This is a genomic window from Paraburkholderia susongensis (assembly GCF_900177725.1).
GTDB lineage: Bacteria > Pseudomonadota > Gammaproteobacteria > Burkholderiales > Burkholderiaceae > Paraburkholderia > Paraburkholderia susongensis.
The window spans coordinates 1-112,542 of sequence record NZ_FXAT01000012.1 but is presented as its reverse complement, the minus strand read 5'-3'; the positions used below and the strand labels follow the sequence as shown (position 1 = coordinate 112,542).

The 112,542-nt window shown below is 64.2% G+C and carries 111 protein-coding genes and 4 pseudogenes (1 of these 115 only partly in view); 63 read left to right on the top strand and 52 right to left on the bottom strand.

The features are described 5' to 3' along the window. A protein-coding gene (locus tag B9Z01_RS27460) for an MFS transporter (protein WP_085488703.1) crosses the window boundary here: on the bottom strand, positions 1–492 show its 5' portion. 870 nt of this gene lie to the left of the window's left edge; only the first 492 of its 1,362 coding nucleotides appear in the window; it begins with the start codon at positions 490–492; its stop codon lies beyond the left edge, outside the window. Between the two features lie 185 nt (positions 493–677). Next, entirely contained in the window at positions 678–1,571 is an 894-nt protein-coding gene (locus B9Z01_RS27455) for a LysR family transcriptional regulator (RefSeq protein WP_085488702.1), read from the bottom strand. Between the two features lie 107 nt (positions 1,572–1,678). Between B9Z01_RS27455 and B9Z01_RS27450 the strand changes: the two genes are divergently transcribed. Together B9Z01_RS27450 and B9Z01_RS27445 are read left to right on the top strand one after the other, a co-directional pair. Further along, a complete protein-coding gene (locus tag B9Z01_RS27450) occupies positions 1,679–3,046 on the top strand; it encodes a dihydroorotase (RefSeq protein WP_085488701.1) in 1,368 nt (455 codons plus the stop codon). 10 nt (positions 3,047–3,056) lie between these two features. After that, on the top strand, positions 3,057–4,328 hold the full coding sequence (locus B9Z01_RS27445) for a Zn-dependent hydrolase (protein ID WP_085488700.1): 1,272 nt from the start codon (positions 3,057–3,059) through the stop codon (positions 4,326–4,328). A gap of 492 nt (positions 4,329–4,820) precedes the next feature. Here the strand turns inward: B9Z01_RS27445 and B9Z01_RS27440 are convergent, their stop codons facing one another. Next, complete coding sequence (locus tag B9Z01_RS27440; protein ID WP_085488699.1) at positions 4,821–5,204, bottom strand: thioesterase family protein; 384 nt, start codon at positions 5,202–5,204, stop codon at positions 4,821–4,823. A gap of 277 nt (positions 5,205–5,481) precedes the next feature. On the opposite strand from B9Z01_RS27440, the gene B9Z01_RS27435 reads away from it, so the two are divergent. The 3 genes from B9Z01_RS27435 to B9Z01_RS27425 are packed head-to-tail and all read left to right on the top strand — an operon-like array spanning position 5,482 to position 8,239. Beyond that, positions 5,482–6,615 (top strand): acyl-CoA dehydrogenase family protein, encoded by a 1,134-nt coding sequence (locus B9Z01_RS27435; RefSeq protein ID WP_208626247.1) that lies wholly within the window; start codon positions 5,482–5,484, stop codon positions 6,613–6,615. A 2-nt stretch (positions 6,616–6,617) separates the two neighbouring features. Further along, positions 6,618–7,385 (top strand): 3-ketoacyl-ACP reductase, encoded by a 768-nt coding sequence (locus B9Z01_RS27430; protein WP_085488698.1) that lies wholly within the window; start codon positions 6,618–6,620, stop codon positions 7,383–7,385. An 8-nt stretch (positions 7,386–7,393) separates the two neighbouring features. Beyond that, positions 7,394–8,239, top strand: coding sequence for a sugar phosphate isomerase/epimerase family protein (locus B9Z01_RS27425; RefSeq protein WP_085488697.1), 846 nt, complete (start codon positions 7,394–7,396; stop codon positions 8,237–8,239). Between the two features lie 16 nt (positions 8,240–8,255). On the opposite strand, the gene B9Z01_RS27420 is transcribed toward B9Z01_RS27425, so the two are convergent. The 16 genes from B9Z01_RS27420 to B9Z01_RS27345 form a co-directional block, all read right to left on the bottom strand. Next, positions 8,256–9,035, bottom strand: coding sequence for an enoyl-CoA hydratase/isomerase family protein (locus tag B9Z01_RS27420; protein ID WP_085488696.1), 780 nt, complete (start codon positions 9,033–9,035; stop codon positions 8,256–8,258). After that, positions 9,028–10,623 carry an acyl CoA:acetate/3-ketoacid CoA transferase gene (locus B9Z01_RS27415; protein WP_085488695.1) on the bottom strand — a complete coding sequence of 532 codons (1,596 nt, stop codon included), beginning with the start codon at positions 10,621–10,623 and terminating at the stop codon, positions 9,028–9,030. The genes B9Z01_RS27420 and B9Z01_RS27415 overlap by 8 nt, the downstream gene beginning before the upstream one ends. A gap of 15 nt (positions 10,624–10,638) precedes the next feature. Beyond that, the gene (locus tag B9Z01_RS27410) at positions 10,639–11,799 is read right to left on the bottom strand and encodes an acyl-CoA dehydrogenase family protein (protein ID WP_085488694.1); all 1,161 of its coding nucleotides are present in this window, start codon (positions 11,797–11,799) and stop codon (positions 10,639–10,641) included. A 15-nt stretch (positions 11,800–11,814) separates the two neighbouring features. Continuing rightward, the gene (locus B9Z01_RS27405; RefSeq protein ID WP_085488693.1) at positions 11,815–13,362 is read right to left on the bottom strand and encodes an acyl CoA:acetate/3-ketoacid CoA transferase; all 1,548 of its coding nucleotides are present in this window, start codon (positions 13,360–13,362) and stop codon (positions 11,815–11,817) included. A gap of 1 nt (position 13,363) precedes the next feature. Then, complete coding sequence (locus B9Z01_RS27400) at positions 13,364–13,828, bottom strand: MaoC family dehydratase (RefSeq protein ID WP_167387578.1); 465 nt, start codon at positions 13,826–13,828, stop codon at positions 13,364–13,366. Positions 13,829–13,841: 13 nt separating this feature from the next. Then, positions 13,842–14,660, bottom strand: a complete 819-nt coding sequence (locus B9Z01_RS27395; protein WP_085488691.1) for an aldo/keto reductase — start codon at positions 14,658–14,660, stop codon at positions 13,842–13,844. 4 nt (positions 14,661–14,664) lie between these two features. Then, positions 14,665–15,423, bottom strand: coding sequence for an enoyl-CoA hydratase/isomerase family protein (locus tag B9Z01_RS27390; RefSeq protein ID WP_085488690.1), 759 nt, complete (start codon positions 15,421–15,423; stop codon positions 14,665–14,667). 20 nt (positions 15,424–15,443) lie between these two features. After that, positions 15,444–16,610, bottom strand: coding sequence for a dihydrodipicolinate synthase family protein (locus tag B9Z01_RS27385; protein ID WP_085488784.1), 1,167 nt, complete (start codon positions 16,608–16,610; stop codon positions 15,444–15,446). Positions 16,611–16,648: 38 nt separating this feature from the next. Beyond that, positions 16,649–17,443, bottom strand: a complete 795-nt coding sequence (locus B9Z01_RS27380; RefSeq protein ID WP_085488689.1) for a 3-ketoacyl-ACP reductase — start codon at positions 17,441–17,443, stop codon at positions 16,649–16,651. After that, positions 17,419–18,684, bottom strand: a complete 1,266-nt coding sequence (locus tag B9Z01_RS27375; protein WP_085488688.1) for a TRAP transporter large permease — start codon at positions 18,682–18,684, stop codon at positions 17,419–17,421. The genes B9Z01_RS27380 and B9Z01_RS27375 overlap by 25 nt, the downstream gene beginning before the upstream one ends. Further along, positions 18,681–19,241 (bottom strand): TRAP transporter small permease, encoded by a 561-nt coding sequence (locus tag B9Z01_RS27370; RefSeq protein ID WP_085488687.1) that lies wholly within the window; start codon positions 19,239–19,241, stop codon positions 18,681–18,683. Before B9Z01_RS27370 ends, B9Z01_RS27375 begins: the two co-directional genes overlap by 4 nt. Positions 19,242–19,261: 20 nt before the next feature. Continuing rightward, positions 19,262–20,248 carry a TRAP transporter substrate-binding protein gene (locus B9Z01_RS27365; RefSeq protein WP_085488686.1) on the bottom strand — a complete coding sequence of 329 codons (987 nt, stop codon included), beginning with the start codon at positions 20,246–20,248 and terminating at the stop codon, positions 19,262–19,264. Positions 20,249–20,453: 205 nt separating this feature from the next. After that, positions 20,454–21,482: a LacI family DNA-binding transcriptional regulator gene (locus B9Z01_RS27360; RefSeq protein ID WP_085488685.1), complete on the bottom strand. Its 1,029-nt coding sequence runs from the start codon at positions 21,480–21,482 to the stop codon at positions 20,454–20,456. A gap of 64 nt (positions 21,483–21,546) precedes the next feature. Further along, positions 21,547–22,350, bottom strand: coding sequence for a shikimate dehydrogenase family protein (locus B9Z01_RS27355; RefSeq protein WP_244196171.1), 804 nt, complete (start codon positions 22,348–22,350; stop codon positions 21,547–21,549). A gap of 8 nt (positions 22,351–22,358) precedes the next feature. Further along, complete coding sequence (locus B9Z01_RS27350; protein ID WP_085488683.1) at positions 22,359–23,405, bottom strand: Gfo/Idh/MocA family protein; 1,047 nt, start codon at positions 23,403–23,405, stop codon at positions 22,359–22,361. A 132-nt stretch (positions 23,406–23,537) separates the two neighbouring features. Continuing rightward, positions 23,538–24,191 (bottom strand): TetR/AcrR family transcriptional regulator, encoded by a 654-nt coding sequence (locus B9Z01_RS27345; protein ID WP_085488682.1) that lies wholly within the window; start codon positions 24,189–24,191, stop codon positions 23,538–23,540. Between the two features lie 328 nt (positions 24,192–24,519). On the opposite strand from B9Z01_RS27345, the gene B9Z01_RS27340 reads away from it, so the two are divergent. The 16 genes and pseudogenes from B9Z01_RS27340 (at position 24,520) to B9Z01_RS27265 (ending at position 40,129) form a co-directional block, all read left to right on the top strand. Then, entirely contained in the window at positions 24,520–25,278 is a 759-nt protein-coding gene (locus tag B9Z01_RS27340) for an enoyl-CoA hydratase/isomerase family protein (RefSeq protein WP_085488681.1), read from the top strand. An 80-nt stretch (positions 25,279–25,358) separates the two neighbouring features. Next, positions 25,359–26,702 carry an MFS transporter gene (locus B9Z01_RS27335; protein WP_085488680.1) on the top strand — a complete coding sequence of 448 codons (1,344 nt, stop codon included), beginning with the start codon at positions 25,359–25,361 and terminating at the stop codon, positions 26,700–26,702. A 73-nt stretch (positions 26,703–26,775) separates the two neighbouring features. Further along, positions 26,776–28,380 carry an acyl CoA:acetate/3-ketoacid CoA transferase gene (locus B9Z01_RS27330; RefSeq protein WP_085488679.1) on the top strand — a complete coding sequence of 535 codons (1,605 nt, stop codon included), beginning with the start codon at positions 26,776–26,778 and terminating at the stop codon, positions 28,378–28,380. Further along, a complete protein-coding gene (locus B9Z01_RS27325) occupies positions 28,377–29,234 on the top strand; it encodes a shikimate dehydrogenase family protein (RefSeq protein WP_085488678.1) in 858 nt (285 codons plus the stop codon). Before B9Z01_RS27330 ends, B9Z01_RS27325 begins: the two co-directional genes overlap by 4 nt. A gap of 24 nt (positions 29,235–29,258) precedes the next feature. Beyond that, a complete protein-coding gene (locus tag B9Z01_RS27320) occupies positions 29,259–30,416 on the top strand; it encodes a dihydrodipicolinate synthase family protein (protein WP_085488677.1) in 1,158 nt (385 codons plus the stop codon). A 71-nt stretch (positions 30,417–30,487) separates the two neighbouring features. Next, entirely contained in the window at positions 30,488–30,982 is a 495-nt protein-coding gene (locus B9Z01_RS27315; RefSeq protein WP_085488676.1) for a MaoC family dehydratase, read from the top strand. A 106-nt stretch (positions 30,983–31,088) separates the two neighbouring features. Further along, positions 31,089–31,550: pseudogene (locus tag B9Z01_RS27310) on the top strand (TRAP transporter large permease subunit); the annotation flags it as partial. A 383-nt stretch (positions 31,551–31,933) separates the two neighbouring features. Further along, positions 31,934–33,193: an MFS transporter gene (locus B9Z01_RS27305; protein WP_085488783.1), complete on the top strand. Its 1,260-nt coding sequence runs from the start codon at positions 31,934–31,936 to the stop codon at positions 33,191–33,193. Between the two features lie 130 nt (positions 33,194–33,323). After that, positions 33,324–34,253 carry a LysR family transcriptional regulator gene (locus B9Z01_RS27300; RefSeq protein ID WP_085488674.1) on the top strand — a complete coding sequence of 310 codons (930 nt, stop codon included), beginning with the start codon at positions 33,324–33,326 and terminating at the stop codon, positions 34,251–34,253. A 123-nt stretch (positions 34,254–34,376) separates the two neighbouring features. Then, the gene (locus B9Z01_RS27295; RefSeq protein ID WP_085488673.1) at positions 34,377–34,871 is read left to right on the top strand and encodes a cupin domain-containing protein; all 495 of its coding nucleotides are present in this window, start codon (positions 34,377–34,379) and stop codon (positions 34,869–34,871) included. Between the two features lie 87 nt (positions 34,872–34,958). Then, on the top strand, positions 34,959–35,978 hold the full coding sequence (locus B9Z01_RS27290; RefSeq protein ID WP_085488672.1) for a hydroxyquinol 1,2-dioxygenase: 1,020 nt from the start codon (positions 34,959–34,961) through the stop codon (positions 35,976–35,978). Between the two features lie 44 nt (positions 35,979–36,022). After that, complete coding sequence (locus B9Z01_RS27285; RefSeq protein WP_085488671.1) at positions 36,023–37,489, top strand: aldehyde dehydrogenase family protein; 1,467 nt, start codon at positions 36,023–36,025, stop codon at positions 37,487–37,489. Between the two features lie 7 nt (positions 37,490–37,496). Further along, the gene (locus tag B9Z01_RS27280; protein WP_085488670.1) at positions 37,497–38,564 is read left to right on the top strand and encodes a maleylacetate reductase; all 1,068 of its coding nucleotides are present in this window, start codon (positions 37,497–37,499) and stop codon (positions 38,562–38,564) included. Positions 38,565–38,603: 39 nt separating this feature from the next. Beyond that, complete coding sequence (locus B9Z01_RS27275) at positions 38,604–39,476, top strand: intradiol ring-cleavage dioxygenase (RefSeq protein ID WP_085488669.1); 873 nt, start codon at positions 38,604–38,606, stop codon at positions 39,474–39,476. 5 nt (positions 39,477–39,481) lie between these two features. Next, positions 39,482–39,793 (top strand): YciI family protein, encoded by a 312-nt coding sequence (locus tag B9Z01_RS27270; RefSeq protein ID WP_085488668.1) that lies wholly within the window; start codon positions 39,482–39,484, stop codon positions 39,791–39,793. A 3-nt stretch (positions 39,794–39,796) separates the two neighbouring features. Further along, complete coding sequence (locus B9Z01_RS27265) at positions 39,797–40,129, top strand: Rieske (2Fe-2S) protein (protein WP_085488667.1); 333 nt, start codon at positions 39,797–39,799, stop codon at positions 40,127–40,129. Between the two features lie 14 nt (positions 40,130–40,143). On the opposite strand, the gene B9Z01_RS27260 is transcribed toward B9Z01_RS27265, so the two are convergent. Further along, positions 40,144–40,644: an Lrp/AsnC family transcriptional regulator gene (locus tag B9Z01_RS27260; RefSeq protein ID WP_085488666.1), complete on the bottom strand. Its 501-nt coding sequence runs from the start codon at positions 40,642–40,644 to the stop codon at positions 40,144–40,146. Between the two features lie 205 nt (positions 40,645–40,849). Here B9Z01_RS27260 and B9Z01_RS27255 point away from each other — a divergent pair, with 205 nt between their 5' ends. Continuing rightward, complete coding sequence (locus B9Z01_RS27255; RefSeq protein ID WP_085488665.1) at positions 40,850–41,866, top strand: 1-aminocyclopropane-1-carboxylate deaminase; 1,017 nt, start codon at positions 40,850–40,852, stop codon at positions 41,864–41,866. 115 nt (positions 41,867–41,981) lie between these two features. On the opposite strand, the gene B9Z01_RS27250 is transcribed toward B9Z01_RS27255, so the two are convergent. Continuing rightward, complete coding sequence (locus B9Z01_RS27250) at positions 41,982–42,713, bottom strand: MFS transporter (RefSeq protein WP_143809080.1); 732 nt, start codon at positions 42,711–42,713, stop codon at positions 41,982–41,984. Positions 42,714–42,736: 23 nt separating this feature from the next. On the opposite strand from B9Z01_RS27250, the gene B9Z01_RS36705 reads away from it, so the two are divergent. Further along, positions 42,737–42,862 (top strand): hypothetical protein, encoded by a 126-nt coding sequence (locus B9Z01_RS36705; RefSeq protein WP_275937527.1) that lies wholly within the window; start codon positions 42,737–42,739, stop codon positions 42,860–42,862. Positions 42,863–42,900: 38 nt separating this feature from the next. On the opposite strand, the gene B9Z01_RS27245 is transcribed toward B9Z01_RS36705, so the two are convergent. The 3 genes from B9Z01_RS27245 to B9Z01_RS35135 form a co-directional block, all read right to left on the bottom strand. Beyond that, on the bottom strand, positions 42,901–43,833 hold the full coding sequence (locus tag B9Z01_RS27245) for an AlbA family DNA-binding domain-containing protein (protein WP_085488663.1): 933 nt from the start codon (positions 43,831–43,833) through the stop codon (positions 42,901–42,903). Between the two features lie 225 nt (positions 43,834–44,058). Further along, a complete protein-coding gene (locus B9Z01_RS27240) occupies positions 44,059–44,514 on the bottom strand; it encodes a hypothetical protein (RefSeq protein ID WP_143809079.1) in 456 nt (151 codons plus the stop codon). A 316-nt stretch (positions 44,515–44,830) separates the two neighbouring features. Beyond that, positions 44,831–45,298 carry a YaaC family protein gene (locus tag B9Z01_RS35135; protein ID WP_143809078.1) on the bottom strand — a complete coding sequence of 156 codons (468 nt, stop codon included), beginning with the start codon at positions 45,296–45,298 and terminating at the stop codon, positions 44,831–44,833. 72 nt (positions 45,299–45,370) lie between these two features. Between B9Z01_RS35135 and B9Z01_RS27230 the strand changes: the two genes are divergently transcribed. Next, the gene (locus tag B9Z01_RS27230) at positions 45,371–45,997 is read left to right on the top strand and encodes a phage baseplate assembly protein (protein WP_143809077.1); all 627 of its coding nucleotides are present in this window, start codon (positions 45,371–45,373) and stop codon (positions 45,995–45,997) included. Here B9Z01_RS27230 and B9Z01_RS27225 read toward each other — a convergent pair. The 3 genes from B9Z01_RS27225 to otnK all read right to left on the bottom strand — a co-directional run bounded on the left by B9Z01_RS27225 (position 45,990) and on the right by otnK (position 48,338). After that, positions 45,990–46,229: a hypothetical protein gene (locus B9Z01_RS27225; protein ID WP_085488659.1), complete on the bottom strand. Its 240-nt coding sequence runs from the start codon at positions 46,227–46,229 to the stop codon at positions 45,990–45,992. The two genes, B9Z01_RS27230 and B9Z01_RS27225, sit on opposite strands and share 8 nt — an antisense overlap. Before the next feature lie 157 nt (positions 46,230–46,386). Then, positions 46,387–47,034 (bottom strand): 3-oxo-tetronate 4-phosphate decarboxylase, encoded by a 648-nt coding sequence (gene otnC, locus B9Z01_RS27220; RefSeq protein WP_208626244.1) that lies wholly within the window; start codon positions 47,032–47,034, stop codon positions 46,387–46,389. 11 nt (positions 47,035–47,045) lie between these two features. Continuing rightward, positions 47,046–48,338, bottom strand: a complete 1,293-nt coding sequence (gene otnK / locus B9Z01_RS27215) for a 3-oxo-tetronate kinase (RefSeq protein ID WP_085488657.1) — start codon at positions 48,336–48,338, stop codon at positions 47,046–47,048. A gap of 200 nt (positions 48,339–48,538) precedes the next feature. On the opposite strand from otnK, the gene B9Z01_RS27210 reads away from it, so the two are divergent. The 12 genes from B9Z01_RS27210 (at position 48,539) to B9Z01_RS27155 (ending at position 62,203) form a co-directional block, all read left to right on the top strand. Next, positions 48,539–49,939 (top strand): homoserine dehydrogenase, encoded by a 1,401-nt coding sequence (locus B9Z01_RS27210; protein ID WP_085488656.1) that lies wholly within the window; start codon positions 48,539–48,541, stop codon positions 49,937–49,939. Positions 49,940–50,029: 90 nt separating this feature from the next. Then, positions 50,030–51,379 (top strand): GntT/GntP/DsdX family permease, encoded by a 1,350-nt coding sequence (locus B9Z01_RS27205; RefSeq protein ID WP_085488655.1) that lies wholly within the window; start codon positions 50,030–50,032, stop codon positions 51,377–51,379. A gap of 57 nt (positions 51,380–51,436) precedes the next feature. Beyond that, a complete protein-coding gene (locus B9Z01_RS27200) occupies positions 51,437–52,276 on the top strand; it encodes a DeoR/GlpR family DNA-binding transcription regulator (protein WP_085488654.1) in 840 nt (279 codons plus the stop codon). A gap of 635 nt (positions 52,277–52,911) precedes the next feature. Further along, a complete protein-coding gene (locus B9Z01_RS27195; protein ID WP_085488653.1) occupies positions 52,912–53,421 on the top strand; it encodes a MaoC family dehydratase in 510 nt (169 codons plus the stop codon). Positions 53,422–53,512: 91 nt separating this feature from the next. Continuing rightward, positions 53,513–53,716, top strand: a complete 204-nt coding sequence (locus tag B9Z01_RS27190) for a hypothetical protein (protein WP_143809076.1) — start codon at positions 53,513–53,515, stop codon at positions 53,714–53,716. Continuing rightward, positions 53,706–55,103: an amidase gene (locus B9Z01_RS27185; protein WP_085488651.1), complete on the top strand. Its 1,398-nt coding sequence runs from the start codon at positions 53,706–53,708 to the stop codon at positions 55,101–55,103. The genes B9Z01_RS27190 and B9Z01_RS27185 overlap by 11 nt, the downstream gene beginning before the upstream one ends. Before the next feature lie 118 nt (positions 55,104–55,221). Beyond that, positions 55,222–56,610 carry an MFS transporter gene (locus tag B9Z01_RS27180; protein ID WP_085488650.1) on the top strand — a complete coding sequence of 463 codons (1,389 nt, stop codon included), beginning with the start codon at positions 55,222–55,224 and terminating at the stop codon, positions 56,608–56,610. Between the two features lie 64 nt (positions 56,611–56,674). After that, complete coding sequence (locus B9Z01_RS27175; protein WP_085488649.1) at positions 56,675–58,147, top strand: MmgE/PrpD family protein; 1,473 nt, start codon at positions 56,675–56,677, stop codon at positions 58,145–58,147. A gap of 45 nt (positions 58,148–58,192) precedes the next feature. Then, entirely contained in the window at positions 58,193–59,365 is a 1,173-nt protein-coding gene (locus tag B9Z01_RS27170; RefSeq protein WP_085488648.1) for an acyl-CoA dehydrogenase family protein, read from the top strand. Continuing rightward, entirely contained in the window at positions 59,362–60,552 is a 1,191-nt protein-coding gene (locus tag B9Z01_RS27165; protein WP_085488647.1) for a CaiB/BaiF CoA transferase family protein, read from the top strand. The genes B9Z01_RS27170 and B9Z01_RS27165 overlap by 4 nt, the downstream gene beginning before the upstream one ends. 39 nt (positions 60,553–60,591) lie before the next feature. Continuing rightward, positions 60,592–61,335, top strand: coding sequence for a GntR family transcriptional regulator (locus tag B9Z01_RS27160; RefSeq protein WP_085488646.1), 744 nt, complete (start codon positions 60,592–60,594; stop codon positions 61,333–61,335). Positions 61,336–61,393: 58 nt separating this feature from the next. Further along, positions 61,394–62,203, top strand: coding sequence for an HpcH/HpaI aldolase/citrate lyase family protein (locus tag B9Z01_RS27155; RefSeq protein ID WP_085488645.1), 810 nt, complete (start codon positions 61,394–61,396; stop codon positions 62,201–62,203). A 28-nt stretch (positions 62,204–62,231) separates the two neighbouring features. Here the strand turns inward: B9Z01_RS27155 and B9Z01_RS27150 are convergent, their stop codons facing one another. Beyond that, on the bottom strand, positions 62,232–63,206 hold the full coding sequence (locus B9Z01_RS27150) for a LysR family transcriptional regulator (RefSeq protein WP_085488782.1): 975 nt from the start codon (positions 63,204–63,206) through the stop codon (positions 62,232–62,234). A gap of 168 nt (positions 63,207–63,374) precedes the next feature. Between B9Z01_RS27150 and B9Z01_RS27145 the strand changes: the two genes are divergently transcribed. Then, positions 63,375–64,226 (top strand): aldo/keto reductase, encoded by an 852-nt coding sequence (locus B9Z01_RS27145; protein WP_085488644.1) that lies wholly within the window; start codon positions 63,375–63,377, stop codon positions 64,224–64,226. 43 nt (positions 64,227–64,269) lie between these two features. Here the strand turns inward: B9Z01_RS27145 and B9Z01_RS27140 are convergent, their stop codons facing one another. Further along, complete coding sequence (locus tag B9Z01_RS27140) at positions 64,270–65,550, bottom strand: multidrug effflux MFS transporter (RefSeq protein WP_085488781.1); 1,281 nt, start codon at positions 65,548–65,550, stop codon at positions 64,270–64,272. A 138-nt stretch (positions 65,551–65,688) separates the two neighbouring features. On the opposite strand from B9Z01_RS27140, the gene B9Z01_RS27135 reads away from it, so the two are divergent. The 4 genes from B9Z01_RS27135 to B9Z01_RS27120 all read left to right on the top strand — a co-directional run bounded on the left by B9Z01_RS27135 (position 65,689) and on the right by B9Z01_RS27120 (position 69,320). Continuing rightward, positions 65,689–66,612 carry a LysR family transcriptional regulator gene (locus B9Z01_RS27135; protein WP_085488643.1) on the top strand — a complete coding sequence of 308 codons (924 nt, stop codon included), beginning with the start codon at positions 65,689–65,691 and terminating at the stop codon, positions 66,610–66,612. A gap of 111 nt (positions 66,613–66,723) precedes the next feature. Continuing rightward, positions 66,724–67,737, top strand: coding sequence for an aldo/keto reductase (locus B9Z01_RS27130; protein WP_085488642.1), 1,014 nt, complete (start codon positions 66,724–66,726; stop codon positions 67,735–67,737). Positions 67,738–67,844: 107 nt separating this feature from the next. Further along, positions 67,845–68,489: a carboxymuconolactone decarboxylase family protein gene (locus B9Z01_RS27125; protein WP_085488641.1), complete on the top strand. Its 645-nt coding sequence runs from the start codon at positions 67,845–67,847 to the stop codon at positions 68,487–68,489. A gap of 66 nt (positions 68,490–68,555) precedes the next feature. Continuing rightward, complete coding sequence (locus tag B9Z01_RS27120; RefSeq protein WP_085488640.1) at positions 68,556–69,320, top strand: SDR family NAD(P)-dependent oxidoreductase; 765 nt, start codon at positions 68,556–68,558, stop codon at positions 69,318–69,320. A gap of 79 nt (positions 69,321–69,399) precedes the next feature. On the opposite strand, the gene B9Z01_RS27115 is transcribed toward B9Z01_RS27120, so the two are convergent. Together B9Z01_RS27115 and B9Z01_RS27110 are read right to left on the bottom strand one after the other, a co-directional pair. Beyond that, positions 69,400–70,368, bottom strand: a complete 969-nt coding sequence (locus B9Z01_RS27115) for an SDR family NAD(P)-dependent oxidoreductase (RefSeq protein ID WP_085488639.1) — start codon at positions 70,366–70,368, stop codon at positions 69,400–69,402. Positions 70,369–70,437: 69 nt separating this feature from the next. Next, complete coding sequence (locus B9Z01_RS27110; RefSeq protein ID WP_085488638.1) at positions 70,438–71,421, bottom strand: NADP-dependent oxidoreductase; 984 nt, start codon at positions 71,419–71,421, stop codon at positions 70,438–70,440. A gap of 133 nt (positions 71,422–71,554) precedes the next feature. Between B9Z01_RS27110 and B9Z01_RS35930 the strand changes: the two are divergent. Then, a pseudogene (locus B9Z01_RS35930) lies at positions 71,555–72,044 on the top strand (cupin domain-containing protein); the annotation flags it as partial. A gap of 30 nt (positions 72,045–72,074) precedes the next feature. After that, positions 72,075–72,485 (top strand): helix-turn-helix transcriptional regulator, encoded by a 411-nt coding sequence (locus B9Z01_RS36700; protein WP_338047429.1) that lies wholly within the window; start codon positions 72,075–72,077, stop codon positions 72,483–72,485. Positions 72,486–72,726: 241 nt separating this feature from the next. Here B9Z01_RS36700 and B9Z01_RS27100 read toward each other — a convergent pair whose 3' ends face one another. After that, complete coding sequence (locus tag B9Z01_RS27100) at positions 72,727–73,017, bottom strand: hypothetical protein (protein ID WP_085488637.1); 291 nt, start codon at positions 73,015–73,017, stop codon at positions 72,727–72,729. Then, on the bottom strand, positions 73,014–73,919 hold the full coding sequence (locus tag B9Z01_RS27095) for an NmrA family NAD(P)-binding protein (protein WP_085488636.1): 906 nt from the start codon (positions 73,917–73,919) through the stop codon (positions 73,014–73,016). The genes B9Z01_RS27100 and B9Z01_RS27095 overlap by 4 nt, the downstream gene beginning before the upstream one ends. A 265-nt stretch (positions 73,920–74,184) precedes the next feature. On the opposite strand from B9Z01_RS27095, the gene B9Z01_RS27090 reads away from it, so the two are divergent. Continuing rightward, positions 74,185–75,159 (top strand): AraC family transcriptional regulator, encoded by a 975-nt coding sequence (locus B9Z01_RS27090; protein ID WP_085488635.1) that lies wholly within the window; start codon positions 74,185–74,187, stop codon positions 75,157–75,159. Positions 75,160–75,172: 13 nt separating this feature from the next. Here the strand turns inward: B9Z01_RS27090 and B9Z01_RS27085 are convergent, their stop codons facing one another. The 3 genes from B9Z01_RS27085 to B9Z01_RS27075 all read right to left on the bottom strand — a co-directional run bounded on the left by B9Z01_RS27085 (position 75,173) and on the right by B9Z01_RS27075 (position 77,529). After that, the gene (locus tag B9Z01_RS27085; RefSeq protein WP_085488634.1) at positions 75,173–76,003 is read right to left on the bottom strand and encodes an anti-sigma factor family protein; all 831 of its coding nucleotides are present in this window, start codon (positions 76,001–76,003) and stop codon (positions 75,173–75,175) included. Beyond that, positions 76,000–76,518, bottom strand: a complete 519-nt coding sequence (locus tag B9Z01_RS27080; RefSeq protein WP_085488633.1) for an RNA polymerase sigma factor — start codon at positions 76,516–76,518, stop codon at positions 76,000–76,002. The genes B9Z01_RS27085 and B9Z01_RS27080 overlap by 4 nt, the downstream gene beginning before the upstream one ends. 285 nt (positions 76,519–76,803) lie before the next feature. Further along, complete coding sequence (locus tag B9Z01_RS27075) at positions 76,804–77,529, bottom strand: anti-sigma factor family protein (protein ID WP_085488632.1); 726 nt, start codon at positions 77,527–77,529, stop codon at positions 76,804–76,806. 192 nt (positions 77,530–77,721) lie between these two features. Between B9Z01_RS27075 and B9Z01_RS27070 the strand changes: the two genes are divergently transcribed. The 7 genes from B9Z01_RS27070 to B9Z01_RS27040 all read left to right on the top strand — a co-directional run bounded on the left by B9Z01_RS27070 (position 77,722) and on the right by B9Z01_RS27040 (position 87,115). Next, the gene (locus tag B9Z01_RS27070) at positions 77,722–78,000 is read left to right on the top strand and encodes a DUF4148 domain-containing protein (RefSeq protein ID WP_085488631.1); all 279 of its coding nucleotides are present in this window, start codon (positions 77,722–77,724) and stop codon (positions 77,998–78,000) included. A 216-nt stretch (positions 78,001–78,216) separates the two neighbouring features. Continuing rightward, positions 78,217–79,332: a catalase family peroxidase gene (locus B9Z01_RS27065; protein WP_085488780.1), complete on the top strand. Its 1,116-nt coding sequence runs from the start codon at positions 78,217–78,219 to the stop codon at positions 79,330–79,332. Continuing rightward, complete coding sequence (locus B9Z01_RS27060; protein WP_085488630.1) at positions 79,329–79,868, top strand: cytochrome b; 540 nt, start codon at positions 79,329–79,331, stop codon at positions 79,866–79,868. The genes B9Z01_RS27065 and B9Z01_RS27060 overlap by 4 nt, the downstream gene beginning before the upstream one ends. A gap of 236 nt (positions 79,869–80,104) precedes the next feature. Beyond that, positions 80,105–83,629, top strand: a complete 3,525-nt coding sequence (locus B9Z01_RS27055) for a DEAD/DEAH box helicase (RefSeq protein WP_085488629.1) — start codon at positions 80,105–80,107, stop codon at positions 83,627–83,629. Between the two features lie 671 nt (positions 83,630–84,300). Beyond that, the gene (locus B9Z01_RS27050) at positions 84,301–85,281 is read left to right on the top strand and encodes an ABC transporter substrate-binding protein (RefSeq protein WP_085488628.1); all 981 of its coding nucleotides are present in this window, start codon (positions 84,301–84,303) and stop codon (positions 85,279–85,281) included. An 86-nt stretch (positions 85,282–85,367) separates the two neighbouring features. Next, on the top strand, positions 85,368–86,342 hold the full coding sequence (locus B9Z01_RS27045) for an ABC transporter permease subunit (RefSeq protein WP_085488779.1): 975 nt from the start codon (positions 85,368–85,370) through the stop codon (positions 86,340–86,342). After that, a complete protein-coding gene (locus tag B9Z01_RS27040) occupies positions 86,339–87,115 on the top strand; it encodes an ATP-binding cassette domain-containing protein (RefSeq protein ID WP_085488627.1) in 777 nt (258 codons plus the stop codon). The genes B9Z01_RS27045 and B9Z01_RS27040 overlap by 4 nt, the downstream gene beginning before the upstream one ends. Before the next feature lie 62 nt (positions 87,116–87,177). Here B9Z01_RS27040 and B9Z01_RS27035 read toward each other — a convergent pair whose 3' ends face one another. The 5 genes from B9Z01_RS27035 to B9Z01_RS27015 form a co-directional block, all read right to left on the bottom strand. Then, a complete protein-coding gene (locus B9Z01_RS27035; RefSeq protein ID WP_085488626.1) occupies positions 87,178–88,098 on the bottom strand; it encodes an IclR family transcriptional regulator in 921 nt (306 codons plus the stop codon). 136 nt (positions 88,099–88,234) lie between these two features. Continuing rightward, positions 88,235–88,963 (bottom strand): SDR family NAD(P)-dependent oxidoreductase, encoded by a 729-nt coding sequence (locus B9Z01_RS27030; RefSeq protein WP_085488625.1) that lies wholly within the window; start codon positions 88,961–88,963, stop codon positions 88,235–88,237. Positions 88,964–88,982: 19 nt separating this feature from the next. Continuing rightward, entirely contained in the window at positions 88,983–90,284 is a 1,302-nt protein-coding gene (locus B9Z01_RS27025; protein WP_085488624.1) for an MFS transporter, read from the bottom strand. A gap of 61 nt (positions 90,285–90,345) precedes the next feature. Beyond that, on the bottom strand, positions 90,346–91,095 hold the full coding sequence (locus B9Z01_RS27020) for an SDR family oxidoreductase (protein ID WP_085488623.1): 750 nt from the start codon (positions 91,093–91,095) through the stop codon (positions 90,346–90,348). Continuing rightward, positions 91,092–91,613, bottom strand: a complete 522-nt coding sequence (locus B9Z01_RS27015) for a 2,4'-dihydroxyacetophenone dioxygenase family protein (protein ID WP_085488778.1) — start codon at positions 91,611–91,613, stop codon at positions 91,092–91,094. Before B9Z01_RS27015 ends, B9Z01_RS27020 begins: the two co-directional genes overlap by 4 nt. A 69-nt stretch (positions 91,614–91,682) precedes the next feature. On the opposite strand from B9Z01_RS27015, the gene B9Z01_RS36410 reads away from it, so the two are divergent. After that, positions 91,683–91,841, top strand: coding sequence for a hypothetical protein (locus B9Z01_RS36410; RefSeq protein WP_244196170.1), 159 nt, complete (start codon positions 91,683–91,685; stop codon positions 91,839–91,841). A 29-nt stretch (positions 91,842–91,870) separates the two neighbouring features. On the opposite strand, the pseudogene B9Z01_RS36950 reads toward B9Z01_RS36410, so the two are convergent. Beyond that, positions 91,871–92,008: pseudogene (locus B9Z01_RS36950) on the bottom strand (LacI family DNA-binding transcriptional regulator); the annotation flags it as partial. Between B9Z01_RS36950 and B9Z01_RS27005 the strand changes: the two are divergent. Further along, positions 91,975–92,484 (top strand): PfkB family carbohydrate kinase, encoded by a 510-nt coding sequence (locus B9Z01_RS27005; RefSeq protein ID WP_167387577.1) that lies wholly within the window; start codon positions 91,975–91,977, stop codon positions 92,482–92,484. The pseudogene B9Z01_RS36950 and the gene B9Z01_RS27005 overlap by 34 nt on opposite strands. A gap of 144 nt (positions 92,485–92,628) precedes the next feature. On the opposite strand, the gene B9Z01_RS27000 is transcribed toward B9Z01_RS27005, so the two are convergent. From B9Z01_RS27000 to B9Z01_RS26985, 4 genes are all read right to left on the bottom strand, one after another. Then, positions 92,629–93,540, bottom strand: a complete 912-nt coding sequence (locus B9Z01_RS27000) for a bestrophin family protein (RefSeq protein WP_085488621.1) — start codon at positions 93,538–93,540, stop codon at positions 92,629–92,631. A gap of 49 nt (positions 93,541–93,589) precedes the next feature. After that, positions 93,590–94,597 (bottom strand): cytochrome d ubiquinol oxidase subunit II, encoded by a 1,008-nt coding sequence (cydB, locus tag B9Z01_RS26995; protein ID WP_085488620.1) that lies wholly within the window; start codon positions 94,595–94,597, stop codon positions 93,590–93,592. Between the two features lie 4 nt (positions 94,598–94,601). Next, positions 94,602–95,990 (bottom strand): cytochrome ubiquinol oxidase subunit I, encoded by a 1,389-nt coding sequence (locus tag B9Z01_RS26990; protein ID WP_085488619.1) that lies wholly within the window; start codon positions 95,988–95,990, stop codon positions 94,602–94,604. A gap of 147 nt (positions 95,991–96,137) precedes the next feature. Then, complete coding sequence (locus tag B9Z01_RS26985) at positions 96,138–98,414, bottom strand: FdhF/YdeP family oxidoreductase (RefSeq protein ID WP_085488618.1); 2,277 nt, start codon at positions 98,412–98,414, stop codon at positions 96,138–96,140. A 124-nt stretch (positions 98,415–98,538) separates the two neighbouring features. On the opposite strand from B9Z01_RS26985, the gene B9Z01_RS35710 reads away from it, so the two are divergent. Continuing rightward, positions 98,539–98,706 carry a hypothetical protein gene (locus B9Z01_RS35710; protein WP_167387576.1) on the top strand — a complete coding sequence of 56 codons (168 nt, stop codon included), beginning with the start codon at positions 98,539–98,541 and terminating at the stop codon, positions 98,704–98,706. Between the two features lie 288 nt (positions 98,707–98,994). Here the strand turns inward: B9Z01_RS35710 and B9Z01_RS35705 are convergent, their stop codons facing one another. Then, positions 98,995–99,150, bottom strand: coding sequence for a hypothetical protein (locus tag B9Z01_RS35705; RefSeq protein WP_167387575.1), 156 nt, complete (start codon positions 99,148–99,150; stop codon positions 98,995–98,997). A 269-nt stretch (positions 99,151–99,419) separates the two neighbouring features. Here B9Z01_RS35705 and B9Z01_RS26980 point away from each other — a divergent pair, with 269 nt between their 5' ends. Further along, positions 99,420–99,770, top strand: a complete 351-nt coding sequence (locus B9Z01_RS26980; RefSeq protein WP_085488617.1) for a DUF6566 family protein — start codon at positions 99,420–99,422, stop codon at positions 99,768–99,770. Between the two features lie 30 nt (positions 99,771–99,800). Here the strand turns inward: B9Z01_RS26980 and B9Z01_RS26975 are convergent, their stop codons facing one another. From B9Z01_RS26975 to B9Z01_RS26965, 3 genes are all read right to left on the bottom strand, one after another. Continuing rightward, on the bottom strand, positions 99,801–100,049 hold the full coding sequence (locus B9Z01_RS26975) for a hypothetical protein (protein WP_085488616.1): 249 nt from the start codon (positions 100,047–100,049) through the stop codon (positions 99,801–99,803). A gap of 68 nt (positions 100,050–100,117) precedes the next feature. Next, positions 100,118–100,573 (bottom strand): DUF1269 domain-containing protein, encoded by a 456-nt coding sequence (locus B9Z01_RS26970; RefSeq protein WP_085488615.1) that lies wholly within the window; start codon positions 100,571–100,573, stop codon positions 100,118–100,120. Between the two features lie 83 nt (positions 100,574–100,656). After that, positions 100,657–101,589: a LysR family transcriptional regulator gene (locus B9Z01_RS26965; protein WP_085488776.1), complete on the bottom strand. Its 933-nt coding sequence runs from the start codon at positions 101,587–101,589 to the stop codon at positions 100,657–100,659. A gap of 257 nt (positions 101,590–101,846) precedes the next feature. Here B9Z01_RS26965 and B9Z01_RS26960 point away from each other — a divergent pair, with 257 nt between their 5' ends. The 7 genes from B9Z01_RS26960 (at position 101,847) to B9Z01_RS26930 (ending at position 110,040) form a co-directional block, all read left to right on the top strand. Beyond that, positions 101,847–103,277 (top strand): aminotransferase-like domain-containing protein, encoded by a 1,431-nt coding sequence (locus tag B9Z01_RS26960; RefSeq protein WP_085488614.1) that lies wholly within the window; start codon positions 101,847–101,849, stop codon positions 103,275–103,277. 83 nt (positions 103,278–103,360) lie between these two features. Next, positions 103,361–103,519, top strand: a complete 159-nt coding sequence (locus tag B9Z01_RS26955) for a MarC family protein (protein WP_085488775.1) — start codon at positions 103,361–103,363, stop codon at positions 103,517–103,519. Between the two features lie 25 nt (positions 103,520–103,544). Next, complete coding sequence (locus B9Z01_RS26950) at positions 103,545–103,934, top strand: TraR/DksA family transcriptional regulator (RefSeq protein WP_085488613.1); 390 nt, start codon at positions 103,545–103,547, stop codon at positions 103,932–103,934. Between the two features lie 748 nt (positions 103,935–104,682). Continuing rightward, complete coding sequence (locus tag B9Z01_RS26945; protein ID WP_085488612.1) at positions 104,683–105,420, top strand: response regulator transcription factor; 738 nt, start codon at positions 104,683–104,685, stop codon at positions 105,418–105,420. Next, positions 105,417–106,847 carry a FecR family protein gene (locus B9Z01_RS26940; RefSeq protein WP_244196169.1) on the top strand — a complete coding sequence of 477 codons (1,431 nt, stop codon included), beginning with the start codon at positions 105,417–105,419 and terminating at the stop codon, positions 106,845–106,847. Before B9Z01_RS26945 ends, B9Z01_RS26940 begins: the two co-directional genes overlap by 4 nt. A gap of 66 nt (positions 106,848–106,913) precedes the next feature. Next, positions 106,914–109,400, top strand: coding sequence for a CHASE2 domain-containing protein (locus B9Z01_RS26935; RefSeq protein ID WP_085488611.1), 2,487 nt, complete (start codon positions 106,914–106,916; stop codon positions 109,398–109,400). A gap of 31 nt (positions 109,401–109,431) precedes the next feature. Beyond that, the gene (locus B9Z01_RS26930) at positions 109,432–110,040 is read left to right on the top strand and encodes a DUF4136 domain-containing protein (protein ID WP_085488610.1); all 609 of its coding nucleotides are present in this window, start codon (positions 109,432–109,434) and stop codon (positions 110,038–110,040) included. Positions 110,041–110,104: 64 nt separating this feature from the next. On the opposite strand, the gene bluB is transcribed toward B9Z01_RS26930, so the two are convergent. After that, positions 110,105–110,764, bottom strand: coding sequence for a 5,6-dimethylbenzimidazole synthase (gene bluB, locus B9Z01_RS26925; RefSeq protein WP_085488609.1), 660 nt, complete (start codon positions 110,762–110,764; stop codon positions 110,105–110,107). A 122-nt stretch (positions 110,765–110,886) separates the two neighbouring features. Here bluB and B9Z01_RS36405 point away from each other — a divergent pair. Then, positions 110,887–111,006, top strand: a pseudogene (locus B9Z01_RS36405) (magnesium chelatase); the annotation flags it as partial. A 67-nt stretch (positions 111,007–111,073) separates the two neighbouring features. On the opposite strand, the gene B9Z01_RS26915 reads toward B9Z01_RS36405, so the two are convergent. Then, complete coding sequence (locus B9Z01_RS26915; protein ID WP_085488607.1) at positions 111,074–112,018, bottom strand: flagellar brake protein; 945 nt, start codon at positions 112,016–112,018, stop codon at positions 111,074–111,076. Between the last annotated feature and the right edge of the window lie 524 nt (positions 112,019–112,542).

Genomic DNA, 112,542 nt, shown 5'->3' with positions numbered 1-112,542 from the left:
CGGTGCGTGCTCGACGAGAAACGCTGCCGCCCCGCCAACCTCCCCACCCGCGGAGAAACCTTGCAATAACCGGCCGCATACGATCAGGATCGGCGCACCGACGCCGATGGCAGCGTACGTTGGTGCCACGGCGATGACCAGCGTGCCCAATGCCATGATGGAGATGGTCATGGTCAGGGCTGCCTTGCGGCCGGCGCGGTCACCATAGCTCCCCAGCACAAGTGCGCCTAGGGGGCGGATCACGTAACCGAGGCCAAAGGCCAGAAACGCCTCGAGCAGGCGCGTGCCGCTGTCAGCGCGAATGAAAAAGTTGTTGGCGAAATAGATCGCAAAGAAGGCGTAGATCGAAAAGTCGTACCATTCCAGCGCATTGCCGATCGAGGCAGCCGCAACCGCGCGCCGGCCAACCCGGACGAGGTTGGGGGCGGCGTGCAGTCCCGTCTCGGGTCGCTGGTTGTCGGCGACGGCCGGGGGGGAAATGGATTGGGGCATTAACAGTCTCCAGATTCACTTTTAGCTTCGGTTTCCAGCGCTGCACATACAGCACCACGGACCGAGCGATGTGTGCGGATTCTAGGACCTGCCGCCGTGCCTGTCGCATTACTTTATGTCGCCAAGGCATAACATGATGTTAAGTTCTGCGTAGCCACCAACCCAAACTCTAATACCCGGTGAACTCAAAAGCGCTGATCGCGAAACGCGCGCAGTGTGCCGACAAACGCTTGCGCAGTGCGCGAGAGCGGCTCATATAGACGATGGAATACCTGTACAGGCGCGCTGATGGTCTGCTCGAGCGGACGCGTTATCAGCCGCTGCCAGGTGCCATGTGCCACCGTCTGTTCGTCGACCAGGGCAATGCCGAGGCCAGCCTCGACCAAGGCACACGCTACATGCACCTGTTGCACCTCGATACGCGGCTCGGGTGAATGCTCGGCCGAGTCGAACAATTGCCCGACCAGATCACCGAAAGGAATGTCGCTGCTATAGCCGATGAATGCCTCGCCCGCCAGGTCGGCCACCTGCAGCCTTTCACGCGCGGCCAATGGATGGTCGGCCGGCATCGCTGCCACGATGCAGTTCTCGTAAAGTCTCTCCTCGCACAAATTGGGATGGCTCGCCGGCATGTAGGCCACGCCTAGTTCAATTTGTTGAGTCAGCAGGGCCTGTATCACCAGATTTGGCGAAGTGGTATGCAGAATCACCCGTACGTCAGGAAAATCGCGCGCGAACGCGGCAATGACCAGCGGTAACAGCGACTGGCCCAGATTGAGACTGCAGCCAATGCGCAGGTGGCTGGCACGGTGCTGTATCAAGTCCTCGGCGACTTCATTGACGCGCTGCACGCTTTGGTACACGACGTTGACTTCTTCGAGCAGCCGCCTGGCTTCTGGCGTGGGATACAACCGTCCCTTGATGCGTTCGAACAGCGTCAGGCGAAGACGTTGCTCCACATAGGAAAGGAGCCGCGACACGGCGGGCTGAGACACGTTCAGCAGCTTGGCGGCGCCACTGATCGAGCCCGTCACCATGATCGCGCGAAAGACTTCGATTTGCCGAAGATTGAGTCGCATCCTTAACCTGATGTTATGAATAGTAGATAAATCAGTATATGACATTCTGGTTTGACACTGCCTACACTGCGGCCCACAGGTGTTTATCTGAGAACAGGAGGCAGGTCATGAGTGATTTCGATTTGGTGGTGCAGGGCAATCTGGTCGATGCAGACTGCGTGGTGGAAGGCGGCTGGCTGGCGGTACGTGACGGCAAGATTGTCGAGCGCGGCACCGGTGCCGCACCGGCAGCGCGCGACTCGGTGGACGCACGCGGCCAATGGGTGCTGCCTGGTGTGGTGGACGGCCAGGTGCATTCGGGCAGCCAGGCCAATCAGGAAGGACTCGGCTGGGCCTCACGCGCGGCGGCGGCGGGGGGCGTCACGGTGATGGTCGACATGCCGTACGATGATCCGGAGCCTGTCGCTTCGCGCGAGCATCTGGACGCCAAGATCGCCGAAGTCGAACGCGACTGTCACGTCGACGTGGCCCTGTTCGGCACGCTCAATGAAAAGCATGGCATGGCAGCCGCCAGTGGCCTAATCGACGGCGGCGTCTGCGCTTTCAAGTTTTCCACTTTTGAAGCGACACCGGGCCGCTTCCCGCGTCTGGAGGAAGACGACCTGTACGAAGCCTTTCGGCTGATCGGCCCATCGGGACTGGCGTGCAGCGTACATAACCAGATGCAGGAACTGACGCGCAAGAACATCCGTCGCATGAGCGAAGCCGGTGATACCGGCTGGGACGCTTTCCTGCGTGCGCACACGCCGTTGATAGAAAACCTGGCCACTTCCCTGATTTATGAAATCGGCGCTGAGACCGGCGCGCGCGCGCATGCTGTGCACGTGTCGACTGCGCGCGGCTTCGAAGTCTGCAATATGTATCGGCGTGCTGGTCATCGCAGCAGTATCGAAACTTGCGTGCAGTACCTGATGCTCAATCACGAGGAACACACGCGTCGTTTCGGTGCCCGTACCAAGCACTACCCACCGATTCGCCCGAAAGCGGAAACAGAGTTGCTGTGGACGCACATCGCCAATGGCGATTGCACCTTCGTTTCGTCAGACCACGTCAGTTGGGGCCTCGAACGCAAGGGTAATCCCAACGTGTTCAAGAATTCATCTGGCGGCCCAGGCCTGGAAACGCTGCTTCCTGCCTTCTGGAGCGGTTGTGAGGCTCGCGGCATCGCCCCGACCATGGTCGCCCGCCAGTTGTGCAGCAATCCGGCGCGCCATTTCCTGCTAGATGACCGCAAAGGCTCGTTCCGATCCGGCGCCGATGCCGATATCGTGATCCTCGATCCGAAGCGCTACGCGTTCGACCCGTCCAACAGTCTGGCGGCGGTGCAGTGGAGCAACTTCGAAGGCATGGAATTTACGGTGCGTGTAGCCGCCACGTATTGTCGAGGGACGCTGGTGTTCGACGGCAGCAAGATCACCAATCAAGCCGGCTACGGCGCGTTCCTGCGCCCACATGCCGCTGGCGTGCAGCACTGAGCGAGTCCCCATGACACAAATCGCCTTTCCGCCTCTCAATGCCGAACGCCTGTGGCAGCGTGTCCATACGCTGGCGAGGATGACGCGTCCTGACACAGCCTGGACGCGGCGCGCATTCTCGCCGGAATTTCTCGAGGCACGCGCCTGGCTGCGCACGGAGTTCGAAGCAGCCGGCCTCACGGTCACGCAGGATGCCGGTGGCAACCTGGTCGGCCGCCGGGATGGTCGCGGTGCCACGCGTGCACCGCTGGTCACCGGCTCACATTGCGATACGGTGGTCGGCGGCGGCCGCTTCGACGGCATCATCGGCGTGCTGGCCGGCATCGAGATTGCACATTCGCTGCACGAGCAGGGCATCGTATGGGAGCATCCGTTCGAGGTGGTCGATTTCCTGTCGGAAGAGCCGAGCGACTACGGCATTTCCTGCATTGGCAGTCGTGCCATGGCCGGCTTGCTCGACGCCGGCATGTTGGCCTCGACCAACCCTGTCGGCGAAACACTGGCCCAAGGCATCGCGCGTATCGGCGGAGATCCGGCCAAATTGGCAGCGCCGATCCGCCAGCCCGATAGCGTGGCGGCCTTCGTTGAATTGCATATCGAGCAAGGTCCAGTGCTGGAAACGCGCCGACTACCTATCGGCGTGGTCACCAACATCGTCGGTATTCGCCGCGTGCGCATCGTGGTGACCGGCCAGCCCGATCACGCCGGCACCACGCCGATGGACATCCGTCGCGACGCGCTAGTGGGCGCCGCGCGCCTGATCGACGCGGCTTACCGGCGTGCAGCACAGATGAGCGGTACGCCGCATTATGTGGTGGCGACCATCGGCCGCATCACGATGACACCCAATGTGCCGAATGCCGTGCCCGGCCACGTTGAGATGATGTTGGAAGTGCGCAGCGACAGCAATGCCGTGCTCGACAGCTTTCCGGAAGCATTGCTGGCTTCCGTCGAGTCGGCCTTGCGCGAAGTCCGTGTGTCGGCGCAAGCCCACCACGTCAGCCGCGCCACGCCGACTGACTGCGCGCCACTGGTGATGGACGCCGTCGAGCGTGCTGCCGGTGCGCTGGGTTACGCCAATATGCGCATGCCCAGCGGCGCCGGTCACGACGCAGTTTACGCCGCCCCGTTGGGGCCGATGGGCATGATCTTTATCCCCTGCCTGAGCGGCCGTAGTCATTGTCCGGAAGAGTGGATCGAACCCGGGCAGTTGCTGGACGGGACCCGTGTGCTGTATCAAACACTGAGGGACCTTGACACGACGCTATCGCGTGCTCAGTAGATGCATGTTGCCCGCGTTCCCAGTGCAGTAAATCGACGGCACACAAGGCTGGCGCTGGGGAGCGGCCAGTCCCATCACGTCTGCGGAAGCCTGGTCCGAATGTAGTCAGGCTACGACAACGAGGTTGCGTTGCTGAACTCCAGTATCGGCCTTACCAGCCTTTAATCGAGCGGCGGCCGCCCCAGGCTCGTGAGCATGGTTCACGATCCCGTTCGAGACAGCAGGACGCTTCGAGAACCTTGGCACCGCCATTCCAGGCGCGTTGACGCTCATGATATCGACGAGTGGCGTCAGCATCGCCGTGAAGGCAGTGCTGTCGCCCTTCGATTTTCAGGACGTAACATCCGGGTGGGTCAACTGGCATGCCGGCGCGGCGCTCGCCAAGATGGGTCGAATTTCTTTGAGCCGTTCAAGTTGATTGCCAACCCGGATCTGACCCAGTGCACACTCGACGTAGTAGACCATCGACGTCCCGGTTCATGTGGAGCGCAACTAGCGACCGGACGCTGGCGAGGCATGCGAAAGTCGACGTGCGGTGGAAATGGGTGTCCGCGGCGTAATAAACACGAAGTATCCGCGCAAGGCACGGTGCCGCTGAACGAAGACCTTGCCGCGCCACTCTTCAGTGGAAGTGCGGATGTGGAGCATTTCCCCGTAAGTCGCCGAAGTGTGAAAGCGGCTATGGATCTCTAGAAGAGGCACGCCTATGCAGCCGGGCAGCGACTCCATTTTCCGCCGGGGCGGCAAACCGCATTGCAGGAAATAGTCATGCGATGCAGCGTCCATCCAGCGAGAAAAATTCGGGAAAAAGACGATACCCGCCGGGTCGCAATCGCCGAACTGCACCTCGATCCGATAAGTCGTTTCCTTCGTCACACGTTTAATCTCTAGCGGGAGTTTGAACGGGCAGCACGGCAGCGCCTGAGGACGGACAGAACGATGGTCGATAGAAGCAAACCGTGCGCGATGCGCCGCGCCATCATAGCCTGACCCGCCTTCGCAACGCCGCGAGTGTCCAGTGGATGACGCTTGCTAGATCGATCTAACTGGCTTAAAGTTTCATGACCGCAACGGCGATTCATCGAGTTGATGCACCGGCGCTGTCATAAACGTATTGCGGTTTCGAAATGCCGCCCCCAATAGAGGAGACGAGGTGATTCTGTCCACCGAGCACCAGCAAGTGGCCGACATGGCTCGCCGCTTTTCCAACGAGGTCATCCGGCCGCAGGCCGAGGGGTTCGACCGGGACGAGAGCTTTCCGGCCGACATCTACCGGCAGATGGGCGAGACCGGGCTGTTTGGCATCACGGTGCCGGAATCCATGGGCGGCGCGGGGCTGGATTGCCTCGCCTATTCGATCGTGATGGAGGAGCTCAGCCGCGGCTATGCATCCGTCGCGGACCAGTGCGGTCTGGTCGAGTTGCTCGGCACCTTGCTGAGCAGGCACGGCACGCCCGCGCAGATCGACCGCTGGCTCGGACCTCTCGTGCGCGCGAAGTCGAAGGGCGCATATTGCATCACCGAAGCGGGCGCGGGAAGCGATGTATCCGGCGTGAAGACGACCGCCGTGCGCGAAGGCGACGGCTGGTCGCTCAGCGGTTCGAAGCTGTGGATTCATAACGCGCCGGTCGCCGACGTGGCGCTCGTGCTGGCGCGTACCGATCCGGCCGCGGGCAAGCGCGGCATGAGTATCTTCATCGTCGATTGCGCGTCGCGAGGCGTGTCGCGCGGGCCCAAGGAACACAAGCTAGGCCAGCGCGCGTCGCAGGTCGGCGAGCTGCATTTCGACGACGTGAAGCTGCCGGCGGACGCGCTGCTCGGCACGGAGGGCCGCGGCTTTCACATGATGATGAGCGTGCTGGAGAAGGGGCGCGTCGGCATCGGGGCGCTGGCCGTGGGCATCGTGCAGGCTGCGCTGGAAGCGAGCATCGAACAGGCCAGGATGCGCAAGCAGTTCGGCCAGGCGATCGCCGAGTTTCAGGCGATCCAGTTCATGCTGGCCGACATGGCCAAGGATGCCGAGGCGGCCCGGCTGCTGGTGCGCTCCGCCGCGGCCAGGTTGGACGCGGGCATCGAGGCGACCGCCGCGGCGTCGATGGCCAAGTGCTTCGCCGGCGATGCGGCCGTTCAGCACACCAGCAACGCGATCCAGATCTTCGGCGGCAGCGGCTACATCCGCGGCTTCGAAGTCGAACGCCTGTACCGCGACGCCAAGATCACGCAGATCTACGAAGGCACGAACCAGATCCAGCGGGTCATCATCGCGCGCCAATTGCTCAAGGCATGAACATGATAAGGACTGCTATCGTAACCGGCGCTTCGCGCGGAATCGGGCGCGCGGCGGCGCTGGCGCTCGCCGCCGAAGGCTTCGACATCGCCGCCATCGCCCTCGACGACGCGGACCGGCTTGACACGCTCGTTGCCGAGGTGGAGGCGCTGGGCCGAGTGTGCTTGCCCTTCGATCTCGACATCGGCGACATCGACGGCCACGCGAGCGTGCTGGCCGCGATCATCGAACGCTTCGGCGCCATCGACTGCCTGGTCAACAATGCGGGCGTCTCGGTGCTCAGCCGCGGTGACCTGCTCGAGGTGAGCGCGCAAAGCTACGACCGCTGCCTCGACATCAACGCCCGCGGCACCTTCTTTCTGACGCAGGCGGTGGCGAGACTCATGACGGCGCAGGCGCCGGCTGGCGAGGGCGCGCGCAGCATCGTCTTCGTGACGTCGTCGAATGCGGTGGTCGCCACCATCGAGCGCGGTGAATATTGCATGTCGAAGAGCGCGCTGTCGATGGCGGCGCGTCTTTTCGCGCTGCGTCTCGCGCCGCACGGCATCGGTGTGTTCGAGGTGCAGCCGGGCCTCATCCTGACCGAGATGACGGCGCCGTCCAAGGCCAGGTACGACAAGCTGATCGCCGAGGGCATGACCGCGACGCCGCGCTGGGGCCAGCCGGAAGATGTGGCGCGCGTGATCCGCACGATGGCGGCTGGCCTGCTGCCCTATACGGTGGCGCAGGAAGTTCGCGTCGACGGCGGCCTGATGATCCAACGCTTCTGAGGCACATCATGCGTGAGCTGAACGGACGCGGCGATCTCTGTTGCATCAACACGGGCACACTCGGCTATCGCGAGCCGATCGAGGTGACGGCCGGACGCATCGCCGAGCAGGGCTTCGGCTGGATCACGCCGTGGCGCCAGGAGATCGACGAGGACAAGCCGCAAGCCGCCGCCAGCGCGATTCGCGCGGCCGGCCTGAAGGTCAACGCGTATTGCCGCACGGCGTATTTCGCGGCCAACGACGCCGCAGCTCGTCGCGCCGCGATCGATTCCAACCGCCGCGCGCTGGAGACCGCAGCCGTGCTGGGCGCGCCGGTGCTGGTTGCCGTCGTCGGCGGGCTGCCGCCCGGTTCACGCGACGTCGACGATGCGCGCGCGCAGATTCTCGATGGCCTTGCCGCCTTGCAGCCGACGATGAAAGAGACCGGCGTGCGTATCGCGCTCGAACCCTTGCACCCGGTCTACGCGGCCGATCGCAGTCTGCTCAACACGCTCGATCAGGCGCTGGACTGGTGCGACCGGCTCGACCCGTCGCGAGAAGGAAGCTTCGGCGTGGCCATCGACGCTTACCACGTCTGGTGGGACCCGGCGCTGATGCCCGCCATCGCCCGTGCGGGCGAACGCATACTTGCGCTGCACGTGTGCGACTGGCTGGTCGAAACCCGCGACCCGTTGCAGGACCGCGGGATGATGGGCGACGGCGTCATTGATCTGAGGAGGCTGCGTGCGGCGGTGGAAGCCGTCGGCTATGACGGCCCCGTCGAAGTGGAGATTTTCTCCCGGCTCGACTGGTGGACGCGCCCGGCCGATGAGACTTTGCGGGTTTGCCGCGAGCGCCTGTTCGAGTGCTGCTGAGGCACGCTGGCGTGCCTCAGCGTCCGGCATAGACGGGCGGCCGCTTTTCCTGAAAGCTGCGGATGCCCTCCGCCGCGTCCTCGGTGCTGGCCGCGAGCGCGCCCGCCATCGCTTCCAGTGTCGAGCCGGTTTCCTCGCCGCTGGCTGCGTTGATCAGTTGCTTGGTCAGTTGCAGCGATACCGGCGCGCGCGCCGCCATGTCCCGCGCCAGTCGATGCGCGTGTTCCAGCACGCGCTCTTGCGCCACGACCTCATGCACGAGGCCGCACGCCTGCGCATCGGCGGCTGTCACGCGCGCGCCGCTCAAGGCCAGATACTTGGCGCGGCTTGCGCCGACGAGCCGCACCAGCCGTTGCGTGCCTGACCAGCCGGGGCAAGTTGCGATCGAAGCTTCCGGCAGCGCGAACCTGGCCTCTTGCGCCGCGATGCGCACGTCGGCGGTGATGGCCAGTTCCAGTCCGCCTCCGAAAGCATGACCATTGATCGCCGCGATCACAGGTTGGCGCAGCCGCGCCCACTGGTCGAAGACCTGATGGCCTCGGCGTACCCAGTGGCGCCACATGTCCAGCGGCTTGAGCGCGGCCCATTCGTTGATGTCGGCGCCGACGCAGAATGCCTTCACGCCGCCGCCCGTCAGGATGACCACGCGCGTTTGGTCGTCGGCCTCCAGTTCGCGGGCCGCATCTTCCAGCTGATCCAGCATGCCGGGCGTCAACGCGTTGAGCCTGGCTGGCCGGTCTACCGTGACGGCGGCGACGGCCGCATCGCGGACGATGGAAATGAAGCGATCAGTCATGGCGGCCTTCGCGGGGTTTGAGTCGGAGTCCGAAGGGCGCGTCGGTGAAGAGCGCCGCATCCATGTGGCGCAGATCCGGGGCGACCTTCAGCGCGATCTCGGCCTGATCCAGAATGTCGCGCTGCAAATCCACGCCGGGAGCGATCTCGCGCACCGTCAGCCCGTCATCGAGAAGATCGATGACACAGCGTTCGGTGACGTAAGTGACTCGCTGGCCGCGCTCGCGCCCGACGCGCCCGCTGAACGTGATCTGCTCGGCCGTCTGGACGAACTTGCGCGTGCGGCCTTCCTTGACAATGCCGAGCCTGCCGCCGCCGACTTCCAGTTGCGCGCCGGCGGTGAAAAAACCCGAGAACACGATACGGCGCGCATGAGCGGTGATGTCGACGAAGCCGCCGCAGCCAGCGGTCAGATACGGTTTCGACGCGAGCCGGGAGACATTCACGCTGCCGTCGGCGTCGACTTGCAGGAAGGAAAGCAGCGCGACGTCGAAGCCGCCACCCTGAAAATAGGTGAACTGATTCGGCGAGGCGACGATCGCGTCCGCGTTGGAGGCGCAGCCGAAGGCGAACCCGAGCAGCGGCATGCCGCCGACCGCGCCCTGTTCGATGGCCCAGGTCACTTCGCCGTGCAGGCCTTCCTCCAGCAGGATGCGCGGCACGTTGGCGGAGATGCCGAAGCCCAGATTGGCGGCGTAGCCATGCGCGAGTTCCATCGCCGCGCGGCGGGCGATGACCTTCTCCGGTCCCCAGGGCGTCGGCTCGAACGAATCCATCGGCAGCGTGATTTCGCCGCTGATGGCCGGATCGTACGGCGTCTGCGTGGTCTGCCACTGGTCTGGATCGACGACGACGTAATCGACCAGATTGCAGGGCACGCGCACGTCGTGCGGCCGCAGCGTGCCGGACTTCACCACGCGCTTGACCTGCGCGATCACGATGCCGCCGTTGTTGCGCGCGGCCAGAGCCTGATCGATGCCGCCCAGCAACGCGCCTTCGTGTTCGTAGCCGAGGTTGCCCGCTTCATCGGCGGTGGTCGCGCGGATGATGGCCACGCGCGGCGCGATCGCCGGAAAGTAGAGCCAATCCTGGCCGTCGAAGGACACCTTGCGCACGATCGGCCGCGCGGACGCGGCGGCGTTCATCGCACAACCTTGCCGGTCGGGGTCGACGAACGTGTCCATGCCGACCTTGGTCAGCACGCCGGGACGCTTCGCGGCGGCGTCGCGGTGCATGTCGAACAGGATGCCGCTCGGAATGTTGTAGGCCTCGATCTGGTTCTCGACGATCATGCGCCAGACGTTCGGCATGGGCAGCGACGACGGGCCGCTCGGATACGAGCCCGCGAGCGTGCGCGCGAGCAGACCGGGCCGGGCGAGATGATCGATGCCCTTGACGCCGTACATGTCGCCTGCGGCGATCGGGTTCAGGGTGGTGAGGTTGCGCGGCTGTCCCTCGCGCTCGAAGCGCTCGCCGATGGCCGCGAGAATCTTGTCGGGGCAGCCGAGCGCGCTGGAGGAACTGATGCTGACGATATCGCCGGTTCTCACCAGCCGGGCCGCCTCTTCGGCCGTGATGACTTTGTTCATGTCGGATGCCTGCGCTCAGCGATGAAGGTCGAACAGGGCCGCGCCGCGCTTGAGCGCATTGCGGGCGATGATGCCGCGATGTATCTCTGAGGTGCCGTCGAAGATGCGGTAGACGCGGGCATCGCGGTAATAGCGCTCGATTGCCAGCTCCTTGCAGAAACCCATGCCGCCGAAGACCTGCACCGCGCGGTCGACCACGCGGCCCAGCGTCTCGGAGGCCTGCACCTTGACCATCGAAATCCAGTCGCGCGCGTCCTGTCCCGCGTCCATCATGCTGGCGGTGTTGAGCAGCATCAGCCGCGCCGCGTTGATCTCCATCACGCTGTCGGCGATGAGCTGCTGGATCATCTGGAAGTCGCCGATACGCACGCCGAACTGATGCCGGTCGCCGGCGTACCCGATCATCATTTCGAGCACATGCGCAGCCTTGCCGATTCCACGAGCGCCGATCAGCGCGAGGCGCACACGGCCGAGCATGTTCATCGCCAGCCTGAATCCCTCGCCCTGTCGTCCGATCAGGGCCATCGGCTCCAGCGGGACGTCGTCGAAAAACAGCTCGTGATGGGGCGTGCCGCGCAGCCCCATCATTTGCTGATCCTTTCCGACGACGAAACCGGGCAGGTTTTTGTCCACCGCGAAGAGCGAGATTTCCCTCTCGCCGGTGCGGGCCGAGACCAGAAAAAAATCGCTCCATTGCGCATCGCTGATGAAGTGCTTGCTGCCGTTCAGCACCCAGCCGAGCGCGGTCTTGCGCGCCGTGGTCCTGATGCCTTGGGCGTCCGAGCCCGCGCCGGTTTCGGTGATCGCGAGGCCGCAGGTCCGCTCGCCCCGGATCGCGGGTGTCAGCCAGCGTTCGATCTGTTCGCTCTCGCAGGCCAGAAGCGCGTCGTAGACGTTGCCGAATGCGCGCCGCACGAGGATGTCGGAGCTGTGCCCGAACTGCTCCTCGCAGAGCATCGAGTCGACCGTGTTCAGTCCTCCGCCGCCCAGCTCGGCGGGCATGTTGACCGCGTACAGGCCCAGCGCGCGGGCCCGGGACTGCAGGCCACGGGCGATCCCGGGCGCTAGCGCCCCTTCGTCCTCCACCTGTTGCTCGAGCGGCTGCAGCTCGGCGCGGACGAAGCGGCGCGCGGTCTCGATCATCATTTTCTGCGTGTCGCTCAGCGTAAAGTCCATCGCTTTTCTCCGTCTTCAGTTCGCGGATGCGGTCGCGGTCTGCGACGACTGCTCCGCACGCTCGCGCAGCGACGGGTGCACGGACACGTCGAAGGGCATGCGTTCGAGCACGTCCCGGACGAGATCCACGCCCGGCGCGACCTCGATCAGCCGCAAGCCCTCGGCCGCGAGTTCGAAGACGGCGCGCTCGGTGACGTAGATCACTTGCTGGCCGTCCGCGCGCGCCCGCCTGCCGCTGAACGTGATGTGGCGGACCTGCTCGACCAGCTTCGGAACCGAGCCGTGACGGCGGATGCGAACCTGTCCGTCTTCCAGCTCGACCTCCAGCCCCTTCGCCTCGAAGGTGCCGCAGAAGACCACCTTGCGCGTGCGCTGCGTGATGTCGACGAACCCGCCGGGTCCGACGATGTTCTCGCCCAGCCAGGAGACGTTGACGTTGCCTTGCGCGTCCAGCTCGCCCATGCCGAGGAAGGCGATATCGATACCGCCGCCGCTGAACAGGTCGAACTGATCGTTGGATTTCAGGATCGCGCTCGCATGGCGCGTGGCGCCGAACAGGTCGCCGCCCAGCAGTTCGCCGTTGTGCGATCCCTGCTCGATCACGGTCCAACTGATGTCCACGCCTTCCGCATGCGCCACTGCGGGAATGCCGTCGGGCAGGCCGTAGCCGAAGTTGACGCAGGCGCCGGGTTCCAGCTCCTTCGCGGCGCGCCTCGCGATGATGTAGCGGATGCCCTCGGGCAGCGGCGGCGGCGTCCGCGTGTCGGGCGCCGGCGTCTCGCCGCTGATGGCCGGATCGTAGCCCGCGGCGGTGGTCTGCTTCTGGTCGGCGTACACGCAGATATCGTCGACCAGAACGCCCGGCACGGTGACCGCGCGCGCCGGCATGATCGGCGTGGCGGAGACGTCGCGCACCTGCGCGAACACGCGGCCGCCGCCGTTGTGCGCGGCGAGCGCCGCGGCGAAAGCGTCGATGTCGGCCGGCTCTTCACGAGATGTCAGGTTGCCCTGCATATCCGCCGTGGTGCCGCGCACGATGGCGAAGTCGATCTCGAAGGGCTTGTACCAGAGCAGCTCCTTGCCGCCCAGTGTGACGACCTCGACCAGATCTGCCTGCGCTCGGGTGTTGACGCGGCCGCCGCCGTGGCGCGGATCGGCGAAGGTATCCAGGCCGATGTGCGTGACGAGGCCGTGGCGGCCCGCGCCGGCTTCACGTATCAGCGTCTGGATCACGCCGGCGGGCAGTGTGTAGGCCTCGATGCGTTCCTCGCGGGCGAGCTTCTGCATCGGCCTGGACCACGTCCAATGGCCGCCGATGACCCGCTTCACCATGCCCTCGTGCGCGAAGCGGCTGATGCCGCTCGTCACGCCGTCGCCGATCCCGAGGGCGTGGATCAGCGTGAGATCGCGCGGATGGCCCGTGGCCAGAAAGCGGCGCTCGATGGCCTCGGTGATGTGATCGGGCTCGACCAGTCCGCCGCCCGAGCCGCTCAATACGACGACCGCGCCGTCGAAGATCGCCGCCGCCATGGAATTCGCATCGGTCAGGTTTGCACGCTTCATCTTATTTTTCCTCGTTGCCGGTCCGCGCGTCTGCCCGGACCATCAGCACGTTGAGTCCGTCCTGGATCAGCACGCCGTCCTGGTTGTGCACTTCGACCTGCAAACGCACGATGCCGCGATCGGACCGGCGCGTCGGGCGCTTGTCGAGCACGCGGATGCGCCCCTGAATCCTGTCGCCGATGAGCACCGGCTTGTGAAAGCGATAAGTCCACTCCAGCGTCGCGACCGCGGCGAAGCTCGTCGTTGCGCGGTTCTTGAGACCGTCGACCATGGCGAGGCACAGAAGGCCATGCGCGACGCGGCCGGGAAAGCCGACGCCGCGCGCGAATTCGTCGTCCATGTGGACGTCGAAGAAGTCGCCCGAGATGCCGGCGAACTGCACGACGTGGCTCTCGGTGACGACGATGCCCGACGTCGTGAACGCGAGACCGGGTTCGATTTCGTCGAAGAGCAGGGGATTGCTCATGATGTTGTCCTTATCAGTCGAACTCGGGCGCATGGGGAACCCGTTCGCGATTGACGATGCGGTAATTCGTTTTGGTCAGCACGTCGATGCGATTCATGTCGATGCCGGACAGCGTGAAGTCCATCACGTCGAAGTTGGCCTCGATGTTCCTGCGCTGCGTCGACATGGTGTTGATCGTGACGCCTTTCTGGAGGATCCAGCGCAGCGCCACCTGCGCTGCCGACTTGCCGTAGCGCTCGCCGATCTCGTCGAATAGCGGATATTTGAAGATCTCGCCGCGCGCGACCGAACAGTAGGACGAGAGCGGAATGCCGGTCTCGATGGCGGTGTCCAGCAGGACGCACTGGTTCAGCAGCGGATGAAACTCGACCTGATTGGTGACGAGCGGCAGCGCCGTCGCGGCTTTCGCGGCGCGCATCATCGCGGCGTTGAAGTTGCTGACGCCGATATGGCGTGTCAGGCCCGCGCGTGCCGCTTCTTCGAGGCGGCGCACCGAAGGCGCGACGTTGCCGTCGGCTGGCGGCCAGTGCAGCAGCAGTATGTCGGCCCGATCGATCTTCAGCTTCTCGAGGCTTTCGCGCAGCGACGGCATGAAACGTTCGTCGGAATCGTTCGCGGGCGCGATCTTGGTCGTGATGCACAACTCGTCGCGCGGGATGCCGATGACGCGCAGCGATGAGCCGACGCCGATTTCGTTGTCGTAGAGCTGCGCGGTGTCGATCGCGCGGTAGCCGATCTCGACGGCGCTCTGCAGCGCGTCCAGCAGTTGCCGCCCGTTTAGCGGCCAGGTGCCGAAAGATCGTTGATGGGTGCGTTGGAAAAGTATGTTCATGGCGTCAGAAGACGGCGGCCGTCTTCGCAAAGAAGGCGCGGATGCCGAGCTCCGCGTCGGGACTGGAGCGGACCGCGAGCGCGGCCGCCGGATAGGCTGCGTGTGGATCTTTGTCGTCATCGACGATCAGGGCTTTGGCCAGCGCGGCGGCGCGCGGCGATATCCGGCACAGACGCGCGGTCCATTCCTCCAGCCGGGCTTCGACTTCCTGCGGCGCGCAGACGGCATTGACGATGCCCCACTGCAACGCGGCCGGCGGATCGATTTCGCGCGACAGCAGCACCGCCTCGAGCGCGCGCCCGCGGCCCGCGATGCGCTGCAATCGGTCGCCGCCCTCCCAGCCGGGAATGGCGCCGATGGCGACTTCGGGAAAGCGCAATCGTGCGCCGGTGCCCGCCAGCCGCAGATCGCAGCACAGCGCGAGCTCCAGGCCGCCGCCGAAGCACAGTCCCTCGATGACGGCCACGGTCGGGCAGCGCAGCCGCTCGAAGCGCCGGAACACCGCGTTGCCCTCGCCGATCCATTGGGTCGCGAATGCTTGCGGGTCCAGCGTCGACCATTCGCGGATGTCGGCACCGGAAGAGAAGACACCGCCCGCCGTGCCGCGCAGCACGACCGCGCGGATGGTGTCGTCCTCACCGATCCGTGCAATCTGCTCGTCGAGCGCGGCCAGCATCGCGAAGTCGAGCGCGTTGGCCTTGCCCGGATTGCTGAGCTCCAGCGTGAGCACCGCGCCTTCGCGGCGCGAAAGAATCTGTCCCATCGATGCCTCCTCAGTCCGGCTCATTCTTGCGATATGCCGTAGCAGGCGAGGACCGTCTTCATGCGCGCGATCGCGAGTTCGGGCTGCATCAGCAGACCCGCCGCGTCGGCCAGCTTGAACAGATCGACGAAATACGGCAGCGGACGCATGGCCTGTTGTCCGGCCAGCATCGTCATGTGCGATTGATGGCCGTTCAGGAAGGCGAGGAACACGATGCCCGTTTTGTAGAAGCGCGTCGGCGCGCGGAAGATGTGACGCGACAGCGGCACCGTCGGCGCCAGAATTTCGTCGAAACGATCACGACGTCCGGCTGCCAGTTCGCTGAGCGCGGCGGAGGCCGCGGGCGCGATGCCGTCGAAGATGCCCAGCAGCGCGTGCGAATAGCCTTGCTCGTCGCCGGCGATCAGCTCGGGATAGTTGAAGTCGTCGCCGGTGTACATCTTCACACCGGCCGGCAGGAGGCGGCGCATGTCGATCTCGCGTTGCTTGTCGAGCAGGGAGACCTTGATGCCGTCCACCTTGTGCGCGGACTCCGTCATGACCTGCAGGGCCACGTCGCGCGCGGCCGTCAGATCATCGGTGCCCCAGTAGCGGGCGAGAGCGGGATCGAACATGTCGCCCAGCCAATGCAGGATGACCGCCTGATCCACTTGCGCGAGCACGCGGCGGTACACGGAGACATAGTCGTCGGGCGAACGGGCCACGCGCGCGAGCGCCCGGCTGGCCATCAGGATCAGACGCCCGCCGGCGGTCTGGATCGCGTCGACCTGTTGCAGATAGGCATCGACGACGGCGTCGAGCGAATCGACCGAGGCGGGATCGAGGTGGTCCGTGCCGCAGCCGTTGAAGATGGGCACGCGGCTGTCGGATAGCTCCGCGCGTGTGCGGCGGATCAACTGCAACGACTCTTGCCAGCTGAGGCCCATTCCGCGCTGCGCAGTGTCCATCGCCTCTGCGATGCCCAGACCGAGGCTGGCCAGATAGCGGCGATATTCGAGCGTCTTGTCCCAGTCGATCTTGCCGCCGCTGGACGGATCGACGTCCGCGAACGGATCGGCGACGACGTGCGCGGCCGACAGCGCGATGCGATTGAAGGGAACGGCGGGGCGGCCGACCTGCAGCGGCGTGCCCACGAGCGTGTAGCGTTCGAGTGCTCCGGTGGGAGTCGGGAGTTGGATGGTGTTCATGTCGCGATCGGTGAATTGGAATGAAAGTGCGTCGAGGCTCACAGGCGCGGGATGGACAGCGCGCCGTCGATGTTGAGCACGCTGCCCGTGGCGAACGCCATCTGCCCTGAGGCCAATGTCGCCACGGCCGAGGCGACGTCCTGTGGAACGCCCCAGCGCCGCATTGGAACGATCCCTTCGGCGATGCGTTCGTCGTAGCGCGCGGCGACGGCTTCCGTCATCGGTGTGCGGATGATGCCGGGCCGCACTTCGAACACGCCGATGGAGAGCGGTGCGAGGCGCAGCGCGAAAAGCTTGGTGAGCATGCCCAACCCGGCCTTGGACATGCAGTATTCGCCGCGCTCCGTCGACGCCAGTTCGGCGCTGACCGACGAGACCGTGACGATGCTGCGCGCGTCGTCGCTGGCGGTCGTGGCCATGTGGCGCGCCACGGCCTGAGTGAGAAAGAACGTTCCGCGCATGTTGATGTCGACGACCCGGTCATACGAGCGTTCGCCGAGTTCCAGCAGGTCGCCGCGCTGGTCGGCGGACACGCCCGCGTTGTTGACCAGGCAGGCGATCGGGCCGCTCTCCGAGACGATGCGTTCGACCAGTGCGCGATGCGCGACGCCATCGGCCAGATCGTGCCGGTAGAAGCGTGCGCGTGCGCCGTGCGATTCCACGGCAGCCAGCGTTTCGCGCGCACCGTCCTCATCGATGTCGATCAATGCAAGGTCGAAGCCGCGCTGCGCCAGCTCGGCCGCGATGCTTGCGCCGATGCCGCGGCGCGCGCCCGTGACGAGCGCCAGCGGCCGTCCGTGGCGCGGCGCTAGTACAGGAGATGAGGTAGCCATTCGGAGAACGCCGGCACGAAAGCCAGCAGCAGGATGGTCACGAACATGATGCCCATGAATGGCAGCATGGGCCGTACCAGATTCACCATCTTGATGTTGGCGACGCCGGTGACAATGAAACAGGCCGTGCCGATCGGCGGCGTCACGAGCGAGATGCCGACGATGGCGATGGCCAGGATCGCGAAGTGGATGTCGCTGAAGCCGGCGTCCTGCGCGATCGGCAGGAACAGCGGAATCAGCAGGATGAGCGCGGGAATGCCGTCGAGAAGGGCGCCCAGCAGCCAGAACACCACCACGATGAACACCGTGAAAATGAACTTGTTGCCGGTCAGTTGCGACGCGAAATCGGCCACCTGCTCGCCCACCGAGTTGTACGCGAGCATGTACCCCATAATCTGCGCGACTCCCACCAGCGACAGCACGATCGCACTGGTGCGGCCGGCCTTGATCAGGATGCCCACCCACGCGCGATGGGGGATCGATCGCTGCAACAGCGTGATGATCGTCACGTAGGCCACTGCCGCTGCCGCGGATTCGGACGCCGTGAAGAAGCCCATGAAGATCCCGCCGAGGATGATGATCGGCGCGCCCAGCGCCGGGATGGCGAGCACGAACGCCCGGCCCAGCTCGCGCACGCTGAAGTGGACCGGCGCCACCGGCGGCTCCGAGCGCGCCCGGTACATGATGATGAACATCTTCGTGACGCCGACCAGGATCGCGGGCAGCGTCGCCGCGAGGAACAACTTGGTGACCGACATGTTCGCGACGGTCGCCAGCACGATGATGGTGATCGACGGCGGAATCAGGATGCCGGTCCCGGCCGCCGCCGCGATGATCGCGGACGACCATTCCTTGCGGTAGCCGGCCTTTTCCATCGAAGGCAGCATGGCCGAACTGATCGCGGCGGCATCCGCGTTGACCGAACCGCTGAGCCCGGAGAACACCATCGTCGAGGCGACGGCGCTCACGCCCAGCCCGCCGGGCACGCGTCCCACCAGCAGATTCATGAAATTGACCAGACGTCCCGCCGAGCCCGAGTGAAACAGAATCTCGCCCGCGAGGATGAACAGAGGCACGGCGAGCAGCGTGAACGAGTCGACGCCGTGATACATCGCCTGGGCGATGTTGGTCAGCGGCAGGCCGTTGAGCAGGCCGTCGATAGTGCCCACCACGCCCAGCGATGCGATGATCGGCGCGCCGACGAGCACGAACAGCGCGAGTAGTCCGACGGTAAGAATCATTGCGTCCTCGTCTCGGTATGGCCGTGGCCATGCCGCGCCCCGGTGTCCAGATCGACATTGACGGCCACGTCCCATGCGTGGGCCAGCAGGTGCAGCAGCCCCAGCGCGCTGCCCGCCGGGATGGCGGCGAACGAGATCCATTGCGGGATGCCGCTCGGCGTGATCTGGTTGAGCCCGAGCTGCATGAACTGCCAACCGCCCCAGGCGAGCGCGACCAGCAGGAAGCCCATCAGCAGCATCTGGACGAAGGACGCCAGCGCGAGCCAGCGGCCGCTCAGTTTTTCTTCGAAGAGCTCGAAGGCGACGTGCACCCGGTCGCGCACCCCGACCGCGATGCCGATGAAGGTCATCCAGATCATCAACGTGACGCTGACCTCGATGTTCCACGACAGCGAGACGTGGAAAACGAAGCGGGACAGGATGCCTGCCAGCACGACGCAGAAGATCGCAAAAACGAGGACGGCAATCAGCATGTCTTCGGCGCTCGCGAGTACGCGAAACACCGCAGCGTTGTTGATGCTGTCCCGGGGCACGCGCGAATGCGGTTCGGGTTTCATGTCGGGGAACCTGTGGCTGGTTATCCGAGAGCTGGTAGGTAGCTGGCCAGTTCGGCAAAGTTCGAGCGGTACTTTGAATAGACCGGTTTGACCGCTGCCTGGAACGCGGGGAGGTTCGTGTCGTTGAACGCGACGCCGGACTTTTTCGCTTCGGCCAGATTTTTCGCATCCGAAGCCAGCCACAGCTCCCGCTCATGCTGCTGAGCCTGCGCGGCGGCTTCCTTCACGGCGTCCTGCTTCCTGGGCTCGAGCGCATCGAACCACTTCTTGCTGGCCAGCATCGGATCGATCGAGAAGAAGTGGTCCGTGTACGAGTAGTACTTCGCCACTTCGCTATGGTGCTGCTGGACGAAAAAGGTGACCGAGTTCTCGGCGCCGTCGACGACGCCCTGCTGTAGCGCGGAGTAGATCTGGGTCGTGTCCAGCGGCGTTGCCTGCGCGCCGAGCTGATTGAACGTCGCGATCATGATCTGGTTGCCCTGTGTGCGGATCTTCAGGCCCTTCAGATCGCCGGGTTCGTGGATGGGGCGGGTGCGGTTGTAGACGCTGCGCAAGCCCGAGTCGAACCAGCCCAGCAGCACGAAGCCGAGATTGTCGAGGATGCCGGCGTAGGCCTTGCCGAGCGCGCCGTCCTGAGCCGCGAAGAGCGATTGCCGGTCGGGAAACGCGAACGGCATGGCGAACAGGCCCAGACGCTTGTCGTAGCCTTCGAGGTCCGCCACGTTCGTGACCGTGACCTCGAGCGTGCCGTTGCGCAGTTGCTCGTTCATGCGGGTATGAGAACCGAGGACGCCGTCCGGAAACACCCGTGCGTCGAAGCCGGTCGTTTCCTTCAGCCGCTTGGCCATCACGTTCTCGGTGATGACTTCCGGATTGTGGCGATCCACGACATCGCCGATACGGATCGTCTGGCTTTGCGCACTGGCGACGCGCGGCAGGCAACCCGCGGCCGCGGACGCAGCAGTGAGCATCAACATCCTGCGGCGAGAGAGAAGGTAGTCACGCATATATCGGATTCCTATGGTTCTGGTGTCCATATTGAACTGCGATGAAGGCGGCGCGGAAAGACGGCCAAAACCGGCCGCGTTGCTGCCGCGTCAGACTGCGAAAGCGAGTTAGATCGATCTACTATAGGGTAAAAGCAGTGCCGATGCGGTGCAAGTGGATTTTGCTAAGGGAAACCCGAACGGAGCGTGTTCGGGGTTGAAACGGTTATTTGCGCGCGCCGCAGGTTCCGCGTATGACGAGAACGGGCTCGGAGACGATGCGCGTGGGCGTGCGCGATGGCTCCGTCATGCGCTTGAGCAGCAGGTCGGCGGCGGCGCGGCCGATGTCGTCCTGCAAGACCTGGACCGTGGTGAGCGGCGGCTCCCAAAGCGAAGCTTCGGGCACGTCGTCGAAGCCCACGACGCCGAAGTCGGCGCCGGGCTCGATGCCGTGGGCGCGCAGACCGAGCATCACGCCGAAGGCGACGATGTCGTTGCCGCACACCACGGCCGTCGGCGGATTCTTCAGATTGAGGAGTTCGGTGATGATGCGCTTGCCGTCGTCACGCGTCAGCGGCGACGGCACGAGCAGCCGCTCGTCGAGCTTGATCTTCGCGGCGCGCAGCGCCTCGCGATAGCCCTCGGCCCGGTCGCTGCCGGTGGAGGCGTGCATGATGCCGCCGATCATCGCGATGCGTCGATGGCCGAGCGAAATCAGATGCGAGGTCGCGAGCGCCATGCCGCGGCGATTGTCCACGCCGACGTAATCGGCCTGAAGCCCGGCGACATAGCGCGATGCGAACACGCACGGAATCCCCCACGCAAGCACCTGGCGCATCTGCGCGGCGGTGGTCGATTCGGTCGGACAGACGATGAGGCCGTCGATGTTGTGCTGCCTCACGGTGTCGAAAAAGCGGCTTTGCCGCTCGAGCGATTCGTCGGTATTGCCGAGCAGCGTGACGAATCCCTGCGTGCTGAGGCTGGCCTCGATGGCTCGCACCAGCATGCTGAAGTAAGGGTTGGCGATGTCGTTGACGACGACGCCGACGGTGTTCGTCTGATTGCTGCGCATGCCCGCCGCGTGGCGGTTGTAGACGTAGCCTTTGCGCTTGAACGCTTCCAGTACGCGCTCCCGCGTGGCTTCGGAGATGCGCGGGCTGTTGCGCAGCACGAGCGAGACAGTTGCCCTGGAGAGGCCGAGATCGTTGGCGATATCCAGCAGGGTGACGGGAGAACCTGGTTTGCCTCGGGTCATTGGAACGGTCGATGAGTCATATGCCCAGAGTGTATCCGAATCGGCCGCAAGGCCCCGTTCCCGGTCAGATCGGCTTGAGGCCGAAAAACTCGGCGACGATTTCCGCCTGATTCTCCAGCAGATGGCGCCCAAGATGGATGCGGTGGCCGCGTTCTTCGGCGTGACACAGCAACTGGGTCCGTTCCGGCTTCATGATGATGTCCGCCACCAGGACACGGCGGTCCAGCCGGTCGATGCTGAACGGCAGCGGATCGTCGCCGGTCATGCCGCAAGGCGTGGCGTTGACGACCATATCGACGCCCTCGGGTTCGGTGCTCCCGGCCGAGACGTTCAGCCCCGGATAAGCCTGCGCGAGCTCCGCGATCAGCGCGTCCTGCTTCGCCCGGTCCACGTCGATCAATTGCAGCGATTTCACACCCGCGCTGGCCAGCGCATGGGCCAGCGCCTTTCCGGCTCCGCCGGCGCCCGCCTGAAACACCGACATGCCGCGCGGCTCGTGGCCCTGTTTGCTCAGTCCGCGCGTGAAGCCCTCGCCGTCGTACATCTCGCCGATCCACTCGCCGGATTCGGTGCGGCGCATGCAATTGATGGCGCCCACTTTCTGCGCGATGGGCAGCAGCCGGTCGACGAGGCCGGTCATCGATATCTTGTGCGGCACCGTGACGACGATGCCATCGAGATTGCCGATGGTCTTCAGCCCGGCGATCGCCGTCGCGAGCGACGCGGCGGGAATCTGCATGGGCACGAGCACCGCATTCAGGCCCATGCGCTGAAAGATCTCGTTGAAAACCAGCGGCGAGCGCGCTTGCGCGATCGGGTTGCCGACGATGGCGAAGAGGCGAGTGTCTCCGGCGACGGCGGCATTCAATATGGAAGTCATGATGGCGAACCTGGGTTGATGGGCATGGGTCGATGATTGGCCGACGACGCAATCAGCGCGTCGATCAGCAGATGGACGTCGAGCGCGCTCTTCAGTGAGGCGACCGGCTCGGCTCCGTGCGTGGCGGCGTCGATGAAATTGGCGATGACGGCCTGGTGCGCGTGATGCGAGAAGGCCATCGGGTTTGCCCCGGAACCGAGCGAAGCCGTTTCGCCTTCCGCCATCACGGTGCCGTTCGTGTAATGCACGGTGAGCCTGCCGCCGCTGAGCGTGGCGCTGCCGTTGCTGCCGCTGATTTCGATGCGTTCGGGAAAGCCGGGGAAGATCGCTGTGCTGGCGTGCAGCGACGCGACGCAGCCGCTTCGATATTTCATGACGCCCGCCACGGTGTCCTCGCATTCCATCTGGTGTCCCCGGCTGGTTATCGCGTATGAAAAGACTTCGTCAGGGCGGCCGACCAGCCACAAGAAAAGATCCAGCGTGTGGATAGCCTGCGTCATCAGCACGCCACCGCCGTCGCGGGCCAGCGTGCCGCGCCCGGGTTCATCGTAATAGGACTGCGGACGCCACCACGGAACGGCGATGCCCGCGCTGTGGATGTCGCCTAGCGCGCGTGCGTCGAGCAGCTGGCGCAGCTTGCGCGATGCTTCGCGTGTCCGGTGCTGCAGTACCGCCGCCGCGACGATGCCGTGCTCTTCGCATATCGCGACCAGTTCGCGCGCGCGGGAAGTAGTGACGTCGATCGGTTTCTCGATCAGCAGATGCTTGCCGGCCGCCGCGATCTTGGTGCCGAGTTCCAGATGCGTGTTCGGCGGAGTCAGCAGCAGCACGCCGTTGATGTTTTCGTCCGCGAGCGCGGTGTCGAGATCCAGCGTCACGCGGGCGTGCGGCAATTGACGGGCGAACGCGCCTGCGCGCTCCTCGGAACGCGCGACGACGTGGCGCACGGTCGCCCGATTCCGCAATTCCAGAAGGCTCGCCAGATGCGGCGCGGATGCCATGCCCGCACCGACCACGGCGATATTGAAGCCGGTTTCGCTCATCTATTGTCTCCGTCCGGTCACGTCGATGACACCCGGAGACAATAAGGTAGATCGATCTAATTGTCCAGCGGGCAATGACGTTTTCGGGTCGTCGGAAGTTATCTTTATGCGGTCAAAAGGGACGTCGTCCCGTCACTTCGGATTGGTGTACCTGGCCAGAACCACGCGCGAGAAAGACTTCATGAACTGCTCGACGCGCTCGAAGCCGCCGGCGTCCTGCGCAAACACCGAAAGACTGTCGACCAGATGTGCCAGCAGAAAGATCAGGTCTTCTTTCGGCGTATCGCGTTTCAGCTCGCCGCTGCGGCTCGCATGCTCGACGGCGAATTCGATCGCCCCATGAATCTCGGTGGTGAAACCGGCAAGCGCCGCGCGCGCCTCGTCGGTCAGGACGTCGCCTTCGAGGCGCAGACGTCCGATCAAACTCCACGGCTTGCGCGTTCTGCCGCTCGGGTTGTATCTGCGGTAAAGCGTGCGGTTGAACGCGATTTCCGCCAGAACCTTCTCCTGCAGCGACATCGTCTCATCGAGCCAGATTGTCTTCTGCCCGGCGATTGCCCCGGCCACGTAATCCTTCACCACTTCCTCGACGAGGCTGTTCTTGTTGCCGAAGTGATAGTGGATGTTGGTCGTCGTGATGCCCAGTTCTTTGGCGATCACGCCGAACGTCGTCTTGTGATAGCCGTGCGCGATAAGGAGCTTCCTGGCCACGTCCTTGATGCTGTCGTACATCGCGGCCTTCTTCGGCGCGGAACTGGTTTTGTCGGTTTTGTCGTTCTGACTCAACGTTTCACCTCGGCGAGGATCGGAGTGGAGACTTGGCCTCATGCGGGGCGAAGCATCGGGCGTGGATAGTGCGGAGCGGGGTGTGCAGCGCTCGCTGATCCGGTACTTTTGCGCGGCTGATTTTACACGACCCTCATTCGCAGGCTGTTCCTTCGGCTCGTCCGCAAACGACTGCGCGCGTCTCATTCGCCTCCTCCTCAAAAATTCCGTTGCGTACCGGTCCGCAATGATGTTAATGTCCGCCAAACAAAGATACTTACTAGTAAGTAAGTATAGGGGAAAACTCGAATGAGGCATCACTGCTTCGGCAGTGGAAAAAGGAGGCACGATGCAGGAACACATGGTGGTGCGCAAACACGGTGCGGTTGCCGAGATCGTCATCAATCGCCCGGAGAAGATGAACGCGATGACGCCCGAGATGACGGAGACGCTGGTCGGCATCCGGCAAGACATCGAGCGCGACGACGCCATTCGCGCGGTGCTGCTGCGCGGCGAAGGCGAGCGCGCATTCAGCGCGGGAAGCGATCTTCATTCGCTCAAGACGTATCGCACGGCATGGGAATTTCGCGCCCGCACCGATTACGCGATGGTGATCCGCGACTTCACCAAGCCCGTCGTCGCGGCATTGAAGGGATGGGTGCTGGGCGGCGGCCTGGAGATGATGCTCGGCGCCGATGTCCGCGTCGCGGGCCGGAGCGCGAAGTTCGGCGCGCCCGAAGTGCTGCGCGGCTGGGTGGGCGGCGGCGGTGCGTCGCAGATGCTGCCGCGCCTCGTCGGCTACGGACAGGCCATGCGTCTCTTGCTGACGGGCGACACGATCGACGCGAACGAGGCGCGCAGCATCGGTCTGGTCGAGATGGTGGTCGAGGACGAAGCCGTCCTCGAAAGCGCGCTGGCGCTGTGCCGCAGGATGGCCGAGTTCAGCCCGATCGCGACGCAGTCGGTCAAGGCGGCCGTGCGCGCGTCGCTTTCGATGAGCGTCGAACAGGGCATCCGCTACGAGAACGAGCTGACGTCGCTCTGCTTCGCCTCGGGCAACTACGAGGAGGGCGCCAACGCATTCGGCAACCGTTCGGGCCGATCCTGATCCACAGCGAAATCCGTCAACGAACGCCGTGATAGAGCGGCGTCGCACAAAATCAAACAAGAGAAGCAGGAGACAGCGCCATGCAACCAGCACACGCGCAGAAAGCAGATCGCAGGAACATCCGGCGCGCCGTGTTCGCGTCGACGCTCGGCACCATCATCGAGTGGTACGACTACGGGCTTTATGCGGCGGCATCGGGCCTCATCATCAACAAGCTGTTCTTTCCGCAGTTGTCGTCGCTGGCGGGCACGCTCGCCGCGTTCGCGACGTTCGCGGTCGGCTTCATCATCCGGCCGCTCGGCGGCATCGTCATTTCGCATATCGGCGATAAATACGGCCGCAAGCCGGCGCTCGTGTTCTGCGTGACGATCATGGGCGCGGCCACGGTTGGGCTAGGGATACTGCCGACCTGGCAGCAGGCGGGCGTGATCGCGCCGATCCTGCTGGTGCTGCTGCGCATGATGCAGGGCTTCGGCGCGGGCGCCGAGCTGGCCGGCGCGATCACACTGATCGCCGAGTACACGCCGCCGAGCCGTCGCGCGTTCTTCACGTCGATTCCGAACGCCGCTACCAACTTCGGCGTGATGATCGCGATCGCGACGTTCCTGATGATCTCGTACGTGCCGGAAGACATCCTGTTCACCTGGGCGTGGCGCGTGCCGTTCCTCCTGTCGCTGGCGTTGTTCGGCGTCGCGATCTATATCCGCTCGAAACTCGACGAGACGCCCGAATACGTTGCGGCGATGGAAAAGGCGAGCGCGAAGTCCAAGGCGGAAAAGGTGCCGGTAGCCGACCTGTTCCGCAATAGCCGGCGCGAGCTGCTGTGCGGCTTCTTCGCGATGGGCGGCCATCAGGCGCTCAGCTACGTGCTCAACACCTTCGCGCTGAGCTACATGACCAACACGGTCGGCATGGCGAAGTCGGACAGCCTGGTGGTGCTGATCATCGCGCTGGGCTTCTCGCTCTTTTGCGCGCCCGTCGGCGGCATGCTCGCCGACAAGTACGGCAGCGGCAACGTGTTCGCGGCCGGCGCGATGATCGCGCTCGCGCTCGTGTGGCCGTTGTTCCAAGCGATCGATTCGAAGGACGTCGTGCTCGCCACGATCGCGATGAGCGCGGTCTACGGAATCAGCTGGGGTTGCACGTGCGGTGCGCAGGGTGCGTTCCTGTCGAATCTGTTTCCGACGCAGTATCGCTTCTCCGGCATCGCGATGTGCCGCGAGTTTTCCGGCGCGCTGATAGGCGGGCCGACGCCGTTCATCGCGACCGCGCTCGTCGCTTATGCGAACGGCAAGCCAACCTACGTCATGGTGTTCCTCGCTGTCTTCTGCCTGCTCACCCTGATCGCAGCGCTGATCGGCAAAAACCTCTCGCGCCATCGGGACGATCATCCCGCGTTCCAGGAGTCGCGCCCGGCGGTGTGAGACCTCGAAAGATCGCGATGGCCTGACAGGGCGCATCGCGCACGCATAAACAGACAGAACCGGAGTAGAGAACATGCAAATTTTGACCGCCGACCAGGCCGCATCCCTGCTGAAAGATGGCGACACTTTGATGATCGGCGGATCGGGAAGCGGACACGCCGTGCCGGAGGCGCTCATCGAGGCGCTCGAGCGGCGCTTTCTCGCGCAAGGCGAGCCGCGTCGGTTGACCTCGGTGCATCCGGTCGGTCTCGGCGATCGCGGCGAGCGCGGCGCGTCCCGTCTCGCGCATGCGGGCCTTCTCAAGCGCGTCGTGTGCGGCACGCTGGTCGATTCGCCGCCGCTCGCGCAAATGGCGCTGAACAAGGAGATCGAAGCGTGGACGTTGCCGCAGGGTGCGCTCTCGCAGCTTACGCGTGAGATGGCGGCGGGCCGGCCAGGGCTTATCAGTCATGTCGGACTGCATACCTTCGTCGATCCACGCAACGACGGCGGCCTTCAGGGCGCGCCGAGCGACGACAAGCTCGTCAGCCTGATCGAGCTCGAAGGCCGGGAGTGGCTGTTCTACAAGCCCTTCGATGTCGATGTCGCGTTCCTGCGCGGCACGACTTCGGACGAGGACGGCAACGTATCGATGGAGCACGAGGCCGTGTTCGGCGACATGCTCTCGATGGCGCAGGCGACGAAACGCAACGGCGGCCTCGTGATCGTGCAGGTCAAGCGGCTCGCGAAGCGCGGCACCTTGCCCGCGAAGACCGTGAAGATTCCCGGCATGCTCGTCGACGCGGTGGTCGTCGAAGCGGATCAGCCGGTGACGTATCAGACGGCCTACGATCCGTCGTTCACCGGAGAGATGCGCATTCCGCTCGGCGGCTTTCCGCGCCTGCCGCTCGACGAACGCAAGATCATCGCGCGGCGTCTTGCGATGGAGTTGCGCATGGGTGCGGTGTGCAACGTCGGTTCGGGTGTCTGCACAGGCATCGGGCTGGTCGCGGCGGAAGAGGACGTGCTGCATCACATCGTCCTCACCAACGAGCAAGGGCTGATCGGCGGCGCGCCCGCCGCCGGACTCGATGCCGGTGCCGCGCGCAATTACAGCGCGATCGTCGACATGCCGTATCAGTTCGATTTCTATGATGGCGGAGGCATCGACATCGCGTTTCTTTCGGCGGTGGAGATCGACGCGCAGGGCAGCGTCAACATCAGCCGCTTCGCGAACAGGCTGATCGGCGTGGGCGGCTTCATCAACATCAGCCAGAATGCGCGCAAGATGGTCTTCGGCGGCACGTTCACGGCGGGCAACCTGCAGGTCGCGTGCGAAGGCGGCCAGTTGCAGATCCTGAAGGAAGGCACGCACCGCAAGTTCGTGTCGAAGCTTCAGCAGGTGTCGTATAGCGGACCGTTTGCGCAGGAGCGCAATCAGACCACGCTCTTCGTCACCGAGCGTGCGGTGTTCCGCGCGATCGACGGCGCGCTCGAACTCATCGAGATCGCGCCGGGCATCGATCTCGAACGCGACGTGCTTGCACACATGGCGTTCCGGCCGGTGATCTCGTCCAATCTCAAGCTGATGGACGCGCGTCTGTTCCGTCCCGAGCCGATGGGCCTCGATGCCGAAATGGCGTCGCAGAGCTGGTCGCGGCATCCGCGCCTTGCCGCGTTCGCGGAGCGTCAACCGTGAGACGCGAACCGCACGCCGATCGCATCGACGGATCGACGCGGCTCTTCGGCATCGTCGGCAATCCGGTCACTCAGGTGAAGACGCCGCAGCTGATGAACGCGCTCTTCGACGCCGGCGGCGTCAACGCGGTTTGCCTGCCGTTCGACGTGCCGGTGAACGTGTTCGAGCCGACCGTCGCGGGGCTTCAGGCGCTCGGCAACCTCGACGGCCTCGTCGTCACCGTGCCGCACAAGGTTCGGGCGATCTCGATGGTCGATGCGATATCGGACACGGCGCATCGCGTCGGCGCGATCAACGTGATGCGGCAACAGCCGGACGGAACGTGGTTCGGCGACATGTTCGACGGAACGGGGCTCGTGCAGGGACTGACACGGCTCGGCTTCGACGTGCACGGCAGGCATGTGAAGCAACTGGGCGCGGGCGGCGCCGGCGCGGCGGTGGCGCATGCGCTGGCGACGGCGGGCGCGGCGAGCGTCGCGTTGAGCGATCCGCGGCGCGAGTCGGCCGAGCAACTGTCGGCGCGGCTGAATCGCTTTTATCCCGGTTGCGCGGCAAAGGTCGATGTCGATCCGGCGAACGTCGCGGGCGTGGACCTGCTCGTCAACTGTTCGCCCGTCGGAATGAAACCGGGCGACGGCATGCCGGCGTCCTTCGGTGTATTTCCGGCCGCGTTGCAGGTCGTCGACATCATCATGACGCCCGCCGAAACGCCGCTTCTCGCCCACGCGCGGCGATGCGGCTGCCGCGCGACCAACGGACGGCCGATGATCGAAGGACAACTCGCGGCATTCGCGAAGTTCTTCGGGATCGACATGCCCGCATCGTTTGCATGCTTTTCCGGCACGCACGCCTAACCGACACTTCCGATCCTCACGACCATGCATATCGTTCTTCCGACCGCTTCCGGCGAGTTCGAAAACTACACGCTCAAAGGCGATCCGATCAGCGGCGCGCGGGCGGGTGCGCCATTCAACCGCATTGCCTATTCCGCGGCGCACGTCGTCGCCGATCCGCTGAAGAGCGGTGAGGTGAATCAGCCCGCGGCGCTCGACTGGGCGCGCACGATCGAATACCGGCGATATCTGATCGGACAAGGGCTCGGCATCGCCGAGGCGATGGACACCGCGCAGCGCGGCATGGGCCTCACGTGGGAAACCGCGCGCGAACTCGTCGAGCGCACGATGCAGGAAACGCGCGATCTGCCCAATGCGCAAATCGCGTCGGGCTGCGGCACGGATCATCTGCCCGCGCATCTGGCTTCTTCCTGCGATGACGTCATCCGCGCCTATGGCATGCAGCTCGAAGCCATTCAGCGCACTGGCAGTCAGGTGATCCTGATGGCGAGCCGCGCGCTGGCCCGCGTGGCGAGGCATCGCGACGATTATCTGCGTGTGTATCGCGAGGTGTTCGCGATGTGCGAAAAGCCCGTGATCCTGCACTGGCTCGGCGACATGTTCGATCCCGAGCTCAAAGGCTACTGGGGCAGCGAAAATCTCGACGAAGCGGCCGATGCGTGCCTCGCCGTCATCGAGGAGAATGCGCGCAAGATCGACGGCATCAAGATTTCGCTGCTCGACGACGCCCGCGAGATCGCTTTCCGGCGCCGCCTGCCCGAAGGCGTCAGGATGTACACCGGCGACGATTTCAACTATCCGACGCTCATCAAGGGCGATGACCAGGGCTATTCCCACGCGCTGCTCGGCATTTTCGATGCGATCGCGCCGGCTGCATCGCAGGCGCTCGCCGCACTCGCCGCCGGCGATCTCGCCCGCTACGACCGCCTGCTCGCGCCCACGGTGGCGCTCTCGCGCCACATCTTTCGCGCGCCGACGCAATACTACAAGACGGGCGTCGTCTTTCTCGCGTATCTGAACGGATTCCAGCCGCATTTCTTCATGCTCGGCGGTCATCACGGCGCGCGTCCGCCGCTTTATCTGGCGGACGTCTTCCGGCTCGCCGATGCCGCGAATCTGCTGCGCGATCCCGATCTCGCCGTGCAGCGCATGCGGCTCGTCATGCAGACGTTCGGGTTGTGAGCGCAGAGGCTGCAAACGGTTTGTTGAAGACAGGTGAATCGAATCAAAACAGGCACAAGGAGAGAGGGGACATGACGCAATTTCAGAGCGAAAGTGATTCCGTACGGCGGGGGCGTTTGCTTACGCCGGGCATGTATGATCTGAACGACATCGAGATAGGAGATCATTTCGTCACGTCCGGCATGACGGTGACGGAAGCGCACATCGTCAATTTCGCCGGAGTCTCGGGCGACATGTACGACATCCATCTCGACGATGTAGCCGCGCAACAGGCGGGATTTCCCGGCCGGATCGCGCACGGACTGCTTGGCCTGGCACTCACCGATGGCCTGAAGACGCGCTCTGCGGTTCGCATGAGCGCACTTGCGACCTTGGGCTGGAACTGGGCGTTCCGGGCGCCGCTCTTCATCGGCGACCGCATTCATGTAAACATCGAGGTCGTCGGCAAGCGTGTGACGAAACGCATCGACCGAGGGATCGCGACGCTCAAGCTGAGCGTGCTGAATCAACGCGGGAATGTTGTACAGGATGGCGAAACGCTACTGCTAATGGCAAATCGGGTTTAGTTTTCCGTCACGCCTCCGAGCGCTTCGGGCTCGCTTGCAAAAGCGGCGCGACAGACGCGTCGTCGATTCCATGTCGCGCTAGCGACTCGCCGACAAAGCCGGTAAAACCACCGCGATGATCTTCGCGATTGCGTTTGGCGGCATGGTGTTCGCGAACTTCATCACGCTGTCCGGGCTGACCGCGACGCTGGTCGCGTGGATTCATGCGCTGCACCTGCCGCTGCTCGGCGTGATCGCGGTCATCACGGTCATTTACATCGTGCTCGGCTCGCTGATGGAAGCGCTCGCGATGATGCTGCTGACGATTCCCGTGTTCGCCGCGATCGTGCAGCCGCTCGGCGCGAACATGATCTGGTTCGGCATCTACGTCGCGATGATGATGGAAATCGGCATGATCCATCCGCCCGTCGGCATGAACGTGTTCATGGTGAAGACGATGCTGCCCGATCTGTCGATCCGTACGATCTTTCGCGGGACGATCCCGTTCCTGGTCGCCAATATCGTCGCGCTGGTCGCGGTGATTCTGGTGCCGGGTATCGCGCTTGGGCTGGTCGGGCTGATGCGGTAATGGCAATGCGGCAGAGCGGGGCGTGAACCACGGGATGAAGCGCATCGCGGCAACGGCACCCAACCGCCCGCCGGCCGCGCGCGCGTCTATCCGGGCTTGTACCAGGGGCGCTGAAAGTGCGCACGATTAGCACGCGCCGCTTGCCGCCGGGCCTTGAGGGCGCGCGCCGGCGCATCGCCGCGCACCATTGTTTGCGATTCGCGAATGACGTATTCGGCCGCCGTCCCGTACCGGATGCACTGCGGTTGCGCCTATCTTTGCCGCGTCGATCCCGCATCGCGAAGCGCGCGGCTCGACACCTGTTTTGAGTTCAACGAACCCGACGGCGCGGCGAGCGCCAGCGAATGCCTTCCGCGCGCGGCGGCCGGCTCATGGAGACACAGATGAAATCGAACGACTGGGACGTGGCCTACGAATGGAAGGCCGTGACGCTGCTGGCCCTCGGCTTCGGGCTGGTGGGGCTCGACCGGTGGCTGATCGCGCCGCTTTTTCCGTCCATCATGAAGGACCTGCACCTGAATGCGCAGGACGTCGGCAACTGCATCGGCATACTCGGGCTGTCGTGGGGGATTTTCGCGGCGCTGATGGGCGGCATCTCCGACAAGATCGGCCGCCGCAAGGTGCTGATTCCGGCGATTCTCGCGTTTTCGCTGCTGTCCGGTTTCTCCGGGATGGCGGGCGGCTTGATGAGCCTGCTTGCGGTGCGCGCGCTGATGGGCGTCGCGGAAGGCTCGTTCTGTCCGACGAGCTTCGCCGCTACCGCCGACGCGTCGCATCCGAAGCGCCGCGGCTTCAATCTCGGCCTGCAGCAAAGCGGATTCGCGCTGTTCGGCCTCGCGCTTTCGCCGATCATCGCGACGCAATTGCTGAGCGTGATGGAATGGCGCTGGGTCTTCGCGCTCGTGTCGGTGCCCGGGCTGATTCTCGGCCTGCTGATGTTCCGCGTGATTCGCGAACCGAAAGCCGTGCCGAAGACTACCCGGACGCCGGCTGAGCGGGGCAATTGGCGCACGGTGCTGAAGAGCCGCAATATTCCCGTGGCGATGGCGGCGCTCTTCTGCGCGATGACTGGCGTGTTCGTGCTGGGCGCGATGCTGCCGCTGTATCTGACCGATTATCTGGCGCTCGGCACGCAGCGCATGGGTGTCGTCGTGTCGGCGATCGGCTTTGGCGGCTTCATCGGCCAGTTCGGCTTGCCGGGACTGTCCGATCTGATTGGACGGCGGCTCGCGAGCATCGCCGGCTTTGCGGGCACCGCCGTCATGCTGTACCTGTTCCGCGGACTCGGCGCGCAGCCCGTCGAGCTGTTCGCGGTGCTGTTCGTTGCGTCGTTCTTCACGCTCGGCCTCGTCTCGCTGCTGTCCGGACCGGTGGCGACGGAAGCCGCGCCAATCGGGATGATCTCGACGTCGATCGGCATTGTCGTCGGGGCGGGGGAGATTTTCGGCGGCGGCATCGCGCCGGCGCTCGCGGGCTTCGTCGCGACGCACTTCGGGATCCAGAACATTTTGTGGCTGCCGATCTGCGCGGTGGTGCTCGGCATCGGCGTCAGCCTGTTGCTCGAGGAAACCGCGCCGGCCAGATTGCGCCGCCAAAGCGGCGGCTCGGCTCTGGAGCTTCCCGCGAGCGAGCAGCCTGAATGACGATGCCGGTCCGGCCGAATCCATCTCCGCCTGCCGCGCGCGGCCGCAATCCGTCGGCCACGCGCGGCGCAGCCCAGCGCGGCTCAGCCCATATACACTGAAAGGCTGAACGAATGGACAAGGATGCCGCATGGACCGTTTTCTGAGCATCGAAGCGTTTGTACGGGTAGCGGAGACGAGCAGTTTCGCCGAAGCTTCGAGACAACTGGGCGTGACCAGTTCGGTCATCACGACGCGCATCCAGCAGCTGGAAAAGTTCGTCAACGCGCCGCTCTTTCACCGCAGCACGCGGCATGTGCGCCTTTCCGAAGTGGGCGAGGCGTTCTATCGCGAATGCGCGGAAGTGGTCGGACGCGTGAACGAGCTGACCGACCAGATGCGCGAGCTGCGCGCGACACCCACCGGCCGGTTGCGCATCCAGGTGCTGCCGGGTTTCGCACTCGGCCACTTCGGGCCGCCGCTCGCGGAGTTCAACCGGCGCTATCCGGGCATCCAGCTCGACGTGATCGTCAACGACCGTGTGGTCGATCCGATCGAAGAAGGCTTCGACGTCGCTTTCCAGATCTTTCCGCCCATCGCGGAATCGCTGATCGAACGAAGGCTTTTCACAGTGCGGCGCCTCTTTTGCGCGACACCCGCTTATGTGCGGGAGCATGGCGCGCCGCAGCATCCGCGCGAATTGCTGCAACACACCACGGCACTCTATTCGGGTTATCCATCGCGCAATCGCTGGACGATGACGCGCGGCGACGAGGTCGTCGAAATGGAATTGCCCGGCATGATCCGCTCGAACTCGGTGCACCTGCTGCGCGACTACGCGCTCACGGGCGGCGGCGTGGTGTGCCTGCCGACGCTCGTCGCCAGCGCCGCGCTGCTCGACGGCTCGCTCGTGCCGATTCTGACCGATTACACGCTTTCGCCGTTGAGCTTCGCGGCGGTGTACCCCGCAACACAGCGGCAGGCGCTGAAGGTGAAAGCGCTGGTCGAGTTTCTGGCCGAGTACCTGGGTCCCGAACCCGCATGGGATCGGCCGCTTATCGAGCGCGGCTGGGTGAGCTAGGGCTCTCGCGCGGCGATTATTTGCAAAGCGCGAATGCTGTAATCGCCCGATCGCCGGTTGTTGCCTTCCCGTCGCGCTCCTAAAGTTGAACCCAACGACACGTTTCAACTAAAGGAGACAGCAATGACCGAGTCGTCATTCCACACCGTCTTGGGCTCGCTCGACGGCTACCGCAAGGGCGAGATCGAAATCACGAGCGGCGAAGCACGCCACTACGTGTTCTCCAACATCTTCGAAGTCGCATCGCAGTCCGTGCCCTACGAAAAGGTCGTGGTCGGCAAGAACCTCGACTACGTGATCGAGGTGCTGCGCACCGAAGGTCAGTCCGCGTGGTTCGCCTGCGCGCACGATGAGTTCGCAATCCTGATGGATGGCGAAGTCCGCATCGACTTCATCAAGCTCGATACGCCGCCGAAGAGCGGCACGGGCACCGTCGACGCCGGCGCACAACCAGCTGGCCGCGCAATGGGCCACGTCGTGCTGCGCCGCGGACATCAGGCTCTGCTGCCCGCCGGTTGCGCATACCGCTTCAGCGCGCAGAAGCCAGGCGTCGCGCTCGTGCAAACGATGATCGGCGAACTCTCGGTGCAGAAGTGGGCCGACATCTGCCTGCACTGATGCGCACCTGCCTGATGCAGATCTGCCCGATGCAGATCTGAGTCAGGCGCACGAACCGATCATCCGCCTACCTTCAGGAGACACAGCATGGCATCCCTTGAGACTACCGAGCACCCGGCTGGCTTCGCCGCCGACACCGTGCGCGCAAGCAACCCCGATGCGGTGACCGGCTATCGCCGCTTCACGCTCGGCGCATTCGAGTTCATGCGCGACGAGTACTTCGTCAAGATTCACTGGCCCGCGAAAGGCCAGACCCGCACCCACGCCGTTCCCGCCGATGCATTCCTGCGCGCGATGATGCGCGACGTGGCCTGGGGCTTCTTCTACGGCTGGGTCAATTTCGATCACGTGTTCGGCACGCGCAATCACTACGGCAAGGTCGACGTGTACGCCGGTTCGTTCAACGGCATCATGAAGGATGCGGGCGTGGACTATATGGAGACCTTCGAAACGCCGACGATCATGGCGACCTTCAAGGCCATCCTGCACGACTGGACCAACGAAGGCTTCGACCCGTTCGCGGCGCCGGAAGAAACCGGCACCGCATTTGGCCGCAAGCATGGCGGCAACGATGCCGCGATCGAGCGCACGCGTATCGCGACGCGCCGCATGCCGGGCCTCGAAGGCGACTCGCCGCTGCGCAACGATCTGCCGGTGAACCGCGCGTTTGCCGATGTCACGCAGGACGAACCGGAAGTGCACGTCGAGCCCGGCTTCGAAGGCCAACTGCATGCGTTCAATCTGTTCAAGTATCTGTCGCGCTCGGATGTCACGTGGAATCCGTCGGTCACGTCGGTATGCGGGCAGAGCCTGTTCTGCCCGACCACCGAGGAATACATCCTGCCGGTCTTTCACGGCAACGATCGCGTGGAGTGGTTCCTGCAGCTCTCCGATGAAATCGTCTGGGATATCGGCGACAAGAACACCGGCGCACCGCGCGCGCGTATCACGATGCGGGCCGGCGACATCTGCGCGATGCCCGCCGATATCCGCCACCAGGGCTATTCGACGAAGCGCTCGATGCTGCTCGTGTGGGAGAACGCGACGCCGAACCTGCCAAAGCGTTATGAGAGCGGCGAGCTGAAGCCGTATCCGGTCGACTTCTGACTCAAGCGCCGACATTAAGCGCCCGCATCTACCGAGGATCATTCATGCAAACCCAACTGTTCATCGACGGCCGCTTCACGGACGCCGTCGAAGGCGGCACGATCGATGTGCTCAATCCACACGACGGCTCGCTGATTACGAAGATCGCCGCCGCCACCGCCGCCGATGTCGATCTCGCGGTGCAAGCCGCCACGCGCGCGTTCCCGAAATGGGCCGCGCTGCCCGCCGCCGAACGCGGCCGTCTGTTGCTGCGTCTGGCCGATGCGATCGAGGCGAACGCCGAGGAACTCGCGCAACTCGAATCGCTCGACACGGGCCACCCGATCCGCGATTCGCGCTCGCTCGACGTGCCGCGCACCGCCGCATGCTTCCGCTACTTCGGCGGCATGGCCGACAAGCTGCAAGGCTCGGTGATCCCCGTCGAAACCGGCTTTCTGAACTACGTGCAGCGTGCGCCGATCGGCGTGGTCGGGCAGATCGTGCCGTGGAATTTTCCGCTGATGTTCACGAGCTGGAAGATGGGCCCTGCGCTCGCCGCAGGCAACACGGTCGTGCTCAAACCTTCGGAGATCACGCCGCTCTCCACGCTGCGTATCGTCGAACTGATGGCCGAGGTCGGCTTTCCGGCGGGTGTCGTCAACATCGTCGCGGGCTACGGTCATACCGCCGGGCAGCGGCTCGCCGAGCATGACGGCGTCGGCAAGATCGCGTTCACCGGTTCGACCGCGACTGGGCGGCGCATCGTCGAAGCTTCGCAGGGCAATCTGAAGCGCGTTCAGCTCGAACTGGGCGGCAAGGGCGCGAACATCGTGTTCGACGACGCGGATCTCGATGCGGCGATCAACGGCGCCGCGTGGGCGATCTTCCACAACCAGGGGCAGGCATGCATTGCCGGATCGCGTCTGATCCTGCATGAGCGCATCGCTGATGCGTTTCTCGAACGCTTCGTGTCGCTCGCCGCGTCGATTCGCGTCGGCAATCCGCTCGATGCCGGGACGGAGATGGGGCCGCTCACGTCGAAGCAGCATCTCGAACGCGTGCTGGCCTTCGTCGATATCGCGCGTCAGCAGGGCGGTCGTGTGCTGACGGGGGGCACCGCGCCGGACGACGCGGCACTCGCCAACGGCTACTACGTGCGGCCCACCGTGATCGAAGCCGCGAGTTCGAAGGACCGCATCGCGCAGGAAGAAGTGTTCGGTCCGTTCGTGACTGTGCTGCGTTTCCGTACCGACGAAGAAGCGCTCGCGATTGCCAACGGCACCGATTACGGACTCGGCAGCGGACTGTGGACGCGCGACCTGTCGCGCGCGCACCGGACGGCCGGGCAGATCCATGCGGGTATGTGCTGGATCAACTGCTACAAGCGCGTCAATCCGGGCAGCCCGTTCGGCGGCGTCGGGCAGTCGGGCTATGGGCGCGAGATGGGCTTCGAGGCGATGCACGACTATACGGAAGCCCGTTCGGTGTGGGTCAACGTCGACGGCAACGTGCCGCCGCATTTCCGCCGCTGAGGTTCGCATGGAGCGCTTCGTCTATCAGGGCACGCCGTCGCGCGTGGTGTTCGAATGGGGCGCGCTCGCCACGCTGCCGGCGGAAATCGAGCGGCTCGGTGCGCGCCGCGCGCTGATTCTCGCGACGCCCGAGCAGCGGTCATTGGCCGGCGAGGTCGCGCGCGTGCTCGGCGCGCGCGCGGCGGGCGTGCATGCGCAGGCGGTGATGCACGTGCCGGTTGAAGTGGCGCGCGCCGCCCGCGATGCGGCGGCCGCACTCGACGCCGACTGCTGCGTCGCGGTGGGTGGCGGCTCGACCGTCGGCCTCGGCAAGGCGATAGCGCTCGAATCTTCGCTGCCGATCATCGCGGTGCCGACCACGTACGCGGGCTCCGAGATGACGCCGATCTACGGCCTGACCGAAGGCCGTCTGAAACGCACCGGACGCGATCCGCGCGTGTTGCCGCGCACGGTGATCTACGATCCGTCGCTGACGCTCTCGTTGCCCGCGGGCATTTCGGCGGCATCGGGCGTCAACGCGATGGCGCACGCGGTGGAAGCGCTCTATGCGGAAGACGCGAACCCCGTCATCAGCCTGATGGCGGAAGAATCGATTCGCGCGCTGGGCGAAGCACTGCCCGTAATCGTGCGTACCCCTGAAGATGCCGCGATGCGCAGCCGCGCACTCTACGGCGCGTGGCTCGCGGGCACATGCCTCGGTGCGGTGGGAATGGCGCTGCACCACAAGCTTTGCCACACGCTGGGCGGCACGTTCAATCTGCCGCATGCGCAAACTCATGCCGCCATGCTGCCGCATACGGCGCACTATAACCATGCCGCCGCTCCCGGCGCGCTCGCCCGCGTGGCGCGCGCGCTCGGCGGCAAGGATGCGGCCGACGCGGGCCCGCTGCTATTCGAGCTGAACCGTGCGCTCGGCATTCCGGCGGCGCTCGAACAGATCGGCATGCCCGAGGCGGGGCTCGACGAAGCGGCGGACCTCGCGTGCAAGAACCCATACGTCAACCCGCGTGCCGTGGAGCGCGACGCGATTCGTGCGCTTTTGCAGCGCGCATGGCAAGGCGCGGCGCCGGCCTGATCGCCGCTGCGGCGAAAAGAACTGGATCTGGAGGAAGACATGTCGACGGATAACAAAGAGGCCGAGCTGGCCCTGACCGACCAGGTGGTCGCGAGCTTCGCGAACACGCGCGACGAGCGCTTGCGCACGCTGATGCAAAGCCTCGTGCGGCATATGCATGCATTCGTGCGCGAGGTCGAGCCGACGGAAGCGGAGTGGATGACGGCTATCCGCTTTCTGACCGACACCGGCAAGATGTGCGACGACCTCGTGCGGCAGGAGTTCATCCTGCTGTCCGATACGCTGGGCGTGTCGATGCTCGTCGATGCGATCAATCATCGTTACGCGACGGGCGCGACCGACACGACCGTGTTCGGACCGTTCTACATTCGCGGCATGCCCGAGCGCGCATACGGCGAGAACATGGCGTTCAGCCCCGGCACGCCGGCGCTCGTGCACGGCCGCGTGTTGTCCACGGACGGCACGCCGGTCGTAGATGCGGTGCTCGACGTGTGGCAGACGGCGGAGAACGGCATGTACTCGGGGCAGGACACCGCGCAGCCGCACGGCAATCTGCGCGGGCGCTTCCGCACCGACGCCGAGGGCCGCTACGCGATTTCGACGATCGTGCCGGTCAGCTATCCAATCCCGACCGATGGCCCGGTTGGGCGCATGCTCGACGCGACGGGGCGGCATCCGTGGCGTCCCGCGCATCTGCACTTCATGATCGACGCGCCAGGGCATCGCACGCTCGTCACGCATCTCTTCGACGAGAACGACCGGTATCTGAACTCGGATGCGGTGTTCGGCGTGAAGCCCTCGTTGATGGTCGCGTATCGCGAGCGCGCCGCGGATCACGAACTCGGCCGCAGGTTCGGCTTCAAAGGTCCGTTCCGCGAAGCGCATTACGACTTCGCACTCGACCGGAGCTGAATACGATGGCACGTTATTTCGCGGTTTTTGCCACCGACAAACCCGGCATGCGCGAGGTACGCGAACGGGTACGCCCGGTCCATCGGACCTGGTTGCGCGGCGCCGCGCATCGCGGTGTGTTCGTGCGCCTCGGCGGTCCTACACTCGCGCCGCAATGCGATGCGATGAACGGGACCTTGCTGGTCGTCGAAGCGGAGGGCATCGACGAAGTGAGGGAGTTCGTCCGCAACGATCCCTATATGCAGGCGGGGCTTTTCGATACGGTCGAGATCCGTCCGTGGGATTGGAGCCTCGGCAATCCCGAGCGGCGAGTCTGAGCGATGAACAGGACGCCGCTGTGTCTGCTCGCCGACGTGCCGGATGGCGGCGCGCGCGTGGTCGATGTGCCGGACGGCTCGGCGCCCGTGGTGGTGGTGCGGCGCGGCGAGCGGGTGTGGGCTTATGCGAACCGGTGTCCGCACTTCTCGGTGCCGCTCGACTTCGAACCCGGCGATGTGCTGTGCTATCGCGCACAGGTGCTGATGTGCGCGCATCACAGTGCGCTGTTCCGGTTCGAGGATGGCCACTGCATCGAAGGTCCGTGCGCGGGGGCGAGTCTGGATGCGGTGCGGGTTGAGATCGGCGACGGGGGGTGGGTTGTGCTCGACCATTGACCGGCGCATACCCGTCACAACGGCAACGCATGCGTCGACAGAATCTCCTTCAGAACGATAAAGCTCCGAACCTGCCGCACGCCCGGCAGATAGAGTAACTGCTCAGCGTGAAGCCGGTTAAAGCTGTCGTTGTCGCGCGTGCGCACGAGCATGAAGTAGTCGAACTCGCCTGTCACGACGTGGCACTCGATGCAGCCAGACACTTTCTGCGCAGCCTTCTCGAATGCGGCGAATGTCTCGGGTGTCGAGCGGTCGAGCACGAAGCCGATGACGACCAGCATCCCCGCGCCAAGCGCCCTGGCATCCAGCAGCGCGACGACGCCGCGGATCAACCCGCTCTCCTTCAGACGTTCGACGCGCCTCAGGCACGCCGGCGCACTCAGCTTCACCTTCGCGGCGAGACTGACGTTCGAGATCGACGCATCCTGCTGGAGATGCCGAAGGATCGCGCGATCGATGCGATCCAGCGTGGGCGCTCCATCTCGTGGAGCAGCGGATTTCCTGGTTAATTTCATTGTGCCTAAACAGGTAATGGCGAACTAAATATGCTTCTACCACGTATTGATCGATATTAACGTAGGTGGATTTCATTGATTTCGCAAGCTCATTTCTGACGATACTGCCTATCATTTTTCCATCGTGATGCGAGCCGCCGGTACGCGCCCAACATACCGGCCGAGACTCGCGGAGCCCGCGAGCTTATCCCTACGGAGGCAATCGATGGACCTGCAACGCTTTCCCCGCTATCCGCTAACGTTCGGGCCCACCCCCGTGCAGCCGTTAAAGCGCCTGAGCGAATACCTGGGCGGCAACGTCGAGTTGTACGCCAAGCGCGAGGACTGCAACAGCGGACTGGCGTTCGGCGGCAACAAGACGCGCAAGCTCGAATACCTGGTTTCCGATGCTCTCGCGCAAGGCTGCGACACGCTCGTGTCGATCGGCGGCATTCAGTCGAACCAGACACGCCAGGTTGCGGCCGTGGCTGCGCATCTTGGAATGAAGTGTGTGCTCGTTCAGGAGAACTGGGTCAACTATAACGACGCTGTGTACGATCGCGTCGGCAACATCGAGCTGTCGCGGATCATGGGCGCCGACGTGCGGCTCGTGCCGGACGGCTTCGACATCGGGATCCGCCCGAGCTGGGAGGAGGCGCTCGAAAGCGTGCGCAAGGCGGGGGGCAAGCCCTATCCGATCCCGGCGGGTTGCTCGGAACATCCGTTGGGCGGCCTCGGGTTTGTCGGCTTCGCCGAGGAAGTGCGGCAGCAGGAAGCGCAACTCGGTTTCAGGTTCGACTACGTCGTCGTGTGTTCCGTGACGGGCAGCACGCAGGCGGGCATGGTGGTCGGTTTCGCCGCCGACGGGAGAGCGGATCGCGTGATCGGCATCGATGCATCGGCGACACCGGAAAAGACCCATGCGCAGATCACCCGGATCGCGCGCCACACGGCCGAACTGGTTGGCCTCGGACAGGCCATCGATGAGCGGGACGTCGTTCTCGACGCGCGCTACGGCGGCCCCGAGTACGGGTTGCCGAGCGAGGGCACGCTCGAGGCCATTCGCCTGTGCGCGCGCCTCGAAGGGGTGTTGACCGATCCGGTCTATGAAGGCAAGTCGATGCAAGGGATGATCGACAAGGTACGCCGCGGCGAATTCGAGGCGGGTTCCAAAGTGCTCTACGCACATCTTGGCGGCGCTCCGGCGCTGAGCGCGTATAGCTTCATCTTTCGCAACGGGTGACGCGGCACGCTGAAGGAATTCCCGATACTCACTTTCCGTTTGGCGCGGCCTCAAATTCAGCGTGCGCTTCGGTCCGGTCTCCAATCTGCCCGGATCCGAAGCGTCCGGCGCGAATTCACCGGGATACGGTTGCCGTGAGGTCGTGCCGACCCTTGCGCGTCTTCATCACGCCCGCAACGAGCGCCGCGCCCATTACGAGGCCGCCCGCCACGACGTAGAGCGCCATGTCGGTGCGTCCCGTCATCTCCTTGATCGAGCCGATCATGTACGGCGAGACGAAGCCCGCGAGATTGCCGATCGAGTTGATCATCGCAATGCCTGCGGCCGCGGTCACGCCGCTCAGGAACGAGGTCGGCACGGCCCAGAAGAGCGAGGGAATCGACAGTACGCCCATGTTGGCGACGCACAACGCGACGATGCCGAGCACCGGCTCGCTTTGCCAGGCGACGCTCAGCATGAAGCCCACGGCCGCCATCGAGAATGCGGCGATCAGATGCCATTTGCGCTCGCGAAAGCGGTCGGCGCTGTAGCCAAAGGCCACCATGCAGACGATTGCGCACAAGCCCGGCACGGCGTTGAGCAGGCCGATGGCGAGCGCGTCTTTCGCGCCCATGCGTTGGATGAGCGTGGGCATCCAGAAGCTGATTGCATAGAGTCCCACGTTGTAGAGAAAGTAGATCGCGACGAGTGCCCACACATAGCCATTCGTGAGCAGTACGCGGAAGCCGTGCGAAACTTTTACTCGGTCTTCAGCGGCCATGACATCGCTCAACCAGGCTTTTTCATTTGCGTTCAGCCAGTTGACCGTGCGAATTTCCTCGCTCATGTACAGGAAGATAGTGCCCAAAGACCGTCACGACGCCGGAGCCGATGCCGTTACTCGTCCTCGCGCAACGGCTCTATCAGGACGTGACGAGGTATGAAGCGCTGCTACAGCAGGTCGCGCCGATTCATCCGGCGTTTGCGCCTGTGAGCTTTCAGGCGTCGTTGCTATAGGCGCGGGGCCATCCGACGGATTGAGTTAGGAATGGGTGTCAGAAAGTACACCAGTCCTCGAAAGGTGTCTCGCCTTTCTTTTGGGGGGCATCGTCTACATACAATGACCACCGCAACGGTGGCTCAAGGGCCTCAAGCCTCCGTCGAAAGTGGTCTTGAGTCACAATCAGGTCAAGGTCTGGAAAGCCGCTTTGCACAGTCAATTCCAGTTCCTGATCGGGCAATAATCGAAGGCTGTTCGTAGCAGGCGGCAAACGTTCTGAGGAGTATTCAAAACGGTCATACTGCAATTGCTGATATCTGACCGGGGGCCGTTGCACGACTGACTGCGTTGGTTGCATCCCGAGACGTGTCTCGGTGGGTATGTCCACATACAAACACCAGTGATGCACGGTAAACAAACCTTCGTTTCTCAGTTTTGGCACCAGACGATACCGGTGCTCGTTGGCTTGCCGCTGCTGGTTCCGGATTAAAAGTTCTGCAACCAGACGCGGTGCTTTTCGGCGGTTCATGACGTCGCGAATAGCAAAGTCGTACATCGCCTCACAGGCTGTACCGCGTCTCTGATAGTACTTTTTGTCAAGTCGATTCTGGTAAGCGGTGTCGCCCTGCTCGACGTTGATAACGATGATTCTTTGACCTTCAGCGACGGTCAGTACATTGATATCAAAACCGGTGAACACTGGATCGGTGTTTGACGTGATGATTGCTGTTAGCTGGTCCTTTGTCACACGACCATTCGTAACCGGTTCGAGGTCGCCAGCAACATTTCGCTCGCCATCGACCTGCTCGCCAATCCCGTAGATGATAGTTCCGCCCGCCGCATTGGCGAAGGCTGTCACTTCTTTCACCAAAGTGCCTCGGGACTCAGGGGTTATGTCAGCCAAAGCCCGGCCAGCCTTGAACTCAAGATTAAGTGATTCTTCTACGATGCCATTAAGCGCCTGAACTGTCTCTAGCGAGTCGTACATTCGCGCTCTCCATTGAATGGTTCTGGGGTGCTACCAACGGCAGCGTACCACGCGCTTCGGATGCAGCAGGCCGCGCCAGCTCCTCTGGCGTTTACGCCGACTCGTTTTAGCGCCTCTATTGATTAGCAGTATATTCGCGCGCCCGTTCCGCTAGGCGCGCCTTCAATGCCACTATTTGCTTGGAAATGTCCATGGCGGCCTTGTGGGTGCGTTCGAGGCAGGGGGTCATAGGATCGATCCCTTGTTGTTAGCGATTAGGTTCAAGACCATCTTGAAGTTGCCCCAGTACAGGTTCATATCACCGTGGAGCAGTTCGACGTCTTGCTCTAATGATGGTTCGTACAGACCGCAGATCATTCGCAGTTCATCTGTCTCCCTGCGGGCTGCCAGATAGCGTTGGTCGAATTTCCATTCGCCAATTTGAGCATTCAAGTTGATATCTATGCTGTCCTGTGAGAATTCGCGGCCTATGGCACTCAACTGTCGATGCGCCGTAGCTAGTCGGTCAAGCGCAAGGTTTCTTTCCTTCTCGCGCCATTCACTCTCCCGCTTCAGCGTCTCAAGCTTGATTTGAAACCGCTGATTGTTGCGTTGCGTGAACATCTGGAAAATAGACGTTAGACCGGCGCCGGCCAATGCGGACGAACCGGCAACGATTGACGTGAAGATAGCAGTATCCATATTGAGTTGAGCGATGTAGGAAAGTAACCCTATCATCGCATGCAAATGAAATATGAAGTAATGCGGACTGTGAGCAGATCGACCGTCTCCAGGCAGAGGGCGTACACGTTACGCACGGTGTATCACTCGCGACGATGCAGACCGTCACGACGCTAGACGAGACACCCTTGCTTGTGCTCGTGCAACGCGTTCTATCAGGACGTGACGCGATACGACACACTGCTACAGCAGGCCGTACCGGTTCATCCTGCATTCCCTCTGGAGGCATTCGAAGCCGATCTTTTCTAAAGCGACGCTTCGGGCCGGATAACCTCAGCTACATAGATCGGAAATGTCGAATGGACACTATCCATGAACGCATCGATAAGGGCGAGCATGGCGTCGTCTGCTGATCTAACGACAGTGGCTGTATGCGATTCAGTTTTGCTACACAGTCATTGAATTCATGGAACGTGCCTCGCCTAGCAATCTGAACGGTCAGGTCTCCGAGTCGAGCGTTGTGAGGCGATGTGTCGGTAATGCCATGTGACTGCTGAAGTGTATCGAGCGTAGCACGGCGATTGGTGGAAAGAATGAGCGCTTTTGCATATGCGGAAGTGCCATAGTAGAGTTCAAGCGGCCTTATTTCCAGCGGTGCCCGTGTTGCTGCTTCATAAAAAAGACGGCCTTGGCGTAAGCATGCGGCGATCGCTTCAGCCTGTCTGGCATTCGGCATCCAGCCTGGACTCGCGCGGATGTTCTTCTTCAGGTTTTCTGTGCTTTCGAGATACTGAATTTCGATCATCTTATGACCTTCGGCTCTGTGTCGAAGTGGTTTGTTAGGACGGTCCGCTACCGCGTTATCTAGTAGGCTACCATGACCGACGACGTGACCTTGACCGTCAACGGGGCAAGCATCGCGGGCTGGAAGAGCGTCCGCATCACGCGCGGCATGGAGCGTATTCCGGCCGACTTCGATATCTCGATGACTGAGCGTTTTCCCAACGCGGAAAAGGTCGTCGTGATGGAAGGCGATCCGTGCATTGTGAAGATCGGCGCGGATGCCGTCGTTACCGGATACGTGGACCGCGTAGCCGAATCGGTCAGCGCAACCACGCATACGCTTTCGGTATCGGGGCGCGGCAAGTGTGAGGACCTGGTGGACTGCGCGGCACAGTTCGATTCGTTCCAGTTCGTCAACATGGAGACTGCCGACATTGCAGCGCAACTCGCGCAGCCATTCGGGATTACGCTCAAGGCGCTGGCTCCGGGCATGCTGCACCCGCAGGTCTGTCTCAATGTCTGCGAGTCGCCCTATGCCGTGATTGACCGCCTCTGCAAGCCCGCGCAGGTGCTGTGTTACGAGGACGCAGACGGCGACCTCGTTATCGGGCCTCTCGCGACAGTCGAAGCGGCGGGGGATTTGCGCTGGGCATCAATGTCGAGCAGGCGGGCTACACGCGCGATATCTGGCAGCGCTTCAGCGAATACCGCGTCTATCTGATTGGGACCGCCTCCACGTGCACGGTGCCAATCACGTCAAAGCCCGCGGTGGCCTCGCGGTATTGCGGCGGCAAAAAATTCCTGCACATGCGGCGGTAGTCGCCGAGAAAAAAATGCTCGTCGTAGTCGTCGGTGAGCCAGGGGAAATGTCCGTCGTCGAGGTCCCAGAAATGATGATGGGCGTCGAAGATCGGCAAATCGAAGCCGAGTGCGTTGCGTGCCGCGGAAGTCATCGGAAAGTCCTTGAAGTCGGGTTCGACGGATCGCTGGAGCCATTGGATCCGTTCGGGTCAATGAGACCGATGGGACGGTAGATCCGCATCGCTGTCTCGTAAAAAAAGCTTGCTGCTCGTCAGCGCTCCTCCGGTTGTCGTGGTGCGCCGTTGCCGCTTACCAGCGTGCGCCGAACGTTGTCTTCAACTCTTCGATCTGCTGGGCGTCGAGCGGCTCGATGCGCTTGCCCTGCGCCTGCATCATCAGGAACAGGCGCGCGGTTTCCTCGAGTTCCTCCAGCGTGGCGGACGCCTCGCGCAGACTGCGATGCCACACCACCGGCCCGAGCCGGTCGAGCAGTACACCACGCACCGAGCCGGCCAGTTCGCGCACGCGCTCGGCCACCTGCGGGTCGCCGGGGCGGCGGTACGGAATCAGCGGAACGTGGCCGACCTTCATCACGTAGTACGGCGTGATAGGCGGCAGCACGTCGTTCTCGCTCCAGACGCCCGCGAGCGTGAGTGCGACGAGGTGCGTCGAATGCGTGTGCAGCACGGCGTGCGTGTCGGGCTGATGGTCGTAGACGGCTCGATGCAGTGCGAGCGTTTTGGACGGCTTGTCGCCGGCCACCCATTCGCCCGCCGTGCTCACCTTGGCGATGCGCGCGGGATCGAGGTCGCCGAGGCAGGCGTCGGTGGGGGTGATGAGCCAGCCGTCGTCGAGCCGGGCGCTGATGTTGCCCGCTGTGCCCGCGGTGTAGCCGCGCTCGAAGAGGCTTTTGCCGATGCGCGCGATCTCTTCGCGCAGCGTGCTTTCCTGATTCATGAAAGTCCTGGTCATGCCTGAAGCGCAAGGGCCCGGCTGAAGAAGTCCGTGCCGCCAAAATTGCCGGATTTGAGCGCGAGCGCGATATCGCCCTCGGGGCCGTCGCCGAGCGTCCAGGGCACGCCCGGATCGATCGGCGCGCCAATGCGCAGCCGCGACACGCCGAGTGCCTGCACCACCGCGCCCGAGGTTTCGCCGCCCGCTACCACGAAGCGGCGCACGCCGCGCCGCGAGAGTTCGCGCGCGATCGCGGCCAGCGCTCCCTCGACGAGTTGCCCCGCGCGCTCGACGCCGAGCTGTGCCTGAATCGCACCAAGCTCGTTGGGTGTGGCCGTGGCGTAAAGGAGCACGGTGGCGTCCGCATGCTGCTCGAAGAAGGCGAGCGCCTGCTCGACCACGGGTTCGCCGGCGGCCAGCGCGAGCGGGTCGATGCGCAGCGCGGGGCGGCTCGCGCGCCAGTGCGCGACCTGCGCCTGACTCGCGCGCGAGCTGCTGCCCGCGAGCACCACCGCGCGCCCGCCCACGGCGGGCAGTTGCGCGGCTTCTTCGCCTGCCCCCAGCAGCCCGGCGCGCCGGAAGTTCTCCGGCAGGCCGATCGCGAGGCCCGAGCCGCCAGTGAGTAGCGGCGCGTCGGCGAAGGCGCGGCCGAGCGTGCGCAGGTCGTCGTTGGAGACGGCATCGGCGATCGCGAGGCGCACACCTTGCGCGCGCAGCGTGGCGGCCGCGTCGCGCGTGGCCGATGCGCCGGCGGCGATGGCGTCGTAACGCAGCAGGCCGGTCGCGGCCGTGCTCTGCGCGGCCAGCACGCGCACGAGGTTCGGGTCCGTCATGGGCGTGAGCGGGTGCTTTTCCATGCCGGACTCGTTGAGCAATGCATCGCCGACGAACAGATAGCCGCGATACACCGTGCGGCCGTTCTCGGGAAACGCGGGGCAGGCGATGGCGAAATCGGTGCCGAGCGCATCCATCAGCGCCTGCGCGACCGGGCCGATATTGCCCGCGGCCGTGGAGTCGAACGTCGAGCAATACTTGAAATAGAACTGGCGGCAGCCCTGCGTCTTGAGCCACGCGAGCGCGGCGAGCGACTGCGCGATGGCGTCTGCGGCGGCGATGGTGCGCGACTTCAGCGCGACCACGAGCGCGTCGGCGGCAACGGGCCCGGCGCTGTGCGGCACGTCGATGAGCTGCACCGTGCGCATGCCGCCGCGCACCAGCATGCTGGCGAGATCGGTCGCGCCGGTGAAATCGTCCGCGATGCAGCCGAGCAGGGGCGCGTTCGCGGCTGTTTCCGGGATATAGGTCATTGCGTTGCTCTCCTCAGTGCGAACCGATTATAGCCGCAATGTTCTGATATGTTAAAACATGATAGGAAAGTTGACTAATATGGTAATGAAAGTTAAATTTGTTTCGGAGCAACGGGCGATCAATCGATCAATAGCTCGCGCATCCGCTCGCTGACGAAGTCCGCAGCCGGGCGGCCACCAAACCACTGGGTACACCCCTTATGAACTTCGAACTGCTTTTCCGTGCGGGTGCGCAACGCACACATTCCGTATCAGGCTCGCCCGAACCGGAGGTCGTCCGCTATGCGCTGACCGGTGCTGGCGGAGGCTTTGCGCGCACGCTGCTCGCGCAAACGCGCCTGATCGGCCGCCTGATGCCAACGGTGCTGTGCGACCTGGATCTCGCGGGGCTGCGTAAGCTGTGTCTCGAGCTCGGCTACGAGGCCGCGTCGCTCGTCGAGTGTGCAAACGCCGAGGCCGTGCGTGCCCTCGCGCCTCGCCAGATCGCGCTGGTGAGCGACGTGAATCTGCTCGACCCCGCCGCCTTCGACATCCTTGTCGAGGCGACCGGCAACCCGTCGGTCGGCTATCGCGCCGCGCGTGCCGCGTTGCAGGCAAAGTGCCACGTCGCGATGGTCAGCAAGGAAGTGGATGCCGTTGCCGGGGTCGCGCTCGCGCGGTTCGCGGCGAATCAGGGCGTGGTGTACACGACTGCGGACGGCGACCAGCCGTCGAACCTGATCGGCTGGGTCTCATGGGCGCGCACGCTCGGCCTCGACATCGTGGCCGCGGGCAAATCGAGCGAGTACGACCTCGTCTTCGACGCGGCTTCGGGAGAGGTGACGCAGCTCGACGAACGCTTTCCCGCGCCCGAGCTCGCGAGCCTGATGACGCTCGGCGACGACGTGGCCGCGACGCTGGCCGCGCGGCGCGAGGCGCTGCGAGGACGCAAGACCTCGGCCACGGCCGACTACTGCGAAATGAGCGTGGTCGCAACGAATACGGGCCTCGTGCCCGACGTGGAATTGCTGCACTACCCGATAGCACGCACCACCGAACTCGCCGACATCTATGCGCTCCGGGAAGACGGCGGCGTGCTTTCGCGTCGAGGCGTGATCGACGTGTTCAACATGCTGCGACGTCCGGACGAGGCGAGCTTCGCGGGCGGCGTGTTCGTGGTCGTGCGCACGCACGATGCGCCCACCTGGGCGTTGCTCGCGCAGAAGGGCCACGTCGTGAGCCGCAACGGCCGCTATGCATGTCTTTATCTGCCGTATCACTTCATGGGTGTCGAAACGCCCATCACGCTGCTCGAGGCCGTGCTGCACGGCCGCCCGACGGGCGCCGCCCGGCCCACGCAATGCGCGGTGCTGGCCGGCCGCGCAACGACGCCGCTCAAAGCGGGCACGGTGCTGCAGATGGGCGGCCACCATCACGACGTGGCCGGTGTGCAAGCCGTGCTGCTCGAACGCAGTGCCGCGGGCGCGAACGTCGCGCCGCTTTACCTGGCCGCGCATGCGACGCTCGTGCGCGACGTCGCGGCGGGCGAGCTGCTGACGCTCGACCATCTGCAAGGCGTGGACGAAGCCCTGCTGGGCGCATGGCGCGCCGGCACGGTTTGACACGTGCAACGTATAGGGGACCGGTGCGAGACGTTCATCACGCGCGCCTGATCCCCGGCTGCAACGCTACAAAACACAATAGGAGACACCATGCGGGGAGAGGTTGCCACCATCGCGATGGCAGTGGGCGCCATCGTCGTTCTGATCTTTCTGATCGTACGCGTGCGGCTGAGTCCGTTCGTGGCGCTTACGCTGTCGGCGCTCGGACTTGGCCTCGTTGCCGGCGTTACGCCCGAGCACAGCATCGATAGTTTCACGAAGGGGTTCGGTGGCGCGCTCGCGCATACAGGGCCGGTCGTCGGCCTCGGCGCCGTGCTCGGCGGCATCCTGATCGGCACCGGCGGCGCGGACCGCATCGCCAACGCTTTCGTCGGCAAGCGGCCGCTCTGGCTCGCGCCGTGGACGATCTGCGCGGCGGCCCTGCTTGTCGGCATGCCGCATCTGTTCGACGTGAGCTTCATCATGCTCGCACCGCTCGTCTACACGATCGCGCGGCGCACCGGCAGCCATCTGCTCTATATCGGATTGCCGGTCGCGGCGGGCCTGTACGTCTCGCACGGTTTGCTGCCGCCGCATCCGGCGCCCACCCAGGCCGTCTCCGCTTACCATGCGAATACCGGCCTCACGCTGCTCTATGGGCTCACGATCGCGATCCCGAGCGCTATCCTGTGCGGTCCGCTCTTCACCCTCGTGGCCCGGCGGTTCTTCGGCCCCGCGCCGGATCTTTCGGCAGGCCCCGGCGGCACGCGCGGCGAAGACACGCGCGAGTCCACGGCCTCGCTGCCTTGGTCCGTAGTGTCGCTCCTGATTCCGCCGGGGCTGATGCTGACCGGCACGGTGGGCATGAGTCACGTCGCGAAGAACAGCGCCATGTTCGTATTCTTCCAGGCGCTGAACGACCCGATCCTCTCGTTGCTCGCCGCCGTGGTGTTCGCATGGTTTGCGCTTGGCGTGCGCGGCGGCCATGCGCTGGCGGCCATGCAGAAAATGGTCGGCAAGGGCATTGCGCCGCTGAGCACGATCCTGCTGATTCTCGGCGCGGGCGGCGGCTTCAGCCAGATGCTCAAGTCGATCCATCTCGACACGATCATCGTCGAGCATTCCACGCACTGGGCGATCAGCCCGCTGCTGCTCGCGTGGGCGCTGGCGGCGCTGCTGCGCATCTGCGTGGGCTCGGCCACGGTCGCGACGGTCGCGGCAAGCGGCATCGTCGCGCCGCTGCTCGTGGCGCACCCGGGCGTCTCGCCCGAACTGATGGCGCTCGCGACGGCTTCGGGCGCCGTGATGCTCTCGCATGTGAACGATTCCGGCTTCTGGCTTTTCAAGGAATACTTCCAGCTCTCCGTCCCGCAGACGCTGCGCACCTGGACGCTCATGCTTTCGTTGCAGTCGCTGGTCGGGCTTGCAGGCGTGATGCTGCTCAGCACGCTCATCGGCTAACATAACGGCGTCCCCGTTCCAGGGGATCGCCACATGGCCCGCGCCTTGAGAATTTTTATGTCGAGCAAGACCAAACCCGATGAATCCACGACTGCACCGCTGATTCCTGATCAGCGGCGCGAAGCGATGTTGCGTCAACTGCGGCGCGACAAGGTGCTTTCCTTGCATCAGTTGATGGAGTCGTTGGGCTGCTCGCACATGACGGTGCGGCGCGATATCGCGCTACTGGAACGTGAAGGACTCGTGCATTCCGTGCCCGGCGGCGTGCGCGTGGCGAGCCAACTGACGAGCGAGCCGAGCCACGTGTCGAAGGCACTGATCGATCCCGCCGAGAAGCGCGCCATCGCTCAGGCCGCGGCGTCGTTCCTGAGGCCCGGCATGACGGCCTATCTGGATGCGGGCACGACCACGCTCGCGCTCGTACCGCACATTCTGGCGCTATCGGACATCACGGTCGTCACCAACGATTTCCCGATCATGCAGGAACTGATGAACGCCGGACACGTGGCGGCGATTCACACAGGCGGTTTGCTTGACCACGCGAACCAGTCGAGTGTCGGCGAACTTGCGGCGGCCACGCTACGACAACTCGCCGTCGATGTCGCGTTCATCTCGGCCAGCTCCTGGGATTTGCGTCGCGGCGTGACCACGCCGTCGCCGCCAAAAATCGACGTGAAGCGCGCGGCAATCGAAGTGGCGGAGCAGACCGTGCTGCTTGCGACGAGTTCGAAATATGGCACGTTCAGCACTTACAAGATCGCCGGCCTGGAGTGCTTCGACCACATCGTGAGCGATGCGGCGTTGCCCGAGGCGGCGGCTTCGGGCATCCATGCCGCGGGGCTTTCGCTGAAGCTGGCGTCGGTGGATGAAACGCCGGACGCTCAATATTCCAGCTGACTGGTGGTGGCGCATGTGTCTGCAGATCAATTTTCAGGAAAGCGACCCGCTGGACAACGCCACTTCACTATTCCGAAAAAACTACGCCGGGGATCGATAACCTTTCGCGCATCGCCACGACGCCACCGTCCCGCAAGAGTGGTCTGACTGCCACGCCTTTCGGCGTGGACCAGTTCAATGAATTCGCGTCGCGCCTCAGGTTGGCCGCAACCCATCTGGCGCTACGCAAATGCACTTCCACAGGCGCTCCACTGGTCTGCCTGATTTAATGTTTTCGCACAGCCTTGTGTCTCCGAAAGGACGACGTCGCCGATTCCATTTCGGCCGCGCTCACTCGCGCGTTTGCGTGAGTCGATTACTCAGTGACATACGCCGAGTCAAGTGGCGAGAACAGGCGCTTTCTGAAGGCAGGAAAACTTATTTTAATGGCGCGGTCCTATTGGACGTTCCGGCTCGATGTTCGATCGCAGCAGTGCAATGACGCGGCCGAACAGCTTCCGTTCCCGTACCCATTGGCATAAACCCTGGGCAGAAATTCCGATGCCACACCTTGACAGCGGTTTTTTCCAAATCGATACTTTGTCCGTACAAAGTAACAAACAGCGAACAAAGTGGGTTCAACGGAGACGCAGGCAATGGACGTGAAACGAGAGCAGGCTGGCGATACGCGCCGCATCCGCGCGAGCTACGGACGCTATCTGGAAGACTTCGAAATCGGCGACATCTACGAGCACCGCCCCGGGCGCACGATCACGGAGGCCGACAACATCCACTTTTCGCTGCTGACGATGAACTTCCATCCGATGCATTGCGACGCTGCCCACGCCGCGAAAAGCGAGTTCGGTCAGTTGCTGGTCAACAGCGGTCTGACCGTCGCGATCGTGCTCGGCATGACCGTCAACGACGTGAGCGGCAAAGCCATTGCAAATCTCGGCTGGAAAGAAATCAAGCTCACGGCTCCGGTGTTTTGCGGCGATACGCTTTATGCGGAGTCCGAAGTACTCGAGAAGCGGGAGTCGCGGTCGCGTCCGACTCAAGGGATCGTGACCGTGCATACGCGCGCGTTCAACCAGAACGGCGTAGCGGTGATGGATTTCGTGCGCAGTGCGCTGATTCCGAAGCGCGGGTACGGCGTCGGCGATTGATATGGCGCCTTCACCGGACGCGGCGCCAATGCGCTGCGCTTTTCTCGCCAGACCACGGCCATTGCAGGGGATCGGCATGTCGGAGCACAGCTTGATGGATTTGAATGCGGGCGCGCAAGCATGGGCGGAGCAATTCGGCTCCGCGCCGCTGAGCGCGGTCCACGCGGTCTCTCTGGTCGGCTCCGCGCACGCGACTGTGCGCGCGGCGGGGACGGCGGCCCAACTGCTCGACTGGCTCGACGCCGACGTTTTCACGCACACGTTGCAACAGCAGGAGCCGGGCCATGCGCGCTGACACGCTTGCGCTTGCGACGCAAACCTGCGAGGCGCGCACCGCAAATGCGCTGCGCGACGCGGCGCAAGCGGGGCCGCGCGGCGGGTTTGTCCGGCTGCGTGAAGAGGCCGCTCTAGCGCAAGCGCGCGCAGTCGACCGGCAACTCGCGCAAGGCGTGCGTGCGGGCCGCCTGCAGGGCGCGCCGCTCGCGCACAAGGACATGTTTTTCCGCAACGGCGAGCTGAGCGAATGCGGCAGCCGGATTCTCGCGGACCATCGTTCCATGCAAACGGCCACGGTGCTGCAGCGCTTCGACGCGGCCGGTGCAATCGACCTCGGCGCATTGCACATGGCCGAGTTCGCGATGAGCCCGACCGGCTTCAATGCCCATCTGGGCCATGGCCGCAACGCATGGTCGGACGCGCATGTGAGCGGCGGTTCGTCGAGCGGCAGCGGGATCGCGGTGGCGCGCGGGCTCGTGGCGGGCGCGCTCGGTTCCGATACCGGCGGCTCGGTGCGTATTCCGGCGGCCGCGAATGGCGTCACCGGGATCAAGCCCACCCAGCATGCCATTTCGGTGCGCGGCGTGATGCCGTTGTCGCCGAGTCTCGATTGTGTCGGCGTTCTCGCGCGTACGGCACAAGATGCCGCCGCGTTGCTGCAGGTGATCTGGGCAGCCGACCCCCACGACCCGCACTGCCTCGCGACCGGCACCCGTGACTTCGAAAGCGCGATCGAGCAGCCCTTGACGCACGACGTCAGCATCGCCGTACCCGCTTTCGATGACGATGCACCGGTTTCGGATGAAGTGCGCGCGGCGCTCATGCGCGTGGCCGATGCGCTCGCGTGCTGTGGCGCGACGATTCGCCGGGTCGCCGTGCCGGACCTGCGGGAGGCGGGGGCGCTCGCGACGCTGGTGCTCGGCGCGGAAGCGGCTTCCGTACACGCCAAATGGCTGCGCGAGCGCCGCGGCGATTATGGCGCGCAGGTACTGCGTCGCCTCGAACGCGGTCTGCTCTATCCGGCCACCCGTTATGTCGACGCACTACGGTTGCGCGCGATCCTCATGTCGGGGTTCGTCGAGCGGTACCTGAGCGGCGCGCAAGCGTTGCTGCTGCCGACGCTGCCCTACGCGGTGCCGACGATCGAGGAGACGCTCGACGGCGATGCGGACGAAATCGAACGACGTTTCGGCAACTTTTCGTACTGGACGCGCGGCATCAACTACCTTGGCTTGCCCAGCATCAGCGTGCCCGCGGGCAAGAGCGGCAACGGCATGCCGGTAGGCGTGCAACTGATCGGCCGTCCGTGGAGCGAGGACGGGCTGTTGCGCGTGGCGCACCAGTTGCAGCGCAGTACCGACTGGCACCTGCGTTCAATTATTTCCCAGCCGTTGGGCACGGCCTGAAGCAGAGCCTCGAATCATCAGTTGAGCAGCAGTAAGGATTACTCATCGTGTAGTGTAACCGGCAACGCATCACGCGGGCTCAGACCAGCGGATGCCGCATCGTTCAGGAGACAATCGCATGAACGCAACGTCTGTCAACGCAGGCGCCCGGCTAGACCGGCTGCCGCTTGCGCGTTTTCACTGGAGAATACTCGGGCTAATCAGCGGCGGTGCCGTGCTGGACGCGTTCGACATCTATCTCGCGGCGGGTGTGCTGGCCGCGATGGTCAAGTCGGGCTTCTCGACGCTCGCGACCAACGCCGCGTTCATTTCGGCTACTTTTTTCGGCATGCTGATCGGCTCTGCGCTGGCCGGCTGGGTCGGAGACCGCTTCGGCCGTCGCGCTTCGTATCAGATCAATCTCGCCGTCTTCGGCGTCGCATCACTGCTCGCGTGCTTCGCGCCGAACATCGAAACGCTGATCGTATTGCGCTTTCTGATGGGCCTCGGGCTCGGCGCCGAACTGGTCGTCGCCGCGGGGACGCTATGCGAGTTCGTGCCGCCTGCGTATCGCGGCCGCTGGATCTCCCTGATGGGTCTGGTGATCAATTCGGGTTTGCTGATCGCCACCAGTGTCGGCTATGTGGTGATTCCGCATCTGGGGTGGCGCTGGATGTTCGCACTCGCCGGCACCGGCGCAATCGTGATCTGGATTATGCGCAAGCGCATGCCGGAGTCGCCGCGCTGGCTCGAATCGGTGGGACGCACGGCCGAGGCCGAAACCACGCTCGCCGAAATCGAGGCGGATGTCGAGCGCGAAACCGGCAAGCTGCCGCCGGTTCTCGGCGTGCAACCGGTCACGCCGCGTCGGGTGCCGATGTCGGTGCTGTTCACACGGCCGGTGATCGGCCGCACGCTGGTCGCGGCACTGGTCTGCGTGGCGGTCAACGTTTCCGTGTATGGCTTCGTCGCGTGGCTGCCGACGTTCTTCGTCAAGCAGGGCCTCACCGTCGTGCAGTCGCTCGGTTTCGTCACGCTGATGGCGTTCGGCGCGCCCGGCGGCGCATTGGTCGGCTATCTGCTCGGCGATCGTATGGGACGGCAGCGCGGGCTGATCGTGTTCTCGCTCGCGACCATCGTGCTCGGCTTCATCTATCCGCAGATGCGCGATCCTGTGGCGATTTCGATCACCGGCTTCGCGCTGGTCACGTCGATCTACACGTTTGTCACGCTCGGACTCTACGGCTATATCCCCGAACTGTTCCCGACCGCATTCCGGCTGCGCGGCACCGGGTTCGCGGGCGTCTGCGGCCGCGCCGCTTCGATGTGCACACCCTATGCGGCGGTTGCGCTGTTCCAGAACTTCGGCGTGAGCGGCGTGCTCGCGATGGTGATCGGCGTTCTGAGCCTGCTGATCGTCGCGCTGCTGGTGCTGCGCGTCGAAACCAGCGGCCAGTCGCTCGAGGAGATCGGCACGGTGGTCGAAGAGGACGTCACAGGTATGGCTGCGGCGCACGCGGAGCGCTGAACTCACAGAGCCGGCGCGGCGAAGACTCCCGGCAAAGACCCCCGGCAAAGACACAGGAGATGACATGAGCACCCAGGTTCTACGCAAGGACGATCATGAAGCGGGCAGTACAGCGAGCAGTGCAGTTGACAGTACGGCGGGCGGGATTGCGGGCGAACTGGCGCGGTTCGCTCTCGAACTGAAGCTCGAAGCGGTACCCCTGGCCGTGCGCGAGCGCGCCAAGCACTTGCTGCTCGATGCGATCGGTCTTGCGTATGCCGCGCACGCCACCGATTTCGCGCGCGTCGCGCTGGATGGACTCTCGGTCCTGGGCAAGGGCGACGCCACCGTCATCGGCCATGGCCGCGTGCTGACGGCGCGCGACGCGATGGTGATGAATGGCGTGCTGGCGCACGGCCTCGACTTCGACGACACCCATTCACGCGGCGTGATACACGCGACCGCGAGTCTGCTGCCCTGCGTGTTCGGCGTCAGCGACGGGCGGCCGCTCGACGGCGCGCAAATGCTCGCCGCCTATATTGCCGGTATGGAGGCCGCCACGCGGGTCGGCTCGGTGGCGAAGAGCGGCTTCCATCAGGTCGGCTTCCATCCGACCGGCGTGGTCGGCATTTTCGGCTGTGCGCTGGCGGCGGCGCGTCTGCTCGGTCTGTCGCAGCAGCAGGCGAGGATGGCGCAGGGCATTGCGCTGTCGATGGCGAGCGGCAGCCTCGAATTCCTGCAGGACGGCGCATGGACCAAGCGCATGCATCCGGGCTGGGCCGCGCAATCCGCGTACACCGCCGCGGCATTGGCGTCGCGCGGCTATGTCGGCGCGTCGGCGCCTTATGAAGGGCGCTTTGGCCTCTTTTCCAGCTATCTCGGCGAGCAGCGCGGCAACGCCGATCTTTCGCTCGCCACCGCCGCGCTCGGCGACAAGTGGGAGATCGACGAGGTCGCGATCAAGCCCGTGCCGGCCTGTCATTTCACGCACGCGTTCGCCGACGCGGGCGCCGCGCTGCATCACGAATGGCAGCGGCGCGGTTATCCGCTGACCGAACTGATCGGGCGGATTGCGCGGATTCGCGTGAAGGTACCGGAGGGCGTCGTGAAGGTGGTGTGCGAACCGGTGGCCAACAAGCGCCGTCCGGCCAACGCGTACGACGCGCAGTTCAGCGTGCCGTACGTCACCGCGAGCGCGCTGGTGAAGGGACGCTTCACGCTCGACGAACTGGAGCCCGCCGCGTTGCGCGACGACTCGGTGCTGGCGCTGGCCGCGAAGGTCGAGTACGAGATCGATCCGGCCAGCACGTTCCCGCGTCACTACACCGGCGAGGTGGGCCTGGAACTCGCCAGCGGCGAGACACTGTGGCACCGCGAGGCCGTGAATCGCGGCAGCGCCGACCGGCCGCTGAGTAACGACGAAATCGTCGGGAAATATCGCGCCAATGCGAGGCGCGCGCTGTCCGACGCGCGCGTCGAGAAGATCCGCGAAACCGTGCTGGCGCTCGATACCTTGCCGCCCGGCACCTTGCATCGGGTGCTCGGCGAGGCCGTCTGAGTCGTCGTTTAAAAATCGAATCAATTCGCAGTCCGGAGAAGTGATATGTCCCAAGTGGATGACAATGTGACAGAACAGGCCGAGGACGACACGCTGATCCTCGACATGCTGGACCGGTTCCTCAAGACCGAGGTGAAGCCGTATGTGCATGCGCTCGAGAAGGCCGACGAATATCCGGGCGAAATCGTCGAGCAAATGAAGGAGATGGGCTTGTTCGGCTGCCTGATCGACCCCGAGTACGGCGGACTCGGTCTGTCGGCGCGCACCTATGCGCGCATCGTCGAGCGCATGTCGGCGGTATGGATGTCGCTGAGCGGGATCATCAATTCGCATCTGATCATGGCGATGACGGTACAGCGCAACGGCACCGAGGAGCAGAAGGCGCAGTTCCTGCCGCGTTTCGCAACCGGGGAACTGCGCGGCGGCATCGGACTGACCGAGCCTGATTGCGGTACCGACCTGCAGGCGATCCGCACGAGCGCGCGGCGCGACGGCGACCACTACGTGGTGAATGGCGCCAAGACCTGGATTACCAACAGCCTGTACGGCAACTGCCTCGTGCTGCTGGTCAAGACCGATGCGGCCGCGCAGCCCCGCCACAAGGGCATGAGCCTGCTGATCGCGGAGAAGGGCCCGGGCTTCGAAGTGAGCCGCAAGCTCGAAAAGCTCGGCTACAAGGGCATCGACACCTGCGAGCTGAATTTCGACGACTACCGTGTGCCGGCCGACCGCCTGGTCGGCGGCGTCGAAGGGCGCGGTCTGCAACAGATTCTCGGCGGCCTCGAACTGGGGCGCATCAACGTCGCCGCACGCGGGCTCGGCATTGCGGTGGCTGCGCTCGATGCATCCGTCGCGTACAGCCAGATGCGCAAGACCTTCGGCAAGCCGATCTGCGAACATCAGGCGATTCAGCTGAAACTCGGTGAAATGGCGACCCGCGTTCACGCATCGCGCCTGCTGGTGGATGCCGCCGCGCAAGCCTACGATCGCGGCGAACGCTGCGACATGGAAGCGGGCATGGCGAAGTACTTCGCCACCGAGGCGGGCCTGGAAAACAGCACCGAGGCGATGCGAATCCACGGCGCGTACGGCTATTCGAAGGAGTTCGAGATCGAGCGCCTGTATCGCGACGCACCGCTGCTGGTGATCGGTGAGGGCACCAACGAACTGCAGCGCATCATCATCGCCAAACAACTGATAGCAAGGAGCCCCGTATGAGCCTGCCGCTCTCAGGACTGCGCATCATTGCCGTCGAGCAATACGGCGCGGGGCCGTTCGCCACCCAGCATCTGGCCGATCTGGGCGCGGACGTGATCAAGATCGAAAACGCGCGGGACGGCGGCGACGTCGGCCGCGCGGTCGGCCCGCATTATTTCGGCCCCGGCGACAGCCACTTCTACGAGGCTTTCAACCGCAACAAGCGCAGCATCGCGCTGAATCTGAAGAGCAGCGAGGGCAAGGAGATACTGCTCAAGCTGGTGGAAAAAGCCGATGCGGTGTTCGACAATCTGCGCGGCGATCTGCCGGCGAGTCTCGGGCTCGACTACGCGGCGCTCGCGCGCGCCAATCCGGCCATCGTGTGTGCGCATCTGTCGGCCTATGGGCGCACCGGCTCGCGCAAGGCGTGGCCCGGCTACGACTATCTGATGCAGGCCGAAGCGGGTTATCTGTCGCTGACCGGCGAGCCCGATGGTCCGCCGACGCGCTTCGGCCTGTCGATCATCGACCTGATGACCGGCACCACCGCGGCGATGGCGCTGCTCGCGGGCATCGTCGAGGCGCGCAAGACCGGCCGCGGCCGTGACGTGGACGTCAGTCTGTTCGACGTTGCGCTGCATAACCTTGCCTACGTGGCGACGTGGTATCTGAACGGCGGCCATACGACGAAACGCGAACCCCGTTCGAGCCATCCGTCGCTCACGCCGAGCGAACTCTACCGTACGCGCGACGGCTGGATCTTCCTGATGTGCAACAAGGAGAAGTTCTGGGGCGTGCTCGCGAACGTCGTGGGCAAGCCCGAATGGATCGACGACCCAGAACTCTGCAACTACGCGGCGCGCCTGAAGCATCGCAACCGCGTGCGCCGCGAGCTCGACGACGTGCTGATGACCGCCGACACCGCAACGTGGATGGAGCGCTTCGCCGGCAAGGTGCCGGCCGCGCCGGTCTACGACGTGGCCGAAGCGCTCGACAATCCGTTCGTCGCCGAACAGATGCGCGTGGTGGCGTTCGAGCACCCCGAGCACGGACCGATTCGGGGCGTCGCCTCGCCGGTGCGCATCGGCGAGGCGTTGCCCACGCGCGCCGCGCCGCGCATGGGCGAGCACACGGACGAGGTGCTGCGCGAGGCCGGTTTCGCCGACGACACGATTGCTTGGCTACGCCGGCAAGCTGTGGTGCAATGACAGGATCGTTTTCGCTGCCGGCGCCTGCCGCTTTCCCGTATGACACTTTTGCTGAATCAGCAGCCGCGTTATCTGCAACTCGCGCAGACGCTCATCAACGAGATCCGCGACGGGCGCTATGCGGTGGGCGCGTTCCTGCCCACCGAGTTCGACCTCTGCGAACAGTTCGGCGCGAGTCGGCACACGGTGCGCGAAGCCGTGCGGCGGCTCGTGCAGATGGGACTGGTCGACCGGCAGGCGGGGGTCGGCACACGGGTGCTCGCGCGTGAGGCGGTGAGCGGCTACCAGCAGGTCATGCGGCAGCTGAACGACCTGCACCAGTACACCACCGACACCGAATTGACGCTGCTCGGCAAAGATCTGGTCGAAGTGGACGACGCGCTCGCGAAGGTGCTGCGCGGGAGCCGCGGCGAAACCTGGCTGCATCTCGAAGGCGTGCGCAGGAGCGGGAACGAGGCCGATCCGATCTGCGTGAGCGACATCTACATTCACCCGGCGTTTCGCGCGATTGAAGTCGAAGGCCACCCGCATACGCCGATCTATGCGCTGATCGAGCAGCAGTTCGGCGAGCAGATCGCGGCGGTCCAGCAGGAGATTCGCGCGACGCTCGTCACCGCGGCGCAGGCACGGCTGCTCAATACGCAGGCCCGATCGCCGGCGCTGTGGATTTGCCGGCGCTATCTGAACCGGCGCGAGGAAGTGGTGGAGGCGGCAATCAGCATCCATCCGTCCGAGCGCTTCAGCTATCTGGAAACATTTCAGCGCGACTGGCGCACGACCTGAAAAAGCGTTTCGCGCGCGGACGGTCGTTCAGGCGGTGCGCCCGCGCAAAGGACCGACAATGAAGGCGGCAAGCAGTTATCTGTTCGTGCCCGGCGAGCGCGCCGAGCGCTTCGACAAGGCGCTCGCGAGCGGCGCGGACCGCGTGATTCTCGATCTCGAAGATGCGGTACTGCCTGAGGCGAAAGCGCGGGCGCGCGACACGGTGCACGACTGGCTCGAACGGCATGGCGCCGATGCGCGCGTGCTGGTGCGCGTCAATGGCGTGGATACCCCGTGGCATGAAGACGATCTGAGCATCGCAGTTTTGCCGGGCGTGGCGGGCATCATGCTGCCGAAAGCCGAACGCGCGAGCGATCTTGTGCGCGTGCGCGCGTCCTTGCGCGACTCGCAGGCGCTTTATGCGCTGATCGAAACCGTCGATGCGGTGGTGCGCCTGCGCGAAATCGCGGCCGTTGCCGGGCTCACACGTCTCGCGTTCGGCTCGTTCGACTTCTGCTCGGACGCCGGCATCGGCGACGACCGCGCGCCGCTCGATCCGGTGCGCACGCAACTGGTGATCGAGTCGCGCCATGCGCGGCTGCCGGCGCCGGTCGATGGCGTGACGCTCGCGCTCGGCGATGAGGCCGCGCTCGCGGCGGACGTGAGCCATGCGCGCAGCTTCGGAATGGGCGCCAAGCTATGCATCCACCCGCGCCAGGTCGAGACGGTCAAGCGCGGTTTTCTGCCGAGCGAAGCCGAATCCGCATGGGCGCGCCGCGTGCTCGATGCCATAGCGCAGGGTAGCGCGGGCGCGATTGCGGTGGACGGCAAACTGGTCGACCGGCCGGTCGTGGAGCGGGCGAAGGCGATCGTCGCGCAACTGGGCTGAGCGCAGCGGCGAGAGTCAGGACGCTTGTTCACCGGGCGTCATTTCTGGATCGCTTCGATCGCGGCCTGAACTGCGCCAGCTCTTTGTCAGCGAGCACGTAGTCGCTGCAATCATGCAGGCGAGCGAAGGCGAGGTCCAGGAACGCTCGTACCCGCTTGGGTTGAGCAGCCCGGCTTCCGTAGTACACGTGCAAACCGATGTGCGCGCTCATATGCTGCAGGAGAACGGGCTCCAGTCGTCCCGCCCGGATGTGAGGCGCCGCCGAGAAGTTCGCGAGCTGACCGATGACTTGCCCCGCGAGCACAGCTTGCACTTCCAGCTCCGCGTCGTTCGTCGCGAACGCGGGGGACATTTGCCGATGTTCGAGCTTGCCATCCACGGTCAAGTACCAGGGCGCCACCTTGCCGGTGACCGAATGCCGGAACACGCTGCAGCGATGCGCCGCCAGATCCGCGAGCGTCGATGGCGTCCCGTACGCTTTCAGGTAGCGGGGCGCCGCGCACACGATCATCTGGATCGGGAAGAGCTGCCGCCCGATCACGCCCTCGCTGGGCGACGCCCCGATCCTGAAGCCGACATCGACGCGATCCAGCACCCAGTTGCCGATACCGTCGTCGAGCTGGACGTCCGGCTGGATACCGGGGTGCTCGCGACAGAACTCGTCGAGCAGCGGCATGAGGATGGCGGCGAACGACGATTTCGGCCCGACGATCCGCAGCGGCCCCGCGATCTCGTCCTTGGACTCCCGCGCCAGCACTAGAGCCCTGTCCAGCGCCACCAATGCGGGCTGTGTGTTCTCCAGAAACCGTTGGCCTTCCTCTGTCAGGGCGAGGCTGCGCGTCGTCCGATGCAATAGCCGGACGCCAAGATGCTGTTCCAGTTGCGCGATGGCTTGACTGGCCGCCTGGGGTGTGACGCCCTGGGCCAGCGCAGCCTTGCGAATACTGCCGAGTTCCACTGCTTTGGCGAACGTGGCAATGGCCTTGAAGTCGTTGACGGGCATGGTCAATTTCTCTACTGAAGCGAGGGCGAAAGCGTCGCGCGGGCCATCCAGTATCAACCTGAGCTTGATACTGGTGCAAGGCGCAATCGACTAGTCGCTTGAAACCGCGGCGCTTAAAGTGATGGACGTTGGGCCACCGCCCTCGTTATTCAACACCAAGGACTGACCATGCAACACGTGACTCTGAACAATGGAATGACGATGCCGATTCTCGGTTACGGCGTTTTCCAGATCGCCGACGAGGCGGAATGCGAACGCTGCGTCGTGGACGCGGTGCAGGCGGGCTACCGTCTGATCGACACCGCTGCATCCTACAAGAACGAGGAAGCCGTCGGGCGGGGCCTGAAGCGTTGCGGAGTACCGCGTGACCAGCTTTTCGTCACCAGCAAGCTGTGGGTTGAGGATGCGGGCTATGAACGTGCCCGAGTGGCCATCGACAAGTCGCTGAAGCGCCTGGGTGTGGAGTATCTCGATCTGTTCCTGATCCATCAACCGTTCTCGGACGTTCATGGCGCATGGCGAGCGATGGAGGAGGCGCATCGCGCTGGCAAGCTGCGTGCGATCGGCCTGAGCAATTTCCAGCCGGATCGTCTCATGGACATCGAAGGGTTCAACGAAGTGACTCCGGCGGTCAACCAGATCGAAGTCAATCCCTTCCACCAGCAGGCTGAAAGCGTCGATTTCATGCGCGGGCTCGGCGTGCAGCCGGAGGCTTGGGCTCCCTTCGCCGAAGGACGGAACAACCTGTTCCAGAACGAGCAACTGGTGGCGATCGCTCAGCGTCATGGCAAGACCGTCGGGCAAGTCGTGTTGCGATGGCTGGTTCAGCGCGGCATCGTTGCCCTCGCAAAGTCCGTGCGCAAGGAGCGGATGCTGGAAAATCTGGCTGTCTTCGACTTCGAGCTGTCCGACGCAGACATGCAGGCCGTCGCAACGCTGGAGACAGGCACGAGCAGTTTCTTCTCGCATCGCGATCCGGCGATAGTGAAGTGGATGAGCGAACGAAAGCTCGGACTATGACGTGCAACTGGGCAGGTCGCTGCTATAGGCGATTGGTCATTATTCAATTGTGCTGATCAAGCGGATTGGGACGGACGAGAATCAGGGCGCTAAGTGCAGCGCAAATATTCATGACGGCAATCACGGTGCCCATTGACGATGGTGTGCCGTCTGCGAATGAGGCGACCAGCGCAGATCCCAGAATTCCCGTGCCGTACTGCACCGCGCCGATCAATGCAGACACCGAACCCGCGATTTCCGGGAACAGGCTGAGCGCACCGGCAATCGAGTTCGCCACGATCATGCCAGTGGTCGAAACCATCACGAACAGCGGGACGGCCAGGCCGGCGACGCCGCCCCAGTCTCGCCAGGCGTTCAGCGCCAGCACCAGCCCTGCGATCGCGGCGACCAGCGTTGCTGCCTGCATCAGCCGGTCCCCGCTAAAGCGTGAAAGCAGGCGCGCATTTAGTTGGTTCACCAACATGATCCCTACGATACCGGCGCCGAAAAGGACGCCGTACAGCTCGGGAGATACATGGTGATAGTTCATGTAGGCGAACGGCGAGCCGGCAATATACGCGAACGTCGCACCATAAAAGCAGCCGCCGGCACCCGCGTAGCCGAGAAGCCGCTTATGGCCGACGAGACTGGCATATGTCGCCAACGCGCGCCAGAGAGGTTCGGAATTGCGGCGCGTTGGCGGCAGCGTCTCGGGTAACGTGCGCAGCAGCGCCAACGTGACAAGCCCTACGCCAACCAGTGTCCAGAATACCGCGCGCCACGAGGCTACGCGTACGATCAGGCCGCCGACGCTCGGTCCGATGAGTGGTGCGATCGCCATCACGGTCATCAGTGTCGACATCATCTGGGCGGCGCGGGCGCCGGTGTAGAGGTCGCGCACCATTGCTCTGGCAAGGACCACACTGGCGCATGCGCCGACTGCCTGAATTGCACGGAAACTCACCAGCATCGAAGCCGTCGATGCGAGTGCACAACCCGCGGAACCCGCGATAAACAGTAGCAGGCCGATGGCGATCGGCAGGCGGCGGCCCCGGCGGTCGCTGACTGGCCCCCAGAGTAGTTGCCCGAGGCTGAAGCCGATCAGATAACCGGAAATCGTCAATTCCACTGCTCCGGTGCTCGCATGAAGCGAGATGGCCATCTCCGGCATGGCGGGAAGGTAGAGGTCCGTCGATATCGACGCGAAGGCCATAAGCAGGCCAAGCACCGCCAGTACCCGCGGCGCGTGGTGGGTGGCACCCGTTTGATTGGGGCTTGCCGCTTCGTCGCGCGGGGCGGTCCACGAAGCATCCGGTGGCGAAGCCGGGGAATTGTTGGTGGACATGGCGCTGATTGATTGGATGTCGAGCGGTGTAATTGAGCAAGCGATCAGTTTCATTGACCAACGCCAATAAAATTAACCTGCGCGGGCCGTCCCGACTAGACGCTAAAATCAGCAAGCCCCCATGAACTGATCTCATCAATGCGACGCGACAACCACTACAGTGACCTGCTTGCCTTCATTGCCGTCGCGCGCGAGCGCAGCTTCACCCGTGCGGCAGCGCAACTCGGCGTATCGCAATCGGCGCTGAGTCATACCATTCGCGGCCTCGAGGGCAGGCTTGGATTTCGCCTCCTCACCCGGACCACACGCAGCGTGTCACCGACCGCGGCCGGCGAGCATCTGCTCAAGAACGTCGCGCCTCGCTTTGACGAGATCGAAGCCGAGTTGGCCGCGGTAGCCGAGGTCCGCGAGAAGCCTGCCGGAACCGTGCGCATCACCGCGACCGACTACGCCACCAGAACGATCCTTTGGCCGCGACTGGCGAACGTCTTGCGCGACTATCCGGAAGTCAGGGTGGAGATCGTCACCGACTACGGGCTCGCCGATATCGTCGCCGATCGTTACGACATCGGAGTGCGCCACGGTGATCAGGTTGCCAAGGACATGATCGCGGTTCGGATCGCTCCCGACATGCAAATGGCGATCGTGGGATCTCCCGGGTACCTTGCGCAGCGGACGTTGCCCAAAACGCCCCGCGACCTGACCGCCCATAACTGCATCAATCTGCGGTTGCCGACGCATGGCGGCTTTTATCCCTGGGAGCTCAAACGGGGGAGTCGTCAGACTGTGGTGCGGGTAGACGGACAGCTTGCCTTCAACGGGACTTACCAGATGCTGGATGCCGCCCTGTCGGGATACGGTCTGGCCTATGTGCCCGCGGATCTGGTCGAGTCGGACGTCGCAGCGGGGCGTCTGCGCTGGGTACTGAAAGACTGGTGCCCCACCTTCCCGGGATTGCACGCCTATTACGCCAGCCGCAGCGAGTCCTCACGGGCGCTGGCGATCGTGATCGAAGCAATCCGCTATCGGGACGAGCGGCCCAGGAGAAGCAGACATCGCTGAATTCTCCAGCATCGATTGATGAGTTGGCCTCATAGGCGTTTGCTGGTTTGAGATATTTATCGAAGTCTCGCGGTCTTTTATCATTCTTTCAACATGAGCACGGAGAATATGATGGACTATCGATACCTGGGCCGTAGCGCTCTCAAGATCTCGCCCCTGTGCCTCGGCGCGATGATGTTCGGCGGTGAAACAGACGAGGCAACGTCGCGGCGCATCGTCGACAAGGCGTTTGACCAGGGCGTGAACTTCCTGGATACCGCGGACGTTTACCACGCCGGCCGCTCTGAGGAGATCGTTGGCCGCGCGATCGCCGAACAGCGCGACAGCTGGGTCGTTGCGACGAAGTTCGGTTACCCGGCGTCGGCGACGGCACGACCGAACCAACAGGGCCAGTCGCGCAAATGGATCTTCCAGACCGTCGAAGCCAGTCTGAAGCGTCTGGGCACGGACTACATCGACCTCCTGTATTTCCATCGGGCGCTGGCCGACGCTCCACTCGAAGAAGGGGTGCGTGCGATCGGGGATCTGATCCGGCAGGGGAAGGTCCGCTATTTCGGTCTGTCGAACTTTCGCGGCTGGCGCATGGCGGAGGTCGTGCGTCTGGCCGACCAGATGGGAATCGACCGGCCCGTTGCCATCGAACCGGTCTACAACATGGTCGATCGGACCGCCGAGGTCGAACTGCTGCCGGCGGCAGCGCACTACGGTATGGGTGCCGTGCCGTTCAGTCCGCTCGCGCGCGGCGTGCTCACCGGCAAGTACGCACCGGACGGCGCGCCGCCTGCCGACTCGCGCGCGGGGCGTGGCGACAAGCGGATCCAGCAGACCGAATGGCGTCAGGAGTCACTGGCGATCGCGCAGAAGCTCGCCGCTTACGCAGCCGAGCGCGGGACGACGCCGATTGCCTTCGCGATTGCCTGGGTGCTCAGGAACAACATCGTGAGCTCGGCCATTGCAGGTCCGCGCACGGAAGCACATTGGGATAGCTATGTCGAGGCGCTGAGCCTGCAGCTTGGACCGGACGACGAGAAATTCGTCGACAGTCTGGTACCGCCGGGCCACGCTTCCACGCCGGGCTACACCGACCCGAACTACCCGGTCGAAGGCCGTCGGGTGATTGGCTGACCTGAAGTTCACACGCGTGTGCGGCAGCCGGCAACTGACGCCCGCACCCGTCTGGCGCGTCGACGGCGGGACACCGGGACACCCATAGCAATCAAGGATCTCATTCAATGGCTGAAACACAGACACTTTCTGCAAAGCAACGGGCGATTGCGCCGATTGCCGCATTCGCGGCTACGGGGGAGATGGCCCACCTCGACGGCGCGCTGAACCGCGGGCTGGATGCCGGGCTGAGCGTGAGCGATGCCAGGGAGATCCTCGTGCAGCTCTACGCGTATGCCGGTTTTCCCCGCAGCCTGAATGCGCTGGGTCAACTGATGAAGACGCTCGACGCGCGCCGGGCTCGCGGCATCGATGACCTGCCGGGCCGCGATCCCGCACAGGAGATCCCGACCGGCGACGCGTTGCTCGCAGCAGGCACGGCGAATCAGACGAAGCTTGCAGGTGGACCCGTAAAGGGGCCGCTGTTCGATTTCGCGCCGGCGATCGGCCAGTATCTGAAGACCCATCTGTTCGGCGACATATTCGAGCGCGATAACCTCGACTGGGCGAGCCGCGAGCTTGCAACTGTCGGGATACTTGCCGCGCTGGCCGGGGTCGAGTCGCAACTGCAGGCGCACATCCGGATCAGCCTGAATGTCGGGTTGAGTGCGTCACAGCTGCGTGAACTGGCTCAAGACCTGACCGACGCCGGTGATCCGGCGGCAGGTTCCCGTGCGCTGGCAGCGCTCGACAGGCAACTTGCCGCCAACTGAGAAGCGGCACTTCCACCCACCGGCGTGCGTCGCATCAGGTAGTCACATCGAGCAGGATGAAACATCTTGAATATTTCATTTGAAAATCGCGTTGCACTCGTGACGGGTGCGGCGTCCGGGTTGGGACTGGCGACTGCAAGGGCCTTCGCGGCGTCCGGCGCAGCCGTGGCGCTTGCGGACTGGAACGAGGACGCAGTACGTCATGCAGCGGACGCGCTGACGGCAGAAGGCTATCGGGCAATCGCGATCCGTTGCGACGTATCCGACGACGCTCAGGTTGAAGCCATGGTCGGGCATACGGTTGCGGCGTTCGGGCGTCTCGACGTCGCGTACAACAATGCCGGCGTACAGAACGTGCTTGCGGAGACGGCGGATTCTCCGCGTGACGATTACGACCGGATCATGGCGATCAATCTGCGAGGCGTGTGGAGCTGCATGAAGTTCGAGTTGCAGCAGATGCGCAAGCAGGGAAGCGGCGCGATCGTCAACTGCTCGTCGCTCGGCGGCCTCGTCGGCGGGGCTGAGCGGGGCACCTATCACGCAGCGAAGCATGGCGTGATCGGGCTCACGAAAAGCGCGGCGCTCGAATATGCCGCGCGCGGAATCAGGATCAACGCCGTCTGCCCCGGGCTGATCTGGACACCGATGGCGGACCAGATGGTGGAGGGTGGTCAGGGCGCGGCACTCGAGGCAATGACGGCAAGTATCCCGATGGGCCGTCATGGACGCCCGGAGGAAATTGCCGATGCCGTTCTGTGGTTGTGCAGCGGCGCGTCGAGCTATGTAACGGGGCAGTCGATATCGGTGGATGGCGGCTTCATCATGCGTTGACAGTTTGATGGTGTCCTTGATGAGGTCGCCTCGGTTCACCCCAAACTGCACCAATGGGATCAGGGCTCAAAAGCACGGCTCAAAAGCGCTCGCCCGCCAGCTCTTCGCTTCTGGCCCAGAGAGCCCTGGCGCGCTCCGGATCAACCGCGTAGGACCGGACACCAGGACTCATCGGACCGAGCGGTCCCTGAACGATCTCCGAGACATGGCAATCCTCACAGTATCGGCCTCCGACGTCTTCGGCACGTGCGGCGAACGCAGCCCAGACCGAGGTCGCGGCCCCCTGTGAGACGGTCTTGAACTGGAAGGGCGGGCGCCCCTCCGCGGCCAACTGGGCATTGATATGTTCGATGACCTTGTCGTACTCGTCGGATTTCATGTGACGGTCGAGTTCGGTCTTGATGACACCAGGGTGCACGGCCGTTGCACGCACGCCGCTAGCCCGATGCCGGCGATCGAACTCCACCGCGAACAGGATGTTCGCGGTCTTGGAACGGCCATACGCGACTCCAGGGTCGTACGGGGTACGCTCGAAATTCGGATCATCGAGATCGACATCCGAGGTGCGATGACCCGTCGACGCCAGAACCACCAGCCGCCCGCCAGGTGCAATCAACGAAGCAACGCGGTTCACGAAGACAAAATGCCCCAGGTGATTGGTGCCGAACTGTGTCTCGAAACCATCGGCGGTATGGCCGAATGACGTTCGCATCACGCCTGCATTCGCGATCACGGCATCGAAAGGCCGTCCGTCGGAATGGAGCCTGTCGGTGCCAGCGCGTACGCTCGCGAGCGAGGCGAGATCCAATGCCATCAGCGTCAAGCCGCCGCCGTTCAACGCCTGCGCTCGAATTCCAGCGGCCAGCCTTTCCGCTTTCGCGACATCGCGCGCGGTGCCGACCACCTGGGCTCCGTGAGCCACCAGCGCCCGGGCCGTCTCGACCCCAAGACCCGCCGACACGCCGGTCACCAGCACTCTCTTGCCGCTCAGATCGATGCCTGAGAGCACCTCGTCTGTCGAGGATGCCGCTCCAAATGAACTTGTCATAGCCATTTCCTTCACTTATGGATACGTGCCGAAAAACAGCACGTACTGCTTACGATCCGTGGCACGTTTTCATATCGTGCCGACAGCCTGGTTGAGTGAGCCGATCGTCAGTACGATCTTGCCCCGAACGTGCCCGGTACGACTCGCCGCCAGAGCCTGCGATGCCTGCCGCAGCGGATAAGTCTCGCTGAGCGCAACCTTGAGCGCGCCGCTGCCGAGCTGCCGCGCGATCTCGTTGAACGCCGCCGGATCCCGGTCGACACTCATGTCGACGAAGGACAGACGAACGTCGTGGCGTCTGGCCACGGCTTCGCACTCTGCCACGCTATCCGGCGGCCGCACGATAGAGGCCAATACGCCGCCCGCGCGGATCAGCGGGATCGATCGCGCCGTGACGTCGCCGCCTACCAGATCGATCACCGCATCGACGGGATCAACGACGTCTTCGAAACGTACCGCGCTGTAATCGACGACCTCGTTCGCGCCGAGCGAGCGAAGCCAATCGTGGTTACCTGCGGAACCGGTGGCGATGACATGCGCGCCGCGCTGTTTCGCGAACTGGATCGCAAACATTCCGGTGCCGCCCGCGCCACCCTGGATGAGAACACGTTGGCCGGCGCGCACGTTCCCATGAGTCGCACCGATCGTGGCCGCCCATGCTGTCTGCGCGGCAAGAGGAACCGCCGCAGCCATGTAGAGCGGCAGATTCCCGGGTGCGTGCTCCACAATGGCAGCAGGCACCGCCACATATTCCGCGTAGGTTCCGCACCGGGCGATCAAGGCCGCCCCGAAGACACGATCGCCGATGGCGAAACCTGTCACTCCCGAACCCACTTCACGGACCACACCGGCAAAATCCATCCCCGGAATGAACGGCATGGGAAGTTCGAGAAAGCCTCGGGCGTAGCCGGCGCCAAGCTGCCAGTCCGCCGGATTAACGCCCGCCGCGGCCAACTCTATGAGTACTTCGTCCTGTGCGGGCCGCGGCCGTTCGACCACATCGTCCTGGAGACATTCCGGACTCCCAAATTCGTGATAACGCATCGCATGCATTCAATACTCCGATCAGACAATTCAACACGACTTTCGGGCTTGATACGACAGCTCGATCAGGTGTTAGCATAGCGACGCTGGATCAGACGTTGAATGCTCAAGAATCTGGATTCTATGCGCGATAATCTTGCACATGACTTCCGAACCCCTCTCAGACATGCTCAGACTACTGGGTGTGCAATCGGATCTGACCGGAACGCTCATAGCCGGCGGCGCCTGGTCGATTGGCTATCCCAAGCCTGACCGGATCAAGTTCTGGGGCATCGTCAAAGGACGCTGCTGGGTCAGAATGGACAACGATGGCACGATCATCGAGCTCAAGGCCGGTGACGTGCTGGTGATCCTGCGGCCGGCTCCCATGACACTGGCTACGGACTTCAGCATCGCCAGCACCGGCGTCGGCGAGGTTCTCTCTCGCGCGCAACGACGTTTGCAGGATTGGGGACGGCGAAGATTTCATGTTGATCGGCGGCACGGTTACGCTGGATCCGCGCGGCCAGTCACTCCTCTTCGACGCATTGCCATCGACGATCCGCGTTGATGGCGGTACCGAGCAATCCAAACCGTTGCGATGGATTCTCGATCAATTGATCAAGGAGCGTGTCGATCGTCTGCCGGGAGCCGATGCTGCATCAACGCAACTCGTGCAGCTCATGTTCATCCATGTCCTGCGCGCCCATCTGCGGCAGAACGGTTCTATCGCCCCGGGCTGGCTGCGCCTCGCCGGCGACCGGCGTTTCGCTTCGGTTCTCGCCTTGATGCACGAACAGCCGGGCAAGGACTGGCGCCTCTCGGACCTTGCCAAAGCCGCAGGTATGTCGCGCGCGACCTTCGCCCTTCATTTCAAGGCAGTGGCCGGAATCGGTCCGCTTGGATATCTGACTGAATGGCGCATGAGGCTCGCGGAGCGCGCGCTGAGTCAGGGCGGCGTGCCGATTGCGAGGCTGGCGGAATCGCTTGGCTATGCGAGCGAAAGCGCGTTTAGTCACGCGTTCAAGCGGGTCACCGGCCGCGCGCCCAAATGGGTGCGCGGCAATAGAGTGATTGATGCCATGCCGACCTGATGACGGATTACGCGAGACACGCCACGAAAGACATCCGTTCTGTTTTTTTGGGGTGGGCAATTCGGCCGAAGCGATGAAGCGTTCGAATGCCACTAAGGCGCGCGATTGAGATCGTGCCTGTTTCTGAAGCCTGCGCCGGATGGCAGACGTGGTTGCAGACGTGATTGCCGTCGGGATGGCGTACGGCCACGATGCGGCTTACCGGCGCTCAGCATGTTCCGTTGCTTCGAGCACGCACGGCTCAGAACAGGCCGAAATCGTCGTTGCTGTCCGGAATGGCGTCGAGCAGGTTTTCCAAGGCGCGCCAGCCGATCAGTCTGGAGAGCGCCGCTACCACTAGCAGCCAGCGGCCGGCGCTTTGGCTCCCGGGTGTTTGCGGCGCGGGTTGTGTCTGCGCAGTTCGCTGACGCTGTGACATTCGACAAACCGCAGGTTGCCGCGCGTCGCGCCCGTTGAATGTGCGCAGCAAAGGGCAGGGTTGCATGTCGTTTCTCCTGTCTTGAGTTTGCTGGGCGTCGTCCTCGCCGCTCAACGTGCCGCCGTCTTCGCGCCGGCCATGTGCGGCAGCAGCGCTGCCAGTACCTGCCTTAACGTCGTCGCGCCGAAGCGCCGTTCGCCGACGTTCGCCTCGACGTCGATGCGGCCCGCGTTGTGCGCGTCGTACAGATCGACGATCAATCGCGCATGCTGTTCGCCGAGCCCGGCGCGGCCCAGCATGGCGTGCCATTCATCGCGCGGGATGGCGCGGGCGGCAACCGGCCGCCCCGTCAGTTCTTCGAGCGTGCGTGCCACCTCGAGTGGGCTCACGCGCTTGTCCCCCTCGATGCTGACGACATGCGGCGCCGCCCGCGAAGGCGCTGCGTCGAGCAGCAATCCGGCGGCGAGTTCGCCGACGTCCTGCGCGGCGACGGTCGGAAACAGCTTGTCGAGCGGATGATGCAGACTCGGCAGCACGCCGTGCTCGAGCGCGGCCGGCAGCACGCGCGCCCAGTTATGCATGTGCTCGGCGGCGCGCAGGAACGTCAGCGACGAATCGACGGTGCGCAACTGCGTTTCGAGGTAGTGGAACAGCGTCGTGATGCCCGTGCCGTGAGCGTGTTCGGCGCCGTAGTCGGAGAGCGCCAGCACTCGCGGCGGCGCGGCGGCACGCAATGCGGTGACGCTCGCATCGATCATGCGCCGCATCGCGGCCGCCGGATCGTCGTGCACGCGCGGCACCGGGCACAGCAACTGCACCGCATGCGCGCCGTTGATCGCGCGCGCGACTGAATCCGCATCGTTCAGATCGGCGAGCGCGATTTCGCACCCGATTGCCGCGAGCGATTCGCCTTGCGCCGGGTCGCGGACCACTGCGCGCACCTCGCGTCCCGCGCGCCGCAACGCGGCCGCACTCGCTCGTCCCACGTTGCCCGCTGCTCCAAAAATGACGTACACGTTGCACTCCTCTGGGGATCGGTATGGCGTCATGTTAGGGACGAGGCGCAGCCGAGGCGCGCAGGCATGGATGGCGTTGCGCAGATCCGGATGATTTTTTTGAAGTGATGTGGCGTGAAGTGACGCGGCGACCGTCGGGCAAGCTGCGTCGAGGGCATCGTTGGAGACCGCGGCGGCATCGGCGGTACGGAATCCCGTAGCTTCAGCGAAATGGTGAAAAACGCCGCACAATGCACGGATATTGCCGCCATCGAGGAGAGAAGCGATGAACGACGTCACCCCCGCCGTCACGTCGGCCGTCACACCGGCGGCCTCGGCGCTTGCGCCGCACAGCGGCTCGCGCATCGCCGTGCGCTCGAGCCGCACGCTCGGCTGGCAGGGCTTCGGCGCGGAACTGGTGAACGTGTCGGCCGGTTTGCACAGAATGCCGGCGTTCAGGCATCACCGGGTGGGTGTGCATGTCGGTGCACCGGTCACGGCGCGCTGTCTTTGCGATGCGCACCCTCACACGCGGATTCAGGCGCATGGCGACGCCGATGTGATTCCCGCCGGACTCGAAGGGCAATGGAACGATGATGCCGCCTGCACGATTTTCAGTGTCTGGTTCGCCGACGAATTCGCGCGGCGGACCGTCGAGCAACTGTCGCTCAAACCGGCCGATGCGCAACTGCGCCCGCGCTTCCAGATGCGCGATGCGCGCTTTCAGCACCTCGCGTGGGCGCTGCGCGCGGAACTCGAAGCGGACGACGCGTCCGATCCGCTCTACGCGGAAAGTCTGTGCACGGCGATGGTGGTGCGTCTGGTCGGCGGCATGCCGGCGCCCGACAACCGGCGGCGCACGCTCGCGCCGCGCACGGCCGCGCGCGTGATCGAGTTCATCGACGCGCATCTCGACCAGCGTCTGACGCTGACCGAGCTTGCCGCGCAAGCGCAACTGAGCGTGCCGCATTTCAAGGCGCTGTTTCGCGAAACGCTCGGCGTGCCCGTGCATCAGTACGTGGTGCAGCGCAGGGTCGAGCGCGCGCGAACGATGCTCCTGCACGGGCGGCTCAGCGCGAGCCAGATCGCGCTGGACACGGGCTTTGCGCATCAGAGCCACATGGCTCACTGGATGGGGCGCCTGCTCGGCGTCACGCCGCGCGAACTGCGTGGTGTTGCGAGCGACCCGGCGAGCGACCCGGCGAGCGACCCGGCGAGCGACCTGGCGACGACGTGGGAGACCCGCGAAGCAGGGCGTTAATCGATCACGTCAATCACCCCGGCGCAACTCCGGTCAACTGCGCATAGACATCGTGCGCGAGCTGCAACAGCTCCTTGCGGTCTATCCCGCCCGACACCGCATAGCCAAAATCGCCGTCGACCCAGTAGAACACGTTGACGGGCCCCGCCTGGTACAGCTTGAACGCCGTCGTGTTCGCGTTCTCGCGGCGACGGGAAATGCACAGCGTAACGCGCTCGCCGTTCGGTCCGCTATACATGAACTGCGCGGTCGGTCCATCGGCGCCCGGCAGCAGACGGCCGCCCGAGAGGCTGAAGCCGCTCTTCGACAGCATCGGCGGATGCACGCTCGTGCCGAGCCGGTTGGCGAGCCACTGCACGAAATCCTGCTCGTGATCGGCGCTCATGTCGCTCGGCCGCACGACTGACGGCATGTAGACCACGTGCGCGACCGCTGCCTGCCGCGCGAAGCCTTCGGCGCTGTCCGCGCTGACGGCACGCGTGTTCACGTGATCGAGCGCGACCGGCGCAATCAGATCGCCGCTCTTGTGCATCCCGATGCCGACACCCAGCACGAGCGCCGCCGCCATGCCCGCGAACTGCGCGGCGAAGCGCGGCCAGTTCGCGGCCATGCGCGAGCGGCGCGGCGCGTTCATCTGCAGACGCTTCGGCACCGGCTCGCTGAGCACGCGGTCGTAGCGCTCATGGAACAGGTTGTTGAGGGAAAAATAATCGCTGACGCGCGTGGCCAGCTCCGCGTTCTGTTCGAGCGCGCGCTCCACCTCGGCACGGCGTTCGTCGGACAGCGTGCCGTCCACGTACGCGTGCAGATCTTCTTCGCCGATCGGCATTTGCGGCTCGCTCATCGCACCACCTGTAATTTCGCACCGGGCTGGGTGCCCGCCATCAACGCGCGAAGCCGTTCGCGTCCGCGCGACAGGCGCGACATGACCGTCCCGATCGGAATGTTCAGCGCAAGCGCGACATCGGCGTAGCTCATTTCCTCGAGACCGACCAGCAGCACCACTTCGCGTTGCTCGACCGGCAGACGCTGCAACGCGTAATCGAGGTCGCGCATTTCGAGCGAGCGGATCTGCGCCGACGGCACGGACAGCTCGCTCTCGGCGATGCTTTCGTCGTCGACCGCGACATGGACCGCGCGCGCCGACGCCTTGCGCGCCTGGTTCGCGAACACGTTGTGCATGATCGTGAAGAGCCACGCGCGCAGATCGGTGCCCGGCTGGAACAGGCCGGTGCGCGCGAGCGCGCGTTCGAGCGTGTCCTGCACGAGGTCGTCGGCAAGCTCGCGATTGTTGATGAGCGCCCGCGCATAGCGCCGCAGGCGCGGCGCGTGCTCCATCAGCTCGTCACGGACATCCATGTTGCATCCCGGTCGTGGGGCTTCGCATCGGCATAGGTCGGCATGTTCTGTTCACTGAGATCGGTAGCGGTGCGAGCCGGGGCGGTCGCTTCGTTCCCGCTGCCGCACGCATTCGACCTGCAAACACCTGTAAGCGCATTTTATTCCGTTGGCAATTCATCTGACTTTGCTTCGCCGATCCGTTGCACCGGCCTTGCCGGGTTTGGCGGGTTTGCCGGGTTTGCCTTATCCCCGCCGGCTGGCGCGCACATCCTGAAGCGTTGCCAATCTCCATCGCGTTCGACGTCATCGCGCGGTCATCACGTCGGCGGCGCGCATGAGGCCGTGGGTGCGCGCATCGCCGGCGACCACGAAGCGTTCGGGCCACGTGGCCCACGTCAACAGCCGCATTTCTCCGACGCGGCGCGCGGCCCACTGCGGTTCTTCACGCGCGAACGGCGCCGCGGCCGACATCAGCACGATCGGCTGCCCGTCGCGGTTCAGATAAACGAATTCGTTCGCGCGCTGCAACGGGCCGAGCGAGCGCACGCGCTCTTCGACGAGGCGCAGCCCGATCGCGCCGAGGTTCGGCGCGATCGGGTCGGCGCGCGTCGGCGACGCGGCGGAAAAGTGCTGCGCGGTGGCCTCAGCCAGCGCCATCACCGCGGCGTTGGCGAGCGCCTGCGCGGATACCTGGGCGGCCGCGAGCCAGCCGCCCGCCGCCACCAGCATCAGCGCGAGCACGGCCAGCGCCCCGAACGTTTTGCGCGCGCGGCCAGTTGGCAGCAGACGGCCGGGCGTCCGGCGCCGTCCGCCGGCGCGGCCCGGCGCGGGCTCATCGGTGGTTTGAAACGCGGCCTGGATTTGCGCGTTGAGGTTGTCGTAGAACGCGACGCGGCGTGCTTCCGCCGGATGCTTGCCGAGATAGTCGCGCAGGGACGCGGCGCGTTCGGGCGTCAGCGTGCCGTCGGCATAGGCCTGAATGTCGGCTTCGGAAAGCGGCGCGCGGGGCGGTTGATCGGTCGAGGTCATGGTGCGGGTGATACAGGTGGCGCGGGTGGCGCGGGTGGCGCGGATTGCGGCTATCGACCGGTGAACAGTGGCACGCCCCCATTTATTCCGCACGCCGACAATGTTTTTTCCGCCCCGCGAACAGAGGAATAAAAGCCGTGCAACCGTGGTTCTGCTACGTGCGAACCCGCACAACTCTCACAGGAGTCGATCATGAAGAAGCTCTCGTTTGCCGCTTTGTCTTTTGTCGTTCTCGCTGCTTCGTCGAGCGCATTTGCGCAGGGCAAGACACGTGCTCAGGTGTACCAGGAATTGATCGAGGCTCAGCAGAATGGCCTCGATTACATCACCGATGCGTCGTACCCGGACGTCAGTCCCGTATTCGCGCATCAGGTCGAGCAGCACAAGCAGGCGCTGGCCGCGCAAGCGGCAGCAGCGGCCGCCGCGAGCCGCGTGGCGAACAGCAGCGCGCCTGGCGTTGGTGTCAACTGAAGCAGTGCCGGTCACCGGCGCGCGCAGGGAGGGGGCGCGCCGGCACCGGATGAGATGGATCGGGGAATAGATCGTCGAGCGGCGTGTTAGCGAATACATCGATCCATTCCCCGATCCATCCGGCAAGGAGTCGTCGTGACACAGCCCTCCGTTCCCAATCCTCGGCCCAATCCTGGGCCCGAGCAGCCGCCCAATCAGCCGCCGAATCAGCCGCGCATCTGCGCGCCGTGCCGGCTCGCTGCGATCGGCGCGGTCGTGCTGGCGCTCGCAGGCGGCTTCGCTTACACGGCAGGCTGGCTCACGCCCGCGCGCCTCACCGCGCCGCGCATCATCGATACGTTCGAAGCAGTGGCGGGCCAGCATCCAGGCTATCGGCGCAATCACGCGAAGGGGCTGTGCGTCGAAGGCTATTTCGACAGCAACGGCAACGGTGCGGCGCTTTCGCGCGCGGCGGTGTTCGCGCCCGGCCGCACCCCGGTCACAGGACGCTTCGCGGTGCCGGGCGGCAATCCGTCCGCGCCCGATACCAGCTCGCCGGTGCGCAGCTTCGCGTTGCAGTTCCGCTTGCACGACGGCGAAGAGTGGCGCACCGGCATGAATTCGACGCCGGTTTTCGCGGTGCATACGCCCGCCCAGTTTTATCAGCAACTGGTGGCCGCCAAGCCCGATCCTGCGACCGGCAAACCCGACCCCGCGAAACTCAAGGCGTTCTACGCGGCCAATCCCGAGACGCAGCCGTTCCAGCGCTGGGTCAAGGCGCATCCGCCGTCGTCGAGTCTCGCGAATGCCGCTTATTACAGCATCAACGCGTTTCGGTTCACGGACGACCACGGCGCGACGCGTGCGGTGCGCTGGGCGGTGGTGCCCGAAACGCCGTACGCGCCGATCAGCGCCGCAGAGCAGGCCGCGAAGAATTTTCTCGCCGGCGATCTCGACGAGCGTCTGCAGCAAGGGCCGTTGCGCTGGCATCTGATCCTGAGCGTCGCGCAACCGGGCGACCCGACCGACGACGCCACGCTGCAATGGCCCGACGATCGCGAGCACGTCGACGCGGGCACGCTCGTGATCGAGCGCGCGACGTCGCAGGAAGAGGGCGCCTGCCGCGACATCAACTTCGATCCGACGATCTTGCCCGCGGGCATCGCGCCATCGGACGATCCGCTGCTCGCCGCGCGTTCGGCTGCCTACGCGCTGTCGTTCAAACGCCGCACGCGCGAAGAAGCGCTGCATCCGGAGATTCATCAGGCGAAGGCACGAACGCAAACACAAGCGCAAGCGCAAACAACATCGCAGACGCCCACACCATCGCAAACAACCGGAGAGCATTCATGACGCCCGTGCGCACTCATTTCAGTCCGCTCGCGCGGCTGCTGCATTGGACGATGGCGCCGCTGATCGTCGCGATGCTGTTCATCGGCGTGGGCATGGTCGCGACCGTTGCGCGCACGCACGACACGCTGGTCGCTCTGCACCGGCCGCTCGGCATCGCGTTGCTGCTGCTCGTGCTGCTGCGGCTTGCCGTGCGTATCGCGCGCGGCAGCCCGCCGTTGCCGCGGCAGATGCCGAAGGCGCAGCGTCTCGCGGCAAAGGCGTCGCATGTCGTGCTGTATGCGCTGATGCTGGCGATGCCGCTGATCGGCTGGGCGATGCTCTCCGCGGCAGGCTATCCGGTCACGCTGTACGGTCCGCTGCATTTGCCGCCGATCGTGCCGCACAACGTCGTGCTGTTCGCGCTGCTGCGCGCGCTGCACACATGGCTCGCGTTCGCGCTGTTCGCGACCGTGCTGCTGCATCTCGCGGCGGCACTGCTGCATGCGCTGATTCTGCGCGATGGGGTATGGGCCAGCATGGCGCGCGGCGGGCGCTAAAGCAGGCACGCTCGGGGCTCTGGCGTTTCCTCGTTCATCGCGGACGGCGGCAGCGAGAGTGTCTCGCACCCGCCGCACCCGCCGCGCCCGCGTCTCCTGAATTCGGTTTGGATCGGTCGGCCCAGCCATTTTCGTCCAACGCGTAAAATGGCCGGTTATCACACGCAATCGCAGCCGGACGCAACGGGCCGGACAGTCGCGATTGCCTTCGCCGGTTTGAACAGGAATGCACGCGGATGTCGTCAGTTTTCTTCGATCGGGAAAGGATTGCGGAATGGCTTGGTGACTGGACGGTCGCCAAGGCGCGCTCGGTAGGCGCGGTCAGCAACGTGACATGGCAGGGCGCGACGCTCAGCGGCGACGTGCAGGGCTCGCAGCCGCAGCCATACCGGACGCGGGTGCGCTTTCGCACCGACGGCGGCTCGCCGTGGGCACATAGCGACTGCACCTGCCCGGTCGGCCGCGACTGCAAGCACGTCGCGGCGCTGCTGCTCGCGGAGCTCGACTACCACGACGAGATGGATCACATCATCTACGTGGAAGACGATAGCGGCAGAAATGGTGCTAGAAGCGGTGCTAGAAGCGGTGCTGGAAGCGCGCCCGACGCTTTCGCTGCGCGGCCGGCGAACGTGTCGGGCACGTCGTCATCCGGTGTGCGTCCCGAACTCGTGAGCTGGCTCGAACGTTTTCGCGAGCGCTCGCAGGCGGCCGATGCGGCCGCCGGGAAAGCCGATGCGCGCAAGGCAGGCGCAGCGCGCGCCGAAACGCTGGCCTACCGGCTCAACTGGTCGAGCTTCCATATGCGTCACGAGGTCGTGCTGCATCGGGCGCGCTGCGATGCCGAGGGCACGATCGTCGAGGTCGGTGAGAGCTGGGCCGAGGTGGAAGCGGCGCTTCTGCGGCAGCCCCGCTTCGTGTCCGACGAAGACCTGTCGATCCTGCGCGGCCTGTGGCTCGGCCGCTCGCGTGAGGATTTCGGTCAGTTCGTGCTGCGCGGCACGAGCGGCGCCGAGACCTTGCACAAACTGATCGCGACCGGCAGGCTGTTCTTCGACTTCGGGACCGCACCCGGCCACGCGGGGCCGACGCCGCTCACGCGCGCCGCCGACCGGCCCGGCCGCATCGAGTGGGAGCCGCTCGCCGACCAGCGCCTGCGCCCGGTGCTGCGCACCGAGCCGCGCGCGAGCATGGTGCTGCCGACCGAACCGGTCTGGTACGTCGACGGCGTCGCGAACGAGGCGGGCATCGTGCCGCTCTCGCTGCCGTTCCAGCAACTGCCCGATTACCTCGCGATGCCGCCGATCTCGCTCGCCGAGGCGCCGCTCGTCGCGTCGGTATTGCGCGAGGTCGCGCCGGACCTGCCGCCGCCGCCGACTCAAGACGCGCCCGCGATTCGCGTGATCGACGTCGATCCCGTGCCGGTGCTCACGCTCAACAGCCACGTGCCGGCCGGCACGAAGGCGGTGAAGAGCGCGAAGGCCGCGCCGCGCAAATCCGCAGCGCTCGAACTGGCCGCCGTGAGCTTCGACTACGACGGCGTCAGCATCAACGCGGACAGCAGCGTGACGCTCGTGCCGCTGCCGGGCGGCGACGTGATCCACATTCGCCGGCGCTACGACGCCGAGAAAAAGCGCCTGCTCGAACTGCGCAAGACGGGCTTGCAGAAAGTGCCGACCCGCAGCGTCTACGCATCGCGGCTTCTGCCCGACACGATGCTCGGCCTGCCCGATGCCGACGCGTGGTCCGCGTTCGTCAACGACGCGGTGCCGGAACTCGTCGCCAACGGCTGGCGCGTGACGATGGCGCCGGAGTTCCGCTACAACGTGATCGAGATCGACGCGATCGACGGCACCGCGCATCAGGCCGGCGACGGCTGGTTCGATCTCGAGATGGGCATCCGCGTCGGCGAGCGCAATGTGCGGCTCGAACCGCTGCTCGCCGACCTGTTCCGGCGCGACCGGCGCTGGCTGAACGGCGCGCTTGAGACGATCGGCGACAGCGAGCCGATCGAGCTGAAGACCGAGGAGAACAAGCGGCTGCGGCTGCGCGCCGATCGTCTGAAGCCGGTGGTGCGTGTGCTCGTCGATCTGTTCGATTCGCTCGGCGGCGCGCTCGCCGAAGGTGCGCCGCTGCGCGTGGCCGCCGTCGATGCAGGCCGGCTCGATGCGCTCAACGACACCGGCCGCTGGCAATTCAGCGGCGACGACTCGATCCGCGAACTCGCGCGCCGTCTGCAAGCCGGGCCGGGCCTGCGCGAAGTGCCGGTGCCGCGCGGTCTGAAGGCCGAGCTGCGCGTATATCAGCAGCAGGGTCTCAACTGGATGCAGTTCCTGCGCGAACAGGATCTCGCCGGTGTACTCGCCGACGACATGGGCCTCGGCAAAACCGTGCAGACGCTCGCGCATATTCTCGCGGAGAAGGAAGCCGGACGTCTTGCGCGTCCCGCGCTGATCGTCGTGCCGACCACGCTCGTGCACAACTGGCGCGAGGAAGCGCGCCGCTTCGCGCCGGAGCTGAAGGTGCTCGTGCTCAACGGGCCGCAACGCAAGGAACGTTTCGAGCAGATCGGCGAACACGAACTGATCCTGACGACCTACGCGCTGCTGTGGCGCGACCAGAAGGTGCTCGCCGAACACGACTACCATCTGCTGATACTCGACGAGGCACAGTACGTGAAGAACGCGAGCACCAAGGCCGCGCAGGCGATCCGCGGCTTGCGCGCACGGCATCGGCTGTGTCTGACGGGCACGCCGCTCGAGAATCATCTCGGCGAGCTGTGGTCGCAGTTCGATTTTCTGCTGCCGGGGTTTCTCGGCAACCAGAAAGACTTCACGCGGCGCTGGCGCAATCCGATCGAGAAGAACGGCGACGGCGTGCGCCGCGCGCTGCTCGCGCGCCGTATCCGGCCGTTCATGCTGCGCCGTCGCAAGGACGAGGTCGCGAAGGAGTTGCCGGCCAAGACCACGATCGTGTGTCCGGTCGATCTGGAAGGCGCGCAGCGCGATCTCTACGAGACGGTGCGCATTGCGATGCAGGAGAGGGTGCGCGCGGCGGTCAGCGCGCAGGGGCTCGCGCGCAGTCACATCATCGTGCTCGATGCGTTGCTGAAGCTGCGTCAGGTTTGCTGCGATCCGCGGCTCGTCGGTGCAGCCGGTGCTGCTGGCCGGGGTGGCCCGGGTGGTCCAGGCGGCCCGGGTGGTGCGGGTGGTGCGGGCGAGCGCCTGATGCGCTCGGCCAAGCTCGATCTGCTGCTGTCGATGCTGCCTGAGCTGATCGAGGAGGGGCGCCGCGTGCTGCTGTTCTCGCAGTTCACCGGCATGCTGGCGCTGATCGCCGCGGCGCTCGACGAAGCCGCGATTCCGTACGTGACGCTGACCGGCGAGACGGCCGATCGCGTAAGGCCCGTGACGCGTTTCCAGCAAGGCGAGGTGCCGCTCTTCCTGATCAGCCTGAAGGCGGGCGGCGTCGGCCTGAACCTGACCGCCGCGGACACGGTGATCCACTACGACCCGTGGTGGAACCCCGCCGCCGAGAATCAGGCCACCGACCGCGCGCATCGGCTCGGGCAGGACAAGCCGGTGTTCGTCTACAAGCTGATCGCGGCGGGCAGCATCGAGGAAAAGATCGTGGAGCTGCAGGAGCGCAAGGCGGTGCTCGCCGACAGCATCCTCTCGCAGGATGCCGCGGGCGCCGCGAAGTTCTCGGACGACGACCTCGATGCGCTGTTCGCGCCGATGCCGGAGATCGACGGCGCGAGGTGAGGGCGCGGGGGAAGGTCACAACAACGACGAGAGGCCGGACTGTAACAAAACCTCTGCGTGTGTAAATTGATACGCGCCTCGCCTTCGGTGTTCTGAATGTCAGACGCGCGTGGCTCGGGACTTCGGCGTTGCTCGGCGAGTAATAGCTACCTCGCCGGCGGTTACAAATGAAGTTCTTTCATCTTGAGCGAGGTTTTCGTCGACGCTAACGTGGTGGCACTCGTGCGGTTAGACCCCGGCGAGCGTGTGTAGTGTTTTTTAGCGGCGTGGCCTCGAATGAGGCAACGCCGCATTTTGTTGGCGGCTACCCGCTGCCCGTCCCCGGCATTCCTGTCATCCGATCGTCCGCCACGAGCTTGCGCAAGCAACGCGCGGCGTGCTTCCTCGCGAATCCATCCCGGTTGATAACCGCACGCACTTCTCTGTGCGCGAAGATCTGGCGCGACCGTCTGTCATCCTGACGCGTACACTGGCGAGCGATATGGTTCGCTCAGTATTCCTTCGGTTGCCGGCGTATCAACGCAATTATGCGGAAACGATGCTGGAAAACACCAAGGTCGCTACAGACAGCCACCAGTATACTGGCCAACTGCCGGACGCCGTCATTTCGGGAAGGTCAGAACGAATCAGGTCAGGCGCCGTTTGTCGGACTCAACAGGAGGAGGGCAAAAATGAAGCGCATTGTTTCCCACTATCTGATTGCATTGGCAGCGGTCGCGGCCTGTTCGCTCACAGGGCCGGCGCACGCGGATGCCGCGCATCCGGTCATCGCATTGCTGCCGGGCGTCACCGATCCTTTCTACTTCACGATGCACCGCGGCGCCGAACGGGCCGCGAACGAAGAGCACGTCCAGTTGTTATTCCAGGTGCCCAAGGCGTGGAACACCACCGAGCAGGTGCCGATCCTCAAGGCGTTCATTGCCAAACACCCGGATGTGCTGCTGATTTCGCCGGTCGACAAGCAGCAATTGATTGGACCACTGAAAGAAGCGGCTGACGCGGGCATCAAGATCATCACGGTCGACACGTATATCGGCGACGGCCACTATCAGACCGGCAAGGGCGACGCGGATTTCCCGCTGTCCTATATTGCTTCGGACAACCTGGAAGGCGGCCGCGTCGCGGCGCGCTCGCTCGCGAAGGCCATCGGCGACAAGGGGACGGTCTATTGCGAAAACAACAAGCCGGGCATCTCGAGTACCGACGCGCGCGCCGAGGGTTTCATCGAGGAGATGAAGAAGCACCCCAACATCAAGGTGCTGGAAACGCAATATAACGAGGATGATGCGAACCGCGCCGCGTCCCACGTCGCCGCGGTGCTCGCGCGCAACCCCGACCTTGCTGGCGTGTTCGGCGCCAACACCTTCTCCGGCAGCGGCGCCGCTCAGGGCGTCAAGGCGGCCGGCAAGCAGGGCGTCGTCAAGGTCGTGGTGTTCGACGCCGTGCCTGGCATCGACCAGCAGATCAAAAGCGGTCTCGTGGACATCGCGATCGCGCAGCGCCCGGACGAGATCGGCTATGACGGAGTGAAGTTCGCGGCGGACGTGATTCGCGGCAAGAAGATTCCGCCATTCAAGAGCACCGGCTTCGTGGTGCTCGACAAGACGAACATCGACCAGCCTGAGATGAAGCAGTACATCTATTCGAACTAGGCAAGCGCTGTCGAACGAGGACTTATCGCCGCCGCGTGCGCCGATGCGCGCACGCGGGCGCCATTCCCGATTTCCCGGACGATTCGATGGATAACTCACGGCTCGACAGGTTCGCACTGGTCAGCAAGATCTGGCCGTGGCTTTTCCTTTGTGCGCTGCTGGTGTTTTTCGAGGTCTGGGCGCGAATATCGGATCATCGTTCGTTCATCTTCAACGTCTACAACCTGCAGTCGATCGGTCTGGCGGCCAGCGCGCCGCTACTGCTCGCGATCGGTCAGACCTTTGTGATCATCACCGCGGGCATCGATCTGTCGGTCGGCTTTGTCATGGGTCTGGCCGCCGTGTGTGTCGCGCAATTCACGATATTGGGCGGCAGCTCGCCGTGGATCCTGCTGTTTTCCATTCCGCTGACGCTCGGGGTCTGTGCGATTCCGGGGCTCGTCAACGGCGTATTGATCGCGCGGCTCGGCGTACCGGCCTTCATCGGCACGCTCGGCATGTATGGTGTCGCCCGAGGGGCGGGCTTTCTGGCGGCGGGAAGCGGTATGACCGTGGCAGTGGACAATGCTGGCCTCGCCTGGCTTGGCCGCGGCTGGATACCGGTGGCGCTGACCGCTGTTTTGCTGGTCATCATGCATTGGGTGCTGTCAAAGACGCGTTTTGGCCAGTACACCTATGCAATCGGCGGCAATCCACAGTCGGCGATCCGCGCCGGCATCAATGTCAGGCGCCACTTGCTGGTGATCTATCTGATCGCCGCCGCGTTTGCCGCTATCGGCGGCGTCGTCTATACGGGGCGCTTTGCCGCGGGTGCCGCCAATGCCGGCGAACCGATGCTTCTCGACTCGATCGCAGCGGTCGTGATCGGCGGAGCCAGTCTGTTCGGCGGGACCGGCAATGTCATCGGCACGCTGATTGGCGCGCTGATCATTGCAGTGATCGAGTTCGGCCTGGTATTCATCGACGTCAACGCGTTCTGGCAGTTTATCGTGGTCGGCATCGTCATCATCATGTCGGTGTTGATCGACCAGTACAAGGAACGTCTCGGCGGTGCCCAATGAGCACCCCGATCCTCGAGGCGCGCGACATCTCGATCCGCTTCGGCGGTGTGGAAGCGCTCCGGCGCGTCTCGCTGCGGCTGATGGCAGGCGAAGTGCTGGCGCTCGCGGGCGACAACGGCGCAGGCAAGTCGACCCTCATCAAGATCCTCTCCGGTGTCTACCACGCCGACGCGGGCCACCTGCTGTTCAATGGCGCACCCTTGCAGTTGCGCGACCCGCAGGACGCGCGTGCCCAGGGGATTGAGACGATTTACCAGGATCTCGCGCTCGCCGACAACCTCGATGTCGGCAGCAACATCTTCCTCGGGCGCGAGCCGACGCGCCGCCAATTCGGGCTTCAGGTGATCGACCGGCCGCGCATGGCGCAGGTCGCACGCGAAGTGCTCGAGCGTCTCGATATCGAGATTCCCGAGCGCAAACTCAGGGGGCCGGTGAAGATGCTCTCGGGCGGCCAGCGACAGGCGATCGCGATCGGCCGCGCGATTTACTGGAATGCGCGCGTGCTGATCATGGATGAGCCGACCGCCGCGCTCGGCGTACCCGAACAACGCAAGGTGATGGAGTTGATCGTCGCGCTGAAAGCCCAGGGTGTGTCTGTGATTCTGATCTCGCACAACCTTCACGATATCTTTGCGATTGCCGATCGCGTTGTTGTGCTGCGGCGCGGCGAGGTCGCCGGCGAACGGCTCGTGGCCGAAACTAACGGCGACGAGATCGTGCGTCTGATGGTTGGAGACACGTACGCGAATGCGCGCGGATCGGGCCGTGGCTGAGCCTCTCATGGCGCTCGACGCCGCGCCGCGCGAGCGCAGGCGGCTCGCGTGCGACGCGGGGCCTACCGTCCCGAAGCCGGTCCGAGACGCGCCGCAATGGTGCGGCAGGCTGCCAGCAGCGGCTCGATGTAGCGCGTTTGCGCGTCGGCCTGGTGACGGAAGGTCGGCATGCTGATGCTCACGCAGCCCACCGCGCGTCCGTCGACCCCACAAATCGCCGCGCCGTAGCAGGAAATCGCGACTTCATTCTCTTCGCGGTCTTCGGCGTAGCCGCGTTGCTCGGTGGCGCTCAGCTCGTGGCGCACCGCGTCGAGCGTGGTCAGCGTGTGTTCGGTGAAGCGTTGCAACGGCGCGTCCTTGAGCAGCGCTTCGCGCTCGGCCACGCTGAGTGTCGCGAGATACGCCTTGCCGACCGAGCTCGACGTGAGCGATACGCGTGTGCCGATACGCGATGCCATCCGGACCGCGTGCGGGCTTTCGAGCTTTTCGATGTAGACCATCTCTCCCTGGCTCGGCACGGCGAGATGGATCGTCTCCGATGTAACGTCGCGCAGCTCCATCAACGCGTCGACGGCCGCGAGACGCAGGTCCGAGCGCTCCCAGCTGCGGCTCGCCAGATTGACGAGGCGCGGGCCGAGCCCGAAGGTGTTGCCTGCACCTCGGCCGACGATCAGTCCTTCGGCCTGCAACGCGGCTACGATGCGGTGCACGGTGGGGCGCGGATAGCCGCTCGCCGCGCTCAGCTTCGCGACGTTGGGCGGCGTATCGGCGTCGGCGATCAGTTGCAGCACCACGATGAACTTCGAGAACGCGGCGGCGCCCGCGACGGTTTTGGCGTCGGCGGCGGTGCCGCTCGAAGCGCGAGCGGCACCTTCCGCGTTGGGAGCATCAGAGGTGCTGACTGCACCGGCAGCGCGTGGATCAGCGGTTGTGCCGGAGCGTCTCGCGGCGCGGGCAGAGGGCGTGGAATCGGTGGCGGACATCGGATAAGGGTAGGGCGGAATTGAGCAATTATGCCCTCTATTGTGCGCGGCTATCGGCGCAATCCGGACGTCGCACGCGCGGTGTTCCGTGATGCTCGCGGGCTTCAAGGAACGCCAGTGGTCACGCCCTTGCGCGTCAGGCGACCAGATAGCCGCCGTCGACGGGCACGATCGCGCCCGTCATGAACGACGCCGCTGGTGTGCACAGAAACGCCGCGACTTGCGCGACTTCGTCCGGCGTACCCCAGCGGCGCATCGGCGTGCGATCGAGAATTGCCTGCGAACGGCCGTCGTCGTTCTGCAAGGCCTGCGTGAGCGGCGTCGCGATCCAGCCGGGCGCGATCGCATTGACGCGAATGCCGTCGGCGGCGTAAGCGAGCGCGAGCGATTTGGTCAATTGCGCGACCGCGCCCTTGCTCGCGCTGTATGCGGGTACGAGGCCGCCGCCGAAAAAGCTCAGCATCGACGCCGTGTTCACGATGCAACCCGACGACGCCTTCAGCAATTCGCGCGCCGCCGAGCATACCCGCATCGTGCCATTCAGGTTGATGTCCATGACGCGTTCGAACACTTCGATCCGATGCTCTTCGGCGCGGCTGATGACCCCCGCGCAATTGACCACGATGTCGAGCCTGGCGAACGCCCGCAACGCGGCGGCCACGTCGTCGCCCGAGCGCACGTCGAGCGTGATGCGTTCGATTGCGGGGTCGAGCGTGTCGGGTGCGCCTTCGGGCAGCGGCAAACCAGCCGCGACCGTTTTTGCGCCGAGCCGGGCGAGCGCGTTCGCGATGGCCGCGCCGATTCCGGAGAAGCCTCCGGTGACGAAAGCGGCCTTGCCGTCGAGTAGATTGTTCTGGAATGTCATAAGAGTCGGCAACGAGTGCTCAGGTGGGTTGAGTGTTCGCGGTGCTGGGCAGCGGTGTGTGCGCCACTTCCCTGACGACGAACAGATAGACGAACGCGGCGGCGAACGCGACGCCTGCGCTGATCAGCAGCGCGTTGACGAACGAGTGAGTCCGATCGACGACGATGCCGGTGATGACAGGTGCGAACGAGCCGCCCAGATAGCCGCCGAAGTTCTGCATGCTGCCGAGCGACGCGACCAGATGGCGGGGCGCCGCGACACTGACGAGCGCCCATGCGGTGCCGCTGGAAAGATTCACGAAGAACATCGCGGCTGAGACATAGACGATCGCAAGCGTGGTGCTCGGCGTATACGCGGCGGGCACCGTGAACGCCGCCGCGCCGATCAGACCGATGCAAAGCGGCCACTTGCGGCTGCGGATCGGCGCCATGCCGCGCTTGAGCAGGTAGTCGGCGATCAAGCCGCTGCTGACCATGCCGATGGTGCCGAAAATGTACGGGATCGACACCAGCCAGCCGGTGTGCGCAATGCTCAGATGACGCTCGTTCTCCAGATAGCCTGGCAGCCAGGTGAGGTACAGCCACACCATATAGATCACGCCCATGAAGCCGAAGATCATCCCCCATGTGTTGCGCAGCCTGAAAAGCGCGCCCCATTCGGCGAAGCTCAGGCCCTTCGGGCTTTCCGTGATCTGCGTGCCTTCGTCGAGGTGAGCGGTTTCCGTATCGGTGAGTGCGACTTCATCGCGGTTGCGGTAGACCACGTACCAGCCGACGGCCACCAGAATGCCGAGCACACCCATGATGATGAACATCGCGCGCCATCCGAAGCCGAGCATCAACACGGTGAGCAGCGGCGGGGCGATCATCGGCGCGATGGTCGACGATGAAATGAACGTGCCGGTCGGCCGGCCGCGCTCGCGCACCGCAAACCATTCGTTGACGACTTTCGCGCCGGCCGGAAACAGCGGCGCTTCGGCCACGCCGAGCACGACTCGCGCGAAAAGGAAATGATTGAGCGTCTGGATGAAGCCGCCCGCGACCTGCGCGAGCGACCACACGAGCATGCCGAGCCCCAGCATGACGCGCGAGCCGAAGCGGTCGAGCAGCGCGCCCACAGGCAGTTGCGCGAACGCATAGGACAGCGAAAACGCCGACAGCAGCAGCCCCATCTGCGAAGCCGACAGATGCAGCTCCTCGCTCACCAGATGATTGGCGATCGACAGCGTGCTGCGATCGAGGTAGTTGACGATGCCGGCGACCGTCAGAAAGACGACCGCGACCATCTGGATGCGTTTCAGACGGGGTGACTTCTGAAGCATGTTTGTCTCCTGCGCAAGCGGACTTGCGGGTGATTGGAATAGTGACGGTATTGGCGCGGGATCAGTACGTCGCCCGTCCGCCGGACAGATCGAAAATCGCTCCGGTGCTGAAAGAACAGGAATCCGAACAAAGCCACAATACGAGCCGCGCGGCTTCGTCGACGGTGCCGAGGCGCGCCATCGGGCTCTTGCCGATCATCGTCTGCACGTGGCTCGGCGACATCTGCGCGAGCAGCGTGGTTTCCACCGCCGCCGGTGCGATGCCGTTCACGAGGATGCCGGTCTGTGCGAGTTCCTTGCCGAGCGACTTGGTCATCGCGATCACACCGGCCTTTGCCGCGCTATACGCCGACGCATTCGGCGTGCCTTCCTTGCCGGCCAGCGACGCAACATTGACGATGCGCCCGGCGTTCGCGCGCCGCATTACCGGCACGACAAAGCGGCTCACGTGATAGGTGCCGAGAAGGTTCACTTCGACCACGCGTTGCCATTCGAGCGGATCGTATTCGTCGAGCGCCAGCGTCGGGCCCGCGAAGCCCGCGTTGTTCACCAGGTAGTCGATGCGGCCGTAAGCGTCGAGCGTCGCGGTCAGCGCGGCTTGAATCGACTCGCCACGCGTGATGTCCACCTCGAAGTGGCGCGGCGCACCGGGCGCGTCGGCAGGGCCTGCCGCGCGGTCCCAGTTGAGCGCCGTCGCGCCATGGCGCGTGAACGCGTCGCAGATCGCGCGCCCGATGCCGCCGGCCGCGCCCGTTACGACCGCGACCCGTCCCGAGAAATCGTATCGGGCGAAGCTGGCGGAGGTGCTCATCGGATGAACTGGTCCACGTAGTCCTCGCCGAGGCCGACCGCCGCATAGTGCTTTCGGCACATGTCGATCTTGGTGAATACGTCCTCGTAGCCGGTGTAGTTGCCGTACGGGTCGCAATAGAACATGACGCCGTTGACCTGGAAGTAGGTGATCATTTCCTCGACGTCGTCGGGCACGTAGAGCGTGTGGGTTTCACCGGGCGGCTCGTACACGTAGCTCCCTTCGGTGGCTTCCCAGTCGTGCTCGAGATAACGCCAGCGGCCCTTGAGCACCATTCCGTGGACACTTTGCGGATGACGATGGCGGCTCAGCACGCCGGACTTGCGAACCCGCAGCAGGTTCATCCAGTAGCCCTGCGACGCGTTCAGGCAAAGCGGGCGGAACGATACGTTTTCGGCCTGAGGAACCCAGACGCGCTCGTCGGTCGGAATCGCGAAGGGTACGACGATTTCCTGCTGCGCTTCCTTCGGAAACGGCAACTGGTACGGGGTCATGGCGGAATGATTGATCTCGGGCATGAGAATCCTTTTGTTGATGTCCATAATATGGACATATAGTCCACGATATGGCTATTATCGGAATAGCCCTTGATTCAGGTCAATCCTGGGGAAATCACCTGGTACGTACGACGAGCAGGCGACGAACACGGCAAGCCCTTCGGCACCCAGGCGGGATTGGAAGGCCTGAAGTTGCTGATGAAACTTCTCATGTGCGAGCGTGGGAACGATAGCGCCGACCGCATATGACCGGCGCGAAACCAGCGAACGGGCTGCCGCATTCGTTCCGTCACCTTCGATGGCTCGTTCAGAAACCGCGACACGGTGGCGGTCGACACGCCGGCCAGGTTTGCTACGTCGGCAAGAAGAGGTTGACCGGCGGATGCAGGGTGCCGAACTGTTGTTCTCGCAAGCACGACGCAGAGGTATTCCGACGATTCTGGACACCGACGTCGCTCCCGTCGAAGACCTTCGCGCCATGATGCCGCAAGCGGACCACGTGCTCCTTTCCGAGCCCGCATTGGCGTCCCTCAGCGACGCCCCTTCGCCGGAGGAAGCACTCGTGGAAGTCGCTTTAACCCTGACTGCCAGGGTAGTCGGCGTGACGCTCGGCGCGAGAGGCTCGATCATCTGGGAAAACAGCGGTGGAGCCGGCACACTGCGTCATTTTCCGACGATCAGGATCGTTGCCCGTGACACGCTCAATGCGGGGGGCGTATGGCACGGCACGTATGCCTACGGGGTTGCGCACGGTTGGGATCTTGCCAGGACGGTGCGCGCGGCAAGCGTCGCGGCTGCGATGAAATGCGAGCACTTCGGCGGCCGGGTCGGCGCGCCACGCCTGCCTCAGTTACTGGAGCGAATGGAACGATGTGAATCGGCACTGCTTTAACCAAATCGGCGCGATCCCGCTGAGAGCCAACAGCTGACAGAAATCTCCCTGTTCCATTTATATGGGTTGCATCGCGACTCTCCAGCGCTAGCGACACGTCGAGGGTGACGTCCGCATGATGCGCCGCATGGCTATGTATTGCGCTCAGGTGAGTTGATAAGGGCGTACCGGTGCAACCGGTGCCGGGAGCGGGCAGCCGCAGAGTTCGAGAATGGAGCGCTCGATATTGCGTGACATCGCGTCGAGCGCGAGCGCGTTGGGAGCGGTGCTGAACGGGTCGGCCACTTCGCTCGCGATGGCTTCGAGCGCGATCAGCGTATAGGAGATGAACACGCAGAGGAGGGGCGTGAAGAATTCGGTCGAATCGACGAGACCGAACGGCAGCAGGACACAATAGGCATAGACGGTACGATGCAGCAACACGTTGTATGCGAACGGGATGGGCGTGGAGGCAATGCGCTCGCAGCCGCCCACGACCTTGCCGAGTTCGTTGATCTGAGCGTCGAACATCCACAGTTTCGTGTCGGACGTGTGGGCGCTACGCTGGGGGTTGACCACGTCGCGGCGGATTTCGTTGAGTATCGCGGCCGGCTTGTAGCATTGATCGCGCAACCGTTCGGTCTCCTCGCGCCCGAGGAGGCGCTGAAAATCCTGGGTGGGGTCGGTGCCGCGCAGTTCGTGCTTCAGGGCATAGACGAAGCCAATGAGCCGCTGGGCGACGCGCAGGGTGTCCGCACGCTCAGGCACGTAGCAGAGCATCTGCGAGGTAAGCGAGCGCGACGCGATCAGCAGGCTGCCCCATAGATGGCGAGCCTCGTTGAACCGCTCGTAGCTGGCGTTGTTGCGAAACGCGAGGAAGATGGCGAGCGCCACGCCGAACAGCGTGAAGGGGGCCGTGTTGAGCGGAATCTTTTCGCCCAGCACGCGGCCGTGCGTGAACACGGCGAGGCTGCTGACAACCGCCATGAAAGTCAGTTGCGGAATGATCGACGACAGCACGGAGCCGTTCCAGACGAACAGCAGGCGAAACCAGTTTTCCTTGGGCCGGACAATCATGAAGGGTGCACTTTGGTCGTTTATCGAATGGCGGGCGTGGGGGCCCGCATCAGTGATAGCCGGCATCCCCTTCGCGCACCTTGCCGCGGAACACGCGATACTGCATGGCGTTGTAGACGAGAATGACCGGCAGCACGATCACGGTGCCCACGAGCGCGAAGAGCTGGCTCGAGCGGCTCGATGAAGCCTCCCAGATCGTGAGCGAGGGCGGGATGATGTTCGGCCAGATGCTGATCACGAGCCCCGTGAAGCCGAGGAAGCAGATCGCGAGCGTGAGGAGAAACGGTGTGGCTTCGTGTTCGAGTTGCAGCGAGCGGAAGATACCCCAGACGCAGGCGATGACGAGAACCGGCACCGGCAGGAACCAGCCCAGATTGCCGCTGGCGAACCAGCGCGCCTCCACGGCCGGCAGGCCGAGCACGGTCCACAGGCTCACCAGGGCAATGGCCGCGAGCAGCACCGCAACGAGCGGGCGCATGAGCTGCCGTATCTTGCGCTGCAACTCGCCCTCCGTCTTGAGGATGAGCCAGCCGCAGCCAAGCGTCGCGTAGGTGACGAGCACACCGAAGCCGCAGAACACGCTGAACGGCGAGAACCAGTCGAACGGGTCGCCCGCGAAGCGGTCGTTCACGATTCGAATGCCCTGCAGGAGCGACCCCAGGACGACGCCCTGGCACATCGCCGCGAGCGCCGAGCCGCCGATGAACGCGAGGTCCCAGGCGTGCTGGGTTCGTGTGGCCTTCGCGCGCAGTTCGAACGCCGCGCCGCGGAAGATGAGCCCGACGACCATCAGGATGAGCGGCATGTAGTTGGCGGGCAGCAGCGTGGAGTACGCCACGGGAAACGCGCCATAGAGTCCTGCGCCGCCGAGCACGAGAAACGTTTCGTTGCCGTCCCACACGGGCGCGATGGTGTTGAGCATCACTTCGCGCTCGCCTTTGTCCTCGAAGAACGGGAACAGGAGGCCGATGCCGAGATCGAAGCCGTCCAGCATGACGTAGATGAAAACGCCAAGTCCGATGATGGCGGCCCAGACAACGGGGAGATCGAGTTGCATGGCGTCAGTCTCCTGTCACCGCGTCCAGCGCGCGGTTGTGCAATCCGGGGTACTTGAGCGATTCGCGGCTTTCTATGCCTTGCGCCGGTCCTTTCTTCATCATCTTCAGCATGTAATAGATGCCGCTGCCGAACACGAGGAAATACACGATGACGAAGATGAGCAGGGACACACCGGCCTGCTGGGTGCCGATGGGCGACACCGAATCCACGGTGCGCAGCACGCCATAGACCGTCCAGGGCTGGCGGCCGACCTCGGTCGTGATCCAGCCCGCGAGGAGCGCCACGATGCCGGACGGCCCCATGCAGAACACGAACCACTGATACCAGCGCGTTTCGTAGAGGCGCCCGTGCAGCCTCAGCCACAAGCCGAGCAGCGCGGTCAGCAGCATCAGCATGCCGAGGCCGGCCATGATCCGGAAGGTCCAGAACACGATGGGCGAGTACGGGCGATCCTCCGGCGGAAACTCCTTCAGGCCGCGAATCTCGCCGTCCCAGCTATGCGTGAGGATCAGGCTGCCCAGATGGGGAATCCTGATGGCATAGCGCGTGACTTCCGCATTCATGTCCGGCAGGCCGACGAGGTTCAGCGCCGTGCCGCCGTGCTCGGTTTCCCAGAGGCCTTCGATGGCCGCAATCTTGGCAGGCTGGTATTTACGCGTGTTCAGGCCGTGCGCGTCGCCCACGAAGATCTGCACGGGCGCGAGCACGAGCAGTATGCCGAGCGCCATCGAAAAGCTGCGCGTGACCGGGACGTCGCGCCGCCCATGCAGCAGATGCCAGGCGCCGCATGCCGCGACGATGAACGCGGCCACGATGAAGGCGGCTATCGTCATATGGGCAAGCCGGAACGGAAACGACGGATTGAAGATCACCTTGAACCAGTCCACCGGCACGATGCGGCCGTTTTCGATGGCATAGCCCTGCGGTGTCTGCATGAAGCTGTTCGAGGCGAGTATCCAGAATGTGGAAATCAGCGTGCCGGCCGCGACCATCAGCGTAGCGAAGAAATGCGCGCGCGGGCTCACGCGGTTCCAGCCGAACAGCATCACGCCGAGAAAACCGGCTTCGAGGAAGAATGCCGTCAACACCTCATAGGTCAGCAGGGGGCCGGTGACGTTGCCCGCGACCGTCGAAAAACCGCTCCAGTTCGTGCCGAACTCGTAGGCCATCACGACGCCGGAGACCACGCCCATGCCGAATCCCACCGCGAAAATCTTCGACCAGAAGCGGTACATGTCCTTGTAGGCCGCGTCGCCTGTCAACAGGAGGCGCCATTCGAGCACGGCGAGAAAGCTCGCCATGCCGATGCTGATGGCCGGAAAGACGATATGAAACGAGACCGTGAATGCAAACTGGAGCCTCGCGAGATGGAATGCGTCGAAGATTTGCATGATGGGTCAGAGCTCCAGTGACACCTGCAATTGCGTGCAGCGAGACGCCGTCTCGCAATGTGCTGTGCCGCTGAACGGCGGCGAGCCCGGTTCACGGCCCGGCCAGTGTATGCCGCCACCTGGCAGTTGGCCATGGCCGCGCGGCGGCTAGTTGGCGGCCGCGCGCACGACGCGCACGGGTACGGACTTGTACGAAGGCGTGCCGCTTTCCTTGTCAATATAGTCCAGCGGAACCAGCACGTTCGCTTCCGGGTAGTACGCTGCCACGGATCCCTTCGCGATGCTGTAGACGATCGCCGTGATGCTTTTCAGGCGCAGCGTCCGCCCGGGCGTGAGCGTTTCGATATCGACCAGATCGCCGTGCTCGATACCCTGATCAGCCATGTCTTCTTCGTTCATGAACAGCACGTCGCGCCGGCCGAATACGCCGCGATAGCGATCGTCGAGGGCGTAAATGGTGGTGTTGTACTGGTCGTGACTGCGGATCGTGATGAGCCGCAGCACATCTTGCGCGCCGAGCACGTCGGCGTCTTCTTTCACGCCGCCATAGACGGAGAATTCGGCCTTGCCCGATGGCGTGAGCCACACGCGCTCGGTGGGCGGCAGCGGGAGACGGAATCCGCCAGGTAGCCTGATGCGCTCATTGAAGTCTTCGAAGCCGGGAATCACGCGCTCGATGAGATCGCGAATCCTGTCGTAATCCGAAATGAGTTCTATCCAGGGCACCTTGCTTCGCGGCAGCGTGGCGTGCGCCATGCCGGCGACGATTGCTGGTTCGGAGCGCAGGTGCTCCGACGCAGGTGCGAGCTTCCCGGCCGAGGCGTGGACCATCGACATGGAGTCCTCCACGGTGATCGACTGCCTGCCTCCGGCCTGCATGTCCAGCTCGGTGCGGCCGAGGCAGGGGAAAATATAGGTTTCCTTCGAGACGAGCAGGTGCGTGCGATTGAGCTTGGTGCCGATATGCACGCCCAGGTCGAGTTGCGTCATGGCCGGGAACGATTGCCCGGAGTCAGGCAGCGCCACCGCGAAATTGCCGCCCAGGCAGATCAGCGCCTTCGATTGGCCGGCGATCATGGCCTGCATGGCCTGAACGGCGTCGTGACCGTGCCCGGACGGCGGCGTGAAGCCGCAGGTGTCTTCGATCAGCTTGAGAAACGCCTCCGAAGGCTTTTCGGTAATGCCGACCGTACGATTGCCCTGCACGTTGGAGTGCCCGCGTAGCGGACAGATGCCTGCGCCGGGCTTGCCGAAGTTGCCGCGCAGGAGCAGCAGGTCGGCGATCAGCCTGACATTCGCGGTGCCCTTGTTGTGCTGGGTGATGCCCATGCCGTAGGTCACGATCGTCGCATTTGATTTCGCGTAGGCGAGGGCAACGTGTTCGAGATCCGGGCGCGTAAGGCCACTGGCTTTTTCGATGTCGTCCCACGACGTCGCTTCGAGGTCCGCCGCGAAGGCGTCGAAACCTTGCGTGTGCGCGGTAATGAACGCCTTGTCGAGGACGTTGCCCTCTGCGGCCTCCAGTGCGAGGAGCGCCTTCATGACTCCCTTGAGCGCGGCCGCGTCGCCGCCGGCATCGACCTGGAAGTAGGTCGATGCGATGCGCGTCGATCCGAAGGTTGCCATTTCGACGACGCTCTGCGGATCGGCAAAGCGTTCGAGCGCGCGTTCGCGCAAGGGATTGAAAACGATGATCGGCACGTTGCGCCGCGAGGCTTCGTGCAGTGTGCCCATCATGCGCGGGTGATTGGTGCCCGGATTGTGCCCGATGGAAATGATGAGTTCCGCCGAGTCGAAGTCGTCCAGCGAAACCGTCCCTTTGCCGATGCCGATCGACCGCGGCAGTCCGACGCTGGTCGGCTCGTGGCACATGTTCGAGCAATCGGGGAAATTGTTCGTACCATACTCGCGAGCAAACAGCTGATACAGGAAGGCCGCTTCGTTGGAGGCGCGTCCCGACGTGTAGAACTCGACCTGATCCGGCGAAAGCGAACGCAGGATCTCTCCAATGCGAGCGAATGCGTCGTCCCATTCCACGGCGCGAAACGTGTCCGTAGCGCGATCATAGACGAGCGGATGAGTGAGCCGCCCCATGTCTTCCAGTTCGTAATCTGTTTTCTGCAGGAGCGACGTGACCGTATTGGCCGCGAAGAATTCGGGCGGCACGCGCCGGGTCGTGGCTTCCCACGTCACGGCCTTCGCACCGTTTTCGCAGAACTGGAATGTCGAGCGGTGCTCCTTGTCGGGCCATGCGCATCCCGGGCAATCGAACCCGTCGGGCTGGTTCGTCCGCATCAACATGATAGGTGCCTCGATGCTTTCCATCTGCTGACGAATCGCCTGCGCGGTCGCACGAAGCGCGCCCCAACCACCGGCGGGTCCATCATAAGGACGCACGCCCGGCACTTCGCGTTGCTTTGTCATAAGAAACTCCGTGAGCTGCGCGAGGCGCGCTGGGGAAGAATGTCGAGGCCCTTGCGGTGCAAGGGGTTGTGCAGAAACGAGGACTATCCTCGCGTGACGCTGCGATTTATTTTAGGAAATCCGGATGTACAAGCAAGATGAAGCTGACGCGATTCTAATAATCGGTAAATCCGTTATGTTTGGCGGAATACATCGAATAAAAAACCAACCAGGGATTGCGGCGCTCGCCGTTCTCATTGACGACAACGACGACGACGCGCGCCTGGTCGAGCCACAAAAAGGGACAATTTGACGGTTGAATTCTATGAGGCGATCCGGCGGCTGTGAACACCTGTGCATCCGATACCTAATATCGGGTGGCCGGGTGTATCGCCCGATATCAGGTATCGGATTCGCGTGCCTCGCGAAGCGTTTCGTTCACCGGGTTTAGATGTACGATTACTCGAACATGAAGGACAGACTCGCGCAATGCGCGAGTGCAAATGCCGGCGCGAACAGGGTCGGTCGATCGGCGAGAGGCAGGATGGTCTCGTCGTGCTGCTGCTCAATACGACGGTGGGCAAGCGATGCGCGTAGCGGGCTACTTTCGCATCATCTCCATGACGAGGAAGTGAATGGGCAGGGCAAGCAGGGCCGTGCCCCCAAAGCCCACGCACCACAATATGGCGATCCACTTCAGGTCATGCAGGAAACGGTGCTGCCTGTTGGCGGGTTCGCGTTTGATGGTCGGCTTCATGATCAACTCCTCACCGCCGTGGTTTGCTTCGGGGGTAGGCTGCGGCCACTGTGGCGCGCACGCTCATGCTCGCGTAATGATGATGGCATCCGGGTGCGCCAGCAATCAATTTTCCACTGCGGATCCAAAATGAGCATTGAATACGATCCGAACGCGCGCATCAAGGAGCGTGATAAAGCAGGCCCTCATCTCACCTCGCAGGAGCATGTGGGCTTGAACGGCAAGATTGCCGTGATCATCACGACAGAAAACCTGAAAAAGGAGCGAGCATGGCGCAGCACGAACGCATCGATTGCCACGGCTTCGATATCACGGCCCATTCGAGGTGCAACAGGCTGGGCGGATGGATTGCGCACGTGGACATCTATCACAACGGGCGCCTCTTTGCGACCTGCAACCCCGATACCGTTCAGCCCGAATGGCAGACGGAGGCGGAGGCGAATCGCGACGGGATCGAGCGGGGATGCAAGTTCATCGGCGGCATGATGAACGATCCGCACAACCGCTCATGGGTGGCCGCGCGAGCACATGCGGAGAAGTGGTTCTTCAGGATAGAGGAATTACAGGAGTCCGAACGGATTGCGCTGGACGCGCTCGTGCGTAAGGGCACAAGCGCGTAGAGCGTTGTAGAGGGCGGCTCCTGCACGCCCTCAGCTGTCGTCCACGTTGTCCGCGTAATGATCGATCGCGACTTTGCATTCGTCCACGACAACCTGGAGTGCCTGGGGGATGAGTGACTCTACCCAGCGCTCCACGTGCAGGAACCGGTCGGTGCCAAGGTCGGCGATCCGTGCGGGGTCGGCGGTGGTGATGGTGACCGTGGCGAGTCCGCGGTTGTTCGGGAGCGGCTCGAGCGTCGCGGCAATCTGGAATCGGCGGTAATTTGCGCTGGCAGGCACGGCGGTTGACCTCGTTTACGATAGTTGCGGGGTGTCCGGGCGGCAGGGGCGTGGCGTATCACCGTCGCTTACCACGATAGCGGCTGGGTAAAGAGTTTTCCGCCATAACCCAGTACGACGTTTTCCACCTCGTATTCAAGGGGCTCCTTCGTTTCGAGGATGAGCGCGACACAGCCGGGCTGAAGCTCGCCCTCGATCGCGGTCGTCATCTTCCTGTCGAGAACGTGTTCGATCGTATGGCCCGCGAGCGCGGCGCCGGCCCCGGCGGCAGCGCCGGCGACGACGCCGAGCGGTCCGGCGATGAGGCCGATGAGGCCGCCCGTCACGGCGCCGATCGCCGTTCCCCAGTACGATTCGGTGTACTGCTTGAGCACGATGAGCTTGCCGTCGGCGTCCTTCTGGACCATCACGCCGCTTTCGATCCTGAAGCCGCCATCATCCTTCGCGAGATTGTTGAGATCCCGCGCGCACCGTTGCGCGACGTCCAGATTGTCGAAAGTCGCGACGATCAGCTTTTTGGTCATTTCGCACTCCTCGTTCGATGGGTTGTGCCAGTTCAAGATAGACAATTGCAACGCACCTGCCAGCGCGAATCTCCCGATATTGACTATCGGCTCGCTCCCAGCGCTTCGGCCACATAGGCCGTCAGAATATCGACAATCTTGCGCACGCGCGCCGGGACTGGGCGCTGCGGCCGGATGAGCAGATTCAGCGCATGCGGCGGCACCTCATAGTCCTGGAGGAGGGCCACGAGGCGCCCCTGCTCGACGGGTTCCTTACACGCAGGCGCTTCGAGTACGCCAATGCCGACGCCCGCCATCACCATTTCGAACATCGGCCGCCAGTGCGTGGTCTTGATGCTCGTCTGGATCGGCACGCCATCGACGCGGCCGGCAACGGCGGCATCGGGCGCGCGGTGTGCAGTGTGGGCAAGCGGCAGCAGGTCCGTGTCGAACGCACCCTTGACGCGAATGAAGCTGTGCCTCGCGAGGTCCGCGGGCTCGGCAATCGCGTCGTGCCGCTTCAGATAATCGGGAGCGGCAACCAGCAAGCGCTTGACCTGGCCGAGCGGGTAGGCGATGTACGCTCCGTCGCCGAGCGGCCCGAGACGAAACGAGATGTCCACACCCTCGGTCACGAGGTCGGCCATCCTGTCGTTCAGCACGAGTTCGATGTCGAGTTGCGGATAGTTTTCCCGTATGCGCCGCAGGCCTTCGGGCAGGAGGGTTTCGCCGAAACAGTGCGGCGCAGCGATGCGGATGGTGCCTTTGACCACCTGCTCGTCGTTCGACACTTCGGCCACGGCCTGCTCCACGGCGCCGAGGACCGACTTGCTGCGTTCGTGGAAGATGATGCCTTCCGGCGTGCACTTGAATGCACGCGCGTTGCGCAACAGCAGTTGGCAGCCGAGATACTTCTCCAGCCGCTCGATGCGCTCGCTCACGGCGGGCTGGCCGATGTCGAGATCGCGTGCGGCGCCGGATATGCTGCCTCGCTCCACCACTCTGACGTAAATCCGCATCGCCTCCAGCAGATTCACATTGCGCTCCCTGCCGTGGCCAGCCGTATGAGCGTTGCGTGCATCTGCGGGATGCGTAGACATAAGACCCCCTTCATTTCCTCGCTCCAGATCCGGGCGTCGCGAATCGTTGAAGCGACGCGTGTCGGGACAAGAGTAAGGGGAGGTATCGATGCCCGGTATACACAGATCGGCCCGGCGTCGCGCAGTACAGTTCTGCTACGATCGGCCTCGCGCGAGGAGCGAAGACGCTGGGCAACGCGCGGGGAGCGCGTTCGATGAAACTTTACGAAAAACTTGCGGACGAAATCGAAACGTCGATCCGGCAAGGTGTGTTCCGTCACGGCGAAAAACTGCCCTCGGTGCGCCAGATGGGCTTGCAGCGCCGGCTCAGCGTTGCAACCGTGGTGCGCGCGTACATCCTGCTGGAAAGCCGCGGCGTGGTCACGAGCCGCCCGCAGTCCGGCTACTTCGTGAACTCCCAGGATCCGACGGGCGACGGCCGTATTCCGGAACTGCGGCCGTCGCGGCCGCTGCCGGTTTCGCGGCCCGTCGATGTGAGCCGTCTCGTGCTCTCCACCTTGCGCTCCATCGGCGTGGACGACGCCGTGCCGCTCGGCTCGCCGTATCCCGATCCCCATCTGTTTCCGTTCGACAAGCTCAACCGGTATGCCTACGACGCGGGCCGCGGCAAGGCCATCTGGGGTGTGACGGACGCGTTGCCGCCCGGCAATGTACGGCTCATGCGCCAGATCGCCCGTCGCTACATCGAGAACGGCATGCCCATCGACCCCAACGAGATCGTCATTACGGTGGGCGCGACAGAGGCGATCAATCTGTGCCTCCAGGCGGTGGCGAAGCCCGGCGATACCATTGCTGTGGAGTCGCCCACCTTCTACGCGATGCTGCACGCCATCGAGCGGCTCGGGATGAAAGCGATCGAAGTGGCGACGCATCCGGATTCCGGAATCGATGTCGATGCGCTTGCCGAAGTGATTGCGTCGCATTCCATCGCGGCATGCATGGTCATGCCGAACTTCCAGAATCCGCTCGGCTTCCTGGTGCCCGATGCGAACAAGCGCGCGTTCATGGACCTCGTGACCGCCCACGATATTCCGGTCATCGAAAACGGCGTCTATAACGAGCTCTACTACGGCGATACCTATCCGACCACGCTGAAATCCTTCGACACGAAGGGGCTCGTGCTCCACTGCGGCACGTTCTCGAAGAGCCTGACCGTTGCCTACCGGATCGGGTGGGCGCTGCCGGGACGATACCGGGACCACGTCGAGAAACTGAAATTCCTCAATACGCTTACCTCGCCGACGATCCCGCAGATCGCCATCGCCGAGTTTCTCGAGCGTGACGGCTACGAGCACCATCTGCGGCGCGTGCGCAAGACGTATGCGCAGCAGGCCAACATGATGCGGGCGATCGTTTCGCGCTTCTTTCCGACGGGTACGCGCATGTCCCGGCCAGCGGGCGGCTATGTGCTCTGGGTCGAGCTGCCGGAGTCAGTGGATTCGCTGCGCCTGTACAAGCTTGCGCTCGAGCAGGGCATCACGATCGGGCCGGGGTACATGTTCTCCATCTTCGAGGAGTCTTACCGGAATTTCATTCGGCTCAATTACAGCAGCCCCTGGACCGACGAAATCGAGCAGGCGGTGATTACCGTCGGCAAGCTTGCCGCGTTGTGTATGCGCGGTTGATGCGGGACGAGCGGGCATTCGGTGGTTCGATCGGATGCGTGAATGTTATTCTCGATGCACGAGCACTCGGAGAGGTTGATTCGATGGCTATCGATTTTTCGTTTTCGGTCAAGGTTTTCTCGGCGCTTTTTGCCATCATGAATCCGATAGCCAATATCCCGGTTTTCCTCTCGTTGACCGAGGGTATGTCCGATACGGGGAAACGGAGAACCGCGGCTGTTACGTTCGTCGGCGTGACGTAATGTCGATGTAACGGGAGAAACAGTCATGTCTGATCAGAGTTCTGGCCTGGGTGAACTGGATGCAGCCTTCATTGCGAAGCAGCGTGCGCGTCTCGAAGCATTGCAGCGCGAGTTGCTGGGCGGCGAGGAGGGCACGATAGCGAAAGAGCGTGCGCTCGAGGAGTACCGCGGCGAAGAGGCGAACGAGTTCGAGGACGAAGCGCAGAGACTGGAGCAGGACGTCGCCAACCAGGCGCTGCGTAATACGAACGACCAACGGATCGCCGACATTCAGCGCGCCCTGGAGAAGATTGCCGAAGGGACTTATGGGTACTCCGACGAAAGCGGCGACCCGATTCCCATTGAACGGCTCGAAGCGGTGCCGGAGGCGATCCTGACCGTGCAGGAACAGGCGGCGCGTGAAGCGCGTCATTGAGGCGCAAGGCCTCGCATGGGCGGTTCTCGCGTTCGGCCCTTGCGCTGGTGCTGCGATATGTCGATGCGGCACGGGTGCGTTGACCACAGCGGAAACACCAGTCTCTCCAGACGTCCGGCGCGAGCCCGGGCGGGGTCGTGACGGGGGCCGATGCCGGCCGCACGGGTTGTTTGCACACAGGACCATTAAGGCTGCGACTGGGCGATAAGAGCCGTATATCCGCGTCCGCAGTATCAAATCGATTTGACAATGTTTAAACGATTTATTTTGAGACTATTCTTATACTAGCCCGGAAATTGTTAAATCATCGCTCTTTCGCGAACTCGCTGAAATGGGGTATGCGGACGGGTCAAATGCCATCCCGGCAAGGAAACCCGTCTTGAGGACGACCATCTCCAGGGGCTCAGGCACACGCTTGCAGACCCGGGAGAACCTAAGAAAACCACGCAGTCTGCTTTCAACCAGAGTTTTCGCGATGGATTGCCACGGCACGGCAACCGGGCAAAAGAAGGTTTTCGATTATGATGATCTGCCTTGCATAATCGATAGGTAATTTCATATATGCGCTGATTTCGAGGCGATGCGAAAGCAGCGCGAAACGGGGGCAAAGGCAAGGGACCATTTATTCGGGGAAAATAGCAGCCGGAGTTTCAGGGGGGGCCGGATCGGCGGTGCAGGCCGTCATCCCGTCCATCTGCCGGTTCATTGGCTGCCAGCTACGGAAGGCGCTATTGCGTTGTGGGGTGTTATGAGAATTGCAGTCCTGGATGACGATTCGGCTCAGGCCGATTTTGTTTGTCAAACGCTGTCGGCAGCGGGGCACGTCTGTCACGCGTATGGCGCGGGGCGCGAGCTGGTGCGCCAGTTGCGGCGCCAGACGTTCGATCTGCTCGTGCTCGACTGGAACGTTCCAGACATGTCCGGCGAAGAGGTGCTGCGCTGGGTGCGCGAAAGCCTCTCCGAGCGCCTACCCGTGCTGTTCATGACGAGCCGGGGCCGCGAAACCGACATCACATCGATTCTGAACACCGGTGCGGACGACTATCTCGTCAAGCCCGTGTCGGCCGCGGTGCTGCTCGCGCGCGTCGGCTCGCTGCTGCGCCGCGCCTATTACCTGAAGCCGCCGGCGAGCAAGGAAGTTTTCGGCGACTTCGAGTTCGATCTCAGCGCCAAGCACGTCGTCGCGCGCGGCACGCCGGTTTCAGTCACGCAGAAAGAGTTCGAGCTTGCGCTGCTGCTATTCCAGCACCTGAGCCGGCCACTGTCGCGCGCACATATCCTCGACGTGATCTGGAAGCAGGCCACCGACATCCCATCGCGCACGATGGACACCCACGTCTCGATGCTGCGCAGCAAGCTGGGCCTGCGCCCGGAGCACGGCTACCGGCTGACGCCGATCTACGGCTATGGCTATCGCCTCGAGCGGATCGAAGCCGACACACCGCCGGCTGCCGCCAATGAGCCTTCCAAAGCGGGGGAGGCGTGACGGTTTTCGTGGATGCGGCAGCGCGCAGCAGCGCTGTCCTGCCCGGCCGCGGCGCCGCTGCATGGCTCGCCGTGGCCTGTCTGATGGCAACGGGCGCAATGGGGTTGAGCACCACCGCGCATGCTCAGTCCGGCCGCGCGAAACCCGGTGTCAAGGTGCCGCCGGCTTACGTGTCGTATACGACGCACGAAGGCGACACGTTGTACGACATCGCCGGCCACTATATGACCGACCCCACCGACTGGACGTTGTTGAGCCGCCTGAACCACGTGCCCGCGCCACGCCGCATGCCGGCCGGCATCGTGCTGCGTCTGCCGGCCGACAAGCTCAGGCAGGATCAGGACACAGCCCGTGTGGTCGCGACGAGCGGGCCGGTCGAGCATGCGTTCGGCAAGAGCCCGTACCTGCCGCTCAAGACCGGCGCGATGCTGGCTGAAGGCGACCGCGTGCGCACTGGCCCGAACGGCTTTGCCACGCTCGAGCTGCCGGACGGCTCCCATCTGACGGTCGCGCAGGACGGCGAACTCGACATCGAGAAGCTGCGGCACGTCACGCTCACCGGCGCGGGCGATCGCGTCTTCGAGTTGCGTCGCGGTGAGGTCGAGAGCCAGGTCACGCATGCGACGCGGCGCGACGACCGCTTCCAGATCCGTTCGCCATCCGTGGTCGCGGGGGTGCGCGGCACGCGTTTTCGCGTCGATTACGACGGCAGCGCGCAGACCACCGCGGTAGCGGTGCTCGATGGCGCAGTCGGTGTCGATCCGGCCGCGCCGGCGCCGGGCGTGCCGCTGCAGGCCTCCGAGCAATTGCTCAAGGTGGGCTTCGGCAATGTCTCGCGCTCCGGCGGCGCAGTCGGCAGTCCGATCGAATTATTGCCTGCGCCGGTGCTCCTGCAGCCTGCGCGCGTGCAGGACGGCAAGACCGTCACGTTCGACCTCGAGCCGGCCGAGCATGCGGTCGGCTATCGCCTGCAGATTTCGCGCGACGCCGACCAGCTCGATCTCGTGCGCGATTTGCGCGTGAGCGAGGCGCACGCGGATATCGGCGATCTCCCCGACGGCACGTATTTCGTGCGGATCGCGTCCACCGACAGCAATGGCCTCGACGGCCAGCCCAAGGTGTATGCGTTCGAGCGCCGTCAGCTTGGGCTCGATGCCTCGGCCACGCAGCGAGCTGGCAGCCACGACTACGAATTCCGCTGGTTCGTGAGCCACAGCAACGTCCCGACGCGCTTTCGCTTCGTGCTTGCCAAAACGGCCGATCTGAGCCATCCCGTCGTCGATCGCACTGATCTGTCGGGCGGCCAACTGGTGGTGAGCGAACTGCCCGCGGGTGTCTACTACTGGACGATCGTCGCCGAGCAGTTCGAAAACGGCCGCTTTTACGAGAAGGCGAGCGCGGTCCGTTCCTTTACGCTGGCGCGCTGACGCTGGTAGATTCTCAGGGTCGGCCAACTGGCCGACCCATCTTCCTGTTCCGGATTACATCGCCCGTTGCCCACTACCCCTAATCGACTGAGCCTCGATCCGCGCGCGCGTCTCGGCCGGCGTGCCGGCCAGCGCTTCCTGATCGAGTGGGTCGGGGTCGGTTGCCTCGGCATCCTGGTGATCCTCTTTACCTCGTTCGGGCGGCTGAGCAGCGGTATCGATCAACTCGTCTACGACCGTCTCCTCAGCGCACGCGCGCAGCCCCTGTTGTCCGACATCGTGATGGTCGAGATCGACAATGCGAGCGTCGCGCAACTCGGCCGTTGGCCCTGGCCGCGCAGCATCCATGCGAAGCTGCTCGAACAGCTCGCCGCAGCCCGGCCCGCGGCGGTGGTCTATGACGTGCTCTTCACCGAGCCGAATGCCGAGGACGCCGAGCTTGCCCACGCGATCGCCCTGAGTCCGACCTATCTGCCCGTGCTGCTCACGGCGCCCGACGACGCCGGGCGGCGGGTCGTGGTCGAGCCCGTCGCTCCGCTCGCGCAGGCGGCGGCCGGCCTCGGTCACATCAATTTCGAAGTGGACAGCGACGGCATCGTGCGCAGCGTCGCGCGCTTCCAGGGCGATGACCACTCGCACTGGCCGCAACTGATGGTGCTCGTCGCCGAGGCGATCGAAAGCGGCAAGCTGCATTTGCGTGGCGGCTTGCCGCAACGCCGCTCGGACGAGCCCGTGAGCGGCGACGACGACGGCGGCGAAGACCGCTTCCTGATCCCATTCGGCTCGAACGCCGGGAGCTACGCGAAGCTGAGTTTCGCGGACGTGCTCGCCGGCAAGGTGCCGGCCGATCAGCTGCGCGGACGCATCGTCGTGATCGGCGTGACCGCGTCGGGCCTGTACGACCGCTTCGCGACGCCGGTGTCCGGCGAGCTGGGGCCGCTGCCCGGTGTCTACATCCACGCGAACGTGCTCGACACGCTGCTCACCGGCCGTGAGATCGAGCCGGTCGGGCGCTGGTTCGTGTTCGCGGCGTCGCTTGCGCCGCTCGCCGCGCTGCTCGCGGGCTTCCTCGTGCTGTCGCCGCGCCGCTCGCTGCTGCTGACCGGCGCGCTGGTCCTGCTCGCGGCGGCCGGCAGCGCCGCGCTGCTGTACGGCGCGCGGCTCTGGATGTCGCCGGTGCCGGCGATCCTCGGCGTCGTGATCGTCTATCCGATCTGGAACTGGCGCCGCCTCGAAATGACAATGGCCTATCTGCGCGACGAGTTGCAGCGCCTCGCCGACGAACCGCATCTGCTGCCGGAAACTCCGCAAAGCCGCCGCGAGTTCAGCGGCGACGTGCTCGCGCAGCACATGGCGTTGATGGCGCGAGCCGCGCAGCGCGTGCAGGACATGAAGCGTTTCGTGTGGGACAGCCTCGACAGCGTGCCCGAGCCGATCCTCGTGAGCGATCTGGGCGGCGTCGTGCTGATCGCGAACCAGGCGGCCAAGGCGCATTTCGCGCGGCTCGGCGCGGCGATGCCCGAAGGGCAGCCGATGCACTCGGTGCTCGGCGGCCTGACGCTCGTGAAGACGATCGGCAGCGGTGCGGCCTCGGACGCCGAGCGCAACCTGTTCGCGCATGCGCACTGGCCGGCGTTGCTCGATCCGGCGCACGGCGAATTCTCCGCGTTGATGGCGCAGGGCGTCGAAGTGCGCGACGCCAACGAGCGTGACCATCTGCTGCGCTATGCGACCTGTACCAATGCGCAGGGCGAGACGACGGGCTGGATCGCGGGTCTCGTCGACGTATCGGCGCTGCATGTGGCCGAGCGCCAGCGCGAGGATGCGCTGCGGCTGCTGTCGCACGACATGCGCTCGCCACAGGCGTCAATCCTCGCGCTGGTCGAGATCGAGCGCGCGCGTGCCGAGCCGGCGCTCGCGCGCGGCCTGCTCGAGCGTATCGAGCGCTATGCGCAACGCGCGCTCACGCTCGCCGATGATTTCGTGCAACTCGCGCGCGCCGAATCGCAAGCCTACGTGCTCGAGCCGCTGAGCCTGACCGAGCTGGTGATCGACGCGAGCGACGAAGTCTGGCCGCAGGCGCAGGCGAAGCGCATCGCGCTGCACACGGAAACCGGCGACGATGCCGACGCAGGCCACTGGATCTGCGCCGACCGCTCGCTCATGACACGCGCGCTTGTCAACATTCTGAATAACGCGATCAAGTACAGTCCACCCGACACGCGCATCGTGTGCAGCTTCGCGAGCCAGCCGCAGGGGGCGAATGCCAGAGGCACGGCGCGGCGCGTGTCGTGCACGATCCGCGACCAGGGTTATGGCATCCCGAAGGAACAGCAGGCGGGACTGTTCGAGCGCTTCCGGCGTTTTCACGAGGCAGAGCGGCCGGAAGTGGGCGGCGCGGGATTGGGCATGGCGTTCGTCAAAACCGTCGTGACCCGCCACGGCGGCGACGTCGACGTGGTCAGCGTGCCCGGCGAGGGCACGGCCTTTACGATCCGGCTGCCCGCGCTCGACGAGGGGCAACTCGACGAACTGATCGCGCCGCGCTCATGACGTATCCGATGTATCCGAGAGAAAAGAAGAAATGACAAAACTTTCCTACCTTTGCGCCGTGCTCGTCGCGGCGAGTCTGACCGGCTGCGCGGGTCTGAGCGCCGACGTGCACGCCACGCGACCCGGCGAGACTGCCGCTGCGCTGCAAGGCGAGCCCACCTATACGCTTTCGCGCACCCAGCCGCAGGAAGACAGCGCCGATTATCCGCAAACCGAAAAGCTGTTGCGCGACGAGCTGGCCAGGCACGGTTTCGTCGATGCGGAGGGCAAGCCGGCGCATTATCGTCTGTCGATGGCGTACAGCACGCGGCCGGTGTCGGTCGGCGTCGGCGGCAAGGATTGCGAGCCGGCCGATTGTGCCGGCGCGAGCGGCGGGCTCGGTTCGCTGTTCTTCGGCCCCGAGTATCACCATGCGCTGACGCTGCGTTTCTTCGATTACGCGAGTGGTATGGAGCGCTATAAGGTTAGCGCGGTGTTCGTCGATCGCAATGCCGACCCGCTGCATGCGTTGCCGGTGCTCGTGAAAACCGCGCTCGCCAGGCTGCCGTTCGACGAGCCGGCCGACTGGCGCGTGAAATTGAGTGTCGACCAGGCGAGCGGGACGCCGAATGTCGAGTCGATGAAGCCGTTGCAGCGCTGAAGGGCTGAAACGCTGAAGTGCCGGAGTGCCGAAGCACCAGCGCCGCATCGGCCTTGCGCGTACCTCACTCCTGCGCCGGAGGGTCCTGCGGCCAGCAGTTTTCGAACACGCAATCGGCGAGCGGCAGGCGGCTCGCCCAGCGTTCGGTTTCGAGCATCGGCTCGCTGTAGAACTGATCGACGTGGCCGAGGCACAGAATCGCGACCGGGCGTGCGCCTTCGGGCATGCGCAGCAGTTCGCGGACCGCCTCGACGTCGAACAGCGACACCCAGCCTAGCCCGAGTCCTTCCGCGCGCGCCGCGAGCCACATGTTCTGGATCGCGCACGCGACCGATGCAAGGTCCATCTCCGGCAACGTGCGGCGCCCAAAGATGTGCCGTTCGCGCCCGTCCATCAGTGCGATCACGAGCAGCTCCGCGCATTCGAGCATGCCTTCCACCTTGAGCTTCATGAATTCGTCACGGCGCTGGCCGAGCGCGTCGGCGGTGGCGAGCCGTTCGCGTTCGACGATTTCGTGCAAGGCCGTGCGCAGCGCCGTATCAGTGATGCGTGCGATGCGCCACGGCTGCATGAAGCCGACGCTCGGCGCATGATGCGCGGCGTCGAGCAGGCGCCGCAGCACGGCCGGGTCGACCGGATCGGCCACGAAATGGCGCATGTCGCGGCGTTCGTAAATCGCGCGGTAGACCGCGTTGCGCTCGGAGTCGTTAAAAGGCTTTGCCATGGAGCAGGGCGGCCGGGAAGGCCGGGTTGGAGGGCCAGTATGCGTGCATATAGGTTGCCACAATCGGGCCCACACGATAAACCGTTTCACCGAGGCTGCTCGCGAAGGCGCATCGCGGCGTGCTGCATGTCGATGAAGTCGTGTTCGTCGATTTCGAGCTCGGCGCGATACGGCTCGGCCGTTGCGAAGCGCTCGCCAATGCGTGGGGTGCGCGGCGCCTGACGCTCGAAGAGTTGATCGGCCGAGCGGTGCGTAGGCCGCGTCGCACATGTTTTCGCGTGCGTTATATGTGCCGTTTAGCCGCGCCGCTCATTTCGGGCCGTTGGACCAGTACAGCACATCGTCATGGCGATCGAACACGAAGACTTTCATCGCCATCTGCTGGGCGGCGTCGAGCCGGTCCAGTTCGAGCCCGTGAGTCGACGGCTCGCCGGGCTTGCTGCCCTTCTGTACGTTGCGGATGATCGCCGTGGTTTCGATCTGCGTATCGAGTTCGGCCGACTTCAGGCGAAACGCGATGCGCAGCCGCTCGCCGACCGCGCCTAGCGTCCATGAGGCGCTCAGCGCCATGCCCAGCGCACTGATGCTCTGCGCGAGCCCAAGCCCTTCATATTTGTCACCGGTCTCGCCGATGCCGAACCGCACCGCGAGGTGCGCATGAACGCGGATCGATTTGCGTTCGCGCAGCCGGCGGATCACACCGGGCCTCGACAGGACAACGTAGTCGAACGGCAGGCGGCAGACCGCTTCGACCGTGCAGACGAAACGGAACACAGCATGGCTCGCGATCGCGACGAGCTCGACGTTTTCGCCGGGCGTGAGCGGTAGCAGACGGCCTTGTTGCAACGGCGGCGTGACGAAGAGCGCGTGATTCGGCGCGAAACCGATGATGCGGCACGGGTGCATCGGCGCGCCGCTGCCGAGTCGGGGGCGCATGCCGATCAATGCGCCTATCTCGAGGTGCATGTCCTTGACCGTCAGCTCGCCGGCGGGGTTTGCCCGTGATGCGGATTCAGGCTGGTGCTGTGCGGTCACGTCCAGCAGATCGCCGCGCTGCGGCTGAAAGTGCTTGAAGAGGAACGTGCGCTCGTCCGCGGTCGCAAGGATTGTGCCGCTTGCGAAGAGCAGCGTGCCGTCGGTGTCGGCGATCGGCCAGGGGAGCGGTGCGCCTACCGGTACGGCATCCGGATCAAGGGCCGGCGATGAGGCGGCGGGCGGCGTTTCCTCGAAGTGTTCCTCGACAGGATTGTCCATGATCGGCGACTGATTCAGGTGGATTTAGGTGGCGGGATAATCTGGTTGACGGCGGTGGAAGGTAAAACTTTAGTTGGCGGTTGCGAGGAGGCGTACCGGTCTGCGAGGTCTGGTGTCGTTAGTATTCGGGAGTGCTCCAGTTAAATCGGATAACTAAATTATCGGTGCAGAATTTTTATCGTGACTTTGGGTTGCTGCTTTTTTGATCTTTACGGCGTTGCCTGATTGTGGTCGCATCTCTTCAAAAGAAAATTTGCGGCAGGGGCTTGACGTGCTGTGACCGGCTCTCCATAATCTCGTTTCTCTGCTGCAGACGCAGCGACGCAAACGAAGCGGTGCCGGATAGTTGGGGTGCCGCAGGTGTTGTGACCGATCTTTAAAAACCTACAGCCGATAAGTGTGGGCACTTGATGCGGGATGCGGGCCGGCTCTTTCGGGAGCTGGCTGAAGCGAAAGTATCAAGAGTCTCACACCAAGTATTAGAGGAAGGTTTTCGCCTGTCGCGAGACAGGCAGAAATCCATC

Bases quoted from the DNA above. Each gene is read 5' to 3' on its own strand.
- B9Z01_RS27295 (WP_085488673.1), top strand. From the start codon at position 34,377: ATGACCGAGTCGTCATTCCACACCGTCTTGGGCTCGCTCGACGGCTAC.
- B9Z01_RS35705 (WP_167387575.1), bottom strand. From the start codon at position 99,150: ATGAAGCCGACCATCAAACGCGAACCCGCCAACAGGCAGCACCGTTTC.
- B9Z01_RS26945 (WP_085488612.1), top strand. From the start codon at position 104,683: ATGAGAATTGCAGTCCTGGATGACGATTCGGCTCAGGCCGATTTTGTT.
- B9Z01_RS27075 (WP_085488632.1), bottom strand. From the start codon at position 77,529: ATGACCTCGACCGATCAACCGCCCCGCGCGCCGCTTTCCGAAGCCGAC.
- B9Z01_RS27205 (WP_085488655.1), top strand. From the start codon at position 50,030: ATGCGGGGAGAGGTTGCCACCATCGCGATGGCAGTGGGCGCCATCGTC.
- B9Z01_RS27040 (WP_085488627.1), top strand. From the start codon at position 86,339: ATGAGCACCCCGATCCTCGAGGCGCGCGACATCTCGATCCGCTTCGGC.
- B9Z01_RS27015 (WP_085488778.1), bottom strand. From the start codon at position 91,613: ATGCCCGAGATCAATCATTCCGCCATGACCCCGTACCAGTTGCCGTTT.
- B9Z01_RS27390 (WP_085488690.1), bottom strand. From the start codon at position 15,423: ATGGGACAGATTCTTTCGCGCCGCGAAGGCGCGGTGCTCACGCTGGAG.
- B9Z01_RS26985 (WP_085488618.1), bottom strand. From the start codon at position 98,414: ATGACAAAGCAACGCGAAGTGCCGGGCGTGCGTCCTTATGATGGACCC.
- B9Z01_RS27195 (WP_085488653.1), top strand. From the start codon at position 52,912: ATGGACGTGAAACGAGAGCAGGCTGGCGATACGCGCCGCATCCGCGCG.
- B9Z01_RS27415 (WP_085488695.1), bottom strand. From the start codon at position 10,623: ATGAACAAAGTCATCACGGCCGAAGAGGCGGCCCGGCTGGTGAGAACC.
- B9Z01_RS27370 (WP_085488687.1), bottom strand. From the start codon at position 19,241: ATGAAACCCGAACCGCATTCGCGCGTGCCCCGGGACAGCATCAACAAC.
- B9Z01_RS27185 (WP_085488651.1), top strand. From the start codon at position 53,706: ATGCGCGCTGACACGCTTGCGCTTGCGACGCAAACCTGCGAGGCGCGC.
- B9Z01_RS27380 (WP_085488689.1), bottom strand. From the start codon at position 17,443: ATGGCTACCTCATCTCCTGTACTAGCGCCGCGCCACGGACGGCCGCTG.
- B9Z01_RS27110 (WP_085488638.1), bottom strand. From the start codon at position 71,421: ATGCATGCGATGCGTTATCACGAATTTGGGAGTCCGGAATGTCTCCAG.
- B9Z01_RS27320 (WP_085488677.1), top strand. From the start codon at position 29,259: ATGCATATCGTTCTTCCGACCGCTTCCGGCGAGTTCGAAAACTACACG.
- B9Z01_RS27020 (WP_085488623.1), bottom strand. From the start codon at position 91,095: ATGAGCACCTCCGCCAGCTTCGCCCGATACGATTTCTCGGGACGGGTC.
- B9Z01_RS27210 (WP_085488656.1), top strand. From the start codon at position 48,539: ATGAACTTCGAACTGCTTTTCCGTGCGGGTGCGCAACGCACACATTCC.
- B9Z01_RS27360 (WP_085488685.1), bottom strand. From the start codon at position 21,482: ATGACCCGAGGCAAACCAGGTTCTCCCGTCACCCTGCTGGATATCGCC.
- B9Z01_RS27130 (WP_085488642.1), top strand. From the start codon at position 66,724: ATGGACTATCGATACCTGGGCCGTAGCGCTCTCAAGATCTCGCCCCTG.
- B9Z01_RS27280 (WP_085488670.1), top strand. From the start codon at position 37,497: ATGGAGCGCTTCGTCTATCAGGGCACGCCGTCGCGCGTGGTGTTCGAA.
- B9Z01_RS27150 (WP_085488782.1), bottom strand. From the start codon at position 63,206: ATGCCCGTCAACGACTTCAAGGCCATTGCCACGTTCGCCAAAGCAGTG.
- B9Z01_RS27330 (WP_085488679.1), top strand. From the start codon at position 26,776: ATGCAAATTTTGACCGCCGACCAGGCCGCATCCCTGCTGAAAGATGGC.
- B9Z01_RS26990 (WP_085488619.1), bottom strand. From the start codon at position 95,990: ATGCAAATCTTCGACGCATTCCATCTCGCGAGGCTCCAGTTTGCATTC.
- B9Z01_RS27240 (WP_143809079.1), bottom strand. From the start codon at position 44,514: ATGGATACTGCTATCTTCACGTCAATCGTTGCCGGTTCGTCCGCATTG.
- B9Z01_RS26980 (WP_085488617.1), top strand. From the start codon at position 99,420: ATGGCGCAGCACGAACGCATCGATTGCCACGGCTTCGATATCACGGCC.
- B9Z01_RS27450 (WP_085488701.1), top strand. From the start codon at position 1,679: ATGAGTGATTTCGATTTGGTGGTGCAGGGCAATCTGGTCGATGCAGAC.
- B9Z01_RS27315 (WP_085488676.1), top strand. From the start codon at position 30,488: ATGACGCAATTTCAGAGCGAAAGTGATTCCGTACGGCGGGGGCGTTTG.
- B9Z01_RS27340 (WP_085488681.1), top strand. From the start codon at position 24,520: ATGCAGGAACACATGGTGGTGCGCAAACACGGTGCGGTTGCCGAGATC.
- B9Z01_RS27335 (WP_085488680.1), top strand. From the start codon at position 25,359: ATGCAACCAGCACACGCGCAGAAAGCAGATCGCAGGAACATCCGGCGC.
- otnC (WP_208626244.1), bottom strand. From the start codon at position 47,034: ATGAATCAGGAAAGCACGCTGCGCGAAGAGATCGCGCGCATCGGCAAA.
- B9Z01_RS36705 (WP_275937527.1), top strand. From the start codon at position 42,737: ATGCCGTTACTCGTCCTCGCGCAACGGCTCTATCAGGACGTGACGAGG.
- B9Z01_RS27350 (WP_085488683.1), bottom strand. From the start codon at position 23,405: ATGAGCGAAACCGGCTTCAATATCGCCGTGGTCGGTGCGGGCATGGCA.
- B9Z01_RS27115 (WP_085488639.1), bottom strand. From the start codon at position 70,368: ATGACAAGTTCATTTGGAGCGGCATCCTCGACAGACGAGGTGCTCTCA.
- B9Z01_RS27225 (WP_085488659.1), bottom strand. From the start codon at position 46,229: ATGACTTCCGCGGCACGCAACGCACTCGGCTTCGATTTGCCGATCTTC.
- B9Z01_RS27035 (WP_085488626.1), bottom strand. From the start codon at position 88,098: ATGTCCGCCACCGATTCCACGCCCTCTGCCCGCGCCGCGAGACGCTCC.
- B9Z01_RS27045 (WP_085488779.1), top strand. From the start codon at position 85,368: ATGGATAACTCACGGCTCGACAGGTTCGCACTGGTCAGCAAGATCTGG.
- B9Z01_RS27420 (WP_085488696.1), bottom strand. From the start codon at position 9,035: ATGACTGATCGCTTCATTTCCATCGTCCGCGATGCGGCCGTCGCCGCC.
- B9Z01_RS27255 (WP_085488665.1), top strand. From the start codon at position 40,850: ATGGACCTGCAACGCTTTCCCCGCTATCCGCTAACGTTCGGGCCCACC.
- B9Z01_RS27245 (WP_085488663.1), bottom strand. From the start codon at position 43,833: ATGTACGACTCGCTAGAGACAGTTCAGGCGCTTAATGGCATCGTAGAA.
- B9Z01_RS35710 (WP_167387576.1), top strand. From the start codon at position 98,539: ATGTACAAGCAAGATGAAGCTGACGCGATTCTAATAATCGGTAAATCC.
- B9Z01_RS27000 (WP_085488621.1), bottom strand. From the start codon at position 93,540: ATGATTGTCCGGCCCAAGGAAAACTGGTTTCGCCTGCTGTTCGTCTGG.
- B9Z01_RS27025 (WP_085488624.1), bottom strand. From the start codon at position 90,284: ATGCTTCAGAAGTCACCCCGTCTGAAACGCATCCAGATGGTCGCGGTC.
- B9Z01_RS27430 (WP_085488698.1), top strand. From the start codon at position 6,618: ATGATAAGGACTGCTATCGTAACCGGCGCTTCGCGCGGAATCGGGCGC.
- B9Z01_RS27055 (WP_085488629.1), top strand. From the start codon at position 80,105: ATGTCGTCAGTTTTCTTCGATCGGGAAAGGATTGCGGAATGGCTTGGT.
- B9Z01_RS27375 (WP_085488688.1), bottom strand. From the start codon at position 18,684: ATGATTCTTACCGTCGGACTACTCGCGCTGTTCGTGCTCGTCGGCGCG.
- B9Z01_RS27160 (WP_085488646.1), top strand. From the start codon at position 60,592: ATGACACTTTTGCTGAATCAGCAGCCGCGTTATCTGCAACTCGCGCAG.
- B9Z01_RS27170 (WP_085488648.1), top strand. From the start codon at position 58,193: ATGTCCCAAGTGGATGACAATGTGACAGAACAGGCCGAGGACGACACG.
- B9Z01_RS27005 (WP_167387577.1), top strand. From the start codon at position 91,975: ATGCAGGGTGCCGAACTGTTGTTCTCGCAAGCACGACGCAGAGGTATT.
- B9Z01_RS27090 (WP_085488635.1), top strand. From the start codon at position 74,185: ATGAACGACGTCACCCCCGCCGTCACGTCGGCCGTCACACCGGCGGCC.
- B9Z01_RS27200 (WP_085488654.1), top strand. From the start codon at position 51,437: ATGTCGAGCAAGACCAAACCCGATGAATCCACGACTGCACCGCTGATT.
- B9Z01_RS27270 (WP_085488668.1), top strand. From the start codon at position 39,482: ATGGCACGTTATTTCGCGGTTTTTGCCACCGACAAACCCGGCATGCGC.
- B9Z01_RS27285 (WP_085488671.1), top strand. From the start codon at position 36,023: ATGCAAACCCAACTGTTCATCGACGGCCGCTTCACGGACGCCGTCGAA.
- B9Z01_RS26930 (WP_085488610.1), top strand. From the start codon at position 109,432: ATGACAAAACTTTCCTACCTTTGCGCCGTGCTCGTCGCGGCGAGTCTG.
- cydB (WP_085488620.1), bottom strand. From the start codon at position 94,597: ATGCAACTCGATCTCCCCGTTGTCTGGGCCGCCATCATCGGACTTGGC.
- B9Z01_RS27140 (WP_085488781.1), bottom strand. From the start codon at position 65,550: ATGTCCACCAACAATTCCCCGGCTTCGCCACCGGATGCTTCGTGGACC.
- B9Z01_RS27425 (WP_085488697.1), top strand. From the start codon at position 7,394: ATGCGTGAGCTGAACGGACGCGGCGATCTCTGTTGCATCAACACGGGC.
- B9Z01_RS27395 (WP_085488691.1), bottom strand. From the start codon at position 14,660: ATGAACATACTTTTCCAACGCACCCATCAACGATCTTTCGGCACCTGG.
- B9Z01_RS27400 (WP_167387578.1), bottom strand. From the start codon at position 13,828: ATGAGCAATCCCCTGCTCTTCGACGAAATCGAACCCGGTCTCGCGTTC.
- B9Z01_RS27085 (WP_085488634.1), bottom strand. From the start codon at position 76,003: ATGAGCGAGCCGCAAATGCCGATCGGCGAAGAAGATCTGCACGCGTAC.
- B9Z01_RS27405 (WP_085488693.1), bottom strand. From the start codon at position 13,362: ATGAAGCGTGCAAACCTGACCGATGCGAATTCCATGGCGGCGGCGATC.
- B9Z01_RS27070 (WP_085488631.1), top strand. From the start codon at position 77,722: ATGAAGAAGCTCTCGTTTGCCGCTTTGTCTTTTGTCGTTCTCGCTGCT.
- B9Z01_RS27125 (WP_085488641.1), top strand. From the start codon at position 67,845: ATGGCTGAAACACAGACACTTTCTGCAAAGCAACGGGCGATTGCGCCG.
- bluB (WP_085488609.1), bottom strand. From the start codon at position 110,764: ATGGCAAAGCCTTTTAACGACTCCGAGCGCAACGCGGTCTACCGCGCG.
- B9Z01_RS27305 (WP_085488783.1), top strand. From the start codon at position 31,934: ATGAAATCGAACGACTGGGACGTGGCCTACGAATGGAAGGCCGTGACG.
- B9Z01_RS27060 (WP_085488630.1), top strand. From the start codon at position 79,329: ATGACGCCCGTGCGCACTCATTTCAGTCCGCTCGCGCGGCTGCTGCAT.
- B9Z01_RS26955 (WP_085488775.1), top strand. From the start codon at position 103,361: ATGGCTATCGATTTTTCGTTTTCGGTCAAGGTTTTCTCGGCGCTTTTT.
- B9Z01_RS27030 (WP_085488625.1), bottom strand. From the start codon at position 88,963: ATGACATTCCAGAACAATCTACTCGACGGCAAGGCCGCTTTCGTCACC.
- B9Z01_RS27385 (WP_085488784.1), bottom strand. From the start codon at position 16,610: ATGAACACCATCCAACTCCCGACTCCCACCGGAGCACTCGAACGCTAC.
- B9Z01_RS27265 (WP_085488667.1), top strand. From the start codon at position 39,797: ATGAACAGGACGCCGCTGTGTCTGCTCGCCGACGTGCCGGATGGCGGC.
- B9Z01_RS27290 (WP_085488672.1), top strand. From the start codon at position 34,959: ATGGCATCCCTTGAGACTACCGAGCACCCGGCTGGCTTCGCCGCCGAC.
- B9Z01_RS27165 (WP_085488647.1), top strand. From the start codon at position 59,362: ATGAGCCTGCCGCTCTCAGGACTGCGCATCATTGCCGTCGAGCAATAC.
- B9Z01_RS27050 (WP_085488628.1), top strand. From the start codon at position 84,301: ATGAAGCGCATTGTTTCCCACTATCTGATTGCATTGGCAGCGGTCGCG.
- B9Z01_RS26970 (WP_085488615.1), bottom strand. From the start codon at position 100,573: ATGACCAAAAAGCTGATCGTCGCGACTTTCGACAATCTGGACGTCGCG.
- B9Z01_RS27135 (WP_085488643.1), top strand. From the start codon at position 65,689: ATGCGACGCGACAACCACTACAGTGACCTGCTTGCCTTCATTGCCGTC.
- B9Z01_RS26950 (WP_085488613.1), top strand. From the start codon at position 103,545: ATGTCTGATCAGAGTTCTGGCCTGGGTGAACTGGATGCAGCCTTCATT.
- B9Z01_RS27175 (WP_085488649.1), top strand. From the start codon at position 56,675: ATGAGCACCCAGGTTCTACGCAAGGACGATCATGAAGCGGGCAGTACA.
- B9Z01_RS27455 (WP_085488702.1), bottom strand. From the start codon at position 1,571: ATGCGACTCAATCTTCGGCAAATCGAAGTCTTTCGCGCGATCATGGTG.
- B9Z01_RS26915 (WP_085488607.1), bottom strand. From the start codon at position 112,018: ATGGACAATCCTGTCGAGGAACACTTCGAGGAAACGCCGCCCGCCGCC.
- B9Z01_RS27180 (WP_085488650.1), top strand. From the start codon at position 55,222: ATGAACGCAACGTCTGTCAACGCAGGCGCCCGGCTAGACCGGCTGCCG.
- B9Z01_RS27080 (WP_085488633.1), bottom strand. From the start codon at position 76,518: ATGGATGTCCGTGACGAGCTGATGGAGCACGCGCCGCGCCTGCGGCGC.
- B9Z01_RS27410 (WP_085488694.1), bottom strand. From the start codon at position 11,799: ATGGACTTTACGCTGAGCGACACGCAGAAAATGATGATCGAGACCGCG.
- otnK (WP_085488657.1), bottom strand. From the start codon at position 48,338: ATGACCTATATCCCGGAAACAGCCGCGAACGCGCCCCTGCTCGGCTGC.
- B9Z01_RS27145 (WP_085488644.1), top strand. From the start codon at position 63,375: ATGCAACACGTGACTCTGAACAATGGAATGACGATGCCGATTCTCGGT.
- B9Z01_RS27155 (WP_085488645.1), top strand. From the start codon at position 61,394: ATGAAGGCGGCAAGCAGTTATCTGTTCGTGCCCGGCGAGCGCGCCGAG.
- B9Z01_RS27230 (WP_143809077.1), top strand. From the start codon at position 45,371: ATGACCGACGACGTGACCTTGACCGTCAACGGGGCAAGCATCGCGGGC.
- B9Z01_RS27275 (WP_085488669.1), top strand. From the start codon at position 38,604: ATGTCGACGGATAACAAAGAGGCCGAGCTGGCCCTGACCGACCAGGTG.
- B9Z01_RS27260 (WP_085488666.1), bottom strand. From the start codon at position 40,644: ATGAAATTAACCAGGAAATCCGCTGCTCCACGAGATGGAGCGCCCACG.
- B9Z01_RS35135 (WP_143809078.1), bottom strand. From the start codon at position 45,298: ATGATCGAAATTCAGTATCTCGAAAGCACAGAAAACCTGAAGAAGAAC.
- B9Z01_RS36700 (WP_338047429.1), top strand. From the start codon at position 72,075: ATGTTCATCCATGTCCTGCGCGCCCATCTGCGGCAGAACGGTTCTATC.
- B9Z01_RS27445 (WP_085488700.1), top strand. From the start codon at position 3,057: ATGACACAAATCGCCTTTCCGCCTCTCAATGCCGAACGCCTGTGGCAG.
- B9Z01_RS27300 (WP_085488674.1), top strand. From the start codon at position 33,324: ATGGACCGTTTTCTGAGCATCGAAGCGTTTGTACGGGTAGCGGAGACG.
- B9Z01_RS26960 (WP_085488614.1), top strand. From the start codon at position 101,847: ATGAAACTTTACGAAAAACTTGCGGACGAAATCGAAACGTCGATCCGG.
- B9Z01_RS27365 (WP_085488686.1), bottom strand. From the start codon at position 20,248: ATGCGTGACTACCTTCTCTCTCGCCGCAGGATGTTGATGCTCACTGCT.